116 protein-coding genes and 1 CRISPR repeat array (1 of these 117 cut by a window edge) are annotated in these 115,343 nt (G+C 27.1%); of the genes, 92 read left to right on the forward strand and 24 right to left on the reverse strand.

Going from position 1 to position 115,343, the window contains the following annotated elements; translation table 11 throughout:
• The 10 genes from QOZ84_RS06820 to QOZ84_RS06865 all read left to right on the forward strand — a co-directional run.
• A protein-coding gene (locus QOZ84_RS06820) for a ribonuclease J (protein WP_416390342.1) crosses the window boundary here: on the forward strand, window positions 1-641 show its end. It extends 1,036 nt beyond the left edge of the window; the window shows 641 of its 1,677 coding nt (coding positions 1,037-1,677); its start codon lies beyond the left edge, outside the window; its stop codon occupies window positions 639-641.
• Window positions 642-705: 64 nt separating this feature from the next.
• On the forward strand, window positions 706-1,041 hold the full coding sequence (locus QOZ84_RS06825; protein WP_284132206.1) for a YlbF family regulator: 336 nt from the start codon (window positions 706-708) through the stop codon (window positions 1,039-1,041).
• A gap of 151 nt (window positions 1,042-1,192) precedes the next feature.
• Window positions 1,193-1,393 (forward strand): CD1290 family small acid-soluble spore protein, encoded by a 201-nt coding sequence (locus tag QOZ84_RS06830; RefSeq protein WP_284132207.1) that lies wholly within the window; start codon window positions 1,193-1,195, stop codon window positions 1,391-1,393.
• A gap of 54 nt (window positions 1,394-1,447) precedes the next feature.
• The gene (locus QOZ84_RS06835; protein ID WP_284132208.1) at window positions 1,448-2,605 is read left to right on the forward strand and encodes a D-alanyl-D-alanine carboxypeptidase family protein; all 1,158 of its coding nucleotides are present in this window, start codon (window positions 1,448-1,450) and stop codon (window positions 2,603-2,605) included.
• A gap of 127 nt (window positions 2,606-2,732) precedes the next feature.
• Complete coding sequence (locus QOZ84_RS06840; protein WP_284132209.1) at window positions 2,733-3,320, forward strand: site-2 protease family protein; 588 nt, start codon at window positions 2,733-2,735, stop codon at window positions 3,318-3,320.
• Between the two features lie 26 nt (window positions 3,321-3,346).
• Window positions 3,347-4,069, forward strand: coding sequence for a segregation and condensation protein A (locus QOZ84_RS06845; RefSeq protein ID WP_284132210.1), 723 nt, complete (start codon window positions 3,347-3,349; stop codon window positions 4,067-4,069).
• Between the two features lies 1 nt (window position 4,070).
• A complete protein-coding gene (scpB, locus tag QOZ84_RS06850) occupies window positions 4,071-4,613 on the forward strand; it encodes an SMC-Scp complex subunit ScpB (protein ID WP_284132211.1) in 543 nt (180 codons plus the stop codon).
• A 120-nt stretch (window positions 4,614-4,733) separates the two neighbouring features.
• Window positions 4,734-5,378, forward strand: a complete 645-nt coding sequence (locus tag QOZ84_RS06855; protein ID WP_284132212.1) for a DUF2953 domain-containing protein — start codon at window positions 4,734-4,736, stop codon at window positions 5,376-5,378.
• Window positions 5,329-5,772 carry a spore germination protein GerW family protein gene (locus QOZ84_RS06860; RefSeq protein WP_284132213.1) on the forward strand — a complete coding sequence of 148 codons (444 nt, stop codon included), beginning with the start codon at window positions 5,329-5,331 and terminating at the stop codon, window positions 5,770-5,772. Before QOZ84_RS06855 ends, QOZ84_RS06860 begins: the two co-directional genes overlap by 50 nt.
• Window positions 5,773-6,010: 238 nt before the next feature.
• Window positions 6,011-6,451 carry a MarR family winged helix-turn-helix transcriptional regulator gene (locus QOZ84_RS06865; protein ID WP_284132214.1) on the forward strand — a complete coding sequence of 147 codons (441 nt, stop codon included), beginning with the start codon at window positions 6,011-6,013 and terminating at the stop codon, window positions 6,449-6,451.
• 167 nt (window positions 6,452-6,618) lie between these two features.
• Here the strand turns inward: QOZ84_RS06865 and QOZ84_RS06870 are convergent, their stop codons facing one another.
• Window positions 6,619-7,272: a TMEM164 family acyltransferase gene (locus QOZ84_RS06870; protein WP_284132215.1), complete on the reverse strand. Its 654-nt coding sequence runs from the start codon at window positions 7,270-7,272 to the stop codon at window positions 6,619-6,621.
• 220 nt (window positions 7,273-7,492) lie between these two features.
• Between QOZ84_RS06870 and QOZ84_RS06875 the strand changes: the two genes are divergently transcribed.
• Window positions 7,493-8,452 carry a 2Fe-2S iron-sulfur cluster-binding protein gene (locus QOZ84_RS06875; RefSeq protein ID WP_331496532.1) on the forward strand — a complete coding sequence of 320 codons (960 nt, stop codon included), beginning with the start codon at window positions 7,493-7,495 and terminating at the stop codon, window positions 8,450-8,452.
• A gap of 11 nt (window positions 8,453-8,463) precedes the next feature.
• The gene (locus QOZ84_RS06880; protein ID WP_331496533.1) at window positions 8,464-9,477 is read left to right on the forward strand and encodes an FAD-dependent oxidoreductase; all 1,014 of its coding nucleotides are present in this window, start codon (window positions 8,464-8,466) and stop codon (window positions 9,475-9,477) included.
• Here QOZ84_RS06880 and QOZ84_RS06885 read toward each other — a convergent pair.
• The 3 genes from QOZ84_RS06885 to QOZ84_RS06895 all read right to left on the reverse strand — a co-directional run bounded on the left by QOZ84_RS06885 (window position 9,436) and on the right by QOZ84_RS06895 (window position 12,116).
• Complete coding sequence (locus QOZ84_RS06885) at window positions 9,436-11,082, reverse strand: recombinase family protein (protein ID WP_284132217.1); 1,647 nt, start codon at window positions 11,080-11,082, stop codon at window positions 9,436-9,438. The two genes, QOZ84_RS06880 and QOZ84_RS06885, sit on opposite strands and share 42 nt — an antisense overlap.
• Before the next feature lie 106 nt (window positions 11,083-11,188).
• Window positions 11,189-11,671, reverse strand: a complete 483-nt coding sequence (locus QOZ84_RS06890) for an ImmA/IrrE family metallo-endopeptidase (RefSeq protein WP_284132218.1) — start codon at window positions 11,669-11,671, stop codon at window positions 11,189-11,191.
• 43 nt (window positions 11,672-11,714) lie between these two features.
• Complete coding sequence (locus QOZ84_RS06895; RefSeq protein WP_284132219.1) at window positions 11,715-12,116, reverse strand: helix-turn-helix domain-containing protein; 402 nt, start codon at window positions 12,114-12,116, stop codon at window positions 11,715-11,717.
• Between the two features lie 350 nt (window positions 12,117-12,466).
• On the opposite strand from QOZ84_RS06895, the gene QOZ84_RS06900 reads away from it, so the two are divergent.
• From QOZ84_RS06900 to QOZ84_RS06910, 3 genes are all read left to right on the forward strand, one after another.
• On the forward strand, window positions 12,467-12,730 hold the full coding sequence (locus QOZ84_RS06900) for a helix-turn-helix transcriptional regulator (protein ID WP_284132220.1): 264 nt from the start codon (window positions 12,467-12,469) through the stop codon (window positions 12,728-12,730).
• A gap of 29 nt (window positions 12,731-12,759) precedes the next feature.
• A complete protein-coding gene (locus QOZ84_RS06905) occupies window positions 12,760-13,578 on the forward strand; it encodes a phage antirepressor KilAC domain-containing protein (RefSeq protein ID WP_284132221.1) in 819 nt (272 codons plus the stop codon).
• 64 nt (window positions 13,579-13,642) lie between these two features.
• The gene (locus QOZ84_RS06910; protein ID WP_284132222.1) at window positions 13,643-13,810 is read left to right on the forward strand and encodes a hypothetical protein; all 168 of its coding nucleotides are present in this window, start codon (window positions 13,643-13,645) and stop codon (window positions 13,808-13,810) included.
• A gap of 142 nt (window positions 13,811-13,952) precedes the next feature.
• Here the strand turns inward: QOZ84_RS06910 and QOZ84_RS06915 are convergent, their stop codons facing one another.
• Window positions 13,953-14,210, reverse strand: coding sequence for a hypothetical protein (locus tag QOZ84_RS06915; RefSeq protein ID WP_284132223.1), 258 nt, complete (start codon window positions 14,208-14,210; stop codon window positions 13,953-13,955).
• Window positions 14,211-14,455: 245 nt separating this feature from the next.
• Between QOZ84_RS06915 and QOZ84_RS06920 the strand changes: the two genes are divergently transcribed.
• The 6 genes from QOZ84_RS06920 to csn2 all read left to right on the forward strand — a co-directional run bounded on the left by QOZ84_RS06920 (window position 14,456) and on the right by csn2 (window position 22,175).
• Window positions 14,456-15,424, forward strand: coding sequence for a DnaD domain protein (locus QOZ84_RS06920; RefSeq protein WP_284132224.1), 969 nt, complete (start codon window positions 14,456-14,458; stop codon window positions 15,422-15,424).
• Window positions 15,384-16,112, forward strand: coding sequence for an ATP-binding protein (locus QOZ84_RS06925; RefSeq protein ID WP_284132225.1), 729 nt, complete (start codon window positions 15,384-15,386; stop codon window positions 16,110-16,112). The genes QOZ84_RS06920 and QOZ84_RS06925 overlap by 41 nt, the downstream gene beginning before the upstream one ends.
• Window positions 16,113-16,339: 227 nt before the next feature.
• Window positions 16,340-20,293, forward strand: coding sequence for a type II CRISPR RNA-guided endonuclease Cas9 (gene cas9, locus QOZ84_RS06930; RefSeq protein ID WP_284132226.1), 3,954 nt, complete (start codon window positions 16,340-16,342; stop codon window positions 20,291-20,293).
• A 3-nt stretch (window positions 20,294-20,296) separates the two neighbouring features.
• The gene (gene cas1 / locus QOZ84_RS06935) at window positions 20,297-21,166 is read left to right on the forward strand and encodes a type II CRISPR-associated endonuclease Cas1 (protein WP_284132227.1); all 870 of its coding nucleotides are present in this window, start codon (window positions 20,297-20,299) and stop codon (window positions 21,164-21,166) included.
• Window positions 21,163-21,483, forward strand: coding sequence for a CRISPR-associated endonuclease Cas2 (gene cas2, locus QOZ84_RS06940; RefSeq protein ID WP_284132228.1), 321 nt, complete (start codon window positions 21,163-21,165; stop codon window positions 21,481-21,483). Before cas1 ends, cas2 begins: the two co-directional genes overlap by 4 nt.
• Entirely contained in the window at window positions 21,480-22,175 is a 696-nt protein-coding gene (gene csn2, locus QOZ84_RS06945) for a type II-A CRISPR-associated protein Csn2 (RefSeq protein ID WP_284132229.1), read from the forward strand. The genes cas2 and csn2 overlap by 4 nt, the downstream gene beginning before the upstream one ends.
• A gap of 96 nt (window positions 22,176-22,271) precedes the next feature.
• Window positions 22,272-23,495: a CRISPR direct-repeat array (repeat unit 36 nt; unit sequence GTTTTAGAGTTATGTTATTTTAGATGGTATTAAAAG).
• Window positions 23,496-23,775: 280 nt separating this feature from the next.
• Here the strand turns inward: csn2 and QOZ84_RS06950 are convergent.
• From QOZ84_RS06950 to QOZ84_RS06960, 3 genes are all read right to left on the reverse strand, one after another.
• A complete protein-coding gene (locus QOZ84_RS06950; RefSeq protein ID WP_284132230.1) occupies window positions 23,776-23,922 on the reverse strand; it encodes a YvrJ family protein in 147 nt (48 codons plus the stop codon).
• A gap of 79 nt (window positions 23,923-24,001) precedes the next feature.
• Window positions 24,002-24,232 (reverse strand): DUF2922 domain-containing protein, encoded by a 231-nt coding sequence (locus QOZ84_RS06955; RefSeq protein WP_284132231.1) that lies wholly within the window; start codon window positions 24,230-24,232, stop codon window positions 24,002-24,004.
• A gap of 39 nt (window positions 24,233-24,271) precedes the next feature.
• A complete protein-coding gene (locus tag QOZ84_RS06960; RefSeq protein WP_284132232.1) occupies window positions 24,272-24,490 on the reverse strand; it encodes a DUF1659 domain-containing protein in 219 nt (72 codons plus the stop codon).
• A 302-nt stretch (window positions 24,491-24,792) separates the two neighbouring features.
• On the opposite strand from QOZ84_RS06960, the gene QOZ84_RS06965 reads away from it, so the two are divergent.
• The 4 genes from QOZ84_RS06965 to QOZ84_RS06980 all read left to right on the forward strand — a co-directional run bounded on the left by QOZ84_RS06965 (window position 24,793) and on the right by QOZ84_RS06980 (window position 29,509).
• Window positions 24,793-26,505, forward strand: coding sequence for an ATP-binding protein (locus QOZ84_RS06965; RefSeq protein ID WP_284132233.1), 1,713 nt, complete (start codon window positions 24,793-24,795; stop codon window positions 26,503-26,505).
• Window positions 26,506-26,911: 406 nt separating this feature from the next.
• Complete coding sequence (locus QOZ84_RS06970) at window positions 26,912-27,169, forward strand: Mor transcription activator family protein (RefSeq protein ID WP_284132234.1); 258 nt, start codon at window positions 26,912-26,914, stop codon at window positions 27,167-27,169.
• 51 nt (window positions 27,170-27,220) lie between these two features.
• On the forward strand, window positions 27,221-27,874 hold the full coding sequence (locus QOZ84_RS06975; RefSeq protein ID WP_284132235.1) for a hypothetical protein: 654 nt from the start codon (window positions 27,221-27,223) through the stop codon (window positions 27,872-27,874).
• 1,311 nt (window positions 27,875-29,185) lie between these two features.
• Window positions 29,186-29,509, forward strand: a complete 324-nt coding sequence (locus QOZ84_RS06980) for a recombinase family protein (protein ID WP_284132236.1) — start codon at window positions 29,186-29,188, stop codon at window positions 29,507-29,509.
• 223 nt (window positions 29,510-29,732) lie between these two features.
• On the opposite strand, the gene QOZ84_RS06985 is transcribed toward QOZ84_RS06980, so the two are convergent.
• Complete coding sequence (locus tag QOZ84_RS06985; protein WP_284132237.1) at window positions 29,733-30,194, reverse strand: hypothetical protein; 462 nt, start codon at window positions 30,192-30,194, stop codon at window positions 29,733-29,735.
• 70 nt (window positions 30,195-30,264) lie between these two features.
• Here QOZ84_RS06985 and QOZ84_RS06990 point away from each other — a divergent pair, with 70 nt between their 5' ends.
• The 5 genes from QOZ84_RS06990 to QOZ84_RS07010 all read left to right on the forward strand — a co-directional run bounded on the left by QOZ84_RS06990 (window position 30,265) and on the right by QOZ84_RS07010 (window position 33,872).
• Window positions 30,265-30,507, forward strand: a complete 243-nt coding sequence (locus QOZ84_RS06990; protein ID WP_284132238.1) for a hypothetical protein — start codon at window positions 30,265-30,267, stop codon at window positions 30,505-30,507.
• A gap of 125 nt (window positions 30,508-30,632) precedes the next feature.
• Window positions 30,633-31,574 carry a hypothetical protein gene (locus QOZ84_RS06995; RefSeq protein ID WP_284132239.1) on the forward strand — a complete coding sequence of 314 codons (942 nt, stop codon included), beginning with the start codon at window positions 30,633-30,635 and terminating at the stop codon, window positions 31,572-31,574.
• Between the two features lie 167 nt (window positions 31,575-31,741).
• On the forward strand, window positions 31,742-32,206 hold the full coding sequence (locus tag QOZ84_RS07000) for a GNAT family N-acetyltransferase (RefSeq protein WP_284132240.1): 465 nt from the start codon (window positions 31,742-31,744) through the stop codon (window positions 32,204-32,206).
• A 163-nt stretch (window positions 32,207-32,369) separates the two neighbouring features.
• The gene (locus tag QOZ84_RS07005; RefSeq protein ID WP_284132241.1) at window positions 32,370-33,251 is read left to right on the forward strand and encodes a hypothetical protein; all 882 of its coding nucleotides are present in this window, start codon (window positions 32,370-32,372) and stop codon (window positions 33,249-33,251) included.
• A gap of 75 nt (window positions 33,252-33,326) precedes the next feature.
• Window positions 33,327-33,872 (forward strand): DUF5986 family protein, encoded by a 546-nt coding sequence (locus QOZ84_RS07010; protein WP_284132242.1) that lies wholly within the window; start codon window positions 33,327-33,329, stop codon window positions 33,870-33,872.
• Window positions 33,873-34,043: 171 nt separating this feature from the next.
• Here QOZ84_RS07010 and QOZ84_RS07015 read toward each other — a convergent pair whose 3' ends face one another.
• On the reverse strand, window positions 34,044-34,472 hold the full coding sequence (locus QOZ84_RS07015) for a helix-turn-helix transcriptional regulator (RefSeq protein ID WP_284132480.1): 429 nt from the start codon (window positions 34,470-34,472) through the stop codon (window positions 34,044-34,046).
• A gap of 84 nt (window positions 34,473-34,556) precedes the next feature.
• Between QOZ84_RS07015 and QOZ84_RS07020 the strand changes: the two genes are divergently transcribed.
• Both QOZ84_RS07020 and QOZ84_RS07025 read left to right on the forward strand, forming a co-directional pair.
• Entirely contained in the window at window positions 34,557-34,787 is a 231-nt protein-coding gene (locus tag QOZ84_RS07020) for a hypothetical protein (protein ID WP_284132243.1), read from the forward strand.
• 192 nt (window positions 34,788-34,979) lie between these two features.
• A complete protein-coding gene (locus QOZ84_RS07025) occupies window positions 34,980-35,168 on the forward strand; it encodes a hypothetical protein (RefSeq protein ID WP_284132244.1) in 189 nt (62 codons plus the stop codon).
• An 88-nt stretch (window positions 35,169-35,256) separates the two neighbouring features.
• On the opposite strand, the gene QOZ84_RS07030 is transcribed toward QOZ84_RS07025, so the two are convergent.
• The gene (locus QOZ84_RS07030) at window positions 35,257-36,138 is read right to left on the reverse strand and encodes a LysR family transcriptional regulator (protein ID WP_284132245.1); all 882 of its coding nucleotides are present in this window, start codon (window positions 36,136-36,138) and stop codon (window positions 35,257-35,259) included.
• 219 nt (window positions 36,139-36,357) lie between these two features.
• Between QOZ84_RS07030 and QOZ84_RS07035 the strand changes: the two genes are divergently transcribed.
• From QOZ84_RS07035 to QOZ84_RS07045, 3 genes are all read left to right on the forward strand, one after another.
• Window positions 36,358-37,179 carry a nitroreductase family protein gene (locus QOZ84_RS07035; protein ID WP_284132246.1) on the forward strand — a complete coding sequence of 274 codons (822 nt, stop codon included), beginning with the start codon at window positions 36,358-36,360 and terminating at the stop codon, window positions 37,177-37,179.
• 162 nt (window positions 37,180-37,341) lie between these two features.
• A complete protein-coding gene (locus tag QOZ84_RS07040) occupies window positions 37,342-37,818 on the forward strand; it encodes a hypothetical protein (RefSeq protein ID WP_284132247.1) in 477 nt (158 codons plus the stop codon).
• A gap of 106 nt (window positions 37,819-37,924) precedes the next feature.
• The gene (locus tag QOZ84_RS07045; RefSeq protein ID WP_284132248.1) at window positions 37,925-39,634 is read left to right on the forward strand and encodes an SH3 domain-containing protein; all 1,710 of its coding nucleotides are present in this window, start codon (window positions 37,925-37,927) and stop codon (window positions 39,632-39,634) included.
• A 112-nt stretch (window positions 39,635-39,746) separates the two neighbouring features.
• On the opposite strand, the gene QOZ84_RS07050 is transcribed toward QOZ84_RS07045, so the two are convergent.
• Window positions 39,747-40,418, reverse strand: coding sequence for a hypothetical protein (locus tag QOZ84_RS07050; protein WP_284132249.1), 672 nt, complete (start codon window positions 40,416-40,418; stop codon window positions 39,747-39,749).
• A gap of 161 nt (window positions 40,419-40,579) precedes the next feature.
• Here QOZ84_RS07050 and QOZ84_RS07055 point away from each other — a divergent pair, with 161 nt between their 5' ends.
• The 29 genes from QOZ84_RS07055 (at window position 40,580) to QOZ84_RS07195 (ending at window position 73,820) form a co-directional block, all read left to right on the forward strand.
• Window positions 40,580-44,878, forward strand: coding sequence for a PolC-type DNA polymerase III (locus tag QOZ84_RS07055; RefSeq protein ID WP_284132250.1), 4,299 nt, complete (start codon window positions 40,580-40,582; stop codon window positions 44,876-44,878).
• A 181-nt stretch (window positions 44,879-45,059) separates the two neighbouring features.
• A complete protein-coding gene (locus tag QOZ84_RS07060; protein WP_284132251.1) occupies window positions 45,060-45,263 on the forward strand; it encodes a 4Fe-4S dicluster domain-containing protein in 204 nt (67 codons plus the stop codon).
• Window positions 45,263-45,859, forward strand: a complete 597-nt coding sequence (locus tag QOZ84_RS07065) for a 4Fe-4S binding protein (RefSeq protein WP_331496534.1) — start codon at window positions 45,263-45,265, stop codon at window positions 45,857-45,859. Before QOZ84_RS07060 ends, QOZ84_RS07065 begins: the two co-directional genes overlap by 1 nt.
• Window positions 45,860-45,994: 135 nt before the next feature.
• Entirely contained in the window at window positions 45,995-46,456 is a 462-nt protein-coding gene (locus QOZ84_RS07070) for a ribosome maturation factor RimP (protein ID WP_284132252.1), read from the forward strand.
• A 27-nt stretch (window positions 46,457-46,483) separates the two neighbouring features.
• Window positions 46,484-47,566, forward strand: coding sequence for a transcription termination factor NusA (gene nusA / locus QOZ84_RS07075; RefSeq protein WP_284132253.1), 1,083 nt, complete (start codon window positions 46,484-46,486; stop codon window positions 47,564-47,566).
• A gap of 17 nt (window positions 47,567-47,583) precedes the next feature.
• Window positions 47,584-47,859: an RNase P modulator RnpM gene (gene rnpM / locus QOZ84_RS07080; protein ID WP_284132254.1), complete on the forward strand. Its 276-nt coding sequence runs from the start codon at window positions 47,584-47,586 to the stop codon at window positions 47,857-47,859.
• Complete coding sequence (locus QOZ84_RS07085) at window positions 47,849-48,169, forward strand: L7Ae/L30e/S12e/Gadd45 family ribosomal protein (protein WP_284132255.1); 321 nt, start codon at window positions 47,849-47,851, stop codon at window positions 48,167-48,169. Before rnpM ends, QOZ84_RS07085 begins: the two co-directional genes overlap by 11 nt.
• Before the next feature lie 14 nt (window positions 48,170-48,183).
• Complete coding sequence (gene infB, locus QOZ84_RS07090) at window positions 48,184-50,130, forward strand: translation initiation factor IF-2 (protein WP_284132256.1); 1,947 nt, start codon at window positions 48,184-48,186, stop codon at window positions 50,128-50,130.
• A gap of 21 nt (window positions 50,131-50,151) precedes the next feature.
• Window positions 50,152-50,538 (forward strand): 30S ribosome-binding factor RbfA, encoded by a 387-nt coding sequence (rbfA, locus tag QOZ84_RS07095; protein ID WP_284132257.1) that lies wholly within the window; start codon window positions 50,152-50,154, stop codon window positions 50,536-50,538.
• Entirely contained in the window at window positions 50,531-51,502 is a 972-nt protein-coding gene (locus QOZ84_RS07100) for a DHH family phosphoesterase (protein ID WP_284132258.1), read from the forward strand. The genes rbfA and QOZ84_RS07100 overlap by 8 nt, the downstream gene beginning before the upstream one ends.
• 11 nt (window positions 51,503-51,513) lie before the next feature.
• The gene (gene truB / locus QOZ84_RS07105) at window positions 51,514-52,422 is read left to right on the forward strand and encodes a tRNA pseudouridine(55) synthase TruB (RefSeq protein ID WP_284132259.1); all 909 of its coding nucleotides are present in this window, start codon (window positions 51,514-51,516) and stop codon (window positions 52,420-52,422) included.
• A 32-nt stretch (window positions 52,423-52,454) separates the two neighbouring features.
• A complete protein-coding gene (locus QOZ84_RS07110; protein WP_284132260.1) occupies window positions 52,455-53,399 on the forward strand; it encodes a bifunctional riboflavin kinase/FAD synthetase in 945 nt (314 codons plus the stop codon).
• A 90-nt stretch (window positions 53,400-53,489) separates the two neighbouring features.
• Entirely contained in the window at window positions 53,490-53,747 is a 258-nt protein-coding gene (gene rpsO / locus QOZ84_RS07115; protein ID WP_284132482.1) for a 30S ribosomal protein S15, read from the forward strand.
• A gap of 145 nt (window positions 53,748-53,892) precedes the next feature.
• On the forward strand, window positions 53,893-54,726 hold the full coding sequence (locus QOZ84_RS07120; RefSeq protein WP_284132261.1) for a DegV family protein: 834 nt from the start codon (window positions 53,893-53,895) through the stop codon (window positions 54,724-54,726).
• 186 nt (window positions 54,727-54,912) lie between these two features.
• Window positions 54,913-57,027: a polyribonucleotide nucleotidyltransferase gene (locus QOZ84_RS07125; protein WP_284132262.1), complete on the forward strand. Its 2,115-nt coding sequence runs from the start codon at window positions 54,913-54,915 to the stop codon at window positions 57,025-57,027.
• Between the two features lie 187 nt (window positions 57,028-57,214).
• On the forward strand, window positions 57,215-57,955 hold the full coding sequence (locus QOZ84_RS07130; protein ID WP_284132263.1) for a polysaccharide deacetylase family protein: 741 nt from the start codon (window positions 57,215-57,217) through the stop codon (window positions 57,953-57,955).
• A 169-nt stretch (window positions 57,956-58,124) separates the two neighbouring features.
• Window positions 58,125-59,366: a M16 family metallopeptidase gene (locus QOZ84_RS07135; RefSeq protein ID WP_284132264.1), complete on the forward strand. Its 1,242-nt coding sequence runs from the start codon at window positions 58,125-58,127 to the stop codon at window positions 59,364-59,366.
• A gap of 25 nt (window positions 59,367-59,391) precedes the next feature.
• Window positions 59,392-59,637 carry a YlmC/YmxH family sporulation protein gene (locus tag QOZ84_RS07140; RefSeq protein ID WP_026900559.1) on the forward strand — a complete coding sequence of 82 codons (246 nt, stop codon included), beginning with the start codon at window positions 59,392-59,394 and terminating at the stop codon, window positions 59,635-59,637.
• A 9-nt stretch (window positions 59,638-59,646) separates the two neighbouring features.
• Window positions 59,647-60,861, forward strand: coding sequence for an aspartate kinase (dapG, locus tag QOZ84_RS07145; protein ID WP_284132265.1), 1,215 nt, complete (start codon window positions 59,647-59,649; stop codon window positions 60,859-60,861).
• Window positions 60,862-61,004: 143 nt separating this feature from the next.
• On the forward strand, window positions 61,005-61,802 hold the full coding sequence (locus tag QOZ84_RS07150; RefSeq protein ID WP_284132266.1) for a ClpP family protease: 798 nt from the start codon (window positions 61,005-61,007) through the stop codon (window positions 61,800-61,802).
• 121 nt (window positions 61,803-61,923) lie between these two features.
• Window positions 61,924-64,317, forward strand: coding sequence for an FtsK/SpoIIIE family DNA translocase (locus QOZ84_RS07155; protein WP_284132267.1), 2,394 nt, complete (start codon window positions 61,924-61,926; stop codon window positions 64,315-64,317).
• A 2-nt stretch (window positions 64,318-64,319) separates the two neighbouring features.
• On the forward strand, window positions 64,320-65,366 hold the full coding sequence (gene mnmH, locus QOZ84_RS07160) for a tRNA 2-selenouridine(34) synthase MnmH (protein ID WP_284132268.1): 1,047 nt from the start codon (window positions 64,320-64,322) through the stop codon (window positions 65,364-65,366).
• Window positions 65,366-66,700, forward strand: coding sequence for a 30S ribosomal protein S12 methylthiotransferase RimO (gene rimO / locus QOZ84_RS07165; RefSeq protein WP_284132269.1), 1,335 nt, complete (start codon window positions 65,366-65,368; stop codon window positions 66,698-66,700). Before mnmH ends, rimO begins: the two co-directional genes overlap by 1 nt.
• Window positions 66,687-67,229, forward strand: a complete 543-nt coding sequence (gene pgsA / locus QOZ84_RS07170; RefSeq protein WP_284132270.1) for a CDP-diacylglycerol--glycerol-3-phosphate 3-phosphatidyltransferase — start codon at window positions 66,687-66,689, stop codon at window positions 67,227-67,229. The genes rimO and pgsA overlap by 14 nt, the downstream gene beginning before the upstream one ends.
• 353 nt (window positions 67,230-67,582) lie before the next feature.
• Complete coding sequence (gene recA, locus QOZ84_RS07175; RefSeq protein WP_284132271.1) at window positions 67,583-68,629, forward strand: recombinase RecA; 1,047 nt, start codon at window positions 67,583-67,585, stop codon at window positions 68,627-68,629.
• 255 nt (window positions 68,630-68,884) lie between these two features.
• Complete coding sequence (gene rny, locus QOZ84_RS07180; RefSeq protein ID WP_026900567.1) at window positions 68,885-70,423, forward strand: ribonuclease Y; 1,539 nt, start codon at window positions 68,885-68,887, stop codon at window positions 70,421-70,423.
• Between the two features lie 126 nt (window positions 70,424-70,549).
• Window positions 70,550-71,485 (forward strand): DUF523 and DUF1722 domain-containing protein, encoded by a 936-nt coding sequence (locus QOZ84_RS07185; protein ID WP_284132272.1) that lies wholly within the window; start codon window positions 70,550-70,552, stop codon window positions 71,483-71,485.
• Between the two features lie 72 nt (window positions 71,486-71,557).
• On the forward strand, window positions 71,558-71,845 hold the full coding sequence (locus tag QOZ84_RS07190; protein ID WP_284132273.1) for a hypothetical protein: 288 nt from the start codon (window positions 71,558-71,560) through the stop codon (window positions 71,843-71,845).
• 196 nt (window positions 71,846-72,041) lie between these two features.
• Window positions 72,042-73,820, forward strand: coding sequence for an AAA family ATPase (locus QOZ84_RS07195; RefSeq protein ID WP_284132274.1), 1,779 nt, complete (start codon window positions 72,042-72,044; stop codon window positions 73,818-73,820).
• Between the two features lie 31 nt (window positions 73,821-73,851).
• On the opposite strand, the gene QOZ84_RS07200 is transcribed toward QOZ84_RS07195, so the two are convergent.
• Window positions 73,852-74,676 carry an undecaprenyl-diphosphate phosphatase gene (locus tag QOZ84_RS07200; RefSeq protein ID WP_284132275.1) on the reverse strand — a complete coding sequence of 275 codons (825 nt, stop codon included), beginning with the start codon at window positions 74,674-74,676 and terminating at the stop codon, window positions 73,852-73,854.
• 116 nt (window positions 74,677-74,792) lie between these two features.
• Between QOZ84_RS07200 and QOZ84_RS07205 the strand changes: the two genes are divergently transcribed.
• The 3 genes from QOZ84_RS07205 (at window position 74,793) to QOZ84_RS07215 (ending at window position 77,970) form a co-directional block, all read left to right on the forward strand.
• Window positions 74,793-75,701: a tyrosine-type recombinase/integrase gene (locus QOZ84_RS07205; RefSeq protein ID WP_284132276.1), complete on the forward strand. Its 909-nt coding sequence runs from the start codon at window positions 74,793-74,795 to the stop codon at window positions 75,699-75,701.
• A gap of 88 nt (window positions 75,702-75,789) precedes the next feature.
• Complete coding sequence (gene purB / locus QOZ84_RS07210) at window positions 75,790-77,232, forward strand: adenylosuccinate lyase (RefSeq protein WP_284132277.1); 1,443 nt, start codon at window positions 75,790-75,792, stop codon at window positions 77,230-77,232.
• Between the two features lie 285 nt (window positions 77,233-77,517).
• Window positions 77,518-77,970 carry a MarR family winged helix-turn-helix transcriptional regulator gene (locus QOZ84_RS07215; RefSeq protein WP_284132278.1) on the forward strand — a complete coding sequence of 151 codons (453 nt, stop codon included), beginning with the start codon at window positions 77,518-77,520 and terminating at the stop codon, window positions 77,968-77,970.
• 56 nt (window positions 77,971-78,026) lie between these two features.
• Here the strand turns inward: QOZ84_RS07215 and QOZ84_RS07220 are convergent, their stop codons facing one another.
• Window positions 78,027-79,250, reverse strand: coding sequence for a pyridoxal phosphate-dependent aminotransferase (locus QOZ84_RS07220; protein WP_284132279.1), 1,224 nt, complete (start codon window positions 79,248-79,250; stop codon window positions 78,027-78,029).
• Between the two features lie 323 nt (window positions 79,251-79,573).
• On the opposite strand from QOZ84_RS07220, the gene QOZ84_RS07225 reads away from it, so the two are divergent.
• The 3 genes from QOZ84_RS07225 (at window position 79,574) to QOZ84_RS07235 (ending at window position 81,810) form a co-directional block, all read left to right on the forward strand.
• Window positions 79,574-80,518: a galactose-1-phosphate uridylyltransferase gene (locus QOZ84_RS07225; protein WP_284132280.1), complete on the forward strand. Its 945-nt coding sequence runs from the start codon at window positions 79,574-79,576 to the stop codon at window positions 80,516-80,518.
• 81 nt (window positions 80,519-80,599) lie between these two features.
• On the forward strand, window positions 80,600-81,352 hold the full coding sequence (locus QOZ84_RS07230) for an exodeoxyribonuclease III (RefSeq protein WP_284132281.1): 753 nt from the start codon (window positions 80,600-80,602) through the stop codon (window positions 81,350-81,352).
• 128 nt (window positions 81,353-81,480) lie between these two features.
• Window positions 81,481-81,810, forward strand: coding sequence for a hypothetical protein (locus QOZ84_RS07235; protein WP_284132282.1), 330 nt, complete (start codon window positions 81,481-81,483; stop codon window positions 81,808-81,810).
• Between the two features lie 31 nt (window positions 81,811-81,841).
• Here QOZ84_RS07235 and QOZ84_RS07240 read toward each other — a convergent pair whose 3' ends face one another.
• On the reverse strand, window positions 81,842-82,615 hold the full coding sequence (locus tag QOZ84_RS07240) for a 3'-5' exonuclease (RefSeq protein ID WP_284132283.1): 774 nt from the start codon (window positions 82,613-82,615) through the stop codon (window positions 81,842-81,844).
• Between the two features lie 297 nt (window positions 82,616-82,912).
• Here QOZ84_RS07240 and QOZ84_RS07245 point away from each other — a divergent pair, with 297 nt between their 5' ends.
• The 3 genes from QOZ84_RS07245 (at window position 82,913) to QOZ84_RS07255 (ending at window position 87,128) form a co-directional block, all read left to right on the forward strand.
• Window positions 82,913-84,811, forward strand: a complete 1,899-nt coding sequence (locus tag QOZ84_RS07245; protein ID WP_284132284.1) for a type I glutamate--ammonia ligase — start codon at window positions 82,913-82,915, stop codon at window positions 84,809-84,811.
• Between the two features lie 615 nt (window positions 84,812-85,426).
• Window positions 85,427-86,245, forward strand: a complete 819-nt coding sequence (locus QOZ84_RS07250; RefSeq protein WP_284132285.1) for a M23 family metallopeptidase — start codon at window positions 85,427-85,429, stop codon at window positions 86,243-86,245.
• 181 nt (window positions 86,246-86,426) lie between these two features.
• Window positions 86,427-87,128: a hypothetical protein gene (locus tag QOZ84_RS07255; protein ID WP_284132286.1), complete on the forward strand. Its 702-nt coding sequence runs from the start codon at window positions 86,427-86,429 to the stop codon at window positions 87,126-87,128.
• 6 nt (window positions 87,129-87,134) lie between these two features.
• On the opposite strand, the gene QOZ84_RS07260 is transcribed toward QOZ84_RS07255, so the two are convergent.
• Window positions 87,135-88,259 carry an MGDG synthase family glycosyltransferase gene (locus QOZ84_RS07260; RefSeq protein WP_284132287.1) on the reverse strand — a complete coding sequence of 375 codons (1,125 nt, stop codon included), beginning with the start codon at window positions 88,257-88,259 and terminating at the stop codon, window positions 87,135-87,137.
• A gap of 142 nt (window positions 88,260-88,401) precedes the next feature.
• Between QOZ84_RS07260 and QOZ84_RS07265 the strand changes: the two genes are divergently transcribed.
• The 6 genes from QOZ84_RS07265 to QOZ84_RS07290 all read left to right on the forward strand — a co-directional run bounded on the left by QOZ84_RS07265 (window position 88,402) and on the right by QOZ84_RS07290 (window position 93,795).
• On the forward strand, window positions 88,402-89,736 hold the full coding sequence (locus tag QOZ84_RS07265) for a hypothetical protein (protein WP_284132288.1): 1,335 nt from the start codon (window positions 88,402-88,404) through the stop codon (window positions 89,734-89,736).
• Window positions 89,737-89,790: 54 nt separating this feature from the next.
• On the forward strand, window positions 89,791-90,825 hold the full coding sequence (locus QOZ84_RS07270; RefSeq protein WP_284132289.1) for a M42 family metallopeptidase: 1,035 nt from the start codon (window positions 89,791-89,793) through the stop codon (window positions 90,823-90,825).
• Window positions 90,826-91,014: 189 nt separating this feature from the next.
• The gene (locus QOZ84_RS07275) at window positions 91,015-91,347 is read left to right on the forward strand and encodes a PadR family transcriptional regulator (RefSeq protein ID WP_284132290.1); all 333 of its coding nucleotides are present in this window, start codon (window positions 91,015-91,017) and stop codon (window positions 91,345-91,347) included.
• A complete protein-coding gene (locus QOZ84_RS07280) occupies window positions 91,340-92,116 on the forward strand; it encodes a DUF1700 domain-containing protein (RefSeq protein ID WP_284132291.1) in 777 nt (258 codons plus the stop codon). The genes QOZ84_RS07275 and QOZ84_RS07280 overlap by 8 nt, the downstream gene beginning before the upstream one ends.
• Window positions 92,109-93,137 carry a DUF4097 family beta strand repeat-containing protein gene (locus QOZ84_RS07285; protein ID WP_284132292.1) on the forward strand — a complete coding sequence of 343 codons (1,029 nt, stop codon included), beginning with the start codon at window positions 92,109-92,111 and terminating at the stop codon, window positions 93,135-93,137. The genes QOZ84_RS07280 and QOZ84_RS07285 overlap by 8 nt, the downstream gene beginning before the upstream one ends.
• Window positions 93,138-93,237: 100 nt before the next feature.
• Window positions 93,238-93,795 carry a hypothetical protein gene (locus QOZ84_RS07290; protein ID WP_284132293.1) on the forward strand — a complete coding sequence of 186 codons (558 nt, stop codon included), beginning with the start codon at window positions 93,238-93,240 and terminating at the stop codon, window positions 93,793-93,795.
• Between the two features lie 44 nt (window positions 93,796-93,839).
• Here the strand turns inward: QOZ84_RS07290 and QOZ84_RS07295 are convergent, their stop codons facing one another.
• Window positions 93,840-94,145 (reverse strand): hypothetical protein, encoded by a 306-nt coding sequence (locus QOZ84_RS07295; RefSeq protein WP_284132294.1) that lies wholly within the window; start codon window positions 94,143-94,145, stop codon window positions 93,840-93,842.
• Window positions 94,146-94,376: 231 nt separating this feature from the next.
• Between QOZ84_RS07295 and QOZ84_RS07300 the strand changes: the two genes are divergently transcribed.
• Window positions 94,377-95,561, forward strand: coding sequence for a hypothetical protein (locus QOZ84_RS07300; protein ID WP_284132295.1), 1,185 nt, complete (start codon window positions 94,377-94,379; stop codon window positions 95,559-95,561).
• A gap of 49 nt (window positions 95,562-95,610) precedes the next feature.
• Here the strand turns inward: QOZ84_RS07300 and QOZ84_RS07305 are convergent, their stop codons facing one another.
• The gene (locus tag QOZ84_RS07305; protein WP_284132296.1) at window positions 95,611-95,931 is read right to left on the reverse strand and encodes a YlbF/YmcA family competence regulator; all 321 of its coding nucleotides are present in this window, start codon (window positions 95,929-95,931) and stop codon (window positions 95,611-95,613) included.
• Window positions 95,932-96,173: 242 nt separating this feature from the next.
• A complete protein-coding gene (locus QOZ84_RS07310; RefSeq protein ID WP_331496536.1) occupies window positions 96,174-96,992 on the reverse strand; it encodes a pyridoxamine kinase in 819 nt (272 codons plus the stop codon).
• 225 nt (window positions 96,993-97,217) lie between these two features.
• On the opposite strand from QOZ84_RS07310, the gene QOZ84_RS07315 reads away from it, so the two are divergent.
• The 3 genes from QOZ84_RS07315 to QOZ84_RS07325 all read left to right on the forward strand — a co-directional run bounded on the left by QOZ84_RS07315 (window position 97,218) and on the right by QOZ84_RS07325 (window position 99,462).
• Window positions 97,218-98,366, forward strand: coding sequence for an amidase domain-containing protein (locus tag QOZ84_RS07315; RefSeq protein WP_284132297.1), 1,149 nt, complete (start codon window positions 97,218-97,220; stop codon window positions 98,364-98,366).
• A 158-nt stretch (window positions 98,367-98,524) separates the two neighbouring features.
• Window positions 98,525-98,725, forward strand: a complete 201-nt coding sequence (locus QOZ84_RS07320) for a cold-shock protein (protein ID WP_026900594.1) — start codon at window positions 98,525-98,527, stop codon at window positions 98,723-98,725.
• Between the two features lie 332 nt (window positions 98,726-99,057).
• Window positions 99,058-99,462, forward strand: a complete 405-nt coding sequence (locus tag QOZ84_RS07325; RefSeq protein ID WP_284132298.1) for a CBS domain-containing protein — start codon at window positions 99,058-99,060, stop codon at window positions 99,460-99,462.
• 92 nt (window positions 99,463-99,554) lie between these two features.
• On the opposite strand, the gene QOZ84_RS07330 is transcribed toward QOZ84_RS07325, so the two are convergent.
• Window positions 99,555-100,310, reverse strand: a complete 756-nt coding sequence (locus QOZ84_RS07330; protein ID WP_284132299.1) for a peptidylprolyl isomerase — start codon at window positions 100,308-100,310, stop codon at window positions 99,555-99,557.
• A 714-nt stretch (window positions 100,311-101,024) separates the two neighbouring features.
• Here QOZ84_RS07330 and QOZ84_RS07335 point away from each other — a divergent pair.
• A complete protein-coding gene (locus tag QOZ84_RS07335; RefSeq protein WP_284132300.1) occupies window positions 101,025-101,282 on the forward strand; it encodes a TIGR03905 family TSCPD domain-containing protein in 258 nt (85 codons plus the stop codon).
• A 36-nt stretch (window positions 101,283-101,318) separates the two neighbouring features.
• On the opposite strand, the gene QOZ84_RS07340 is transcribed toward QOZ84_RS07335, so the two are convergent.
• Together QOZ84_RS07340 and QOZ84_RS07345 are read right to left on the reverse strand one after the other, a co-directional pair.
• The gene (locus QOZ84_RS07340) at window positions 101,319-101,774 is read right to left on the reverse strand and encodes a hypothetical protein (protein WP_284132301.1); all 456 of its coding nucleotides are present in this window, start codon (window positions 101,772-101,774) and stop codon (window positions 101,319-101,321) included.
• Between the two features lie 223 nt (window positions 101,775-101,997).
• A complete protein-coding gene (locus tag QOZ84_RS07345; RefSeq protein ID WP_284132302.1) occupies window positions 101,998-102,342 on the reverse strand; it encodes a RidA family protein in 345 nt (114 codons plus the stop codon).
• Window positions 102,343-102,619: 277 nt separating this feature from the next.
• On the opposite strand from QOZ84_RS07345, the gene alr reads away from it, so the two are divergent.
• From alr to QOZ84_RS07365, 4 genes are all read left to right on the forward strand, one after another.
• Entirely contained in the window at window positions 102,620-103,759 is a 1,140-nt protein-coding gene (gene alr, locus QOZ84_RS07350; RefSeq protein ID WP_284132303.1) for an alanine racemase, read from the forward strand.
• Between the two features lie 36 nt (window positions 103,760-103,795).
• Window positions 103,796-104,698: a S66 peptidase family protein gene (locus QOZ84_RS07355; RefSeq protein ID WP_284132304.1), complete on the forward strand. Its 903-nt coding sequence runs from the start codon at window positions 103,796-103,798 to the stop codon at window positions 104,696-104,698.
• 58 nt (window positions 104,699-104,756) lie between these two features.
• Entirely contained in the window at window positions 104,757-105,347 is a 591-nt protein-coding gene (locus tag QOZ84_RS07360) for a DUF3867 domain-containing protein (RefSeq protein WP_284132305.1), read from the forward strand.
• 167 nt (window positions 105,348-105,514) lie between these two features.
• The gene (locus QOZ84_RS07365) at window positions 105,515-106,330 is read left to right on the forward strand and encodes an SEL1-like repeat protein (protein ID WP_284132306.1); all 816 of its coding nucleotides are present in this window, start codon (window positions 105,515-105,517) and stop codon (window positions 106,328-106,330) included.
• 98 nt (window positions 106,331-106,428) lie between these two features.
• On the opposite strand, the gene QOZ84_RS07370 is transcribed toward QOZ84_RS07365, so the two are convergent.
• A complete protein-coding gene (locus QOZ84_RS07370) occupies window positions 106,429-108,342 on the reverse strand; it encodes an ABC-F family ATP-binding cassette domain-containing protein (protein WP_284132307.1) in 1,914 nt (637 codons plus the stop codon).
• Between the two features lie 243 nt (window positions 108,343-108,585).
• On the opposite strand from QOZ84_RS07370, the gene QOZ84_RS07375 reads away from it, so the two are divergent.
• The 4 genes from QOZ84_RS07375 (at window position 108,586) to QOZ84_RS07390 (ending at window position 114,299) form a co-directional block, all read left to right on the forward strand.
• Window positions 108,586-109,359: a sugar phosphate isomerase/epimerase family protein gene (locus QOZ84_RS07375; protein ID WP_284132308.1), complete on the forward strand. Its 774-nt coding sequence runs from the start codon at window positions 108,586-108,588 to the stop codon at window positions 109,357-109,359.
• Between the two features lie 194 nt (window positions 109,360-109,553).
• On the forward strand, window positions 109,554-110,780 hold the full coding sequence (locus QOZ84_RS07380) for a competence/damage-inducible protein A (RefSeq protein ID WP_284132309.1): 1,227 nt from the start codon (window positions 109,554-109,556) through the stop codon (window positions 110,778-110,780).
• Window positions 110,781-110,916: 136 nt separating this feature from the next.
• Entirely contained in the window at window positions 110,917-111,480 is a 564-nt protein-coding gene (locus tag QOZ84_RS07385) for a DJ-1 family glyoxalase III (protein ID WP_284132310.1), read from the forward strand.
• Between the two features lie 182 nt (window positions 111,481-111,662).
• Entirely contained in the window at window positions 111,663-114,299 is a 2,637-nt protein-coding gene (locus QOZ84_RS07390; RefSeq protein ID WP_284132311.1) for a calcium-translocating P-type ATPase, PMCA-type, read from the forward strand.
• Between the two features lie 65 nt (window positions 114,300-114,364).
• On the opposite strand, the gene mnmL is transcribed toward QOZ84_RS07390, so the two are convergent.
• Window positions 114,365-115,303 (reverse strand): tRNA modification radical SAM protein MnmL/YtqA, encoded by a 939-nt coding sequence (gene mnmL, locus QOZ84_RS07395; RefSeq protein WP_284132312.1) that lies wholly within the window; start codon window positions 115,301-115,303, stop codon window positions 114,365-114,367.
• Window positions 115,304-115,343: the final 40 nt, after the last annotated feature.

Raw genomic sequence — 115,343 nt, forward strand, 5'->3', positions numbered from 1 at the left:
CAAAAGTAATAAACTGTTTATTTGAAAAAGGCGCAGAAGTAGTTTATGAAGACTCTGAGATACACGTATCAGGTCATGCAAAGCAAGAAGAATTAAAACTACTTCACAGATTAGTTAAACCAAAATTCTTTATGCCAGCTCATGGTGAGTATAGAATGTTAAAAAAACATGCTGAATTAGCCGAAGAACTAGGTATGCCAAGTCAAAATATATTCGTAAATAAAACTGGAGATATTTTAGAAATAGATAGACACTCAGCAAAAGTTGTTGGTACAATACCAACAGGAAATGTATTAGTTGATGGTCTAGGCGTTGGAGACGTAGGAAATATAGTATTAAGAGACAGAAAGCATTTATCAGAAGATGGACTTATGATAGTTGTTGTAACTATATCAAAAGAAGATGGAAAAGTTTTAGCAGGACCAGATATAATATCTAGAGGATTTGTATATGTTAGAGAATCTGAAGATTTAATGGATGGAGCTAAAAATGTAATTAAACAAGTATTAAAAGAATGCGAAGATAGAAATATAAAAGAGTGGGCTTATTTAAAAAATAATATAAAAGAAAACCTAAAAGAGTATTTATACCAAAAAACTAAAAGAAACCCTATGATACTTCCTATAATAATGGAGGTATAATTATAAAAGATTGAATATAATTTATTATATTCAATTTTTTTTATAAAAATGTAGGGGGGATTTTATGTCAGTTAACGATAGTGCTATAAAGTTAGCTAATGAAATAAAAAATAGTAAGGAATATAAAGACTTTAGAAAATATATGAAGGATGTAAAAAATGATAAAGAATGTGAAAAACTTTTAAAGGACTATAGAGAAATTCAAATTAAAATTCAAACTCATACTATTAAAAACGTAGCTATAGACAAAAAAACTATGAACAAAATAGAAAGTACTCAAAAGAGAGTATCAAACAATAAAAAATTATCTAATTATTTAACTAGTGAACAAAAATTTACTTTGATGATGAATAACATAAATAAAATACTCGCTCAAGCTGTAGAAAAGGACTATAAATAAGTAGAAAAGGGTAATATACGTAAGGGGATGTCTTTTAAGAGGCATCTTTTTTTGTGCAAATAAAGTATATAACAAAAAATAACAATTATAAATTCCTTATATTAGTAAAAAATAAAAATATATAAAATTATCAATAGGAGGTATTAATATTATGGATAAAAATATAAATCAAAATGCAAGAATTGCGCTAAAACAACTTAGAATGGAGGTCGCAGCAGACTATGGTATGCATTATGAAGATGCGTTTGATATAATAGAAAATGCACACAGCAATGGATCATTATCTAATTATTTTAAAAAACTTGAAAATAGAAAAAATGATTTTTCAAGTAAAACTAGTCAATCAGAATAAAAAATGTAAAACAGTGAGAAAATAAGTTTAAAATAATATTAAGAGGTGGCAGCTATGAAAAAATTGACTAGTATAATAGTAGCTATAATGCTTATCATAACGCCTATGAATATGGCCTATGCAAATGATAAGGAAAATAGTACATCTATGAATATTTCTTCAAAATCAGCTATATTAATGGATGTAGGGAGTGGGCAAATTTTATATGAAAAAAATGCTAATGATAAACTACCTCCAGCTAGTGTAACCAAAGTAATGACTATGCTATTGTGTGTAGAACAGCTTGATTCTGGTAAAATAAGATTAGATGACAAGGTTCAAATAAGTGACACTGCATCAAGTATGGGAGGAAGTCAAATCTTCTTAGAAGCAGGAGAAACACAAGATGTAAATACATTACTTAAAGGAATAGCAGTGGCTTCTGCAAATGATGCTTGTGTGGCTATGGCAGAGCATGTAGCTGGTAGTGTTGAAGGATTTGTAGATAATATGAATGCTAAAGCAAAAGAACTAGGAATGAAAGATACTCATTTTGTAAATACAAATGGTCTTCCTGTTGAAAATCACTATACTTCAGCTCATGATATTGCCTTAATGTCAAAGGAATTATTAAAACATGAATCTATAAGTAAATATCTTACAACATGGATGGATAAAGTAGTAGTAGGTAAAAAACAAGCAACAGTTGGACTTGCTAATACTAATAAAATGGTAAAACATTATCAAGGGACTACAGGAGTTAAAACAGGATTTACTCAACAAGCTAAATACTGTTTATCAGCTTCAGCTAAAAGAGGAGACACTCATTTAGTAGCTGTAACTCTTGGAGCTGAGACATCTCCAGAGAGATTTAAAGATGCTTCTAGTTTATTGAATTTTGGATTTGCAAACTATGAAAGTGTTAAGTTATGTGCAAAAGATGACAATATAGCAACACTTACATTAGATAAAGCTGAAAATAATAAAGTGAATTTAGTAGCAAAAGAGAATTTAACTGTTTTAATTAAAAAAGGTGAAAATAAGGATTTTACTAAAAAAATAGAAGTAAACAAAAACCCAATTATACCTATTAAAAAAGGAACATCTCTTGGTGTAGTTAAAATATATCAAGGAAAAAATATGGTTGGTCAAGTTGACTTAGTTAACACTAAAGATATAAACAAAGCAAGCTATCTACAAATGCTTCAGAGGGTAATAGACAGTATGCTTTAATATATTACAAAAAAAGAAGTTTTTTAACTTCTTTTTTTATCGCAATAAACACAAAATATAAATGTTTTGATTATAATTTTATTAATTGGTATAATAATATTAAAATTGTAATTTAGGAGATGTATAAATGAATATAAGCAATATATTAGTAAGTTTAGTAGCAATAGCAGTGGCTATATCTGTTCATGAGTTTGGACATGCATATGCAGCACATTTATTAGGGGATGACACTGCTAAGATGGAAGGTAGAATGACACTAGATCCTGCAAAACATATAGACCCATTAGGTCTTCTTATGATGGTAGTTGTTCATATAGGATGGGCTAAACCAGTTCCAGTAAATCCTAATAACTTTAAAAATTATAAAATAGGAAATATATTAGTATCATTATCGGGTGCAATAGGAAATATACTTGCAGCTATCTTATGTGTGGTAGTTATGAAATATGTTAGAATGGATGCTATTTCAACAATAGCATATACAACATTAATGTATAATGTGGGATTTGCAGCGTTTAATTTACTTCCTGTACCTCCGCTTGATGGATGGGGAATAGTATCATCGTTCATACCATATAAATATAATGAAATGATTTATAAATATGAAAGTATTAGTTATCCTATATTATTAATTTTAATATTTACAGGAGTATACGGAGTAATAGTATCGCCAATACGTGATGTAATAATGAATATAGTATGGATGTTTTATTAAAATAGTATAAATTAAAGGATGATTAAATGAAATATAACATACAATTACAAGTGTATGAAGGTCCTCTAGACTTATTATATGACTTGATTTCTAAACATAAAATAGATATAAAAGATATATCAATAATAGATATAACAAAGCAGTATATAAAGTATATAGAAATGTTAGAAAAAATGGATTTAGAAATAACTAGCGAGTTTATAACAATGGCCTCAAAGCTTTTAGAAGTGAAATCAAAGTATTTGTTATTTAAACAAAAATCTGATGAAGAAGTAGAAGATCCAAGATTAGAACTTATGGAACAACTAGAGGAATATAGAAAGTTTAAAATAGCAGCTGAAAATCTAAAAGATAATATTATTTATATAGATGAATTATATTATAGAAAAAAAGAAGAGATAATTATTGATGAAAAAGTAAATTTAGATGAGATATCGATAGAAGCTATAATGAAAATACTTCCTCATATATTAAAAGTAAAAAAGATAGAAGAAGAAGCAAGTGATGAAAAATTAAATAAAATAGTAAGAGGAAGAATTGTATCAGTAGAGGAAAAAACAAAATACATAAGAGATATAATAAAAGAAACAAATGAAATACAATTTACTAAAATAATAAATACATCTGATAAAGATGAAATAATCGCTACATTCTTATCTATATTAGAATTGATAAAATGTAGGGAAATAACAGTAGAACAGAATATTTTCTTTGATGATATAATAATAAAAAGAAATTCGGAGTGGTAAAATGAAACGTAGCGAAATAAAAAGTATTATAGAGGCAATTATGTTTGCATATTCAGACCCTATAAGCATTGAGGAATTAAATAATATAATTAACGAAGAATTATCAAGAAAAGAAATAGAGTTCATGCTAAACTCATTGATAGAGGAATATAGGGAAGATAATAGAGGGATACAAATAATAAAATTAGAAGATAAATATCAAATGACTACAAATAAAGATTATTCTGATTTTATAAAAAAAATATTAGAGCCGAATAAGAAAAAAAGTTTAAGCCAGGCTACTTTAGAGACATTAACTATAATAGCTTATAAGCAACCAATAACAAAAGTTCAAGTAGAAGATGTAAGAGGTGTAAAGTGTGATAGAGCTATACAAACTCTTTTAGAAAATGAATTAATAATAGAAGCAGGTAGACTTGATAAAATAGGTAAACCTATAATCTATAAAACTACAAATGAATTTTTAAAGTTATTAAGCATAGAAACATTACAAGATTTACCTAAGTTAGAAAATAATGAAGAAGAAAACAATCAAAATAGTTAATTAAGATAGATTACTTTTTAAAGGTAATCTATTTTTTTGTACTTATAAAAAATACTTTGTTATTTAAAATAAATTTCAATAATAAGTATACATACCTATTATTTGGAAAATAATAATACTATGAGATACAATGATATATTTGTAGTTAATATTTTATTGATACTATGTATAGGGGGTTTAATAGTTTTTATTAAATCATCTTTAAATTTAGTATTCACAGTAAATGTAGAGAACAGTGATATATTTGTTAAACTTAATGTTAAATACTTATTAAACTTAATAAATATAAAAATAAATATTTACCCAAAATTAAAGAAAAAAATTGAAACATATAAAAATAAAAAGGAGAATATAGAAAAAGAAGTAAATAGGAAAATAAATAAAAAGGATATAAAAAAAGAAGATATTAAAAAAATTTACAGCTTAATGAAAAGAATTAAGATATATGAAGTATATAGTGATATAGGTTTTGGAAATCAAAATGTTGTTTTTACAAGTTTTATACATTTATTTATAAATACTATATATGGAAATTTAATTAATTTAAGTAATGCTGAGAAAATATATTTAAGCGTTAATCCTAATTTTACAAAAAATTACGTAGATTCAAATATAAAAATACATATAAAACTAAAAATTAAAGACATAATAATAATATGTGTAGCATTATTTAAAATTTATAAAAAAATAAAGAAAAATAAGAAGGACGGTGGTAATGGTGAAATCAACAGGAGCAATTCAAAGTCTTATGGAAACAACATTTGATACAATTAAAGGCTCAATAGATGCCAACACTATAATAGGAGATCCTATCCAAGCTGACAATACTGTAGTTGTACCAATATCAAAAGTAACTATTGGATTTGGAATCGGAGGGGGAGAATACTCAAAGGGATATGATAAAAGTAAACTAAAGGAAAAAAGAGAAGAAACTGAAGATAATAATTTTGCAGGAGGAAGTGCAGGTGCAATTTCAATACAACCAGTAGCTTTTGTAGTAGTTGAAAATGGAGAAACAAGACTTATGAGCTTAGATAACAGTATTAATATGGTAGACAATATATTGGCAGTTACTCCAAAGGTTATAGAAAAAATTCAAAATTTATCTAAAAATAATGATAAAAATAAAAGCAATAATAAAAATAAAAAAAATATATAATAAAAAACTATTTATAGGCTATTAAGTATATAGCTTATAGATAGTTTTTTTGTTATATATTTAAATTAATGTAATATTTAAAAAATTTCATACTAGCTTAAGATAATAAAGTTTTAAATTAAAACTATTTAAATAGATAATAATATATATATATAGTATAATAAAAATTAATATAGATTAAATAAAGATAATTAAGAAGTATTTAAATTTAGAATACTAATATTTTGAGGTGAATATTATGGAAAATAGAGAAATTTCGGTTTTGATGATGGAAAATATGAATCATTTGAGTAATTTAATAAAAATTGTAAATGATGAAAGAAATAGCTCAGAAAAAATTCTTACAGAAAGACAATTCTTTGCATTAGTGAGCATCAGAAAACACAAAAAGATAGAACTTAAAAATTTAAGCAAAGATTTATATGTATCAACTTCAAGCTTATGTATATTATTAAACAAATTAGTGGAACAAGAGTATGTTTATAGGGAAGAAGATACGAAAGATAGAAGAAATACTTTTTATTGTATAAGTGAAAAGGGAGATAGAATAGTAAAAGCAGAAATAGATAAATTTTTAGGTATAATCGGAACTAAAGTAAATAAATTAGATATAAATCAAAAAGAAAAATTATTTAATTGTTTGAGTGAAGTTAACCCAATGATAAAAAAATTATTTTAAGTATGAAAGTTAAATTAATAGATTTATAAAATTAGATGTAAAAATAAAATTACTTAATTTAACAAATTGTGCTACAATTAAATAGCCTAAGATTTTTATTTTCTTCTTACGTAATAAAATTGAAAATAAAGATAATTTGCTCGCTAAAAATAGCGAGCTTTTTTTATTTATCTTTTGAATTTGAAAATTTCTTTATCAGAAATAAAAATAGGTATATATACAGCTGTAGTTATTAAAAAGAAAACTAAGATACCTGTTAAATTTAATTCTGAAAAACTATAAGAATAATTAGCAGAAGTAATAATATTCAATAATAGTATAAATGAAAAATAAAGTATACAAGCAATTAAATTATCTCTTATAGCATATTTATTAATCTTGAATTTTCTAACCTCAATCATGTAAACATTAGCATAAATCAACAAAACTTTAGAAAATATAAATAAGAAGTAAAGTATATTAGGGAACCTATAAGGAATCTCTTTAAATAAAATTATCTCTCCTATAGAACAAACTAAACTCCAAGAAAAAAATACATTAAACAAGTGGTATTGCTTAAAAAACAATATAGCAATACAAATATAAGCACAAAACCTACTAATCCCAATAGGAAGCGAACTTGATGTATTATAATTTCCCATTGAAATTATTGAAACTTGTTCAAATACTATCTCTAAAATAATTAACCAACAAATTATTTTTTCAATAATATAACTATAAGGTAATAAATTTTTAGTTAGCCTATTACAAAAATACATAAATATAGCAAAAATAAATAATATTATTAAATGTTCTCTAGAAAAAAGAAACGTATTAGTCATAAAATTCTCCCCTGTAAATAAATTTTTACATATTTTATTTCAAAAATTTTAAATTGATATAATCACTATATAATATAATATATTTTAAGTTTTTTTAAAATAGAATTAACAAAAATATACAAACTTAATAATGCTAGTGTAACAAAATAAATTTTAAATAATAAATTAATACTATATAGATAAAGACATTTGAAAATATCATTATGAGGAAGTGAATAAGTTGAAGAAAGCTAACATTCAATTATGTGCTGATGCAGGAAGCAAGTATTGTCCATGTCACCTTGCGTACTCAGGGGATTGCATAAAGTGCCCAATTATACGTGGAGAAAAAACTTGTGACTGTTTATGGCAAGGAGTTTGTGTTTATAGTGAACTTAAACATAGCCAAAATACACCAATGTGTGAAAGAAAAGAAAGTTTATGTAATATAAAGGAAGTAAAAGACTTAGACAGTGATATATTTTTAATGAAAATACAAGTACCTAAAGACATGATAAGGGATTTGTGTAGTCCAGGTGCATATGTATTGATAAAAAGTAAAGATAAAAATAGCGATATATTTAATACTCCAATATCTGTTATGGATGTAGATATGAAAAGTTGTATTTTAGAAGTTGTAGTTAAATCAAGAGGAATTAAAACTAAAAATATAATAAATTTTGATCAAGTCTGGGTTAAAGGTCCATATTTTAATGGTATATTTGGAATAAAGCAAATTAAAGGGGCTTATAAAATTAATACAGTTGTAGTATTAAATGGATTATCTCAAGTTAATTCTATAAATATTATAAAAAGATTATTAGAAAATAAGAACAATGTAGAAGTATTTATTAACAATAAAGCAACTGTATTACAAGTAGTAATAGATAAGTTGATAAACCTAGGTGTAAATATTTATGAGACGGATTTGAATAAAGATAAAGACTTTTTAATTGATTATATAAGAAGAAACGACGTGGCATTTGTATATAGTGGAGGCTCTGACTTATTTAACAAATATGTAATGAATATTGTAGACTCAGTTGATGAAAACATAAATCTGGCTGTTTCAAATAATAATTTAATATGCTGTGGAGAAGGTGTTTGTGGAGCTTGTACTATAGATGTAAATGGACAGAAGGTAAAGTCATGTAAGGCTCAAATTGATAGTCGGGATTTTTTGAATTCTAGGAATTTATAGGGGGAGTAAGTATGCCAAAAGTAGTTGTAATTGGAGGGGGATGGGCAGGATGCGCATCTGCCATATCTGCTAAAAAAGCAGGAGCTGAGGTTGTTATATTAGAAAAAACTGATTTATTATTAGGGCTTGGAAATGTTGGAGGAATAATGAGAAACAATGGTAGATATAGTGCTACAGAAGAAGCAATTGCCCTTGGAGCTAAAGAACTATTTGAAATCACTGATAAATATGCTACTCATGTGAATATAGATTTCCCAGGCCATAATCATGCAACGATTTATAACGTAACTAAGATAGAAAGACCTGTTAGACAAAAAATTATTGATATGGGAATAGAAGTTAAATTTTTTAGTAGGGTCGTAGATGTTGAAATGGAAGATAAAAAAATAGTTTCAGTTATACTTGAAGATGGAGAGAAAATAAAGGGTGATGCTTTTGTAGAAACAACAGGTTCTTCAGGACCTATGGGCAATTGTACTAAGTATGGTAATGGATGTGCTATGTGTGTTTTAAGATGTCCTTCTTTTGGGGGAAGAGTTAGTATAAGTAGTAGGTGTGGTGTAGAAGATATGATTGGAAGAAGAAATAATGGAGAGTACGGCGCATTTAGTGGATCAATGAAGTTATTAAAAGAATCTTTAAGTGAAGAAATACAAAAAGAATTAAATGAAAAAGGATGTGCAGTAGTTCCACTTCCAGAAGAATTGAAAAATGAAGAAAAATTAGATATAAAGGTATGTCAGCAATACGCATTACCTGCTTTTTCTAATAATATTGTTTTAATAGATACAGGTCATGCAAAACTTATGAGTCCATTTTTCAATTTAGAAAAATTAAGATTAGTACCTGGGTTTGAAGGAGCTTTAATTGTTGACCCATACTCAGGTGGAAAAGGAAATTCTATTAGATATTTGTCTGTAGCTCCAAGAGATAATTATATGAGAGCTAAAGGTGTTGACAACTTATTTGTTGCAGGAGAAAAATCAGGGTTTTATGTAGGGCATACAGAACCCATCCGTATCTAAACACAAACTATTACCCCCGAAGTGCGACCCATCAATTCCATGGTAAAATATTCTAATCTCACCCAAATCACCATCCCAAGTAATCCTATCAACAACAGAACTCAAAAGCAACTTCTTCTCTTCAACGCTCGCATCATCAACAAGCTTATTAAACTTATTCAAATTATCAACAATTAAATCAATATTAAGCATCTCAAGTTCAACACTATTACTAACCTCGCTAACCTCATCCATTTTACATTTCAAAGCATCAACCTCTAAACTTAGCTTCTCAATCTGAACAATAATATACTTAGAAGCGGAACTACCTGCATTTTCACTAAGATTAATCACAAGTTGCTCAATAGCTTTCTCCTTGCTTTCAATCTCCAGTTGAATATCTGTATTACTTTTAGGCTTAACGCTCTTAAAACTGCTTTTAACCTTTTCATATTCACTAATTAGAACATCCTTATCAGTAACCTTTATCTTATCAAGAACAAAGCTCTCAATCTCTTTACCATTAACATTACAATTAGAACAATTATACATAGTATACTTCTTGTTGCACTTATAATAATAAGATTTAACTTTATCATCACCTTTGCCATAAGAAGAATAAGTTAAAATCATAGCACTACCACACTTAGCACATTTTAAAATTCCCGATAAAATACCATTTTTACTAGAACCAGTTCTACAACCTTTTTTACTTTGCTTATCAACTATTCTTTGTATATCAAGCCAAATAATATCGTCAATAATTCCATTATGCTTTGAAACTGCATAAATCCAATTACTTTTATCAACTTTCTTACCGTTTCTATTTTTACCATAAGTTAAATAACCACATCCATTATAATCCCCTGTAACAAAAATTTCATTTAGCTTAAAGTAATCGTGAATAAATTTACTAGATTTAACATAAATAGGATTAGTTAAAATATCTTTAACCATAGAAGGAGTAATAGTACCGCCATTTTTACCACAGATACCACTTTTATATAAATACTCACTAACCTTAGTCAAAGAGCGAACTTCTAAAAACTTGTTATATATATCATTAACAAGTTCTATTTCTTCTTCATTAACTTTTAAAATATTGTATTTATGCTCCTTGCCATCTGAAATATAATTTACGACTTCATTATCATAACCAAGAGGAAGCTGTCCTCCAAGCCACTTACCATCTTTAGCAAGTTCTCTCATATTATCACGAACACGTTCTGAAATAGTTTCTCTTTCAAGTTGAGCGAAAACACTTGAAATAAACATCATAGCCCTGCCCATTGGAGTAGTAGTATCGAATTGTTCTTTGATTGAAATAAAGCCAATGCCAAGAGACGATAAATCATCAATTAAAGATGAGAAATCAGCAACGTTACGACTTATTCTATCAAGTCTATAACATATTATAGTATCAAACTTTTTAGCTTTAGCATCTTCAATCATTTTAGTAAACTGAGGTCTATTAGTATTTTTACCAGAAAAACCTTCATCTTCATAAACTAAAAAATCACTAACTCCGATATTTTTTCCATAGTCCATACACAATTGAATTTGGTTTTCTATAGACTCACCTTTACCTGTAAACTTAGATTTTCTTGAATATATTGCAACTTTCATATATTTCACCTCCTACAAATTAATAACTAGTATATATAAATATATGATGCAAAAACAAAATTAATCATTATTAAATAGAGTTTGTTTCTGCAGCATAAAGTTATGATTAAGCATAGTTTTTGAAGGTGAAATTAGATTTATAAAGACTGTTGTATTTATATCTAACAAGTTCAACGGAAACATACTCAGATTTAGCTATTTCATGAGCTGAATAACCTTGATAGTTGTGACAGATATTGTCATCTAAAAGTAATTCTGCTGCAAAAATATTAGCTTCATTTTCATATTTTTGAACAAGATTTTTATTATATTTCTCCAAAGTCAAAGTATCTACATCTGGATGAAGTATAGCGTGACCTAATTCATGAGCATAAGTTATATTTCTCTCATGCTCATTGAGAGTAGAATCTATAAGTATAAATGCAATTCCTTCTGATTTGAAATAGCATCCATCAGGTAATTCATCTGCAATATCCTGTGCAAAAAATGCAGGAACTATATTTAGTTCCTTTATTATTGTTAATGGATTACAACTCTCATATTGATTTTTAATTCTTTTAACTTTCTCCCTTATGTCTTTGTAACACACACCACTCGCCCCTTTATATAATCTTTAAGTGCTATGTATATAGCTATTTTTTGTTTTGTTCTTCAAGGGCTAACAGCATCCCCATTTTTATAGCTGTTAACACACTATCTATAGCTTCTTTAGAAGCTGGTTTTCCAGAGAAACTTATTCCTTCTCTTCTTATTTTCTTTTCAGTATTAGCTATTATGGTCTCAAGATCTTCTTCAGATTTATCACCTAAACCTTGTCTTTTGAAATTAATATCATCAGTAAGGCCAAGTAAATAATCAGTAGATACTCCAAGCGCATCTGCTAATAGTGCAACAACCGCAGCTTTAGGTTCTCTTATTTCATTTTCATATCTAGAAAGACTAGCTTCTGTTATATTAGCCTTTTTACATAATTCTTTTTGGTTAATATTTAGATAACGTCTAGCTCTTGAAATTCTTTTTCCTATACTTTCCAAGTTGAACACTCCTTTGGATTTACGTTTTATAAATCCTTAATTTTTTACAGTAAAGGATAAATTACATTAATTAAACATTTTATATAAACATAATTTTTTCATACTGCTTTTTAATAAAATCATATTTTTATATATTTAAAAACATTTTTTCTTAATTTAATAATAGCATGGAATTACCAAAAATAAAATAAAAATGTATAAACGGTAATGAAATAAAGAAAAAACGGTAATTAATTAAAAAAATTACCGTTAAGTAATTGACATGAATATTAACCAAGTATATTATTAAATTACCGAAGTGCAAGAAAAGTATAAGCACAAAAAACAAAATATATATGGGGAGTAAACAAATGGGACTTAGATTACTAAAAGCAAAAAGAGCACTACTTGGATTAACTCAAAATGAAGTAGCTAACATGATGGGGATAAATTGTAAAAGCTACAACTTTAAAGAAAATGGTAGAGTTGGATTTTCATTAGATGAAGTTATAAAAATAAGTAGTGCCCTAAACCTTAGTTTAGAGGATGTTAATGATATTTTTTTACACATAAACTTACCAAAAGGTAATAAAACTGATTTAAATTATGCTTCAAATAACTTTAAAAAAAGGTAAGTTATTGAAAATAAGGGGGAATAGTTAAAATGGAAAATTTAAGAGTATTTGCAAATAAAGAGTTTGGTCAAATTAACGTTATTTTGGTAAATAACAAAGAGTATTTTGAAGCAATAGAAATAGCACAGATTTTAGGATATTCAAATCCAAGAGATGCAGTAATTAGGTTATGTCAAAAAGAGGGGGTAGTGTTTTCAGACGTGGGGGTAGTCACAGGAAAAAGAACTGATAATACGGATATAGTTCAATACGTTAGTAAGAAATTCATAGATGAAGGTAATATGTATAGACTTATTATGAAATCAAAATTACCAAGCGCTATAAAATTTGAAAAATGGATAATGGATGAAGTTATACCAAGTATAAGAAAAAATGATGTATATATGAGTGATGATGTTATCAATAAAACTTTGCAAGACCCAGATTTTATAATACAAATGGCAACTAAGCTTAAAGAGGAAAAGCAGCAACGAGCCTTGGCACAACAAAGAGCACAAATTTTAGAAAATACTATAACACTAGATAAACCATATACAAACTTTGGGAGGAGTATAGCAGCTTCATGTGATGCAATAACTATAGGTCAGTTTGCTAAGGTCCTTAATAACAATAATATAATGATTGGAAGAAACAGACTTTTTAGCTTTTTAAGAGAACAGGGATATCTTATTAAAAGTGGTAAAGAGAAGAATATGCCAAAGCAAGCTTATGTTGAGCAAGGATTATTTAAAGTATCTGAAAGTGTAGTAAATACTATGGAAGGAGAAATTCTTTCAACTACAACACTTGTAACTGGAAAAGGGCAAATGTATTTTTTAGAAATTCTAGAAATCCTATTTATAAACTAAATTAAGTGTTTATGTATAGGACAAATTTAATACCTCATAAGTTTAAATATGAGGAGGGGAAGCTATGATAGAAAGAGTTACGCTCGTTGAAGGAAAAAAAGTAAAGAGAGTTGTTGAAGTATTTGAAGATGAAAGACATGTAGAAGCTTTAAAGTCTAGAGCAACTTTGATAATGCTTAAAAATAGATTAGAAGAAATTATGAAAGATAAGGATAAAGCTGAAAGTACATAAATACAGTTTATGAAACTAAAGATATGCCAAAAGTTGATTGGTTTAAGCTTATCCTGGGGATAGAAAGATTACTTTGAAAAATTAAAAAAAGAACACCATGAGATAGTAGAGAAATACTTGAAAGCTACTATATCAACAGTGTTTAGAAATTAGAAAATAAATTTACAGCTAGTACTATAATTGTGGAAGCCAGTATTATACCAGTTAGGATCAACGTAAAGTCTACCTTGCCAGTTTTTTTATAATTAGCCAGAGATTTATTTATATCAGGAATCCAAGCGATAAGAACTCCAAGTTGTAGAAATATGGGATTATAAAAAAATAAATATGAAATAAGAAACATAAGTCCTACTACCGTAAATATAGTGAACTTACCATCCATAGAAAAGAATTTTTTCAAAGTAAAACCTCCTATAAGTTAATAATTTAATTATAGGGTTAATTTACAATTTTTACAATAAAGAAGATAAAAGCAATGGCATAGCTTTAAATTAAAGTTATGCTTATATGTGCTCAATTTGGACAAGCTTACTTAAATATAAGGTGAATGAAGTGTTATATATTATTAGTTAAAAATATAGAAGATGATAAAGTAGTTTTAAATTAAGAGTTGTGTAATTCATAATAAAAGTAGGGGGATTTAATATGGCAGTTTACAGACATATACATATAGATTATTGGCAAGACGGTTTTGTTTTAGATTTAACACCAGAGGAGAAGTATTTCTACATTTATTTAATGACTAATAGTAAGACAAGTCAATGTGGAATTTATGAGCTTCCTAAAAGAATTATAGAAACTGAAACTGGATATAACAGAGAAACTGTAGAAAAGTTACTTAAGAGGTTTGAGGATTATAAAAAGATTGTTTACTGTGAAGGTAGCAAAGAGATATTTTTGGTCAATTGGATTAAGCATAATAAAATTGCAAGTCCTAAAGTTAAAAAATGTATTGAAAAGGAACTTTCAAATGTTAAAAGCAAAGAACTTATAAATCTATTTTTGATAGAGTGTGATAAGTATAGATACAGTATGGATGATTATATTAAAAATTTAAATACCACTATGGATAGGGTATCTATACCCATACGTGAAGTTGATTTCAATTTAGAGGACCACTATAGGGAAAAAGAAAAACAAAAAGAAGAAGAAAAATATAAAGAAAAAGAAAAACAAAAACTGTGTGATGATTTAGATTATAAAGATAACTATAAAAATGGTGAAGAAAATAGTATAGGTAAGTTTAAATTATTATATGAACAAAATGTAGGGTTGATAAATGGAATTGTAGCACAGTGGTTAATAGAATTGTGTGAGACTATAGATTATAAATTATTCAAACGAGCTATAGAAATTGCTACTGATAAAGGCAAGTGCAATAAAGGATATATTAATGGGATTTTAAGACAATGGAGTGATAATAACATAACTTGTATAGATGATTTGTGTGCCTTTGAGGTAGGTTTGAAAAATAGGGGTGATAGTGATGGAAAGTATAAATGTGAGCCTACAAAATCTAAATATGCCAGAGAGCTTGAAGATGAGGATGAAGGACTTTATAGAAAACCAACAGATGAAGAAATTGAAGCAGTCAAAAGAAAGTTTGAATTGTAAAGAATTAAGTTATAGTGAGTATAGGTGTGATAAGTGTAGAGATTTGACTTTTATTATAGATGATGGAGTAGCTTTTCCTTGTGAGTGTAGGGCGGTTAGGGAAGCTGACGATATTTTAAAAAAGAGTGGGGTGAGTTTTGAGTTTAGGAAAAAGAGGTTTGATAATTTTAATTATGATTATGATGTTCAGACTGTAAGTGCTTATGGGAAGGCAATTAATTATGTTAAGGATTTTAAAAGTATTGAGGGCAGTTGTAATAATTCTATTATTTTTATGGGGCAGGTGGGTAGTGGTAAGACTCACTTAAGTCTTGCTATTGCTAATGAACTTATGGATGATGGTGTGGGTGTTTTGTATATGAGTTATAGGGATGTTATAACTAGGGTTAAGCAAAATATTATGGATGAGGTTTATTATCATAGGGTGATGAATAGGTACAAGAATGCTAGGGTGCTTTTAATTGATGATTTGTTTAAGGGGAAGCTGAGTTCTAGTGATATTAATATTATGTTTGAGATTGTTAATTACAGATATTTTAATAATTTGCCTGTGGTAGTTAGTACGGAGAAGGGGTTTGAGGAGTTGATTGATATTGATGAAGCTGTGGGGAGTAGATTAGTTGAGATGTGTAGTGGGCGCTTGGTTGAGATTAAGGGGAAGAGGTTGAATTATAGGATATATGGATAAATAGTGTAGTATTATAGGTGGTTTTATACATCTGAAAGAATTTTTTGCTATAATTAAATTATAAAATAAAAAAAGTTGCTTTTCGAAGCAACTTTTTAATCCTCTAAAGGATGGTCTTAATAAAAAGACAATTAGTCTAAAGACTTATTTTAACTTTGTTATGTTATTTTAGATGGTATTAACATCTACTAATATTATATTACTTTTAAAAGGGGAGTGCAAGTAAATTGAATAAAAATTACAATATAGGGCTAGACATAGGTACACATTCTGTTGGATGGGCAGTGACAGATGATGATTATAATTTATTAAAGTTCAAAAAGAAGAATATGTGGGGAGTTCGTTTATTTGATGAAGGAGAAACGGCAGAAGCTAGAAGAATAAATAGATGTAGTAGAAGAAGACTTAATAGAAGAAGAGAAAGAATAGTTTTACTGCAACAGTTATTAGGTAAAGAAATAGAAAAAGTAGATAAATCATTTTTTATAAGGTTAAAAGAGTCTTTTTTAAATTTAGATGATAGACAAGATACAGTAAATAAATCAAATTTATTTGTAGGTGAAAATTACTCAGATAAAGAATATTATGAACAATATCCCTCTATATATCATTTAAGAGAATCACTTATAGAAAATCCTGAAAAAAGAGATATAAGATTAGTGTATCTTGCACTACATCATATAATTAAATACAGAGGAAATTTCCTTTATGAAGGGCAAAATTTTGAAAATATTACAGATAATATATCAGAAACTATGCAAGAGCTAATAGAGGAAGTACGTAGATTAGAAATAGCAGATATAAAATTAACTACAAAACAAATACAGGATATAGTAGCAGATAAAAATAGTAGTAGGCAAAAGAAAGTAGACTTATTAATTAATAATGATAAACTAGCTAAAAATGAGCTGAAAAATATATTTAATGGAGTAGTTGGCCTAAAAGTAGATTTGAGAAAAATATTTAAAGACATAGTGTTTGATGAAGAAATTAGCTTTAAGTTTTCTGATGATGATATAGAGGAAAAAATGGATAAAGCAAGTGTTATATTAGGGGCTGATTGTATTTTGCTTGAAATAATGCAAAAAATATATAGTTGGTCAGTGCTTGGAAGTATATTAAATAAACATAAGTATATATCTTGTGCAAAGGCTGATTCTTTTGAAAAATATAAAACAGAATTAAGTATGATAAAGAAATTAGTACTTCATTATGATTATAAATTATATAATGAAATATTTAAATCTAAAGAAGAAGGAGCTAACTACCAAACTTACATAAAAAATAAAGATAAAAGTATTAAAAATAAGACAGCAAAAGAACTATTTTATAATAAAGTTAAGCTATTTATTGAGAATAACCTAGAGGATAAGTACTTGATACAAGAAAAGAAAGATATTTTAAAAAAAATTGAGAATGATAATTTCTTAATTATACAAAATACGAAAGATAATTCATCTATACCATATCAATTAAATGAATTAGAACTTATAAAAATATTGGAAAATCAGAGTAAACACTACACTGATATAGAAAAAAATAAAGATAAAATATTAAAACTTCTAAATTTTAGAGTACCTTATTATGTAGGACCATTAAATGAAAAAAGTGAATTTGCTTGGGTTCAAAGGGTAAAAGGCATGGAAAATGAGAAAATCTATCCTTGGAATATGCATAAAATAGTAGACATAGATGCTTCAGCAGAAAAGTTTATAAAAAGAATGACTAATAAATGTAGTTATATATTAAAAGAAGATGTATTACCTAGAAATGCATTATTGTTTTGTGACTATATGTATTATAACGAAATAAATAAGATAAGAGTTAATGGTAAAAAATTAGATAAAGAGCATAAAGAAGATCTAAGAGAAAAAGAATTTTTAAGAAAAAAAACAGTATCAGAAAAGGATATAGCAAATTGGTACAAAAATAATCACCAAACTATATCTGGAGAATGCAAAGTAGAGGGACTACAAGGAGATAAAAAAGCTGCATCATCATTAGCGCCATACATAGATTTTATAAATATATTTGGTGAGGTAAATTCGTCTAATAGTAAAATGATAGAAAATATTATAGAGTGGATAACTGTATTTGAAGATAAAAAGATAGTGGAAAGTAAAATAAGTAAAGAGTATCCTCAAATCGCTGTAGATGAAGTCATAATGAAGAAAATAAAGAAATTAAAATACAAAGGATGGAGTAGACTTTCTAGGAAACTTTTAAATGAAATATATACTGTAGATTCATATCAAAGAAAAGAAACCATAATAGCTATTTTAAAAGAAAGTAATCTAAACTTTATGCAAATTATAAATGACAAAAAACTAGGATTTGATAAGAAAATAAAAGAAGAAAATAAATTAAAAGATACATCTAAAATAACTTATGATAATTTAATAAAAGATTTGCAAGGTTCACCTAAAATTAAAAGAGGCATATGGCAAAGTATAAAAATAATTGAGGAGATAGTAAAAATAAATGGTGGCTATCCTAAAAATATATTTATAGAATTTGCAAGAGAAGATGGAGAGTCTAGAAGAACTAATACTAAGAAAAATAAACTAGAAAAATTATATGCACAGCTAGCTAGTATAGAAAAAGGTTACATAAATGAAGATGCACAAAAACTATTGAAAAATAAAAATACAACTGTAGATAATAAGAGAAAGCAATTATACTTCATGCAGCTTGGTAAGTGTATGTATACAGGAGAACCATTAGAATTCAGCAATCTTAATTTATACGAAACAGACCATATTATATATCAGTCTCTAATAAAAGATGATAGTATAGATAACTTAGTTTTAGTTAAAAAGATTGAAAATCAAAATAGATCTAATCAAGTTATGCCAGCTAAATTTGTACATAAGAATATTCAAATTTGGTGGGAATACTTAAAAGATAAAGGACTTATAAGTAGTAAAAAGTATAATAACTTAACAAAGCGTGAATTAAATGGATATGAGGAACAAGGATTTATAAATAGACAATTAGTTGAAACTAGACAAATATCAAAACATGTAACTAATATATTAATAAATTGCTATGAAAAAGAAGGAACAAAGGTAGTCCCAGTAAAGGCTAATTTAGTAGATGACTTTAGAAAACAGTTTGATATATATAAAAATAGAGAAACAAACGATTACCATCATGCAAAAGATGCATTTGTTACAAGTGTAATAGGAAACTATATACTAAATAGATTTCCTAGTTTAGAAAAAGAATTTGTATATGATGAGTATAAGAAATATAAGTCATATGACAACAATAGAATGAATAGATATGGGTTTATTTTAGGTTCAATGAACAATACATACAAAAAAGATGAAAGAATAATGTGGAAAGAAAATGAATCTATAAATAAGATAAAGAAACAGTTAAATTACAAGGATTGTAATATTACAAAAAGAGTTTGTGAAAATAAAGGGGAATTATTTAATATAACAATAAGACCTAAAATAAAAGAAAACAAAAAAGTAAAAAATCCGATTCCTATAAAAAATAATTTAGACCCTAAAAAGTATGGATATTATGAAAGTGAAAAGATTGCATATTCATCAATAATACAACATAAGAAAAACAATAAAATAGTTAAATCTTTAGTTGAAGTTCCGATTAGATATAGTAATCAAATTGGCAATTCAAATGAAAAGCTTAAATATTATTTTGAAAATGTTAAAAAAATAGAAGATGTAAAGATAATTAAAAGTAAAGTATTTAAAAATCAATTATTTAAAACTGAACAAGGGCTATTTTATTTAGCTTCAACAACAGAATGGCACAATGCAAAGCAATTACTCCTTAGCAAAAACTATGAAGAGATAGTTTATAAGATGAATAATAATAAATATAGTAAAGAAATTAGTGATGAACAATTAATAAATTTATATGAAAATATAATAGAAAAAATAGATGAACATTACAAGATATATTCTAATGTAATAAAAAAAATAAAAGCTAAAAAAGATATATTTGTAGAATTATCAAAAGAAGATAAAGTAAAATTAATTATACAATTATTAAATCTAACAAAAGCAAATGCTCAAAAGGGTGATATGAGATTAATTGAAGAATCAAAAGAATTCGGGAAATTAAATGGAAAAAATATGAAAATAGAAGATACGACATTTATATATCCATCAATAACAGGACTTTTTGTAAGGGAGGAAAGATACTAAGTTATGAGTTGGAGAACTGTTGTAATATCTAATAAATGTAAGTTAAGCTATAAAAATAATTATTTACTAGTAAGAAATGAAAATATAAATATGATTCATTTATCAGAAATAAATACCTTAGTAATAGATACAACTCTTGTATCTATTACTGCCACTTTACTGTGTGAATTAATGTCTAAGAAAATAAAAGTAATATTTTGTGATGAAAGACATAATCCAAAGGGAGAGATAGTACAGTATTATGGATGTCATAACACTAGTAAAAAAATAATGTCACAAATAAAATGGAAAAATACTATAAAGGATAAAATATGGACAGAGGTTATAAAACAAAAAATAAATAACCAAAGCTTTATACTAAAAAAGAATGAAAAAGAAAACGGGGACAAACTATTAGAATACGCAAAAGAAATTCAATGTGGAGATAAAACAGATAGAGAAGGGCACAGTGCTAAAGTATATTTTAATAGCTTATTTGGTATGGATTTTACCAGAGATAATAGTAGTGAAATTAACTCAGCTCTAGATTATGGATATTCTATTTTATTATCTAGTTTTAATAAGGAAATAGTAGCTAATGGATATTTAACTCAACTTGGAATACATCATAAAAATGAATTTAATTATTTTAATTTGTCATCAGATTTAATGGAGCCATTTAGACCAGTAGTTGATGATATTGTTTATCTAAATAAGGAAAAATATTTTGATAAAGATTTTAAGCTGAAATTAATTGATATCTTAAACACTAAGTTAAAAATAAACAACGGAAATTATTATTTATCAAATGCTATATCACTATATATTAATAGTATTATAAAGGCATTGGAATCTAGTGATATAGATCAAATTTTAAAGGTGGAGGTGCTATGAGTTACAGATATATGAGAGTAATTATATTTTTTGATTTGCCAAGTACAACCTATGAAGAACGTAAAAGCTACACTAAATTTAGAAAGTTTTTACTTAACGAAGGTTTTATAATGATGCAAGAATCTGTTTATAGTAAAATTGCATTAAATTCTACAACATCTAAACTTATACAAGATAGGGTTAGAAAAAATAAAGCTCCAAAGGGTATTATACAAATGATGGTTATTACAGAAAAACAGTTTGCAGGAATAGAATATGTTATAGGAAATAATCAAAATAATGTATTAGATAATACCAAAAGGCTGGTGGTATTTTGATTACATTAAGATTTGTAGGTTTTGAAAATTTAGTTATATTTGATGAAAGATATGTAAACCTTATTGAAATTGCAGAAAAAGAATTATTTAAAAAGACTGTATATATAATAAATAAGTATAGTAAAAATATAGAGGATGGTAACGATATAGTTTTATTAAGTAATGATAATAGGTTAGAGATATCTAAAAATATATTGGTGGTAAATGATTTTTACAATATTGATATAAATTCTAATAAAATTTTAAAAGCATTATACAATGAGGTAGAAATACAGTATAATTATGAGTATGGAGAGGAAAATTTACTTAAAAATTTAGAAAATATATTTAGTAATTTACACCAAATTTTATGCTCTTATGATTTTGAAGTAGAATATAAGAGAGAATTAAAAGTTGCTGAGTTACTTAAATGTGTAGGGCTTAAGTTTAATGAGTATTATTATGATAATCCACTTGATAACTTGATTTGTTTATTTGATTTAATATCATTGTTTAAATTATATAAAATAATAGTTTTGGTTAATATGAAGTTGTTTTTTAATGATGAAGAAATAGTTGAGATATATAAGTCAGCATTACATAGAAATATAAATCTATTAATTTTAGAGCATGGTCAAGAAAGTAAGCTGCTTGAGTATGAAAGTAAGATCTATATAGATAATGATTTTGATGAATTTGTTTTAAAAAAATAAAGGTACTATTTATTATAGCAGGCATTTGTTATGTGTCTTTTCTATAAATCTAGTTTAGTTACGCTATAAAATATAATAATGTAGATTAAATTTGAGGTTTTAGAGTTATGTTATTTTAGATGGTATTAAAAGCTTTAAACTTAATATAACTTATGAAAGTTTGTTTTAGAGTTATGTTATTTTAGATGGTATTAAAAGTTAAAGATAATGTGTTTTGCCCGGAATTATGTTTTAGAGTTATGTTATTTTAGATGGTATTAAAAGCAATGTTGGACAGTAAATTAACATATCTTAGTTTTAGAGTTATGTTATTTTAGATGGTATTAAAAGCCTAAAACTATATTAGATCAATTTACATTTGTTTTAGAGTTATGTTATTTTAGATGGTATTAAAAGAGCTAGTTATAACTACAAGTCATCAAAAATGTTTTAGAGTTATGTTATTTTAGATGGTATTAAAAGAAAAGAGTATGCTCAAAATGAAGAAAAAATGTTTTAGAGTTATGTTATTTTAGATGGTATTAAAAGTTTCAAGTTTCTAATATCTGTAATCATATCGTTTTAGAGTTATGTTATTTTAGATGGTATTAAAAGAAGAGGTTGCTGATATAAAAAGACTAGCAAGTTTTAGAGTTATGTTATTTTAGATGGTATTAAAAGAACAACTTTTGGAAAAAGAACAATTGAAAAGTTTTAGAGTTATGTTATTTTAGATGGTATTAAAAGCTTATCTTTTTCGATAGTGATATCAAGCCCGTTTTAGAGTTATGTTATTTTAGATGGTATTAAAAGTGCAGCATAGTAGAATTGACTATGTTGATGGTTTTAGAGTTATGTTATTTTAGATGGTATTAAAAGCATATAGACCAAATAGATAGGATGACATATGTTTTAGAGTTATGTTATTTTAGATGGTATTAAAAGCAAATTGAAAATTGTAACCACCTCCCTGTAGTTTTAGAGTTATGTTATTTTAGATGGTATTAAAAGAGAGGATTTTGCTGAAGAATTAGGCTTACAGTTTTAGAGTTATGTTATTTTAGATGGTATTAAAAGAGCACTCATAAAGGAATGCTTTATGGCAACGTTTTAGAGTTATGTTATTTTAGACGGTATTAAAAGTTAATTCTTATAATTACTTTAAAAAGACTTGTTTTAGAGTTATGTTGTTTTAGATGGTATTAAAAGTAATAGTTGATAACAATGGCAACAAACAGGGTTTTAGAGTTATGTTATTTTGGATGGTATTAAAAATTAAGTCAAAATGCAGTAAAAATAGAAACAGTTTTAGAGTTATGTTATTTTAAATGGTATTGAGGGCAGTTGTAATAATTCTATTATTTTTAGGGGACACGTTGGGTCTAGTAAAACTCACCGAAGCTTAGCTACTGCTGATTTTAAAGAGGGGTATAGATATGGAATTTAAACCTTTAATAGGAATTTCTTATGAATTATTATTAGAAATAGCGTTAATAATTTTTATAGGTGTATCTGTATATAAGAAATTTAAGAATAAAAGTTAAATATTTTTTAGAATAAGAGGATAAATCTAAATTTATTTTATGTGAATTTTAGATTTATCCTCTTTATTTTTAGGTTTTTATTTCATACTTATTATATTCTTAGATAATTCATTAATACTATCAGATAGAATTTGTAGTTTTCCTTCTATTCTAACCAGCAAATACATACTAAGAGCAATAGGGAATCCTACAGAAGCTATCAGAGTTTGAATTTCTGAATTCATCGTATACACGTCCTTTCAATAAATTTAGATATTATAAAAGCTATGCAAGAGATAAAAAATCTCATGCATAGCTTTTTTACTACCCTATAACTAAGTCATAAGGAGTAGTGTCTGTAGCAACAACTTTAGCTTCAACAGCTGCTATTAAATCCATTCCATTTGGAGCAAATATATTTTTAGCAACTATTAAGTCCATAACAGATTTTATCTCAGCTTCAGTTATATCATCTTTAGGATCTTCTACTGATAAAGATACTTTCTTATCTTCATGATTCTTAAAAGTCATAATTAATCTTTTAGCAATTTCCATTAAAAAAGTCCTCCTTTCATTGAGTTTTAATATGAAAATCTAGGCACCCAGTATTGTGTTATCTATCTTCTGTATGTCTAGTAAGTTATGTTCTTGTAGCGTTGCGATAGCTTCGGCTACGTCAAATGCATCTTGTAAAGAAGCATCGTGTTTCAAGTATGAATAAGATTTAGATCTAGTTTTAGATTTACCATTTTCCATAGGTAACTCAAATCTTATTTTTAAGCTTGAAGGGTTCTTTATTTCAACAACTGCCATATGTAGGACCTCCTTTTTGATTTTTTAGAAGCTTACTTCTTGAGATAAGTATAGGTGGTTATAGTTTTAGGTGACATTAAAGAATTTTAGAAAAATATTTTAATTATAATGTGATTATATAGATTGAAATCTTGTGAATTAAAGTTAGATTAATATATACAAGGAAGAGTATTTTAAAGAAGTTTATAAAATACTTAATAAACGTATAATTAATGGTATAATATTTTTAATAATAGTAAAAGCAGGCATATTATAAAATGCATAAATATAAATTATAATATTGAGATAAAGGAGATATTTAATTGAAAAGTATAAAAGAAATATTATCTATACTAGAAAAGCTAGAACATGATATAGCAGATAAATTTGAAGATCAGGATTTAGATTTTAAAGAGTGGGTTTCTAGGCATGGAGATAAAAGAAAAAATGATAAAGAGTCAATTGATATAATAGTTGAAAATTGCGTATCTATGGCAAATGGTGGAGGCGGAAGTCTTGTAGTTGGAGTTAGGGATAAGCTAAAAGGTAGAGAAAAAGCTATACTTGGAGTTCCAGTAGATATAGATCAGTTTGAAATAATGAAAAAGGTGTTTGATAGAACAGATCCACATATAACACCACAAGCAGAGATTATAGATGTAGATTATGGAACAGGTAAAATACTAGTTGTAAATATACTTGCAGGAAATCCTCCATATACACAAACTGATGGTTCAGCAAAGATAAGGATAGGTAAATCGTCAGAACCACTAACAGGATCTATAAGAGGTAATATACTTACTGAAACTGGAGACAGTGATTTTACAGCAGAGTTAACAAATGAGAACTATAAAGATGTTATTTCTCCTAGTGCAATGGAAAAAATAAGAGAAATAATGGAAAAAGAAAGAGCAGCAGATGAATTGAAAGCCATGAGTGATGAAGATTTATTAAACTCAATAGGTGCATTAAGAGAAAATAAACTTACTAAGGGGGCACTACTTTTAGTTGGTAAGGAACAATCTATACAAAAGTATATACCTTATTATAGTTGGGGATATAGAAAAATGTTAAGTGACACGGATTATAGTATAAAAGATGGAGCAAATACTGCTATATCTATTGGGTTATATGATATAGAAAGATATGTGGATGCTGACAATCCAATAACTACAATTGAGGTAGGATTTGTTCATCCAGAAATATATATGTATCCTAAGATAGCGCTTAGAGAAGCAATATTGAATGCATTTTTACATAGAGATTTTAGAGTATCAGGTTCAACTTTAGTAAAACAGTATAAAAATAGAATAGAGATTACTAATCCAGGGAGCTTTATAGGTGGTATAACACCAGATAATATCCTTCATCATCCATCAAAAACTAGAAATCCTCATTTAGCAGATTTAATGGATAAGCTAAAACTGGTTAATAGAAGTAATTTAGGTGTTCCTAGAATTTATAAAGCATTATTAATTGAAGGTAAAGAACCACCACAATATAGAGAAATAGGTAAGTCAATAGAATTAATTATAAATGCATCAAATATATCAATAGAATTTATAAATCTTCTTAGTAAAATTATTAGAGATAGACATAATTTAGATGTAGACCATTTGATTATATTAAATTATTTAATTAAGCATAGAGAAATAGACTTATTTGAAGCTAGTAGAATAACTCAAAGAGGATCAGGCCAGGCTAGAGAAGTTCTTAGTTATATGGAAAACAATCTTAAAATAATAGAATCTAGTGGTGCTATAAGAAATAAAATATATATTATGTCTTCTAATGCATATGATATTTTAGGTGAAAGTACAGAGTATTATAGAGATAGGAGTTTAGATGATGCTAGTATGAGATTAACAATAGTATCAACTTTGAAAAATAAAGAGAAACTTACAAATGCGGAGATAAGACAAATAACAGGATTAGATAGGAAAAGTGTTATTAAGCTTATGAAAACATTAGAAGAGCAAGGTGTAAAACTAAAAAGTGCAGGAAGAGGTTCATATTATTACTTAGATAATAATTAATGAATGATTAAATTAAATAAAAATAATATATAGAAAATTAAATGTCCCAATAAATGTCTCAAAAGGACATTTATTGGGACATTTATTAAATACAATTCTTTAATTTTATGAACAATAATAGATAAATATCGTTGAAATACGTTGAAATACTAAGATTCTATAAGTTTATAAATATTAAGACATTATTGTGAAAATAGTTCATAAATGGGACATTTAATGAGACATTTATAATATATGAACAGATTATATGAGTTCTTATTGATAAGTTTAAAGAAGCTTATTTAATAGTAAAATTTAGGATATATGTTGAAAAAAGTAGAAAGTTTATCCCTCATAGAGGCTGATATAGATGATAGAATATATATAAGTATTTTATTAGATGTATTGATTTTATGGGGGTGTTTTAATGTTAGATTATTTAACTAAGGATGATTTACCAGAATCACTTAAGGATATTGTTGATGCTATAGGTATGGATTGTGTTAAGGAGTTGATTAGGTTAGCTGGTGGAAGTAGTTTATATATTCCTAGTGAAAATAGTGTTATTAAACCTGTTAGGAATAAGATTATTAAAGAAAATTTTAATGGTAATTACAAAGAGCTATCAAGAAAGTTTGGTATAAGTGAAGTTCAAGTTAGAAATATTGTTAATTTGAATAGTTAATAAGGGGATAGAGATTAATTATTAACAAAGTTTATTTAGAGGGGTATATATATGTATAAAAAATTAAAGTTACTATTATTGACACTTATATCAATAATGATGTTAGTGGGGTGTCAGCAGACTCAAACTGAAAACAAAATAGAAACAAAAACAGATATGCAGTCTAAAGATAGGATAAATATATCATATGAGAAACTATCAGAGAAGGAGAATAGTTTATTAAATGTAACTGGAAATAATGTAGTTAGATATAATATAAAAAATTTGCCAAAGGATAAAAAATATAAAATTGAGTTGTTTTATGAAGAATATAAAAAAGGAGAAAAAATAAGAGAAGACAGTATAACTGGTATATGCAATGACGACAAAAGTCCTAAAATCGAGAGTGAGTTTTTAACTCTTAATTATCAAGAAGATAAAATAAGATTTGTCTTTGGGGAAAATGAGGGATATGCTAGTGGGGTTTATGAAATAAAGGATAAGTTTGAATATAGTGCACAAACATATTTATGCAATGATATCGATTTGGAATTAGGAAAAGAAACATATATTTACCAAGCTTCTAAAGGTAAAATTCAAGGCAATCAAAATTATTTTGACCATATTAAACTAGGGGAGCCTATTGATAAAAAAAGCTTTGATAAAATAGTAAAAGATAGTGAAGGTGAAGTTTTAGTTAAACTTGTATACGAAGAAATAAAATAATATTTAACGATTGTGAAGTGATATCATATGCAAGCAAATAAAGTTCTTCTTCAAAAGATATATATAAATAATAATGGAGTTTGATATATCCATTGTAGAGGGTATGAATATTAATGTTAGGGTATGGGATTAAAGAACATAAGGAATATGTAAATTAGATATGGCAGGGCGGCGTATCCTGCATCTCTGGTTACTATCTATAAGATAGCGTATTGGGAGCCATTTCCAACTTCAAATCTAATTAATATAAATGGTAGGTTATAGTAGTACGAATTCCAACTTGCTAGATAAGCTATTTAAATAATACTGTAGAAGTTTGGGTATGTCAAATTTGGTTTTAAAAGAATAAGTATTTAAGGTAGATAGTTGAAGTATGAGCAAAAACCGCTCATATCTCAACTATCTTCATTTGTATTCTGGGGTCAAAAACTTTAGGGTCTAGTCTGACCTCACAGATTATGGCAAAGAGCGCCATAAACAGTGATGCCAGACTTAAAACCTAGTGCGTTGGTTACTTGTAAGTTTTATAAAAATAATATATGTAAAGCAGAAGCTATTACTCTATATATTTAAATCTTAAATAATATTATATTAGCTTATATGTCTGGGACTACTGTTAATTGTAATGTATATATATTCAATTTAGTTATGTCTAAATAATACTTTTGTAATTACACTTATATATCTATACTAAGTTTTGATACTTATGGAGTTTGGCTGTCGCCACCGTGCTTTTCGTTACAATCTTTTGAGTAAAAAGCACTCAAAAGGATTTTCACTACAATCACTAACTCAAAACCATCCTCTTTTAAAAATTATCTGTATTTTGTTAGCATTTAACTTTTAAATAGACTATCAGATATTCGAAAAGATTGGCCTACGGCCATGCCCCTTTGACTAATCCCAAAAGCACTCACACTACTCACTACTAACATACTTCGCAAACATCATATTTCATATCAAGTCTGCTACGTATCTTATCCGCTCGTTTGTGTTCGTAGCTTTTGGGATAGCCATTCACTGCCCTGTCGCCCAATGCCCCTAGTTTTTTTCGTAAAAAGAAAAAATAGTAAAAAGAGTTTATTGAGTTGTTCCGTCTATTATTAGTATCAAATACAAATAGATCTGACTAAGTTTATAATTTCAAATTTAGATTATTGGTCAAGGGGGACAAATTTATTTATTATTAAGATTTATAGATTTGTAGGCTTATATCGTGAATTGATGAGTTTGGTTTTTGGATTAATTTGACTGGAATGATTAAGATATTAAAAGAATTTAAAGTTGATTTAGTAAGCATAACAGAAATGTTTGCTATCTTCGACTGCACAAGGAATGTTATTTTTACAAATGCTAGGATCTTTCTCTGAATTTGAAAGGCAATTGATAGTGGAGAGAACAAAGTCAGGTCGACTTGCTAAAGGTGAAAAGAAATTATATCCTGGTGGCAAAATTGCTTTTGGTTATAATTTAGTTGATGAACACTTAGCGATCAATTGTGAAGAAGCAGAAATAGTTAAAGATATTTTTAAAATGAGATGCAAAGGAACAACTTATACTAAGATAGCTGAGAAGCACTCTATGAGTAAACAAAGAGTATCTTATATGAGGGTAAAGTTGAAAAAAATAAAATAAGCTTTGATATTCCAAGTATAGTTACATATTATACTTTTATCAAAGCTAATAAAATAGAAAGTTAGATTATTTTTAAACTTAGAGAACGTGAATCATTCTCTAAGTTTAACCTTGAAAATTGAAAGGGTCAATAAAATGTAAAGAATACATAGATAGTTTAAAAGTTTCAATACCAAATGATAAAAAACCTTAAAATTGTACTTTAAGTACTAGTTATGTATTTTCAACTTAGATTTTCTAAAGATTTAAAATATTTCTCTATAAAATCTATATTTATATCTTTTTTTAATTCTAGATAAAATATATCATCATTGTGTTTATTCTCATGCGTATTAACAATACTTATATATCTATTATAAATTGAAATTTGATATAAAAGTCCGGAGTCTCCACATATATTAGCACAATAATAAATATTACTTGATTTTTTATTAAAGTTTAATTCACTTATTTTTTTTACCTCAAGAGATTTTAAATAATTTTGTAGTTGCATGATTTTATATTTATCTTGTGTTTGTTTAAATGAAGATTTATTATCTGAAGAAACTAAAATTAATTTGGTTTTATCCATATTAAAATTTTTAAATACTACCTTTTCTAAAGAATAGTATTTAGGATAGTATAAAAATACACACATAAATATTGTAACTAACAGGGATAAAAAAAGTATCTTTTTATTTTTCATAGTACCTCCTATAGGATAATTCATATATATTATTTCTTATATGCTATTTATGTTAAAAGATGAAAATATAATGATACATTCAATTTATAATTTTAAAGAAGAAAAAATGTATTTTAAAAATTTAGACGAAGAAGATTATCAGTATTTAGAAAGTATTGATAAGATAAAAGAGTGCTATTTTAATATCTATGAGGAAGATGAAGAAATGCTTGAATTTTTAATTGATAAAATTAAAAATAACGATAGTTTAATTGATAAGATCAAATCGAATTCTAGTGATAAATTATTATTTGTCTATGAATATGTAAAATAAGAAGGGTTTTAAATTTAAAAATCATTAAAGAAGATAGGAAAGAGCTCAATACTTTTTTCTATTTTGTATGTATTTTATTTGAATAATAAAGGAAAACTAAAAAAAAAGTATTGAGAGGACAATTTATGATTAAAAAATATTTTACAAAAAGATATTTATTTTCGCTATTATGTACTTTAATTATTATTTCTTTTATTATACAAATAAATAGAATACCAATTTCAGAGGCTATTTCTAATAGAGATACTATTGAATTAACACCTATGCAAAGTACATTTTTAAAAATAGCAACTATGAAAGAAGAAAATATTCAATTGAAAAAGAGCGATATAGAGAGTATGATTAATAAATTTGAATTAAAAGGTGTAAATCAAAGAACTATTGATGTTATTAGCACGTATTCACACAATAATGAAAATATATCAATATATACTACATCATTAGATAATTCATCTAAAGTAGAAGGAATTATCTATAAAATGTATGACCCAAGCAAAAAAATTACTATGTTAAGATCACAGTATAGTGATTTTGAAAAAGATGGAAAGTATATAAGATTAGAAGTATCATCTAATTCTATTGATGAAATTGATAAGCTAGCAATAAAGCTAAATGCTAAATTTATAAATACTAATTTATACTCTGATTATTTAAGCATTTATAATAGAATATGTGATAATTCTAAGTTGAATATAGAAGATTTAACAAAAATAAATTCTAAATTTAAACCGGACACAGATCATGCATACAAAAATGATACTCATAACAATTTTAAATTAGATAAGGACAATTTTAATGCTATAACATTAGATACTAATAAATCTACTAATGAGTTTTTAGATATGAATTTAAACTCATTTTTAAATGTAAAAGGTGAAATTAATGACTTATCTAAAACTAAAAACGATAATTTATGTACAACTTTAATTAGTAAATTAGACAAAAAAGGACTAGAATATTACAATTTTTCTAATGAAGACAATCTTGGACATACTTTAATGTTATTCAAGGGAAATAGTAAAGAATTAAAAGAAGTATTTTTACAAACTATAAATTTTACTAAATAACAGTATGATAAAGATAGTGATAAAAGAGTATAGTTGATTAATTGACTATACTCTTTTAGTGTTCAAAAAAACATGTGTTATTGTGAACGCACTTAAAGTAAAAGTTCTGATATAATTTAGATATAAAATGATTCAAGATGAATGATAAAAATATTAGGGGGAGAATTATGTTTAAGATTATAGAAATACATGATATTGAGCTTAAATCTAATGTTACTGATTGCATATTAAGAAAACTTCCTGAGTGGTTTGATATTGAAGAGGCTATAGTTGAATATGTAGAAGGTGTAAAAGATACTAAATTTTATGTAGCTTATGACTTAGAGAAACCTATTGGGTTTATAAGTATAAAGCATAATAATGAGTACACATCAGAAATATATGTTATAGGAGTATTAAAAGAATATCAAGGTAAGCATGTAGGAAAATCATTAGTTGAGGTTGCTAATAATACATTAGCCAACATGGGTACTAAATTTCTTCAGGTTAAAACACTAGGACCATCAAATCCAAATAAGTACTATGCAGATACAAGGAAATTCTATCAAGGTGTCGGTTTTTACCCATTGGAAGAAATAAAAGAACTTTGGGATGAGATAAATATATGTTTAATAATGATAAAAAATATTTAATTAAAAAGCAGTCATAAATTTTAATAAACTGTTCAATAAAACATATCTTTTCGTGAACATATTTAATTAAGCTAATGATATATCTAAAAGCATTGATAATACAATTAAAACTGTATATGAAATTAAAATAACCTTTTTATATACAATATTAAAGAATAAGGAAGTGATTTTTATAAATATAATTAGTTCAATGAATAAAATATTTACAACTAGAGAACAAGCTATGATAATATGGTTTGCAATAACTTTTATATTTTGTATGAAGAATAAGAGCATAAGAAATAGTTTAAAAGATATAGTAGAGTTAATTATCAAACTACTATTAAAAATACCAGGAATGGTTATGATCACTTATATAATAATACTTGGATGTACATTAAATAAGATAGGATACTTGCAATCTACAATTATAAAAGATTATATATTTTGGAGTATATTTGGACTTATTCCTATAATAAATACTATAGTAAGTAAATATAAAACAATAACAGTATTAGAAATACTAAGAGAGGTGGTTAAGTTTAGTATCGTACCTCTTTTTATAATAAATACATATACAATGAGTTTATTATCAGAATTAATTATAATACCTATATCAGTTATGTGTACAATGGGTATAGTTATGTGCGATTCAAAAGAAGAATATAAAGCAGCTAAAAATGTATTTAACTTTGTAATAATAGCTATATTTATTGTGATGATATACGTTGCAATTAAAGGATTTATTATTAATGTTAATGACTTAAAAGATATAACATTTTGGGAAGGTATAGCAATTGATATAGTATGCATTATAGGTTATATACCTTTAATAGTGTATTTTAGATGGTATTTATTATATGAGCAAATAGGAATGTTAATAGGTTTTAGAAGTAAATTAAATAAGTGTGTTATATACTTAATTACATTAAAAAACTGTTTATTTATAAGAAAAAAATTGGTATGCATACTAGAGAATATCAATGAGTTTTATAGGATTGAAAATTGGAGAGATTTAGACAGTAGAATTAAACAAGTTTTGGATAAGGTTTATAATGTAGCTTAAAGTTAGAGGTACAAGTAACATATTTAGCTCAATCTTAATATAATAAATATACTAAGATTAGTAGGGGGCGAATATATGGATAAAACAAAACTTGACATACGACTTATAACTAAAAGTGTAAAAAAAGTATATGATAAAGACATGATAGAGTTTCACAAACATTATAATTTAACAACTAGAAATGGTGACCCAGGCATGAGGTGGGACTTTATAAATACTAATATAGAAGAAAGTTTTAAGGATGAAATTTATAAAACATTATTGGTTAAAAGGGGTTATTGGAATCAGATAGTTATATATAATATACATGATAAAAGATTGTATTTTGTTATGAGAGAATATAGATATAAAGATGTTAAAAAGGATAAAAAGAGAAAAAATCTACATTTAATACAAATATTAGGATCAGTAAATGAAAAAGATAAAAGTGAGGCTTCTATTGTTCTTAAACAAAAGTTACCAGAATATGTTTCTAAAGCTAAGGAGTATATACTAATAACTTATGAGTATAATGAGAATAATGGCAAGTGTGACTTTATAGGAAGAAAAATAACATCTAAATTTAAATATGACTATAAGCAAGAGTGGAATAGTGATTTAGATTTAGAAGAAGCTAATTAAAGTGATTTTAGTAAACTTGAATAATTAAATTCTTTGGGGAATTTGGAGTATTACTATAAATTGAATTTATAACCATGTGTCTTAGTATAAAAATATATGTATAGAAAATTGTTAGAATTAGTACAGTTTAATAGATACTACTAAAATGATTAGTAGTATCTATTTTATTATTTAAATTAAGCTATATTTTATTAAATTAGACTCAACTCTAGAATAAGTTACTATACTCATAAGTACACCATCTTCCCATAGGCTATAACCTTTTTCAGAAATACCTATTAATTTAGCTGCATCTCTTTTTGTTAAGTTGTTTTCTAATCGCCATTTAAATAAGCTATCTTTAAAAGTAGATGATTTAAATAAAAATTTTGAATAACCTTCACTACATAAAATATTAAGATTTAATTCAAAGCCTAATTTATTAATGGAATCTAAATTAGGATAAAATTCCTCACGTTCGTAAGATCCTATCATGCTATGTTTCATACCAACTTTATTACCAAGCTCATATTGAGATAACCCCATAGATAATCTAAGCTTCTTTAGTCTTTGTCCAAAGGTATCTTCTGGTAAATGACTATAATCATATAACTTATGAATAAACTTTGCATTTAGAAAGGTCTCGCAGAAGCTATATGTACAGGAAGTCTAGCAGGGCACAATGCAGCTAGAAGTTGTATAGGGATGTATCTAATACAACTACCTACAAACTTGCTTATAGGAGACTTCATAGCTTATTCTAATAATGAAATGAGCAAACTAGATGGAGATAAACTGAGATTTACATTTGCTGGTAGTATTTATTTTAATAGAATGAAAGAACTAGGTTTTTATAGTACAGATAAGAGTACTATTTGTGATAGGGTTAAAAAAGTTGGTTTAGAGGGACTTTATAATAAAAAAATAATAGAATGATAAATATATCCTATGAAGTAGACAGCAAAAACCTACTTTATAGGATGTTTTTGTTGTTTTAAATAGATAATTGTAAATATAAAAGAAGGGAATTAAGTAGTTAAAGGAGAATGAATATTATGATATATAAAATCATAATATTTAATAAAGAGCAACTAGATAAAGTCTTAAAAATATAAGGGGGATCACAAAATGAAAACTTTGAAACTGGATGGAGATCAGATTAACCTAATAAAAAGAGCAGTAGATCATTACAATGAAGATATTGAGAAAGAGTATTTAAGACTTGTAAACACAGCAATTACAGAGGAACAAAGAAAATTACATACAAATGAAAAGGCAACAATTGAGAGCCTAAATGCTAAATTAGGTAAAAAATAAAAAATGTGCATCTAAAAATGAAAAAATTATAAAATACATAAGGCACTTACTTTTATTTAGTAGGTGCTTTATATATTTTATAAAATTATTATTTATAAATTGATGATATAACATAATCTTTAAATGCTTTTGCAACAGGCGACATATAAGAATTTTTAAGCCATCCCATATAAATAGTCCTATCTTTGATATTTTCTTTAATTTTTATAATTGAAACAATATTTGTGTTAATAAGTGGTGTATTAGGAACTATAGAAATACCTACACCCGCTGCCACTAATCCCTCCAACATACTAGCATCACTAGGTTGTATAGAAATTTTAGGGATATACCCTAATGATTTAGAGTAAGAAATCATCTTATCCTTATTTACCTCACAAGAGGCAACAAAAGATTCATGTTTTAAATCTCTTAAAGAAATCTCAGGTTTATTTGAAAGACTATGATTTTTAGGAACGATTAAAACATATTCTTCTTTCTTTATAGAAATAGATTCAATTTCGTCATTAAACTCAATACTATCTATGGAATCATAAAATCCTAAATCTATTTTTCCGTTTTTTAAATCCTTTAATATACTTCTTACACATTGATGATTAAATTGGAATTTAGCATCAGGATTAATATTTAAAAAACCACTAATTATAAATGGCATAAAAAACGTACTCACAGTAGAAGTAGATGATATAGAAATAGTGCCTGTATTAGGGTTTGTTATGTCTTGTAATTCTCTTACTCCTTTTTCAATTTCAGCTAAAGCTATATTAGTATGAGCTAAAAATATTTTTCCAAAGCTAGTAAGTTTTATGTTACGGCCATTCTTTTCAAATAAAGGCACATTTAGTTCTTCTTCTAATTTTGATATTGATTTGCTCAAAGCTGGTTGAGTTACTGACAGTAGTTGAGCAGAAAGTGTGAAACTTTCAGTTTCGGCTATTGATTTGAGATATTGTAACTGTTGTAAATTCATTTGGGGCTCCTTAGTAGTTAGTAGATTTTTTATAAAAATAAACATTCTAATAATGAAACATATAACTAAAAGTAATAGTTATATGAATTACATTAAATAGACATAGTAGAATTTATAGTGGTATAATCACAAAAGATAGAATTTAAATTATGAATAATACATATCAATTATAAATATTATTTATAGTTGTGTCAAAAATATACTTAAGGAGAGATTTTTATGATGAATGTAGATAAAGATAAGTGTATAGGTTGTGGATTATGTGTGAAGGACTGTTTTGTAAGGGATATAGAGCTTATAGATGGAAAAGCTAAAATAAACAACGTGACTTGTTTTAAGTGTGGACATTGTATAGCTATATGTCCTAAAGGTGCAGTATCTACAGATGAATATAGTATGGAAGATGTAGAGGAATATAATAAAGAAAAATTTGAAATAGATGCAGACAACTTACTAAATTTTATTAAATTTAGAAGAACTATGAGACAATTTAAAAACAAAGATGTAGAAACAGAAAAAATTTCTAAAATTATAGAAGCGGGAAGATTTACTCAAACAGGAAGCAATAGTCAAAATGTCTCTTATATTGTAGTGAGAGAAGGGATAGACGAGTTAAAAGAAATGGCATTAGAGAGTTTAAATGGGTTAGGTGAAAATATACTTTCTAATTTAAATCCACAAACAATGCCATTTAAGAGATACGCACAAATGTGGATGAATATGTACGAAAATTATAAGTTAAATCCAACTGGAAAAGAGCAATTATTTTTTAATGCTCCAGCTATAGTATTAGTTGTATCTGATTCACCAGTAAATGCAGCCTTAGCTTCTTCTAATATGGAACTTATGACTAATGCATTAGGTATTGGAACTTTCTTTAGTGGATTTTTCGTAAGAGCAGCACAAGGGAATAAGAAAATTATGGATTATTTAGAATTAGCAGAAGGAAAAGAAATTGTTACATGTATGGTAATAGGATACCCTGATGTTAAATATTCAAGAACAACACCTAGAAAAAATGCAGATATAAGTTGGAAATAAAATAACATAATTCACAAAACAATAAAACTAAGTAGATTAATTTGTATGCATTATTAATTTACTTGGTTTTTTTATTGAAAATATATTTTCAATAAGAAGAGGTAAAACATCGGTGCATGTAAAATATACATATATAAATAAAAAATTAAAGGGTGTGTATATATGGACATTACAGAAGTAAGCTATAGAATGTTTGAAATATATGCTAGAGAATATAAAAAACTCATAAATGAAAATGAAGAAATAAAAATACCATATATAGAAAGTAAAATGAAAGAGGTTAGTGAAGAATTAACGTATTATGTAAAAGAAACTTGTAAGCTAGATGTAGAATTTAAACAAAATAGCGATGAAATTCCAGATCCGATTAAATATTTTATGGAAAATGGAAAACCTCTAAATCCATATGATTATATAAATAATACTTCATGGGAAGGTTTTTGGAAACAATGTAGCGGAAAAGACTTAGAATATTTTATATCCTATTTAGAATATCCAATAATATATCCAAAGCATGAAAACTATTTAGAAGGTGATAGATGTTTGTTAAAAGTATTTACAAAAGAGACTGGATTATCAAAAATACCATATGGAGTAAAATGCGCCCAAATTATAAATAAAAAATATTTTATTAAATAAAAAATATTTAAATAGTGTAAAAAAATTCCTGCCACTGCCGTATAAACATTAATAACTATAAATTATAGTTAATACAGTTGATTTTAACGTATAGAGGGGGAAGAAAATGAATAAAAAAATAGCCCTAGCGACATTGATAATACCTATGGCAATAAGTAATGTAGATGCATCAGGAATAACCGGTATAATTACAACTAGTTCTTTAAATATAAGAAGTGGAGCAGGATCTAATTATGCCGTTTTATTTAGTGTTAAAAAAAATGAGAAAGTTACTATAAATCAAACAACTAATGGATGGTATAAGATAAAGACAAGTTCAGGTAAAGAAGGATGGGGCTCATCTAATTATATATTAAAATCAAGTCCTAATGATAATTCCAATGGATCAAACACATCTGGCGTTAAAAAAAGAGTATCAATAAATTCATTAAACATGAGAAGTGGTGCTGGAACAAGTTATAGATCTATAGCCACTTTAAATAAGGGAACAGTGCTAGACGTAGTATCACAAGGTAGTGGATGGACAAAAGTTAAATATGAGGGAAGATTAGGTTATGTTTCTAGTGAATATTTACAAGATATAAAACCTGAAGCAACGACACAAGGTCTAAAAGAAGTAACGACATCTAGCTTAAATGTAAGAAGTGGTGCAAATACTAGTTACTCAGTAGTTGGCAAATTGAAAAATGGAGAAAAGATAAAAGTAATATCAGAAAGTAATGAATGGGCAAAAATTGAGTATAAGGGGAAAATAGCATACACATCTAGTAGATACTTAAAAAATGCTTCATCTTCTTCAAATCCAGTTCAAAATCCCCCATCAACAAATCCAAAACCAGAAGGCGTTAATGAAACCAAAATAGTAAATACAAATTCATTAAACGTAAGAAGTGGGCCTGGTACTAATTATAGTAAAGTAGGAACTCTTAAAAAAGGTGAAAAAGTAGGAGTAATGTCACAAAGTAGTGGATGGTCAAAACTAAACTATAATAATAAAACGGCTTATACATCAAGCCAGTATTTAATTAAGGATGATACTACATTAAATCCGCCATCAGTAGTAGGGGGAGAGAGCAGTGAAAATATAAATGGAGCTACTGTAAATTATAAAGGGTTAAGTTATACACTAGCAGACCATGTGAGAGTACAAAAAGAAAGATCAAATAACAATGATTTAACATATTATTTAAATCCAAGTAATTTTACAAAAACTTCAAAGGGTATGATGCAGTTTTTAAAACTAGATAGTTATAAAGGTGGAATATCAGCAAATGAGTTAAACTCATACTTAAATTCGCTACCGAAAGCTTCTTCAGGAACTAATGTATTTTATAATAAAGGACAAGCTTTTATAAATGCAGCACAAAACTATAATATAGATCTTGCATACCTTGTTTCACATGCTATGTGGGAAACTGCTTATGGAAAATCAAAATTAGCTCAAGGACAAACAATAACATCATTTAAGGGGAAACCTCTTAGTAGACCTGTTAAAGTTTATAATTTCTTTGGAATAGGTGCTATCGATAAAAGCGCTAATGTATCAGGAGCAGAGGCTGCATATTCAAATGGATGGACAGGTATAGAAAAAACTATAGATGGTTCAGCACAGTGGATAGCTAAAAATTATATAAAAAATTCTAGATACAACCAAAATACTGTATATAAAATGAAGTTTAGTTATGATTATTCTTCGCACCAATATGCTACAGATGTAAACTGGCCAAATGGTATTTCAGGAATAATGGTTAAGATTAGCAATATGTATAATAGCAGAAATAATTTAACATTTGAGGTTCCAAGCTATAAAAAATAGGACAATAAAAAAGATGAAAATATCGGATACTAAGCATAGTGTATATGAGTATATCCGATATTTTTTATACAGTATACTAACTATATTTATTTTTAGATTATTAATTAGATTATCATGCTAAGTACTTTCTGCGTTTAAAGTATATATCTAGATTATGCTCTTTTACAATATTTTTGAGACCTCCAAAATTATAAGTAGCGAGAGCATATTCTCTCATTTTATTAAATAAAAATTCTTCTTTACTATTTTCAAATACAAGAAAAGCTTTTGCTATATCCCAGGCTTTAGATTCCCTGTCTATTAAATTTTTCTTTAAATCTAAAATGCTATTATCTAGTTCTAATGGTAAATTACCTTTATGAAAATCCTCAGAGTTAACATCTATATCAAATTGTATAATTGTATCTATTATAGACGAGAGTATTATAGCATACTCTTGTTTTGCTTTATATATATCTGGGTCTAGGATATGACCAACTTCGTGAGATATAACAAATTTAGCAATACTTTTAATAGAAGAAGGTGAGATGGAAATTACTGTTTCATAATTGTTTACAAATGAAAAAAAATTATAACAAAATGATAAAAAGCTATTTCTAGAAGATAAGATAGTTTTTAGTCTAGGCAGTGCGCATATAGGAATATTGCTACCTTTGGAATAAAAAAGAAATACTTTTTTGTTTATATTAAGACTTGATAAAGATTTTTTCAGAAGTTTTTTTTCTCCCAACTCTATATAATAAAGTGCTATTTTTCTATAGTTATTTGCATCAAAAGAAGTCATACTAACACCGCCTTAGATTATAGTCTTTTTACTATAATATTAAAACAGATACAATTTGTAGCTAATCCAAAATAAAATAGTATATATGAATAAAAATAAAATTCTTTAAAGATAATAATTAACCTATGATATAATATTTAGTCTAAGGAAAGGAGAATTTTATGGAAACTATAAAAGAGTACTTAGATAAGTTAGAAATAAATAATAATATATTATCAAGCCAGTTAAAGGAAGTTTATATAAATAAAGTAGTTTATTTTAAAGAAGACAAGGTGGTTTATTTTTATTTGACATCTAAAACTATAATGTCTTATGAAGTTTTGGAAATGTTTAGAGAAGAATTAAAAGAAAAATTAAATTATTTTCAAGATATAAAAATAAAAATTAGATATACCGGATTAGATAGAAAGAAAAACAAAGATATAATAAAATTGTATTGGATGAATATCATATACATATTAAAACAACTTTGCCCATCTATCGCTGGATGGTATAGACAAGTAGAGTATTTGTGTATAGATGATTTATTGAAAATAAAGCTTCCAAAAGGTTTGTTTTATGAGAGGCTTATGAAACAGAATGTAGTATATGTTCTTAAAAGTATTTTAAGTGAAGAATTGGGTATTGATTTAAATATACAAATAGAAAAAGCCATAGATGAAGATATTAATATAGAAAAAATAATGAGAAAAACAGATAAAATAACAGAAGATAGAATTAAGGAACTAGAGATAAGTTCTAGAGAAGTACAACCACAAGATGAAGAAAGTGCTTATGTTATAAAATCAGAAGTTGATGAATCATTGATTTATGGAGAAAATGTAAATGCAATGCCAGAAAAAATAGTATCTTTAAATAATACTTCAGGAACTGTTTCAATAATTGGTGAGGTATTTGATGTTGAAACTAAAGAACTTAGAAACGGTAAAATATTGTTAATAGCAAGTGTTACAGATTACACTAGTTCAATAAGCTGTAAGTTATTTTTAAATGATACTAATAAAAATAGTGTATTAGAGCATGTTGAAAAAGGTTCATATTTAAAAATTAAAGGTGATATTATATATGATACTTATCAAAGAGAACTTACTATGACTATAAGTGGTATAAGAAAAGAAGTTAAGGTAGAAAGAATAGATACTAGCGAAGAAAAAAGAGTAGAGCTTCATGCACATACTCAAATGTCTTCTATGGATGCTATGACTCCTACTAAGAAGCTAGTAGAACGAGCAGCTAAATGGGGACACAAGGCAATAGCAATAACAGATCATGGTGTAGTACAAGCATTCCCAGAAGCTATGAATGCATCAAAGGGTAAAGATATAAAAATACTTTATGGAGTAGAAGGATACTTAGTTGAAGATGATGCTTGCATTATACAAGAACCAAATGATAAAGAATTATCACAGACTTTTGTTGTATTTGACTTAGAAACTACTGGATTTTCTAATACTAATGACAAAATAACTGAAATTGGTGCTATAAAAATAGAAAACTTTAAAGTAGTTGATAGATTCAGTGAACTTATAAATCCTCAAAAAGATATATCTTATAAAATACAAGAATTAACAGGGATTACTAATGATATGGTTAAAGATAAGCCGACGATACAAGAAATATTACCTAAATTTATAGAGTTTATAGGCGACAGTGTATTAGTAGCTCACAATGCAGAATTTGATATGGGATTTATAAATGAAAAATGTAGACAAGAAAATATAGAGTTTAATAATAAAAGTGTCGATACACTTACATTAGCTAGAGTATTATTACCAGACTTAAAAAGACATAGATTAAACGTTGTAGCTAAGGCATTGGGTATACCTTTATTAAATCATCATAGAGCTGTTGATGATGCACAAGCTACAGCTATGATATTTAATAAATTTTTAGACATGTTAGTAAAAAAAGGTGCAAATACTTTAAGCGATGTAAATAAAGTACTTGGTAATATTGAATATACAAAATTAGGTACTAACCACATAACTTTAATAGCTAAAAATTATACTGGTCTTAAAAATTTATACAAAATAGTATCTGACGCTCATGTAAATCATTTTTATAGAGCGCCTCGAATTCTTAGAAGTATATTAAATGAATACAAGGAAGGTCTTATAATAGGATCAGCTTGTGAAGCAGGTGCAGTATTTAAAGCAGTTAAGAAAAATGTAAGTGATGAAGAATTATCAAAGATAATAGATATGTATGACTATATTGAGGTCATGCCAATTGATAACAATAGATTTATGATTCATAAAGGTGAAGTAGAAGATGAAGATGAGTTAAGAGAATTAAACCGTAAGATGGTTGAAGTTGCTCATAAATTTGGAAAAATACCAGTAGCTACTGGAGATGTCCATTTTTTAGATAAACATGAAGCTGTTCTTAGAAAAATATTGAAATATTCCCAAGGTTTTAAAAATGAAGATGAAGAAACATATCTTCATTTTAGAACTACTAATGAAATGTTAGATGAATTTAAATACTTGGGTGAACAATTAGCTTATGAGGTTGTAATTGAAAATACCAATAAAATTGCAGATATGGTAGAGGATATAAAGCCTATACCAGATGATACATATCCTCCAGTAATAGAGGGTTCTGACGTAGAACTTAGAGAAATGTGTTATGAAAAAGCAAAAAGAATATACGGAGAACCATTGCCAGATGTAGTAAATGCGAGACTTGAGAGGGAATTAAACTCCATAATAGGTAATGGATACGCAGTTATGTACATTATATCTCAAAAACTAGTTACAAAGTCTTTAAGTGATGGGTATTTAGTTGGTTCAAGAGGTTCTGTTGGTTCCTCATTTGCAGCAACAATGAGTGATATAACAGAAGTTAATCCTCTTCCGGCTCATTATATTTGTGAAGATGAAAATTGTAAATACTCATACTTCTTTGAAATAGGGGAATATGGTTCGGGTATAGATTTGCCAGATAAAGATTGTCCTAAATGTGGGAAAAAGCTTAAAAAAGATGGACATGATATACCATTTGAAGTTTTCTTAGGATTTGAAGGTGACAAAGAACCTGATATAGATTTAAATTTCTCAGGAGATTATCAACCTATAATTCATAAATATACAGAGGATTTATTCGGCGAGGGATATGTTTATAGAGCGGGTACGATAGGTACCGTAGCAGAAAAAACAGCATTTGGATATGCTAGAAAGTATGTCGAGGAAAATAATATACATGTACCAAGTGCTGAAGTGCTTAGACTTTCTAATGGATGTACAGGAGTTAAAAGAACTTCGGGACAACATCCGGGTGGAGTTATGGTTATACCACATTATAAAGACGTATATGATTTCACACCAATACAATATCCTGCAAATGATACTTCTTGTGGAGTAATAACTACTCATTTTGATTATCACTCTATAAGTGGTAGAATATTAAAACTTGATATACTAGGACACGATGCTCCTACTATGATAAGAATGCTTGAAGATATAACTAGGATTGTTGCAACAGATATTCCGCTTGATGACCCAGAGACAATGTCCTTATTTACATCAACAGATGCACTAGGAGTAACACCTGAGCAAATAAATTGTCCAATAGGTTCACTTGCAATACCAGAGTTTGGAACGAAGTTCGTTAGACAAATGCTTCTTGATACCAAACCAACTACATTTGCTGCTTTAGTGCGTATATCAGGTCTTTCTCATGGTACCGATGTTTGGTTAAATAATGCACAAGACTTAGTAGTTGCAGAAGTTGTTGGAATAGACGATGTTATATCAACACGTGATGATATAATGAACTACTTAATATTTAAGGGATTAAAACCTAAAAATTCCTTCACAATAATGGAAAATGTAAGAAAAGGTAAAGGACTAAAACCAGAACATATAGAAGAAATGCACGAAAATGATGTTCCAGAGTGGTATATAGGTTCATGTAAAAAGATAAAGTACATGTTCCCAAAAGCACATGCAGTAGCTTATGTTATGATGTCATTTAGACTAGCTTATTGCAAAGTTCATTATCCAGAGGCTTTTTATGCAACTTATTTTACAACTAAAGCAGAAGACTTTGATGCAGAAATAGTTGTAAAAGGGCTTCCTTCTATAAAATCTAAGATACATGAAATAGAAGCTTTAGGAAACGATGCAACTACAAAAGAAAAGAATATGCTAACAGTACTTGAAGTTGCTCTTGAAATGTATGCTAGAGATATAAAAATACTTCCGGTTGATATATATAAATCAGATGCAAGTAAATTCCAAGTTGCAGGAGAGAAAACTTTATTGCCTCCTATGATAGCACTTCAGGGAGTTGGAGAAAATGCAGCGATTAATATTCAAAAAGATAGAGAACGAGGAGAGTTTATATCTAAAGAAGATTTAAGAAAAAGAACGAAGATTTCAAGGACTGTTATAGAAACATTAACAAATCATGGCTCACTTGAAAATATGAGTGATGAAAATCAATTATCATTGTTTTAGATAAACTTAAAAATTATAACATAATAAAAAATTAGAATTTAAAGCTCTAGATATGATTTATATTTAGAGTTTTTTTAGTTGTAAATTTACAAAGTTATGATTTGAAATGTGACATTATCACTGAAATTAATTTTCACAAAATATATAATTAAGCACAGAAGAACTAATAGGAGGAATTAAAATGTTAAGAAAAAAAGCAATAGTAAATATTAATGAATGTGTGGCTTGTGGGAGTTGTGTTAAAGTTTGTCCACTAAACATTATAACTATAGAACAAGGTGTATTTGCAAAAATAAAGACTGATAAATGTGTAGGCTGTGGAAAGTGCGCTAAAGCATGCCCAGCAAGTATAATAGAAGTTATAAAAGTGGAGGTAGATAAATAGTGAAAAAACAAAAAAAGACTTTTATAGATTATATGTGGATAATAAGTGCTGCATATTTATTTTTAGGAATGTTTAATATATTATTTGCATGGTTAGGAATGATTTGTTTTTTAGTTCCAATAATAATGTCAGTAGCTGGAAAAGGAAAAGGCTACTGTAATAATTATTGTGGAAGAGGTCAATTGCTAGATTTAATGGGTAATAAAATGAAATTATCTAGGTACAGGGATATACCTAAATTTTTAAAAAGTAAAACTTTTAGATATGGATTTTTAGTATTTTTCTTAATTATGTTTTCTAATATGGTATTTAACACGTATTTAGTATTTAAAGGTAGCAATGAATTAAAAGAAGTTATAACTATACTTTGGACATTTAAAATGCCTTGGAATTTTTCTGAAATTAGTATGGTTAATCCTTGGGTATCTCAATTTGCTTTTGGATTTTTTAGTTTGATGGTAACATCAACTATACTTGGCATAATAACTATGATTTTATTTAAGCCTCGTTCATGGTGTGTTTATTGTCCAATGGGTACTATGACACAAATGATTTCAAAGGCTAAATACAATGATAGTAAGGGCATAGATATTTAAAAAATTTGCAACGAAAACTAATATATGGTATTATAGTATATAAAATAGTATATTTTGCAGAAACTAAGAGTGAGACCGATGTGCTCACTCTTTTGTTTTAAAAACTAAACTGACAACTGAATAGGAGGGAAAAAAATGAAAAAGAGTATAGAAGCTACAATCGAAGAAATGGTAGCAAAAATAACAGATCCACTTAACTTTGAAATAGTAGACGTTGAATATGTTAAAGAAGCTGGAGAATACTACTTAAGAGTATATATTGATAAAGATGGTGGAATAGCTTTAAGTGACTGTGAATCTGTAAGTAGACAACTTAGTGAAGTATTAGATGTAAAAGACCCAATAAAAGACAACTATTTCTTAGAAGTATCATCACCAGGACTTGATAGACCACTTAAAAAAGATAAAGATTTCGTAAGATATCAAGGTAGAGATGTTGAAATTAAATTATATAAGCCAATGGACGGATGCAAGCAATTTGAAGGCGAATTAGTTGGGCTAACTGAAGAAAATAACATAAAACTAATAATAGATGGAAATGAAGTAGAGTTTGGCAAAAAAGAAGTAGCACTTGTTAGACTTGCAATAAAGTTTTAAACGTAGCATAACAGGGAGGAAAGAAAAATGAATCATGAATTTATGGAAGCATTAGAAGAACTAGAAAAAGACAGAGGTATAGATAAAGCTATACTTATAGATACTATAGAACAAGCACTTTTAACTGCATACAAAAAAAACTTTGGAGCAGCTCAAAATGTTAGAGTTGAGTTTGATAAAGAAGGCGGAGATATAAAAGTATTTTCTCAAAGAGTAGTAGTTGATGAATCTGATTTATATGACACTTTCTTAGAAATAGAACTTAAGGACGCTTTAGAAATAAGCCCTAACTATGAATTAGGAGATATAATAGAACATGAAGTAACTCCTATGGATTTCGGAAGAATAGCAGCTCAAACGGCAAAGCAAGTTGTTGTTCAAAGAATAAGAGAAGCTGAAAGAGACATAGTATATAGTGAGTTTATGGACAAAGAAAATGAAATAGTTACAGGAGAAGTAGCTAGAGTAAATAAAAACTTAGTTTATGTAAATCTTGGAAGAATAGAAGCAGTAATGACACAAACAGAGCAAATGGTTGGAGAACATTATAAAGCTGGTCAAAAAATAAAGGTTTATATACTAGAAGTGAAGAAAACTAATAAAGGTCCTCAAATAGTGGTATCAAGAAGTCACCCAGGTTTAGTTAAGAGATTATTTGAATTTGAAGTGCCTGAAATATTTGAAGGTATAGTTCAAATAAAATCTATAGCTAGAGAAGCAGGATCTAGAACTAAAATGGCTGTTAAGTCTATAGATGAGAAGATAGATCCAATTGGAGCTTGTGTTGGACCAAAAGGTTCAAGAGTAAAAAATATAGTTAATGAACTTGGTGATGAGAAAATCGATATAATAAAATATAGTGATGATCCAGCTGAGTTTATATGCGCTGCTTTAAGCCCATCAAAGGTTGTTAAAGTAGATGTAAATGAAAGTGAAAAAGCAGCTTCAGTTGTTGTACCTGATTACCAATTATCTCTTGCAATAGGTAAAGAAGGACAAAATGCAAGACTTGCAGCTAAACTTACTAACTGGAAAATAGATATAAAAAGTGAATCTCAAGCAGGGCAATCAGTTTCTGTAGATGAAGATTTAAAATTAGACGCTGAGTAATAAAGGAGGGGTATTCTTTGCAAAAACAAAAAAAGATTCCTCAAAGAAAATGTATAGCTTGTCAAGAAAGAGACTCTAAAAAAGGCTTAATAAGAATTGTCAAAAATAAGGACGGTAAAATATTCTTAGACGAATCAGGAAAAGCAAACGGTAGAGGTGCGTATATATGTAGGGATGTTGAATGTTTAAAAAAAGCTATAAAGACTAAAGCTTTAAATAAATCATTCAAGATAGAAGTACATAACGAGGTATATGAAAATCTACTTAAGGAGTTAGAAAGTTATGAGAACTAATGAAGATAAAATATATTCATTTTTAGGGCTTGCAACTCGTGCAGGTAAGTTAGTATCAGGAGATGATTCTACATTACTTGAACTTAGACGAGGAAATGTTAAATTAGTTATAGTAGCTGATGATGCATCTGAAAATACTAAAAAATTATTTAAAGATAAGTCATCTTATAGAAATGTGAAATATGTATATTTTTCAACTAAACTACAACTAGGGTTGTCAATAGGAAAAGCTCCTAGAGCAGCAATCGGAGTGAAAGATGCGAATTTTGCTAACAAGATAATGGAATTAATAGAAACACCAAAAATATAATAGGGGGTGATCTTGTGTCAAAAACAAGAGTATACCAAATAGCGGAAGATCTAGGAATGTCAAATGAAGACGTACTAGCCAAATTAATAGAATTAGAAATAAATGCTGATAATGAAAATAGTGAATTAGAAGCTGAAGAAGTAGAGTTAGTTGTAGAAATATTAAAAGATGAATTAGCTTTAACTAATGGATCAACTATAACTATAGATGGAAAATTAACAGTACAAGAATTAGCTAATAAATTAGATAAATCAGCATCTGAAATAATAATGAAGCTTATGAAAATGGGAACAATGGCTACAATAAACCAAGAAATAAGTTTTGAAATAGGATCATTAGTAGCTAGCGAATATGGATTTGAATTAGCTGTAAGTGAAACTAACAACGAAGAAGAATTAGAAGCAATAGATGCGTTAATGGAAATAGAAGAAGATAAAGAAGATGATTTACAGTCAAGACCACCAGTTGTTACAGTTATGGGGCACGTTGACCATGGTAAAACTTCATTACTTGATGCTATAAGATCAACTAGTGTAACTTCAAGTGAAGCAGGAGGAATAACTCAACATATAGGTGCTTCTGAAGTTGTAATAAACGGACAAAAGATAGTATTCTTAGATACTCCAGGACATGAGGCTTTCACATCTATGAGAGCTAGAGGAGCACAAGTTACAGATATGGCTATATTAGTTGTAGCAGCAGATGATGGTATAATGCCTCAAACTATAGAAGCTATAAACCATGCTAAAGCTGCTGGAGTACCTTTAATAGTAGCTATAAACAAAATAGATAAGCCTGGTGCAAACTTAGATAGAGTTAAGCAAGAATTAGCAGACCAAGGATTATTAGTTGAAGACTGGGGTGGAGAAGTTATATGTGTTCCAGTATCAGCTTTAAAAAGAGAAGGTATAGATACTTTACTTGAAATGGTACTTTTAGTAGCTGAAATGGAAGAGTTACAAGCTAACCCTAACAAAAGAGCTGTTGGTACTGTTATAGAAGCAGAATTAGACAAAGGTAGAGGACCAGTTGCTACAGTTTTAGTTCAAGGTGGAACACTTAAAGTTGGAGATCCAATAGTTGCGGGTGTTGCATGTGGTAAAGTAAGAGCAATGATAAACTCTAAAGGAAAAAGAGTTAAAACTGCAGGACCTTCTACAGCAGTAGAAATATTAGGTTTATCAGAAGTTCCACAAGGTGGAGATCAATTCGTATCAGTTCCAACTGATAAAATAGCTAGAAGTGTAGCAGAAAAAAGAACACAAATAGCTAGAGATGAAATGTTAAAATCTAACCAAAGAATGTCACTTGATGATTTCTTCTCTCAAATGAGTGAAGCAGATGTAAAAGAACTTAACATAGTTATAAAAGCAGATGTACAAGGTTCGGTTCAAGCTGTTAAGCAATCACTTGAAAAATTATCAAATGATGAAGTTGCTGTTAGAGTAATACATGGTGGAGTTGGAGCTATAACTGAATCTGACGTTATGCTTGCTACTGCATCTAATGCAATAATAATAGGATTCAACGTAAGACCAGTTCCTGGTGCAGAATTAATGGGACAAAAAGAAAATGTAGATATAAGAAGTTATACTATAATATATAAAGCTATAGAAGATGTTCAAGCTGCTATGACAGGAATGTTAGATCCTGAATATAGAGATGAAGATACAGGAAAAGCTGAAGTAAGAGAATTATTTAAATTATCTGGAGTAGGTACTATAGCTGGTTGTTATGTAACTACTGGTAAGATATTTAGAGGATCTAAAATAAGAATAGTTAGAGATGGAATAATAATCCATGAAGGGCAATTAAATGCACTTAGAAGATTCAAAGACGACGTTAAAGAAGTTAACACAGGATATGAGTGTGGTATGACTTTCGTAAACTACAGCGACTTAAAAGAAGGCGATATAGTTGAAGGTTATATAACTAAAGAAATAGAAAGAAAATTAAAATAGATATAAAAGAGGTCGATATTAATGGCATCATACAATAGAACTAAAAGAATAGCTGAAGAGATAAGAAAAGTTGTAAGCACAATGCTTATAAGTGGAATAAAAGACCCTAGAATAACATCTATGGTAAGTGTAACTGATGTTGAAGTTACTAATGACTTAAGTTATGCATATGTATATGTAAGTATATTAGGTGGAGATGAAGAATCTACATTAAAAGGACTAAGAAATGCAGTAAGTTATATAAGAAGAGAAGTAAGTAGAAATGTAAAGCTTAGACATACTCCTCAAATAATATTTAAAATTGATGACTCTATTAAAAATGGAATGTATATGTCTGATTTAATAAGAAAAGTTAATGAAAATATTAATACAGCATCATCTGAAAAAGAAGAAGGTTCTGATGAATAATATAGATAATATTATACAACATCTAAAGGGAAGTAACGATTATATCGTTACTTCTCATATTAGTCCAGATGGTGATAATATAGGATCAACACTTGGTATTTATTATGCTTTAAAAAAACTAGGGAAAAACGTTTTTTATGTAATTGATGATAATACACCACAAAATCTAAAATTCTTAGTTGAAGATGTTGAAATATTAACTTCTAAAGAGTTTGAGTTAGAGGGTTACTGTGTAATAGCACTTGATTGCGGAGACAAAAATAGAATTTGTTTAAGTGATACACTGATAAATAATGCAAAACACTTAACATGTATAGATCACCATGCAAGTAATGATTATTATGGAAATCTTAATTATATAGATGCAGATGCATCATCTACATGTGAGTTAGTATACAATTTATTAGTTAGACTAGAACAAATAGAACAAATAGATATAATAGATGAAGTTATAGCTACAGCACTTTATACTGGCCTGGTAACAGATACTGGTAATTTTGCATATTCAAGTACTCATCCAAGTAGTTTAGAGATGGGAAAAGAACTTTTATTAAAAGGTGCAAAAAGAGATACTATAATACAGAGAGTATTCCAAAGTAATCCATATAATTATTATAAAATATTAGGAGAAGCTTTAAACACTTTAGATATAGTACAAAATAAAATTGCTAGTATATGCATAACTAAAGAAATGTTAAAAAGAAATTCTATAAGCTTTAATGATGTGGATGGTATAACATCATACACAAGAGATATAGAAAATGTAGAAGTTGGAATTCTTTTAAAAGAAAAGAAAGAAAACGAAGTTAAGGTAAGCTTAAGATCAAAACAATATGTGGATGTAAGCCTTATAGCGCAAAGCTTTAATGGTGGAGGTCATGTAAGAGCGGCTGGTTGTACTATATATGATAGTATAGAAAATGCTAAACAACAGGTATTAGAAGCTGTATTAAAAACAATATAAGGTGATAACATATGAATAAAATTGTAAATATAATAAAACCTACAGGTATGACATCTCATGATGTTGTAAGTGCTGTAAGAAAAACCTTAAATATAAAAAAAGTTGGACATACAGGTACCCTTGACCCAGATGCGTCAGGGGTATTACCTATATGTATAGGAAAAGCAACTAAAGTAAGTGAACTTATACTTAATAAAGATAAAAGCTATATTTGTGAATTAACTTTAGGTATAACTACGGACACTTATGATTCTTCAGGTGAAATATTAAAAAAAGTAGAAAACTTTAATTTCACAAAAGAACAAATAGAAAAAGCATTTGACTCTCAAAGAGGGCATATAGAACAATTACCACCAATGTATTCAGCATTAAAAGTAAATGGAAAAAGAATGTGCGACTTAGTTAGAAGTGGAAGAGCAGACGAAATAAAACTAAAAACTAGACCTGTACATATAAAAAAACTTGATGTATTAAGTATAAATGAAGAAAAAATAATGTTTTATGTAAAGTGTACTAAAGGAACTTATGTAAGAAGTATTTGTTATGATATAGGTGGAATTTTAGGGTGTGGGGGGCATATGTCTTTCTTACTTAGAACTCAATCTGGTAAATTTAACTTAGAAAATGGTATAACACTAGAACAATTAAAAGAATTTAATGAAAATAATACATTAGATAAGCATTTATATGATATAGATTATGTATTGTCAAACTTTAAGTCTATAGTAATACATCCTAATGCTGAGAAGTACTATATAAATGGTGGAGTAATAGATGAAAGACGATTTTTAGAAAAAAACTTTGACGAAAATGATGAATATGTAAGAGTTTATAGCCAAACTCAATTTTTAGGAGTCGGTAAATTATCTAAAAAAGATAACATTGTAAATGTAAAAAGTGATAAACTATTTATAGTATAAAATAACTCTGTAATGTTGGTGGGGAAATTATTATGATTACTATAAAATCTATAAATGAAATAAATAATATAAAAAGAAGTGTTGTAACAATAGGAAATTTTGATGGAATTCATAAAGGACATGAAGTCCTTATAACAAAAGCAGTAGAATATGGTAAAAAAAATAATATTAAAAGTATTGTTTTTACATTTGAGAATCATCCTGCAAATTATTTTGTTACTGATTCAATAAAAAATATTATTAGTAATGAAGAAAGAATAAATAGATTAAATGAATTAGGTGTAGACTTAGTTGTAAGTATACCTTTTGATGAATGTATGACTAAAATATCTGCACAAGAATTTGTAGAAAAAATTTTAGTTGACAAATTGCATGTAGAAAAAATTATAGTCGGATATGATTTTACCTTTGCTAGAAATAAAGAGGGTAATACAAATGTGCTAAGAAAGTTATCCAAACAATATAACTATGAATTAGAAGTAATAAAACCTATAAAGATAAATGGTACAAGAGTCAGTAGTACTTATATTAGAAACTTACTTAATGAAGGTAATGTATATAATATTATTCCTTATTTAGGTCATAGATACGAGTTACAAGGAACTGTTGTACATGCTAAGAAACTTGGAAGAACAATAGGATTTCCAACGGCTAATATAGAAATAGATAAAGACATTATTATGCCTAAAAACGGAATATATGCTACGAAGATTCACATTGAAGGAAAAACTTATTTTGGAGCAACTAATATAGGATATAATCCTACTGTAAATGGATCTAAGTTATCTATCGAAACTAATATCTTAGAATTTAGTGAAGATATATATGGAAAATTAATAAAAATCGAATTCTTAGAAAGAATAAGAGATGAAGAAAAGTTTTCATCTTTAGATGAATTGAAAAATCAATTAAAACAAGACACCAATTATGTATTTGAAAAGTATATTTGCAAAAGCGAAGAATTTATGATAAAATAATTTAGTAAATAAACCATTACTCGGCATTAGATTACTCCAATCAATGCTTAGTAATAGGCGATTTTAAAACTATGGAGGTAAATCACTATGATGATGAACAAAGCAGAAATAATGAAAGAATACGGAAGAGCTGAAGGAGATACTGGTTCTCCAGAAGTACAAATAGCTTTATTAACAGCTAGAATAAATGAATTAAACGGTCACTTAAAGACTCACAAGAAAGATCACCATTCAAGAAGAGGATTATTAAAGATGGTAGGTAGAAGAAGAAACCTATTAGCTTACTTAAAAGATAGAGACTTAGAAGGATACAGAGCTTTAATAGCTAAGTTAGGATTAAGAAAATAATAATTAACTTTATTATAAAAGAGAAGGTATATACCTTCTCTTTTTTACGTTTATAAAATGAAAATATTCAAAATATAAAAGGTAAAACTGATATAAATATAGAAAATTACAAAATATAAACAATATATTAGAGGAGGAGATATATATGAAAATAAAATTAATTTGTGATAGTTTATGTGATGTGCCAAAAGAATTGGTAGAAAAGTATGATATAGAGGTTATACCATTAACGGTTATAATAGGTGATAAAGAGTATAAAGATGGACTAGATATAAGTAACGAAGAATTTTATGAAATGATGAAAATTAATAAAGAGGTGCCAAAAACATCTCAAGCCACGTATATACAATTTAAAGAGGCTTTTGATAAGTATGTAGAAGAATATGAAATAGTTTGTATAACAGGCTCTTCTAAATCGTCAGGAACGTATCAAAGTGCAGTAATGGCTAAAAATGATACAAATGGAGAGATACACATATTTGATACTTTAACTCTATCTCTTGGTAGTGCACAATATATAGTCAAAGCGTGTGAATTATTAAATACTAATATAAGTTCAAAAGAAATGATACAAAACTTAGAAGACATCAGAGAAAGTGTTAATTTATTTTTTGTTGTAAATACTTTAGAATATCTAAAAAGAAGTGGGAGAGTTTCGGTAACTACAGCTACAATTGGAAACATGTTGCATCTAAAACCTGTGTTTTCAGTTAAAGATGGGAATATACTTTTAATAGATAAAATAAGAGGTAAAAAACATGTAGTACATACAATGATAAATCTTATAAAAGAAAAATATGATAATTTAGAAGATAAAAATATAATAATTGGATGTGGAGTTAACGAAAATGATTTTTGTGCTTTAAAAAAAGAATTAGAAGAGACTTTAAAGGCTAAATCAGTTTATAGAGCACAAGGAGGCGTTTGTATTTGTTCTCATACAGGTCCTAATATTTTAGCTATTAGTTGTTCAAACTAGATATGACTAAATTTGAAGCAATAAGTAAATAATAAATGAAATAAAAGATATATTACTATTTATTTGTACTTAAAAATTATCAATACAGGTTAACAAGTGACTTTTATGTTGTTAATTTATACTATTTTTGATAATATAGTACATAGGATGATAAAAGCGGTTTTAATAAAGAGGAGGCAAGCATTAATGTTTGAACATAAAATATTTAAAATGGATTTAGCAGGAAGAGAATTTTCTGTTGAAATAGGAAAAATAGCAGAACTTGCTAGCGGAAGTGCAATACTTAGATACGGTGATACTATGGTTATGGTAAATGTATCAAAATCAGCAAAACCAAGAGACGGAATAGATTTCTTCCCACTAAGTGTTGACTATGAGGAAAAATTATATTCAGTAGGTAAGATACCAGGTGGATTTTTAAAGAGAGAAGGAAGACCTTCAGAAAAAGCTATACTTACTTCTAGACTTATAGATAGACCAATAAGACCATTATTCCCAAAAGGGTTTAGAAATGATGTACAAGTAGTTGCTACAGTGCTTTCTGTAGATCAAGATTGTACACCTGATGTAGTTGCTATGATAGGTTCATCAATTGCATTATCAATATCTGAAATACCATTTAACGGACCTACAGGATCTATAGTAGTAGGGCTTGTTGATGATGTGCTTGTAGTAAATCCAACAGCAGAACAAAGAGAAAAAAGTTCTATGCACCTTGTAGTATCAGGAACTAAAGATGCTATAATGATGGTTGAAGCAGGTGGAGATGAAATACCAGATGCATTAATGCTTGAAGCTATATTATTTGCTCACGAAGAAATTAAAAAAGTAGTAGCATTTATAGAAGAAATAGTAGCAGCAGTTGGAAAAGAAAAAATTGAAATAGCACTTCACACAATAGATGAAGATGTTGAAAAAGCAGTTCGTGAATTTGCAACATCAGATATGAAAGAAGCTGTTAAAACTATTGAAAAGCTTGAAAGAATGGAAAAAATGGATGCAGTAAAAGAAGCTACTTTTACTCATTTTGAAGAAATAGTATCAGATTTCGGTGGAGATATAGAAGAAACTCTACATGCAATAATAAAAGAAGAAGTTAGAAAGCTTATAGTTCATGAAAATATAAGACCGGATAACAGAAAACCAGATGAAATAAGACCAATATGGTGTGATAATGGATTTATACCTAGAACTCATGGTTCTGGACTATTTACAAGAGGCCAGACTCAAGTTATGTCAATAACTACTCTTGGAGCTCTTGGAGAAGCACAAATATTAGATGGACTTGATGAAGAAGAAAACAAAAGATACATGCATAACTACAACTTCCCTGCATACAGTGTTGGTGAAGCTAGACCATCAAGAGGACCAGGAAGAAGAGAAATAGGTCATGGAGCATTAGCTGAAAGAGCATTAGTTCCAGTACTACCTTCAAAAGAAGACTTCCCTTATGCAATAAGAGTTGTTTCAGAAGTATTAAGTTCAAATGGTTCAACATCTCAAGGTAGTGTATGTGGTTCAACATTATCACTTTTAGATGCTGGTGTACCTATAAAGGATATGGTAGCAGGTATTGCTATGGGTCTTATAAAGCATGATGACAAAGTTGCAGTATTATCAGACATACAAGGTATGGAAGATCACTTAGGAGATATGGACTTTAAAGTTGCAGGAACTGAAAAAGGTATAACTGCTATACAAATGGATATAAAAATAGCAGGTATTGATGAGCAAGTTTTAAGAGATGCTCTTACTCAAGCTAAAGTTGGTAGAATACACATATTAAACCAAATGAGAAAAACAATATCAGCTCCTAATCCAGAGTTATCTAGATATGCTCCTAAAATAATAACAATGAGAATAAACCCAGATAAGATAAGAGACGTTATAGGACCAGGTGGAAAGATTATAACTAAGATAATCGATGAAACTGGAGTTAAAATTGACATAGAACAAGATGGAGAAGTATTCATCGGTGGAATAGACCCAGAAATGATAGCACTTGCTCAAAAACGTATAACTGATATAGTTGCTGAAGCTGAAGTGGGACAAACATATAAGGGTAAAGTAAGTAGAATAATGAACTTTGGCGCTTTCGTTGAAGTACTTCCAGGAAAAGAAGGATTACTTCATATATCTCATATCTCTCATGAGAGAGTTGCTAAAGTTGAAGATGTATTAAATGTAGGTGATGAAGTAGAAGTTAAAGTAACTGAAATAGATGAAAAAGGAAGAGTAAATTTATCTAGAAAAGTTCTTTTACCTAAGCCTGAAAGAGTAGAGAAAAAAGAAGAAAAATAATACATTAAGAAGCCTAGTCTAGGCTTCTTTTTTGTTGCATCAATATTTTGACCTCAAAATTATATATAAGTCATAAATATATGAACAAGCTAATAATATATATAAAGAAATAATTTGTACATGTTAAAGAAATAGTATTAGATAGAGCACTTTAACATGTATAAAGATAGTCTAGGAGGAAAAATTAATGATAATGATGGTAGTTAGCAAAAACAAACTAAAAAAAATCATTATATCGGTAGTAGTGGTTATATTAGCAATAATGGGTATAGTATTTATGGTAAAGCAAAGTAAAAGTGAGGCTACATTTAACATATTTGATTCAGCAGATACACCCTATTACCAAGGAACAAAAGTAGAAAGTGGATATGTGGGACTAACATGTAACGTAGATCTTGGATGGGAAAGTGAGTATATAGAGGGGATACTTAAAGTTTTAGAAAAAGAAGATGTAAAGATAACATTTAATGTAACTGGAAGATGGGCAGAGAAAAATCCAGAATTACTCCTTAAAATTAAAGAACAAGGTCATGAAATAGGAAATCATGGGCATAGACATTTAGATTATGCTAAGTTATCTTATGAAGAAAATTTAGAACAAATACAAACATCTAAAAAGATAATAGAAGATATAATAAAAGAAAAAACTAAATTTTTCCAAGCGCCATCAGGATCTTTTGGTGAAGGTACAATGAAGGCTGCAAAAGAGTTAGGGTATACATGTATAAAATGGGATGTTGATACAATAGACTGGAAATATAGAGAAGAGCCAGAAGTGATAGTAGATAGAATCAAAAAGAAAGATATTAAGGATAATAGTATCGTTTTGATGCATCCAACAAATGCTACGACAAAATGCGTAGGAGATATAATTCAAATAATTAGAGACAAAGGATTAAAACCAGGTAAACTAAGTGATATATTCTAAAACAACAATATATTAAAATAATATGAAATTTACATATCATAAGAGCACTAAAGGTTGAATTAATAAGGGGGGTAACTTATAATTTAATACATGTATATATAAACAATAAATTATAAGTTAATATAGATACAATAAAATATAAAAAAGACAATATAAATGGAGGTTTGATATGTATAAAACACACGTATTAGATAATGGACTTACGATAATAGGAGAAGAAATACAACATGTAAAATCTATATCTTTAGGGGTATGGATAAATGCTGGATCAAGTATAGAAAATAAAAAAGTAAGTGGGGTATCTCATTTCATTGAACATATGTTATTTAAGGGTACTAAAAATAGAACATCTAAAGATATAGCAAATCAAATAGATAATTTAGGTGGGCAAATAAATGCATTCACTAGTAAAGAATGCACATGCTATTATGTTAAATTGTTAGATTCTCATATAGATATAGGATTAGATATTTTAAGTGATATGATTTTAAATCCACTATTTGATAAAAATGATATAGATAAAGAAAGATTAGTAATACTTGAAGAATTAAAAATGTATGAAGACTCACCAGAAGACTTAGCATATGACTTGTTAACAGAAAATGTATATGCTGGTGATGGGTTAGGAATGAACATTATAGGTACAACAAAGTCATTATATGATATAAATCAAGAAGAGATATTAAATTATTTTAAAGATTACTATCTTCCTAATAACTCTGTAATATCAATATCTGGAAACTTTAATTTTGAAGAAATGGTAAATAAAATAGAAGAAAAATTCAAATTATGGGAAAAAAAAGAAGTAGAAATTGAGATTAAAAAAGCAGAGTTTAAAAATTGTTTTGTAACTAAAAATAAAGATACAGAACAAGTAAACTTAGCTATGAGCCTAGAGACAATATCATCTGAAAATATTGAAGAAGTTTATGCACTAGCAATAGTAAATACTGTATTTGGAGGAAGTATAAGTTCTAGATTATTCCAAAAAATAAGAGAAGAAGAGAGTTTAGTATATTCAATATATTCATCTCAAAGTTTATATAAAAAATGTGGAGAACTGGGAATATTTGCAAGCATGAGTAACGAAAATCTAGAAGACGTATATAATTTAATTATAGAAGAAATTAAAGTATTAAGAGAAAATTATCTTACAGATAAAGAAATAAAAGAAACTAAAGAACAATTAAAAGGAAGTTATATATTAGGTTTAGAGAGCACTAGTAGCAGAATGATGTCTATAGGAAAGGCTATGCTTTTAAACAATAGAGTAAAAACAACAGATGATATACTTAAGAGTATAGATGAGGTAGACAAAAAAACAATAAACAGAGTTATAGATAAAACATTTAATTTAGAAAAACTAGGCATATGTATAGTAGGTAAAGATGTAGAAGAAATTAAATTTTAATAGAAAAACTATTGGGGGGATAAAAATGAATTTATCTGAAATAGCAGGTAAAGAAATAGTTAACTTAGTTACAGGAGAAAGATTAGGGGTAATTGGAGAATGTGACCTTATATTAGACGAAACGACAGGAGATATACTGGCATTATTAATACCTAGAGAAAGAGGTTTCTTTGGGATTAGAAAAGATAAGTCAGTACTTGAAGTACCATGGAGAAGTGTTAGAAAAATAGGCAATGATATGATAATAATAGAATATGATGGAGTGTACTAGGGGGGCAATATGGAGATTTTAGTTCAAAAATTTGGTGGTACATCAGTTGAATCATATGAAAAAATGAATGAAGTCTGCAAAATAGTAAAATCATATAAAGAGCAAAATGAGGAATTAGGATTAGTTGTAGTTGTTTCAGCTATGGGAAGAAAAGGGGCTCCATACGCTACGGATACACTGATAAATTTATGCAGTGAGATAAATGAAAATCCTCAGAAAAGAGAACTAGATATTATAATGAGTTGTGGAGAAATGATATCTGGAACAATACTTGTTAATATGTTAAAAGCAAGAAATATAGATGCTGTATTTTTGACAGGTTATCAAGCTGGGATAATAACTACAAGTGATTTTAATAATGCAAAAATAATAGATATAAAACCTAAAAAAATTAAACAAGAACTAGAGAATAAAAAAGTTGTAGTAATAGCAGGTTTTCAAGGAGCAACAGAAGATGGAGAAATAACTACTCTAGGTAGAGGTGGGAGTGATACATCTGCAGTAGCTATAGGTAAAGCATTAGGATGCAACACAGTAGAGATATACACTGATGTAGATGGTATAATGACTGCAGATCCAAGAGTAGAACCTGATGCTAAAGTATTAAGCTGCATAGACTATGAAGAGGTGTTTCAAATGGCTGATAAAGGAGCCAAGGTTATTCATCCAAGAGCGGTTCAATTAGCTAAAAGTGGAAATATAACATTAGCCATAAAAAATACTTTAAACCAAGATTCTAAAGGAACCAAAATTTGTTTAAAATGTAGGGGAGAAAGTATTGAGTATGAACAAGAAAATAGTCTTATGACTGCTGTTGCTAATAAAGATAATATAGCGCAAGTTAAAATCAAAACTAGTGAAGAGGTTTTTACTGAGATACTAAATGAAATAGAAAAGAAAAATATAAGCATAGATATGATTAATTTCTTTATACAAGAAAAAAGTTTTGTTGTAGAAGAAGAATCGGTGGAAGAACTAGAAAATATATTAAAAGATTTTAATACTCAATATCAAATAAATAAAAATTGTGCAAAAGTAACTTTAATAGGTGATAAGATAAGTGGAACTCCAGGAGTGATGGCTAAGATAGTAAGGATATTATCAAAATCAAACATATCACTTCTTCAAACATCTGATTCAAGCATGACCATATCATGTTTAGTAAACAAAGATGACATGTCAAAGGCAGTACATGCAATTCATAATGAATTTTATCTAAAATAAAAAAATAATGTAATACTTTTTCAAAATGAATTTAAAATCTATTTAAAAATAAAAATGTTATTAAGTAGAGTTTTCAAAATGAATTTTTTGAATCTATTTGGAAATAATAAGTTCAAAGTAGATTTATGAGAGGAGTATTACATATGAAATATTATGAAGATAATATTAATTTTAATAATCATATAGAGTTTTCCAAAAAAGAAGATAAAGATAAAAGAACTACCAAAAATCACTTACAAGAAGAATCTAGCCCTGAAAGTGAAGAAATACACAATATTAAACAGATGGGTGTTTCCAATATGCCTCAAAAAGATTCGAAAGAAATTCAATGCATTACTATAATAGGAGAAATTGAAGGGCATTTCGTAGGTAATCCACAAAAAAAAGCAACTAAATATGAACATATAATACCAATGCTTTATGCAGTAGAAGAAAGCCCTGAAATAAAAGGGATTTTAGTTATATTAAATACTATAGGAGGAGATGTAGAGGCGGGTCTCGCCATAGCAGAACTTTTAAACAGTGTATCCAAAAAAGTAGTTACTCTTGTTTTAGGAGGAAGCCATAGTATAGGAGTACCTCTTGCAACAGCTGGAGACTATTCTTTTATAGCACCTACTGCAACTATGATAGTCCATCCTATTAGAACTAATGGATTAGTTATAGGTGTAAATGAGACTTTTGAATATTTTAAAAAAATGCAAGAAAGAATTGTAGAATTTGTGGTTAGAACCTCAAATATAGAAAGAGAAAAGTTACAACAATTAATGCACTCAAAAGATGAACTTGTAAGTGATGTAGGTAGTGTATTGATAGGTAAAGAAGCAGTAGAATGTGGCCTTATAAATGAAGTGGGTGGACTTAAAGAAGCGTTAGTTAAGTTGAAATCACTAATAAAAGAGTCTGAAGAAAATAATATAGATAATAAAGATGATAAATAGATTTGTTTAAATAATACATTATATGATATAATTGAATAATATAACGAAAGTGTTAGTGTTAAGGCATTAACACTTTTTGCTATGATTGGACTAGCTAAATTACAAATGAGAGGTGAGATGGGTGGCTAAAAAGAAGAAAAGTAAAAAGAAAGATAGTCAATTAAGTTTTAGTAGAGAATATCATAATTTAGTAACCATATTTATAGGTATATTTTTATTATATAGTTTAAATTCGAGCTCTATGGGATTAATAGGAAGCATGATGCAAACAATCTTTAAAGGTTTATTTGGATCACTTTCAATAGTTATTCCATTTATAGTTATACTAACAGGTATACTTGGGTTCTTTGAAGGTAATGAATATATATATAGATTAAAAAACACTAAGGCTTATTATATTGGACTCATATTTATATTTGTTTTTTATGGATTATTAAATTCAAGAAACTTGCCAGTAGATAGCCCACTAAATTCTGAAATGTTGAAACCTGTAATGGAAATGGGTGTTAATGGTAAAGGACCAGGTCTAATAGCTACAACTATAATATACTATATAAGCAAGGTATTTGGTATAACAGGTGGATGGATGATAAGTATATTTGCTCTTGTAATAGTATTATTATTTACATTTAATATATCTGTAAAAGATTTAATACTAAATATAAAAGCAAAATCAACTAGTGCTAAAAATGGAAATCTTAATTTAAAAGATAAAGTTTCTAATATGAAAAAATCTGCACTTGAGATGATGACTGATGAAGTAGATGAAGCTACAATGATTAAAAAAGAAGGCTTGTTAAAAGGATTTATGTCCAAAAATAAGAAAGAAAAAAATGAAGAGCCAGTATTAAATATAGACAATGAAATAGATGAAGTTGATGACAAAACTATAAAAATAGTAGGATTTAATAAAGCTGAAGATGAGTATCTAGAAATATTAGAGGGAACTCAAAGTATGTCAGAACTAGATGTATTAAAAGAACTTCAAAGCTTTAATAAAGAACAGTGTAAAGATGTTAAAGAACAACCAGTTAAAACATCTAAAACATTTGATGATAAAAAAACACAAGGAATAGATATAAAACCAGAAGAAAATTATAAAAATTATAAAAAACCTACTTTTGAAATATTAAATAAAGTAGATAAAAAGACTGATGAAAATGGTAAAAAGAAAGTTTTAAAAAATGCATCTTTACTAGAAAAAACATTGGCAGACTTTGGAGTTGAAGCTAAAGTCAATCAAGTTACAGTAGGTCCTACTATAACAAGATATGAAATACAGCCAAGCCCAGGAGTTAAGGTAAGCAAAATAGTAAACTTAACAGATGATATAGCTTTAAGCTTAGCAGCTAAAAGTATAAGAATAGAAGCACCGATACCAGGAAAGAGTGCAATAGGTATAGAAGTTCCAAATGAAAATGCACAAATGGTAACAGTTCGTGAAGTACTAGAAAGTGATGAATTTAAGAAATTTGATTCACCTCTTGCAATGGCTTTAGGTAAAGACATAAGCGGAAAAACTGTAATAGGTGACATAGGAAAAATGCCACATTTACTTATTGCAGGATCAACAGGTTCAGGAAAAAGTGTATGTGTAAATACTTTAATAAGTAGTATACTGTACAAAGCAAAGCCTGATGAAGTTAAATTATTGCTTATAGATCCAAAAGTTGTAGAACTTGCAAGTTATAATGGGATACCACATTTATTAACACCAGTAGTTACAGACCCTAAAAAAGCTGCCAACGCACTTAATTGGGCTGTGGTTGAAATGAATAGAAGATATAAATTATTTGCAGAAAATCAAGTTAAAGATATTACAAGTTACAATGAAAAATGTGAAGATAAATTACCCAAAATTGTAATAATAATAGATGAGCTTGCAGATTTAATGATGGCAAGTGCAAATGATGTTGAAGATTATATATGTAGATTAGCACAAATGGCAAGGGCAGCTGGTATGCACTTAATAGTAGCAACTCAAAGACCATCTGTAGATGTTATTACAGGAGTTATAAAAGCAAATATTCCATCAAGAATAGCATTTGCTGTTTCGTCTCAAACTGATTCTAGAACGATACTTGATATGGGTGGAGCGGAAAAATTACTAGGTAAAGGTGATATGTTATTTTACCCACTAGGGGCAGCTAAACCAGTAAGACTTCAAGGTGCCTTTATATCTGAGGGTGAATCAGAAAAAGTAATAGATTTTGTAAAAAATCAAATTAAAGAAGATGTAAAATATGAACAAGGCATAATGGAAACTATATCTAAACCAGCAATGACTAAATCTAGTAGCGAAGATGAACTTTTAGACCAAGCTATAGAATTTGTAGTAGAGAGCGGACAAGGATCTTCATCTATGTTACAAAGAAAGTTTAAAATTGGGTTTAATAGAGCTGCAAGACTTATAGACTCTATGGAAGAAAGAGGTATAGTTGGACAAAGCGAAGGTAGTAAACCACGAAAGGTTTTAATGAGCAAACAAGACTTGCAAAATTTAGAAGGTGAATAAAATTGAAAACAATAAAAATTAAAGACGCACTAAACCTTAAAAAAGTAATATTTATAGATGTAAGAACCGAGGCTGAATATAATGAAGATAGCATATTAAATGCTGTCAATATACCTTTGTTCAAAAATGAAGAGCGTGAAGACGTTGGAACTTTATATAAAAACCATGGTAAAGATGAAGCCATAAAAAAAGGATTTGATTATGCATCATATAAATTAAAAGACATATATTTACAATCTAATGAACTATCTAACAAATATGACCATATAGTTGTATATTGTGCTAGAGGCGGGATGAGAAGTGGATCTGTGGTGAATTTATTAGCATCTTTAGGTGTAGAAGTATACCAACTTGAGGGTGGTTATAAAGCTTATAGAAATTTTGTATTAGATTACTTAAATAGTATAATGGATACTAAGAAATTTATAGTAGTTCATGGGCTTACAGGAGCTGGGAAAACAGATTTATTATACATGTTAGAAGACAAAGGGATAGATAATATTGATTTAGAGGGATTAGCTAAAAACAGTGGATCTACATTTGGATTTATAACTCATGATAAAAAACCACCTTCTCAGAAAAAATTTGAAACTAAGATTTTTGAAGATTTATATTTCTCAAAGAGTGATTATATATTTATAGAAAGTGAAAGTAAAAGAGTTGGGCATGTATCTGTGCCAAATGAAATTTATGAAGCTATAATAAGAGATGGATATCATGTACTTTTGGAATGTAGCTTAGAAAATAGAGTTAAAAGACTTTGTAGAGATTATATAGATGAAAAAGATAATTTAGATATTTTAAAAGATTGTATAAATAAATTTAGAAAAAGACTTGGAAATGAAAGAATAGATAGATATATTCTTTTATTAGAAGAAGGAAAATATGAGGACTTAGTAGAAAAGTATTTAGTAGAATACTATGATCCTTTATATATGCATTCTGTAGAAAAATATACATACAATACAGAAATCAATTTTGATGATATGAATATAGCTTTAGAAGAAGCTATGGTATTTCATAAGGCAGCAGTGGAAGGAGCAATATAATGTTAAAAATAGCACTAGAATCACTAGGATGTTCTAAAAATCTAGTAGACGCAGAAATAATGATGGGAATACTAAACAAAAAAGGATATAAGTTAGTTGGAGAATTCTCAGAAGCTGACATAATAATAGTTAATACATGTGGATTTATTGAGTCTGCTAAGCAAGAATCTATAGATACTATTTTAGAACTTTCAGAATATAAAACTAATGGAAATTTAAAAATACTTATAGTTACAGGATGTTTAGCACAGAGGTATGCACAGGAGTTAAAAACTGAAATACCAGAAATAGATGCAATAGTTGGTACAGGAAGTTACCAAAATATAGATGAGATAATAAATGGATTAAAGGAAGAAAAGCAAATAGTAAGTCTTAATGATATAGAATTTGCTTACAATGAAGAACTTCCAAGATACATATCAACTCCAAGTCATATGGCTTATTTAAAGATAGGTGAAGGATGTGACAATCATTGTACTTATTGTATAATTCCAAAGTTAAGAGGAAAATACAGAAGTAGGAAAATGGAAGATGTAATAAAAGAAGCCAAAGATTTAGCAACTAGAGGTGTAAAAGAACTTGTAGTTATAGCACAAGATACAACAAAATATGGATGTGATCTATATGGAAAAGAAATGTTACCAGAGCTTTTAGAAGAACTTGCAAACATAGACGGATTAAAGTGGATAAGAATTATGTATTCATACCCAGAATCAATAACTGAAGAATTAGTAAAAGTTATAAAGAAATATGATAACATATGCAATTACTTTGATATGCCTGTACAACATGCGAGTAATAAAATATTAAAACTAATGAACAGAAAAACTACTAAAGAAGATATATTATCAAAAATAGAAATGATAAGAACTCATATACCTGATGCGACAGTTAGAACTACAATAATAGTTGGATTCCCAGGTGAAACTGAAGAAGACTTCAAAGAAATAGTAGATTTCGCAAAAATAGTAAAGTTTGATAGATTAGGTGCATTTGCATATTCAAGAGAAGAGGACACAGCAGCAGACAAACTTCCTAACCATTTAGAAGAAGAAGTTAAAGCTGAGAGAAGAGATGCTTTAATGTTAGTACAACAAGGTATATCTCAAGAACTTAATGCTAAAAAAGTTGGAAATATATATGAAGTATTGATAGAGGAACAAATAGAAGACAATGTATATATAGGAAGAACTCAAGGGGATGCAGAAGAGATAGATAGTATAGTGTATGTAAAATCTAAAAATCAACTTAATGCAGGCGATTTTGTAATTGTTAAAATAAACAATGCATTAGAGTATGATTTAATGGGGGATGTAGTAGATGAACTTGCCTAATAAATTAACTTTATTTAGGATATTTTTAATACCAGTCTTAGTAGTGGTAATGTTACTTAACATACCAAATAAATTCTTAATATCTTGTATAATTTTTATTGTAGCATCTATAACAGATGCTATGGATGGACATATAGCGAGAAAACATAATTTAGTTACAGATTTTGGAAAATTTATGGACCCGCTAGCAGATAAACTTCTAGTTATATCAGTTCTTACATGTATGATAGAAGTTGGTCTTGTTGCAAGTTGGATGGTTATAATAATAGTAGCTAGAGAACTTACTGTAAGCATATTAAGAGCTATAGCAGCAGCGGATGGAAAAGTAATAGCAGCTAGTGGTGGAGGAAAGTTAAAAACGATAAGCCAAATGGCATCGATAATAATAATATTATTAGGTGCACATTTTGTAAATCCACTATTAACAAATATAGGAGATATAGTTATATTAATAGCTACGTTACTTACATTATATTCTGGATGGGAATATTTATATAAGAATAAAGAGTTATTTATGAATAGCAAATAATAAAAAAAGCAGTGAAGGTTATATAAAATCTTCGCTGCTTTTTTTATTGCTTAGGAAATTTAAATGATATTTAGCTAGGAGTTTTAGTAATAAGCTTAAAATAATAAGTGTACATATTAAACAATAATTAAAACTTAATAAACTGTATAAAAATAGCAATATTGGTACATAAATAAAGGTAATATAGGAAAATTTTACTTAAGAATATGATTAAAAAAATAACGCATAAATAATCTAAATAATTAAATACAAAATACTTTTTAGAATTGACGTAAATTAAAATATACGATATAATTAATATATAGTTATAGAACAAATGTTTGTAATTTATATAGATGAAGGGATGGAAAAATATGAGTATAGAACAAGATAAACTAAAAGCACTTAATCAAGCATTAGGTCAAATAGAAAAGGATTTTGGTAAGGGATCAGTAATGAAATTAGGAGAAGCTACATCTATGGTAATAGATGTTATACCAACTGGATCTATAGGATTAGATATAGCAATTGGTATAGGTGGTCTTCCAAAGGGTAGAATAGTAGAAATTTATGGACCTGAGTCTTCAGGTAAAACAACAGTAGCACTACATTCAGTAGCAGAAGCTCAAAAACAAGGTGGAATAGCAGCATTCATAGATGCAGAACATGCACTTGACCCAATATATGCAAAAGCATTAGGTGTAGATATAGATAACTTAATAATATCTCAACCAGATACAGGAGAACAAGCTTTAGAAATAGCTGAAGCACTTATAAGAAGTGGTGCTATAGATATAATAGTAGTCGATTCAGTTGCAGCACTTGTTCCAAGAGCAGAAATAGAAGGGGATATGGGAGATAGTCATATTGGTCTTCAAGCTAGACTTATGTCTCAAGCATTAAGAAAATTAACGGGGTCTATTAAAAAATCAAATTGTGTAGCTATATTTATAAACCAATTAAGAGAAAAAGTTGGTATAATGTTCGGTAACCCAGAAACAACAACTGGAGGACGTGCACTTAAATTCTATTCTTCTGTAAGATTAGATGTTAGAAGAATAGATTCAATAAAACAAGGTGATAAAGTAATAGGAAGTAGAACAAGAGTAAAAGTAGTGAAAAATAAAGTTGCTCCACCATTTAAACAAGCTGAATTTGATATAATGTATGGAGAAGGTATATCTAAAATTGGAGATTTATTAGATATAGCAGCTGATATAGATATAATTAAAAAATCAGGGTCTTGGTATGCTTATAATGAAATAAAACTTGGACAAGGTAGAGAGAATGCTAAAAAGTTTTTATTTGACAATCAAGATTTAATAAATGAAGTAGATGAAAAAGTTAGAAAACACTACAATTTAGATGAAAATGAAGATGATACATCAGAAAAAGATGACAAATTACAAAATTTAGAATAATAAAAGACATACACACCTCCTATTAACTTGACATGCGTTAGAAAAAATTATAAAATTAAATAAAGATAGAATATCTAAATTTGATTTTATAGCAAAATATTCTTATAAATAAAAAATAAAGGTGTTTTGTTGTTATTACAACACATACTATGAGTATTTAATGATATCTTATTTTATATCATAGTTGTACTTGTGATTATAAAAATGATTAAAAAAGGTTTAGAAAGTGACATTTTGGGATTATTAACAAAGGAGGTGGATGTCATAGATACTATAGTAATAATTTTAGGTGGAGCCGTGGGTATTTTAGTTGGATATTTTGTAAGAAAAAATATATCTGAAGCTAAAATTGGCCAATCTGAAAATTTAGCCAAAGAAATAATAGACAAAGCAAACAGAGATTCAGAAACAGTGCAAAAAGAAAAGCTATTAGAGGCTAAAGAAGAGATCCATAAATGGAGAACTGAAGCAGAGAGAGAAAACAAAGAAAGACGAATTGACTTACAAAAGTATGAAAAAAGAGTGATACAAAAAGAAGAAGTACTAGATAGAAAATTACAAAACTTAGAATCAAAAGAAACTAGTTTAGGTGATAGGTTAAAAAATGTAGCAAAAAAAGAAGAAGAAGTAGAAGGTATAAAGGTTAAGCAACTAGAAAAGCTAGAGAATATTTCCGGAATAACTTCTGATAAAGCAAAAGAAATTATTTTGACTAATGCTGAAAGAGAAGTAAGACGTGAGATGTCTATAATGATAAAAGAAATAGAGTCTCAAGCTAAAGAAGAAGCTGAAAAGAAATCAAGAGAAATAATAAGTTATGCTATCCAAAAATGTGCAGCAGATCATGTTGCAGAGACTACTGTAACAGTAGTAAATTTACCTAATGATGAAATGAAGGGTAGAATTATAGGTAGAGAGGGTAGAAATATAAGAACGTTAGAAACTCTAACAGGAATAGATCTTATTATAGATGATACTCCTGAAGCTGTAATTTTATCAGGATTTGATCCTATAAGAAGAGAAGTTGCAAGAATTGCACTTGAAAAACTAATAGGTGATGGTAGAATACATCCAGCTAGAATTGAAGAAATGGTTGAAAAGGCCAAAAAAGAAGTTGACAGTATAATAAAAGAATATGGGGAACAAGCTGCATTCGAAACAGCTGTACATGGACTACATCCAGAGTTAGTTAGATTATTAGGTAGACTTAATTATAGAACTAGTTATGGGCAAAATGTACTTAAGCATTCTATAGAAGTTGCACATATAGCAGGGATAATGGCAGCTGAGATAGGTGCTGATGTTAAGTTAGCAAAAAGAGCTGGTTTATTACACGATATAGGGAAATCTGTAGACCATGAAATGGAAGGTACGCATGTTGAGATAGGTATGGACTTATTAAAGAGATATAAAGAATCTAAAGATATAATACATGCTATGAGTACACATCATGGAGATTATGAGCCACAAACGATAGAAGCCGTTTTAGTAACTGCAGCAGATGCTATATCAGCAGCTAGACCAGGTGCTAGACGTGAAACGTTAGAAGCTTATATTAAAAGATTAGAGAAGTTAGAAGAAATAGCTAATTCATATGAAGGAGTAGAAAAATCGTTTGCTATACAAGCAGGTAGAGAAGTTAGAATAATGGTAAAACCTGAAAATGTTAGTGACGAAGATATACACTTATTAGCTAGGGATATGACTAAGAAAATCGAAGATGAGCTTGAGTATCCAGGTCAAATAAAAGTAAGTATAATAAGAGAAACTAGAGCAATAGAATATGCTAAATAAATAGAAAAGAGGTTTTATACCTCTTTTTTTTAATGCGAAATTAAAAATAAGGTAAAATTTGAATAATAAAACTTTGCTAATAAGAAAATAATAAATTTAAATAAAAATATATGGAGTGACATAAATATGAGAAAACCTAAATTGATTATTAGCAGATGTTTGAATTCAGAAAAATGTAGGTATGACGGCCAGGGATTTGAAGATAAGGTTATAGCTAATCTAAAAGAATATATAGATATAGAAACTGTTTGTCCTGAAGTGTCAATAGGATTATCTACACCTAGAGATCCTATTAGAATTGAAAAGCATGGAGAGGAGTATAAGTTAATACAAAGAAACTCTGAATTTGACTGTACGACTCATATGAATGAATTTGCAGAAGAGTTTTTAAGTGAAATAAAAGATATAGATGGATTTATATTAAAAAGTAAATCTCCCTCTTGTGGTATTAAAGATGTAAAGATATATCCTAAAGGAAATAAATATAGTATAAGTAAAAAAGGGAGAGGTTTGTTCTCAGAAAAAATAATTAATGGTTACTCAAATGTCCCAATAGAAGATGAAGGCAGACTAAAAAATTATAATATAAGAGATGAATTTTTAACAAAGATATTTGCTATTAATAACCTTAAATGTAGTGAAAATATATTTGAATATCACAATGAAAATTATATGTTATTAAAATCATATAATGAAAAAGCTACAAAAGACTTAGATTATATAATAAAAAGTAATAAGTTAAATAAAGAAACTATATCAGTTTACAAAAATAAGGTACAAGAAATTCTAAATGCTAAAAGACAAGAAAATAATAAAATAAAAGTTGTTAAAGAAATTTTTGATAAGTATAAGAATGATTTAACTATAAATGAAGTTGAAAATTACGAAAAATTATTACAATCGTATAAAGATAAAAAAATACCGTACAGTGCATTATTAGTAGCAACAAAAATATATTGCATTAGGTTTGATGATGAAGTTGCAATTAATCAAACATTTTTCAATCCATACCCAGAAAAATTAATAAATATAAGTGATTCGGGAAAAGGCAGAGATTTATAATAAAATAAGCAATATAAAAACGATAAAATGGTAATAATAAATATAAAAATACAATATAGAAGGAGTAATTTTATGTTAAATAAATTATCTGAAAACCAATATGTAAAAATGACAAAAAGTCATGATAATAAAAATTACAAAGAAATAGAATATGGTGTTGTACTTAATGGAGAAGAAGATAAGTATGAAATAATGAGTGTAGGATTTGAAAATAGAAATGGACATTTTTTAGAATATCCAACAAATGTAGAAAATTTAATTCAAACTTATGATATTAATGATTTAATGTTTGATGAAGTAAAAGAGAATGAAGTGAGAAGAAAGATAAATATTTGGTTAGAGAAAAACTATAAAAATTAATTTGTTTAGGGAGATTTAGTAGTAACAAGTAAAATATTTAACATTTGATAAAACATAAAAAATTAAATTAATTCATTAAATTGTTAAAGATTAAAATTATGTAAAAATAAAATAAATATATTAGATTAAATAAGCAAAGATAGTAAATTATATCATAAAATGATATAATTATTAGTAAATAAGGGGGGAATATCAGATGAATAAATATATAAATATTAATTCTGAGCTAGATGCCTTAAAGATAAAAGAGATTGAAAAAATCTTTTATGATAAGATACAAGAAGATGTTAATTTGATACCAAAAATCACTCCTTTTAAAGGAATAAATACAGACATGCTATATATAAAGGATAATAAAATTTTATTTATAAAATTTATGGATACAACAGAGGATTTATTCTTTATATTGGAAGAAGAATTATTAGAAGTTATGAATGAGGAAAATGAATTACTAAATTTAAGAATGAAGCAATTAGATAAGAAGATAGACTACAACTATATATTTATAATGCCATATGTAGAAATAGATAATGGTTATGAATTTAAAGAATTTGTGAATAATCATATTGTAGATAAAAATAAGCTTAAAAATATTATAGATAATAAAGAAAAAATAAACGATTATTTAGTAGAAACTAATAATGAAATAGATTTAAACTTATTTTTACTAGATATTTGTCCGGAATACTATTTATTAAATGAAAGAGAACATTTAAATAAAAAATTTAAAAAAATTTCATTTTATGACCAAGACTATAAATATAGTGCAACTATGCTAGATACTAATCAAATAATAGAGGCTTCGTCTATAAAATATGGAAACACTTTATTTAAAGGCGGATCTGGAACTGGTAAAACTACAATAATGTTGTCTAGAGGTATAAAGTTAGCGAGGTTATATCCACATCATAAGTTCTTAATATTAACAGATTCAAAACAAGCTTGTAATGAATTGAGAGAAAAGGTTAAACTAGTATATAAAGCTAATAATAATTTAGAAATCTACACGTATAGTTCATTTATATTTAAATTAGCTAAAAAATATAATCTTATAGTTGATTATAATAATCTTAAACAAGATTATGAAAAAACTTTTAATAATTTAGTTAAGCAAGCTAAAAATATAATAAAAAATAAAAATATGTTTAAAGGTATATTTATAGATGAAGTAGAAAACTTCAACAAAGATGAAATATCATTTATACAAGAATTTTTATATAAAACAAAGTTCATATTTAATGCTTTTTGCTGTCAATCGCTTAATATAAGTAGTGATTTAAATATATTTAAATATAATTTAGAGGGTATAGAATTTAAAGAAACTGTAATTTTAGAAAAAAATTATAAACAAAGTGAAGATCTTGTGAAGTTTACTAACAATTTTGCAAAAAATGCAAATGATTATATAAAAAACTTAAGAGATAATAAAATATACAACGAATTCTATCAAACAAAGCCTATAAGAGTTGGAAATAAAGCTGTAGATATAATAAAGGTAAGTGATTTAGATGACCAAATAAGTTCTCTTATATGGGAAATCGAATACTTAATAAGTAAAAAAGGACTACATTATTCTGAAATTTGTATAATATATCCTTATAATAAAAAGAAATTAAAAAATGGGAAAACAATTTATTTCCAATACATGCTTAAAAAAGCTTTAGAGGAAGCAAATATTCCGTATATATATGCTGAAGAAAATTTAACCAATATAAGTAAAAAACTTGGAGTAACAATTTCTAACATATATACTATAAACAATTTAGAATATAAAGCATTGATAGTGTGTGAACTAGAAATGTTGTATAATCATACTATTAACGATAAAGAACAAGATTATCAAATAAATGATTTTGTAGGAGATTTGAACAAGGTATATTTATCTATAACTAGAGCATGTGATTATTTAAGTATAATAACAACATTTAATGAAAACTCTAGTGATATAATAAAGCTTCTTATAGAGTCAAAATAAAAAGAAGCACAATTGTGCTTCTTTTATTGTTCTATTTAAGTAAATAGAAATAACTAAGAACTATTATTCCTAAAATTATTCTATAGTAACCAAATACCTTAAAGTCATGTTTCTTTATATAATCCATAAGGAACTTTATAACAAAAACTGAAACTGCAAAGGCAACAACTGAACCTAGGGCTAACATCATCCATTCAAAACCGCTAAATGCAAAACCAGCTTTTAAAAGTTTTAATCCACTAGCTCCAAGCATTGTAGGTATAGCTAAGAAGAATGAGAACTCTGCTGCGACATATCTAGATGCACCAAGTAATACAGCACCTATTATAGTAGATCCTGATCTAGATGTACCAGGTATAAGCGCTAAACATTGGAACAAACCAATACCTATTGCTAACTTATATGTAACCTGAGAAAAATTACTGAACTTAGGTTTTTTATTTCTATTTTCAAGAATTATCATTATTACCCCGTATACTATAAGTGCAGTAGCAACAGTAGTAGGATTAAAGAATGCTGCTTCTATAACATCATCATATAAAAAACCTAAAATTGCAGATGGAATAACAGCGACTATAACCTTAAGCCATAAATCAATCGTTTCGTTTTTTTGGATTTTCGATTTTGAAGCGTCAAAGGGATTCAATTTTTTAAAAAATATTGTAAATACAGCAAATATTGAACCTAACTGAATTACAACTAAAAATGTGCTAACAAAAGTATCTGAAAAGTTAAGTTTTACAAATTCATCAACTAATATCATATGTCCAGTACTACTTACAGGCAACCATTCTGTAATACCTTGGACTATACCTAAAAGAATAACTTTTAAAATCTCGATAAAATTTTCAAGCAAATTAATTACCTCCAATACAAATCATAATAAACGTAAATAAACGTCAACTTATAGTATATCAATAGTAGTAATTATATGTCAATATAAAGAAAATAACAGATAAGAAAGGAGAAATTATGAATAAAACTATACAATTAGATGACTATGAATATGAAATTTTCAAGAAGTTTTCAAAAAAGCTAAATCTGACAACAAAACATGATTATTTATCTAAAATAATATCGTTTAAGGAATTTATACAGGATAAAGAACTTATCTATGCTAATAAGGAAGATTGTACAAAATTTATAGCAAATGTTAAAGAAAATTATGCTAAATCTACATCTGAAAAAATATATAGTTACTTACATAGTTTTTATAATTTTTTATTAAAAGAAGAGTATATAGAGATAAATCCATTTAGGTATGTAGAAAAGCCGGAAGTCAGTAGAATAAAAAATAAAGACGATGTACTTAGCATTCAAGAGATTAACAAACTCATAGAGATACTTTATAAGCTAAACATAAGAGATAGAGTTATTATAGTATTTTTAATTACTACAGGGTGTTTATTAAATGAATTAGTAAATTTAAAATGGAAAGACCTTATGCTAGATGAGAAAAATAATTATTATACTAAACTAGGCAAAGGCAGAAAAGAAAGAATTGTAAAGCTTCATCCTTATTGCTTTAAATTAATAGAAGATTATAGAAACTACTCTGGATTAACAGAAGTTATAATGCCTACAGAAGAATTTATATTTACAACGCAAAAAAGCAACTCTATAACAGATAGGAATGTAAGGCTAATAGTAAGAAAAGCTTTAGATTTAGCTGGTCTTTCTCAGTATTCAGCGAAAGATTTTAGGCATTCATTTGCGGCTATATCTTTAAGGCTTGGAGCAGATGAAGAAGATATAAAAAATCAGTTAGGTTGGAGCGATAAATATTATGCAATAAGATATAAATATGTATTAAATTTTGTTGATAGTGAAAGTGTAGATTATATTATTAATAAAGATAATATAAGTATAAATAAAAAATAAAAATGAACATAAATAAAAAAAAACTTGTTATAGTTCGTAAAATTTTATATAATTATGATATGAATAAGACTCAAGGAAGGTGCAAATAATGATAGATAATAAATACAATACATATACAAATCCTTTAACGGACAGATACTGTAGTAAAGATATGAGCTATATATTCTCTCCACAATTTAAATTCTCAACTTGGAGAAAATTATGGGTAGCCTTAGCAGAAGGTGAAAAAACTTTAGGAATAAATATAACTGATGAACAAATAGAAGAATTAAAGGCTAATATAGACAATATAAACTTTGATGAAGCTAGAGAAATAGAAAAGGAAGTAAGACATGATGTAATGAGTCATGTAAAAGCGTATGGCTTACAATGTGATAAAGCTAAAGGAATAATACATTTAGGTGCAACATCTGCATATGTTGGTGACAACACAGATGTTATACAAATGGATGAAGCTTTAAAACTTATAAGAATAAAACTTGTTAACCTAATAAATAATTTAAAGGAATTTGCTCTTAAGTATAAAGATATGCCTACACTAGGGTTTACACATTTCCAAGCAGCTCAGCTTACAACAGTAGGCAAGAGAGCTACTTTATGGGCTCAGGACTTAATACTTGACTTAGAAGATATAAACTATAGAATAGACAATATGAAACTAAGAGGAGTTAAAGGAACTACAGGTACTCAAGCTAGTTTTTTAAGTTTATTTGAAGGTGACCATGAAAAAATAAAGGAACTTGATAGATTAGTATGTAGACAAATGGGATATAAATCTTCTTATGCAGTAAGTGGACAAACTTATACTAGAAAATTAGATTATCAAGTTATAAGTGTATTATCAGGAATAGCTCAAAGTATGCACAAGATGACTAATGATATAAGACTTTTACAAAGTTTAAAAGAAATAGAGGAGCCATTTGAAAAAAATCAAATAGGTTCATCAGCTATGGCATACAAAAGAAATCCAATGAGAAGTGAAAGAATATCATCATTATCAAAATATATAATATCTGAATCATTAAGTCCTGCATTAGTACAGGCTACTCAATGGCTAGAAAGAAGTTTAGATGATTCAGCAAATAAAAGATTATCTATACCACAATCATTTATGGCAGCTGATGCAATAATTGAAATAGGTATGAACGTAACTGATGGATTAGTTGTTTATGAAAGTATGATAAATAAACATATAAATGAAGAACTTCCATTTATGGCTACTGAAAATATACTTATGGAAGCTGTAAAAAGAGGTGGAGATAGACAAGAGTTACATGAGATAATAAGAGAGTATTCTATGAAAGCAGCTTATAGAGTTAAGCACGAAGGTAAAGATAATAATTTAATGGACCTTATAATGAATGATGAATCATTCAAAATGAGTAAAGAAGAAATGTTGTCTATAATGGATCCTAAAAACTTTGTAGGTAGAGCCCCAGAACAAGTTGTAGAGTTTGTAAATGAAACTTTAGAACCAGCGATAAAAGACTTTAAGGAGTCTATAGGATTAAAAGTAGACTTACATGTATAAAACATTAAAATATATAAATTAAATTGTAGTTGTTGCAAATTTATTATTAAAACGGCCTATTTATAGGTCGTTTTTTATTATAGTACAATAAATATAACTATGATTAACTAAGTAAAGCTTATATATGCTTCTTTATTTTAATGCATTTTAAAATACAGAATAAAATAATATGAAATTAATGTATTTTAAACATATTATTATTAAAAGTATTGTACTAATAAAAAAAATAATGTAAACTACAATTAAATGAGAAATCGAATAAATTAAACAGCTGGGGGCGATGATATGAAGTGTATAGTGCCAGATACAATAGAATTTTTATCTAAAACATTTCCAAAAATATATTCAAGTCTTTACTTAGAATATTTAAAACAGTATTCTGCGATATATAACGTTAATAAAACACAACTAAGAGCATTGATGTTTATAAAAAACTATGGATGTATAAGTATGACTGATTTATGTGCTAAGCTAAACATAGAAAAAGGTAGTCTAACTAGTATGGTTGATGATTTAACAAAAAAGGGGTATGTCATAAGGACTAAGGACTTATTAGATAGAAGAAAATATTTAATAAGTATAACTGAAAAGGGAACAACGCTTGCTTCTGACTTTATGACTAAGCTTAGTGAAAAATTGGAAGAAAAATTTTTAAAATTAAACGAAGAAGATAGAAATAGATACATAGAAGCTATAAACACTTTAGAATATATTTTAAATAAAGAAGAATTTAGCTAAAAAGCAACCTATTTAAGGTTGCTTTTATTTTGAAAGTTAAATTGTTACAAAACACACTAAGCTTCAACTGGAGATACTTTAGAGTTTGCAGGTAAAAGAAGATATTGTTCAAGACCTTCTTTTAAAAGCGTAGCAGCTTTATATAAGTCAGATTCATTAAGAATGTAAGCAAGTCTTATTTCATTACGACCTAGTCCAGGTGTTGAGTAGAATCCTTCAGCGGGACAAGCCATAACTGTTTCATTATCTTTGCTAAATTCTTTAAGCATCCAAATTACAAAATCTTCTGCATTTTCTACAGGTAATTTTGCTACTATATAGAATGCTCCAGTAGGTTTTTCACATACAACACCATCAACTTTCATTAATTCGTTGTATAAAACATCTCTTCTGTGTTTGTATTCTTCATTAACTTCTTTAAAGTAAGACACTGGAGTTTTATACAATTGTACAGAACCAATTTGTTCTAACGTTGCAACACAAAGTCTTCCTTGACATAACTTTAATATTTGAGCTATAAGAGTCTTGTTTTTGCAAGCAAGAGATCCGATTCTAGCACCACAAGCACTGTATCTTTTAGACACACTGTCTATGATAACAACTCTGTCTTCAACTTCTTTTAAGTTTCCAAAACTTGTATAATCTAGCCCGTCATATACAAATTCTCTATAAACTTCATCAGCTATTATCCATAAATTGTTTTCTATAGCTATTTGTGCTATCATGCTAACTTCTTCTTTTGTATAAACTGTGCCAGTAGGGTTACCTGGATTAGAAAGTAATATACCTTTGGTCTTAGGATTAATTAGAGAACAAATTTTTTCTTTGGGTGGTAAGTGGAATCCATCTTCAGCTTTTGTAGTGATTGGACTAACCTCTACATTTACGCATTGAGAAAATCCATTGTAATTAGTGTAAAATGGTTCTGGAACTAATAGATTGTCACCTGGATCACAGATAGCCATCATAGTAAATAATAAAGCTTCACTACCTCCATTAGTTATAAGAATATCATCGCTATCAAAATGCATATCATATGTAGTATAATAATCTTGAAGTGCTTTAATTAATTCTGGAATACCGTTAGAGACAGCATATTCCAAAACGTTACTGTCAAAGTTTTTAACTGCGTCAAAAAATCCTTTAGGAGTTTTAATATCTGGTTGACCTATATTTAAATGATAAACTTTAATTCCTCTAGCCTTAGCATCAAGAGCATAAGGAACTAATTTTCTTATTGGAGAAGACTGCATAGCAGTAACTCTGTTTGAATATTTCATTTAAAGTACCCCCTATTATTTAAATATAATTAGACTATGTTTATAAAATTTCTAACCAAGATTATAGTAGCATAAGTGATTACAAAAATCAGTAAAAACTAGTAATAGCATTATACAAAAATAGTGATAAAAATACATAAAAACTGTATTTTAGACTTTTTTTTACAAAGAACTAAAGTATATGCCTTGTTTCATATTTTAGTGTGTTAAAAAATATAGAAAATAAAAAAATAGTGAATTTATTTATTAATTAATGGTGTAGTTTTAGATAGTTTTTTTAGAATAAAGTTTAATATAAAAAGAATTCCTAAGAGGTGTTAACTATGAAAGAAATAAGAATAGATAATATTAAAAAAGACATAGTCATAGTTGCAAAGGATAGATCTAAAAGACCGATAGATAAAGTTGTCTCACCACAAGATGAGCCAACTTTAGAATATGAAGAAAAATGTCCATTTTGCAGAGGAAACGAAAATTATATTACAAAGGAAAAATTTAAAATCGAGGATAAGACAGGTTGGTTAGTAAAATCTGTAGAAAATAAATTTCCAATTGTAGATAATTTACCAGGTGAAATATATGGTTTACATGAAGTTATGATAGATACATATCGTCATAATGGAAGTTTTTATGATATGAGCGAATCTGAATTTGAGAATTTATTTATTATGTATAAAAATAGATATACACAACTTATATGTGATAAAAAAATAGAATATGTAAGTATTTTTAAAAATTTTTTAAGAAAATCAGGAGCATCATTAGCACACCCACATTCTCAAATAGTATCGCTTTCTATTGTTCCTCCGGAAATAGAAAATCAAATAGATATATGCAAAGATTATTATGATAAAAATAAAAAATATTTATATGATGATATTATAAAAAATGAAATAGAGTTTGGAGACAGGATAATTAACGATGGAGTTTATTTTTTAGTTATAGTTCCATACGCAACTAAATTTAGCGGTGAAGTAAGAATAATATTTAAAGAAAAAATCAAGTTTGAAAAAATGAATGAAAAACATATAAAAGAACTCTCAAAAACATTTAAAAAATTATTTGAAAATTTATATAAAGAAAGTGGTTATAATGCTTTCAATTTATGTGTATATACACATCCTCTAAAAATAGAATGTGAGAATCTATTTAATGTACATATGGATGTAATACCAAGAAAATATAGTTTTGGTGGGTTTGAATTAGGAACAGGGATGTACGTATCATCAATAGACCCAGGAGAATTAGCAAAAAAATTGAAGTTTTAGTTAGGTATATATTTTGATACAATATATAAAAAATAGGGTAAGATATAGTATATTAAAGATGAATTAAAGTAGGAGGAAAAGATGAAATTTATATCGTGGAATGTTAATGGGATAAGAGCATGTGTAACTAAAGGATTTGTAGAGTACTTCAAAGAGGTAGATGCAGATATATTTTGTTTGCAAGAAACTAAACTTCAAGAAGGTCAAATAGAATTAGATTTAGATGCATATTATCAGTACTGGAATTATGCACAAAAGAAAGGTTATTCAGGTACAGCTATATTTACAAAAATAAAACCTTTGGATGTGTTTTATGGAATAAATATAGAAGAACATGATAATGAGGGTAGAGCAATTACATTAGAATTTGAAGATTTTTATTTTGTAACGGTGTATACTCCAAATTCTCAAAGTGAATTGAAAAGGTTAGAATATAGAATGAAATGGGAAGATGATTTTAGAAACTATTTAATACAATTAAATAATAAAAAACCTGTAATTGTGTGTGGTGATTTAAATGTCGCTCATCAAGAAATCGATTTAAAAAATCCTAAAAATAATAAAAAAAATGCAGGATTTACTGAAGAGGAAAGAAATAAATTTACACAGTTATTAAATCATGATTTTATAGACACATATAGATATTTTAACCCTGACAAAGAAGGTTCATATTCTTGGTGGTCATATAGATTTAATGCAAGAAAAAACAATGCTGGTTGGAGAATTGATTACTTTGTAGCATCTAAAAAAATAGAATCTAGATTAGTTAGTGCTAATATACATACTGAAATATTAGGATCAGATCACTGCCCTGTAGAGCTAATAATAAAATAATATCTAAAAAGGTTAATAAAATTATAAACTTATTAATATAATGTACAGTGATATGTTTAATATTTATGTATATTTACATACACTAAAATCAGAAGAAAAATAATTTTATAACCAAGGGGGATATATTTATGAACTTATTAGGTCTTAAGCAAAAGTTAGAAAAAGGAAAATCACTAGGTGGAGATGTTATATACATAAAAGAAGAAAATATTTTATATGGATTAGAATGTATATATGAAGACCAAGAAAATAAAAGTATAACGTTATTAAAATCAAAAGAGGAATCTATTAAGGTAGAGGACTTTATAAAAGTTTTAGATAAGTTATATGCTAACATAGGAGATAAGGAAGTATTTATAGGTAAGGATGAAAATAATAGAAATGACAAAAAAGAAATAAAAAGTGTAGAATTTGCACAGTATGAATTATTAAAAATGTTATTTATAAATGTAGAATAAATAATAAGTGTAAAAAAAGATAGACGCATGTCTATCTTTTTTTACACTTATTAGAGTTAATTAAAAATTGATTAGTTTTCCCCATCTTATATGCTAAATCAATTATTTTTTTATCTTCTTTACTTAATTCTCTGTTTAATACCTTACTAAATTCCTCAAATAACCTATCGTAATTAATTTGTTTTTTAGTGGATTTTTCAACAGTTGATGATTTTACAGTAGTATATATATAAACATCAGGTACAATACTTGGGTTATATATTCTAATAAAAACTTGAGCTGTATAAAATGCGTCATTTAAAGCGTTGTGATATGATTTATCTTGATTTAATTCAAGTATTTGAATAGCATTTTGAAGTCCAATACTCCTACCAGCAGGATTATCAAAATAAATAGAAGCATAATGCTGAATATTTATATATGATTTAGGCAAAGTTTTTGATGGCAAATTATAATATGTTATGTTTCTATATAATTCTTTTAAATCACCGGTACCCCAAACACATAAAACAGGATCCTTAGAAGATATAAACCTTTTAAATTCTTTGTATGCTTGTGGAAAAGAAGGAGCATCTGCCACATCTTTTAAAGTTATTCCAGTCATTTTACCAATAAAAGGATGTATGCCTTTGTATATTTCTGGTTTTACATAACTATTGAATGTATCAATTATATTAAAGTTACTATCTAATTTAATAGCGCCTATTTGAATTATTTCAAAAGGGCATCTTTCATTAGATACTGTTTTATTAAGAGTTTTATCAAATCCTTGATTGAATTCTAAGTCAAAAACTATATATTCCATAATATTTCTCTCCTAAATTATCTTATCTTACCAATATATTCATAAATATGTTTATTATAAAATATTAATATTTAAAAAGAAGCAAATGAAGACTTCTTAGTTTATTATACCCTATATTTAGTAAAATGTTAAATTATTGTTATATGTATTTATAAAATAGACGATTTAGATAAATAAGCCTAGAAAAAAATAAAAATATTGCGAACTTTCAAATGATAATATATAATAAGTATAAATAAAACACGAACAAAAATAAAATAAAAATAAAAATAATATTGGAATTAAGGGGGATAATATATGGAAAAGTTATTATACACAATAGAACCAAATAATCACAATGAAAAAGATCTTAAATTTATTTTAAACAATAATAGAAATATAAAGTTTATTTCTTTAATGGGTGTAGATTTAGGAGGAAATGCAACTGATGAAAAAATACCAGTAAATTTATTTTTAGAGGATATAAGTGGATTTTTAAAATCAGCTATTCAAACTGATGGATCGAGCGTAGAACTTTATAACATAGCAACTCTAAATAATGCTAAGGTTGATTTAATGCCAGATGTAGATTGTAAGTGGTATGTAGATTATAACTTTGAACATATCGATGAAGAACTTAATTTGCCAGTTGGCACTCTTAGAATACCAGCTTTCTTAATTCATGAAAATAAGAAAGTATGTTCAAGAGGAATATTAAAAAAATCAGAAACTTATTTTAAAACATCTATTTTAAAATTATTTAAAGAATATCCAAATATCATAAAAAATATTGGAATAGAAGATATTTCGAATATAGAAGACATAATATTAACGTCAGCTACTGAATTAGAATTTTGGGTAAACACACCAGAAGATAAAGCAGACTTAGAAAAGTTATATGTATCACAAAGTTTAAAAGAACAATATTGGAAAAGAACACATGGTATTATAAGGACTTGTTTAGAAAAAACTTTAATAATTTTACAAGACATAGGTATAAATCCTGAAATGGCTCATAAGGAAGTTGGAGGTATTAACAGCTCTATAAGCATAGATGGAAAAACAAATCATGCTATGGAGCAGCTAGAGATTTCATGGAAATTCTCAAATCCTCTTCAAGTTGCAGATAATGAGTTAATAGTAAGAGAAATAATAGAAGATGTATTTACATCTAATGGATTAGAGGTAACGTTTAAAGCAAAACCTATATATGGGGTTGCAGGAAGTGGAGAACATGTTCATGTTGGCGTTAGTGCAAAGCTAAAAGATGGAAGTATAAAAAATTTATTTGCTCCAAAAGATATGACAAAAGACTATTTAAGTGAAATTGGGTATGGGGCACTTATGGGAATACTTAATAATTATGAAGTATTAAACCCTATAGTTACATCATCTAATGATGGATTTAATAGATTAGTACCAGGGTTTGAAGCACCAGTATGTATAGTAACATCACTAGGACATAATTATGAAGTAGCATCAAGAAATAGGTCTGTACTTGTAGGATTAGTAAGAGATATAAAAAATCCAAAAACAGTAAGACTTGAATTGAGATCACCAAATCCACTATCAAATACTTATTTAGTTATAGCAGGTTGTTACCAAACAATGTTAGATGGAATAAAAGCAGTAGCAAAGAGCGGGTTGTCAACTAAGGACCTTGAAAAAGAGCTATCTAAGGAAGTAGGCCAAGAAAGCTTTTATTTAGAAAAAGACAGAGCCTATAGAGATGAAAATGATGTATTTGAACATTATACATTGCAAGAGAGAAATTGTAGATTTTCAGTACCACCTGCAACAGTTTATGAAAATATGAGGAATTTAAAAAATTATGAATATAAGTTGAATTCTTTAAAACAAGGAAATGTATTTACTGATGTAATAATAGATTCGTTTAAGATGGGTGCTATAGACAAATGGGTGAAAGAATTAGAAAATAGAATTATTCATGACCATATGGAAACTGTAAGAAGCTGTGTAAAGTTACATAATAAGGAAAATATGGATGCTTTAGATGAAGTTGCATGGAATGCTATTTCAGAGATAAAGTTTAACATAATGAAAGATACATTAACTAGAAAATCATTGTTTACTAATATTAGAGAGTCTATAGCAAATAAAGATTATGAAGTGGTATCAAAATTACAATTACAATTAAAAAAAGAAATGAAAGAAATTCAAGAATTGTATGTACAATATAGTAAAAATATATATTAAAAAAGAAGAGGGAGACCTCTTCTTTTTTTATGTTTTTAAATTACAAGATGTACTAATAAACTTAATAATAGAAGGTATGCAAAGATATTAAAATTATAAGAAGAGATATTTTTCTTTGATGGGAAAAATGTTATTTTTAGTATCAATAATAAGATAAATAAAACTACATATCCTGAATTAATCAATACAGTAAAACTTGAAAAACTTAAAAAATGTATTATAGATAAAATAAATATTATAATTAGGAATTTAGAATTATGTTTAGTTAAAAAGGGCAGTAATTTATTTATATGTTTTCTGATAAATTTATTGCTTGTAGCAGAGTAACAATCTCTAAGTAAGTATAGTAGTGAGTATAATATTATGAATAATGAGGATACAAAGCCTGATAAAATTCCTATATCTTTAATCATTATAAATCCTCCCTTTATTTTAGGATAAAAAATTTTATTAGTATATAGTATTTTATTTATATGAAATATGTGAACAATTTAAGTAAGAAAATTAAATTTAAATAAAAAATTATTTAACAATAATTATAAAAATAAAAAAAAATAGTAATAAAATATTAAAAAAAGGCAATAGTAATATATAGTGATAAAAGGAGTGAAAAATATGGAAAAAAATATAAAAACATTTATATTAACAACTTTTTTATGCATAACTTGTTTTGCTATTAAAAATCAAAGTGTGTATGCTTTTAGTGAGGATGTAAATTTAAATTTATTAATAGAAAATAAAGAAAATCAAAGAGAACTTAAATCTAAGATAGAAAAATTACATCAAGATATAGAAGCTAAGACTGAAAATATTGACAATAAAAAACAAGATAATGTACAAGCTGAAGTTGTAAGTGTCAGTTTTGTAGAAAAAAATGAACTAAATTCAAGTGATTATTTAATCAACGAAGTGAAAACTATAGAAAAAGAAAAATTAGAATTAGAAAAACAACTAGAAGAAAATAAAGTAAAAGGTATGAAATTAGAAAAATCGATAGAAGAAGATGAAAAAAAATATTTGAAAGAGAATAATTTGAGATTTAAGGCAGGTATATGGCCAGTTACTTCATATAATCAAATTAGCTCTCCTTTCGGTTATAGAATACATCCTATAACAGGAGAAAGAAAATTTCATAGAGGTATAGATATACCAGCACCTCAAAATACAGAAATATTATCATCTGATGATGGTGTAGTTATATTTTCAGGAGTACAAAACGGATATGGAAATGTGGTTAAATTAAAGCATTTCGATGGTAAGAAAACTGTATATGCTCATAATACTTTTAATGTAGCTAGGGAAGGTGACATAGTGAAACAAGGACAAGTTATTGCAAAAGTAGGTACTACAGGTAATTCAACTGGTAATCATCTTCACTTTGAAACTATTATAGATGAAGAGAATATAAACCCTTTAGATGCAGTAAATAAATAGCAATAGGGCAAGAGTACATATATATTGTAGAAATATTAAAAATTAATATATATTAAAAAGAAGGGTATATGCCCTTCTTTTTAGCATAAAATTAAGTATAATAAAGGATTAATAAAAGCAAGGCGAAATTATAAAATTAAATGTTTGAAAATTTAGAAAATTTATAAAAAGGAGAGCTTTGATGAAAAAAAAATTCATACCGGATATATTAGTATACGTTTTTGCACCTATATTAGTATGTAATTTAGAGATAAATAAAAATATAAGCTACATAATACTGGCATTGATAACTTTAACATTTATTTATAGTATTACGACTGCGAAGAATGAACTTAGATTAAATGTATCAGGAATAATATTTGCTTCTTTATATATATGTGCACACATGTTTAAACAAAATGCAGAATCAGACTTTGTCAGGTATATATATGATACATATTGTTTCTTAATATTATCTATATTATTTATAGGATTAACATGTTTTGATAAAAATATAATTAGACAAATTTACTCAGATATACTTAGATCTAAAGGTCATACTAAATATTATGTAGGACACTATTTAAGTAGAAAATTTATAAAGCAAGAATTTGAAAAGATTTTATCAATTATAAACATACATTTGTTAGCTATTACATTCATTAGAGTTTATTCTATATCAACATATGGAGCTCGAGATTATTTAATTACATTAGATTTAGAAAAATTGGTTTGTCTGTTATTTATAATTGTGGAGTGTTATATGGTATATAAGATAATTAGAGAAAATAAGAAAGATAAAAATAATAAACTTAGAAAAGAAAATATAAGAAATAACACAATAAATAAAGATGTTGAAGAAAAAATTATATATTTAAATAAATATAAAAAAACTAATAAATAACAAGGATTAATTCTTGTTATTTATTAGTTCTAGTATATAATCTGCTATTTTATCATAATTAATTAGCTTTTTAAATTCTTTAATATTTGATTGCATAAAATTAAATATAGATTCAAATTTACCCGAAGATAATTCATAGAATATGTTTTTTAAATCATCTTCGTCATTGTAAATTATACCAATTCCTTTATCAATTATAAACTTAGCGTTCTCTATTTCCTGACCAACTTTAGGGACTTTGACTATTATTGGTGTTTCAGAATGAATACCCTCAAATAAAGTTGCTCCACCAGGCTTTGTTATCATAAGATCATAGTCTTTTATTAAATTGTGCATATCATTTACATACCCTAAAACCTTTATGTTTGATAATGGTTTTTTTTCTGTAAGATAATTATGTAGCTTAGAATTTTTTCCTGTAACTATTGTTAACTGTATAGTTTCAGCATGATCTTTAATAAATTCATCAATCCAATACATAAAATCATCATCTACATCAAATAACCCTCTTCCTCCGCCTAAAAGTAGTATTTTATATTTATTAGGAATATGAATTTTTTCACTCACAAGGAATTTACTATTTATAGGAACTCCAGTTACCTTAATAGATGTAGGAGAAATACCTTTTTGTACAAATCTATTTCTGATTTCACAAGATGGAACAAAATACATATTAGTAGTAGGATATACCCATTCAAGGCTGTCTACAACATCAGTAATAACTGTTAAAGTAGGTATATTCATTTGAGGATATTTTATTTTGAAGTTATATACACAAGCAGCAGCCAGTGGAAAAGTAGATATAATTAAATCTGGCTTTTTATCAAGAATATATTCTATAAGCTTAGGTGTATATAGTTTATGAGCTAAATCATGTTTTGAGTCAAAAGATTTTTTTAGATAATAGTAATAATTATATAAGCCTGGTGTATATTTAGTATTATTTTCATATAATTTAACCATTGGCTTATTCATTATGGGAAGACTAGCGCTTATAAAATTTTGTATTGTAACATCACAAGAGCTATCTTTTTCTAAAAGATTATTTTTAATAGCATTTGAAGCACTTATATGACCAGCTCCAAATTGAGCTGTAAGTATTAATATTGATTTGGGTTTCGCTGTGTGCATTAGTTATTCACCTCTAATAATTTAACTTTATAATTACAGTATTATACAGATATAAATTGATTTAATCAATAATAATAAAACTTATTATATTTAAGAAGGAAATATTTATATTAAGTTGAAACTTAATATAGAGGTGGGCTGTATGGAAGTAGTAAGTAAAAGACATGAAAAAGAAGAAAATGTAGACAGTGATTTTATAGACATATTAAAACTTATTATATATTCAAGTATAGGAATATTTGTATTTTTTATTCCTATAAAACTAAATGGACAATCAATAACTCTAATATACCATATAGCATATAAATTACAATCTGACTTAAGGCCATTTCTACAAATATGTATAATTGTATACGCTATAATAGGGTGTTTAAAGCCTATATTAGAAAATAAAAAAAAGAAAATAATCCAGAGTAATATTTTTTTATACATTAGGATGTTTAGCATCCTAATAATAGTAAATGTATTTTATGGTAAAAATACAATTATGTTCTTAGATGACGATATATTACTTTTAATAGATGAACTAGTTTTGAATGTAGCTACAGTATTGCCACTAAGTGCAATATTTATCACATTTTTATTAGATTATGGATTTTTAGATATAGTAGAATCATATTTTCACAATACAATGAAAAAAAATTTCAAGTTAAGTGGAAAAACCATAGTTAATATTCTTATATATATTTGTACTGATTGCTTTTGTGGAATGTTTGTAACAAATAAATTATATAAAACTGGAAAAATTAGATACAATGAGGCCTGTATAATTATATTGGATTTTTCTATAATGTCAATACCTATGGTTAGTTATATGTCAAAAGAACTAAATGTAGACAAGATAGATATAATTATAGTTAGCACAATTACATTAATAATTACTAATATGATTTTGTCTAGAATTTATCCTTTAAGTAAAAAAAAGAAGTCTTATTGCATGAAAACAAATTATAGAGAAACTATACACAAAAGTGATAAATTAAAAAATGGAATAAAAAAATACCTTAAAAATAAAAACAATAAAAACATAATAAAAACAATTATTGATAATTTAGAGGAAGCTATTTCTGTAATTATTAATTTAATACCTGAGCTAGTTATGATATTGTACTTAGGAAATATAATATTAAATAGTGACATTATATTAGAATTATCTAAATATATATTTTATCCTTTAACAGAAATATTTAAAATTGCAGATAAAGGTGAAATTAGTTTGTTTGGAATAAATTTATTTTATAATGGTATTATAGGTATAGAAAATGTTAGTAATTATACTCAATATAGTACTAAATTTTTGATTGGTACACTAGCGGTTACAAGTTGTACATCACTTAGTAGTAATATGGTATATATAAAAAATACAGATATTAGTATAACCAAAAAAGAATTTTTAGTATCTTACACACAAAGAATAATTACTATAGTATTTATTTATTCAATAATGTATTATTTTTATAGGGGATATATGATGTAAATATAGGTAGTTTATTATAATAAAAAATAAAAAAATGTATGAGGAGAGTTTAAAATGCATAATAAAAAAATAATAGAAAAGTATTTAGAAGAACTTTTAGTTATTCCAAGTCCAACAGGGTATACAAAAGAAATAATGGAGTATATAAAAAAAGAACTTGAACAAATGGACATAGATTACAAAGTATCAAATAAAGGAATACTAGTAGCTACTATAGCTGGAGCAAATCAAGAAAAGGAAATTACATTTTCAGCACATGTAGATACATTAGGTGCGATGGTTAAAGAAATAAAGGCTAACGGAAGATTAGTTATATCCCAAATAGGAGGATATATGATGAACTCTATAGAAGGCGAAAATTGTTTAATACATACTAGGTCAAAAAAAGTATATGAGGGAACATTACAAACAATAAAGCCTTCTATTCATATACATGGTAATGATGCAAGAGAATTGCCGAGAGATTGCAAAAACTATGAAATCGTAATAGATGAATGTGTTTTTACAAAAGAAGATGTACATAAGTTAGGAATAGAGGTTGGAGATATTATATCATTTGATACAAGAACTAAAATAACTAATTCGGGGTTTGTAAAATCTAGATACTTAGATGACAAAGCATCTGCAGCAGCTATATTATATGTCATGAAGTATATTAAATTAAATAACATAAAGCCTAACCGCTCTATAAACTTCTTCTTTAGCAACTATGAAGAAGTAGGTCATGGATCTTCAGCATTTATACCGAAAAATACATCTGAATTTATTGCAGTTGATATGGGATGCCCAGGAGAAGGTCAAAATTCTACAGAGTACGATGTGTGTATATGTACAAAGGATTCAAATGGACCATATGATTATGAACTTGTCAATAAACTTATTGGAACATGTGAACAAAACAATATAAACTATAAATTAGATATATATCCTAACTATGGATCAGATGCTACTGCTGCATTAAAATCTGGCATGGATTCTAAATTTGCCCTTATTGGCCCTGGTGTATTTTCATCACATGGATATGAAAGAACTCATATAACATCAATTGTAGAGACTGCAAAGCTAATAATAGCTTATATAGCTAATTAATATAACTTATAAACAAGAAGCCTTATTAAGATTAAATAATCTCAATAAAGCTTCTTGTTTATGTTTTATGAAAGTATAAAATAAATAGCTATTGTGTAAAGCAAAGTACTGTGTTATTATTATCTCATGAAAAGTAAAACATAGTACTGTGTGAAACATAATACTATGTTTATAGAAAGGAGGAGTAATATGAATACTCAGTTTAGAAAAGGAGTACTTGAAATTTGTGTATTAGCTCTTATTTCCCAAAAAGACATGTATGGGTATGAAATAGTTCAAAATATATCTAAGGTAATAGATGTAAATGAAGGAACTATATATCCTATACTTAGAAGGCTAACAAAAGAAGGATACTTTGAAACTTATATATTAGAATCAAGAGAAGGTCCCGCTAGAAAATATTATCAGTTAACGATATTAGGAAAAGAAAATTTAAGTAAGCTTATGCTAGAGTGGAAAGATTTTGTTAAGGCTGTAAATGTATTAATAAGTAATGATGAGGGAGGGAATGACTTTGAATAAAAAAGAATTTTTAGAAATATTAAAAGACTATCTTAAAAAGAATTTTTCTGAAGATGAAATAAATGATATATTAAGAGACTATGAAGAATATTTTTTAGAAGGTGTCATAGAAGGTAAAAGTGATATAGAAATAATAGCAGGATTAGGGTCTCCTAAATCAATAGCAAATGAGCTTATATCAGAAACGAAAAACAATTATTCTAGTGAATCAAGTAAAAGTGATAACATGAAAGATCAATTTAATGTCTTTAAATTAAGAGCAAAAGATAAGTATAATGATTTGAAAGTAGAGATTAGTGAAAAGCTTACTCCAAATATACAAAATAACAATCATAATAAAGATAGAAAATGGATACAAGTAATATTGGCTATATTATCTTTGATTTTAATTATACCTGCATTTACAATTATAATGACATTGGTTTGTATAGGTATAGGATTAGTAGGTTTATTAGTAGTATACTTAGTAACAGCACCATTTATAATTAGTTTTGTAATGGGTACACCTCAAATTGCAATACTTTATATATTTGTATCTATTACATTTATAGGAGGTCAAATTTTTGCTTGGCAATTGTATATATTCGTAGTGAAATTATGCAAAAAAATAATAAAGCAATATATAAATTGGTTAAAAACTAGAAATTTATATATAAATGCTAGTAAGAAAAAAGAAAAGTATGATAATAAAGAAAAAGAAAACGTGTTTGAAGAAGATTTAAATGATAATGAAGATGAAGGAGATGAAGGAGATGAAAAATATGAATAAAAAAATAACTATATGTTCTATTATTTTAGTTATAATAGGCACTATCGGAACTATATGTTCAGGTATAGCATCTATTCCATATTTTATAAAGACTTCTTCTGATATAGAAAGAGAGCTAAATAAGGAATGTATTATATATAATAAAGAGATAGACATAAATAAATTAAATATAAATACAAAAGATACAAATATAGTGATAAGAAAACATAATAAAAGCAATGTGCTAGTTAGCAAAAAAGGAAATAAAGATAACCTTAGATATAATATTGAAAATAAAGATAATACATTATCTATATCTGAAAATGAAAGTAAAGATAACTATAAAGATATAAGAAGTTCAAACGACTTTGCTAATTATGTATTTAATGAATTTTATTCACAAAATACTAATAACATAGTTATTTATATACCAAATGATGTTGATATAAATACGTATACACAAAGTGGTGTATTAGATATTCAAGATGATATATTTTTAAATGACGTAACATTTAAAACATTATCTGGAAATATATCATTACCTAAACAAGTTAAAAATTTAAAAAAATTAGATATAAAATCTAAAAATTATACACAATTATCGATATCAGAATTATTAGGGATAAAAGATATATATATAAGTAGCAACTCTGTTAATGTATACTCAGATGATAATGACATATTTATAGATAACAAAGAAAATTATATACCTAATAATGTAAATATAAATCAAGATTCTAATGATTATGGAAATGTTGATATATCTACAGAAATACCAATAGCGAACAATTTGAATATAAATGCATATAAGTCTAATGTTAGTGTTGATTTACCAATTGATAGATATAAAATAAACTTTAATATAAAATCATTACAAAGAATTAATATAGATGATTTAATTCAGGAAAATAAAATCAATGAAAATGATCATTTAAAACATCAAGATATAAGAGAACTAAATGGTAATTTAAATAAAAATTTGGATGAATTAAAAAAAGAATATAAAGTAAACATAAAATCAGAATATGTAAGTATAAAATAATGAAATAAAGTATTATAATTCAAAAAATAACGAAAATGTTAAAAAAAATAAGTATACTATGATATAATATTAAGAATAAAAATAAAAAAGAGGTATACTTATGAATAAAAGAGTAGTAAGTTTGATTTTGATTTCTACTACTTTATTAGTTAGTGCATGTACAAAAGAAAATTTAAATAGTGATAGTATAATAGATGTAAGTTCATCTCAAGCAATAAATAATAATGAATTTTATTTAGAAAATGAAGATACTACAGCAAAGGACTCTAATGATTCAAAAAAGAATTCGGGCACTATAAAGATACCAATAAATATAATGTCTAAATATTCAAAAGATATAACGTACTTAGAAGTTAAAGAAGATAGTTCACTGCAAGAAAAATTAGAAATTATAATTAAAACAATTTCTAGAGAATATTTCAATGGACTACCTATAAGTGTAACTGTTTACGGCAAGAATCTTGCTAAGATAGAGTTGAAAGAGCCTAAAGACTTGAGTAATAGTAGAGTTTCATGGAAAGTAGATTATTTAAATGAAGTTACAAAAGAGTATACAATAAATACTATAATAAAAAATATAATTCAAGAAGACTATAAAGGTGCATGGATAGAAAAAATACAATTATATTATGAAAATGAATTAATACAATTAGATTAAAAGCAGTATTAGAAACGAATTTGTTTCTAGTACTGCTTTTTAACTTACATAATATCGTCACCCATATCATTAGGATGGCTAGCTATATAAGTAGCAATAGATAATACACCTACTCCAGCGAGCAATTTTAATTGTTGCTTAGCAACAAACTTACAAGTTGGAATTGTTATTTTTCTAATACTTGGACTGATAATATTTGCAGTAATTAAAGCAGATCCTACTAGTATACCTGTTGCTAAAGTTGGATTACTTTTAGTGAAATTTTTCATATTATTTGATAAATCATCACAATTACTACAATTATTAAATAATGTATTTTCATTGGTATTGTTAAACTCATTTGAAATCATAAAATCACTCCAATCAATAATAAATTATTAAAATTAAATTTATAATTCTTACACATATGATGTGCAAATAACAAAAAAATATAATGAAAATTTATAATAAATAAATTACTTTAAAATAAATCAATATTAAAGAATTAGTAACCACATTCAAAGACAATCATATAATTATATTAGACAACATAAGTTTTTTCTTATGGGGGTTAATTTACAGCAAAGGGGTTTTGACATATTATGAGAAAGAAAAAGAAACAAGGGTGTTCAACTGCACCTATATATGAAGATTGCAATATATGTAGTGAACATGTAAGTGCATGTAAGCCATGTAAAACAAATAACGTATGCAAACCAAACAACTCGTGTAAAAAAATGGTTAATCATTGTGTAGAATGTCCTTGTGATGACTACGAAATAACTTACGCAGATAAATGTGTTAAGCTAGCTAAACAAGCAGAAGATTTATTTGAAAAAGCTTTAGAGTGTGAATGTAAGGCTGTAGAAGCATACGAACAAGCTAGAGAATGCGAAAAATCGTCGAAAGTACTATCATCAAAAGCTAAAAATTTAAGAAAAAATGCTAGTTGTGATGAGCAAGAATCTAAAGCTGCTTGTTGCAAAGCTAAAGAACTAATGGAAAAATCTCAAAAACTTTGCGAACAAGCTAAATGTCTGTTTAAAGAGGCTGAAAACGTAGAAAGAGAAGCAGAATGCCATTGTGAAAAGGCTAAGGTTTTATTTGAGAAAGCTCAAGAACATAATGATAAGGCAAAAGCTTTATATCATCAAGCATTAAAATGTGATGAAAAAGCATTAGAATGTTATAAGTCTGTAGGTGAAAAAATAAAAGAATATGAAGTGAAATCAAAAAAATGTGAAGATATGGTACAAAAATGTAGTAATAAATTACAACAGTGTGAAAACAAACCTAAATGTGATGAAATAAAAGAATGTAAAAAAGAAAAAGAAAATTGTGGATGTCATATTCCTAAGAAACAATATTGTAAACCAGAATATGAATTAAATTACTGTAATCCATGTCATGAAATAAAAGAATGCAAAAAAGAGAAAGAAAATTGTGAATGCCATATTCCTAAGAAAAAAAATTGTAAACCACAATGTAAAGTAAATTACTGTAATCCATGCCATGAAATGAAAGATTGTAAAAAAGAAATAATATATGTAGAAGATGAATATTTAAACATGAATCAATGCCCAACAACATATGTGAGTCCTATGTATGATATGGGTAATATGCAATATATGGGTGGATTTGAAGACCAATATCCAAGTTTAGATATGCCATATATGAATTCATATATAGACGAATATCAAGATATGAATGACATGTGGATGAATTATTATATGATGATGCAAAATATGATGCAAAACATGATAATTCAGCCAAGAGATTTTGATTAATGAAAAAAGAATGCTTTCAAGCATTCTTTTTTCATTTTATTTTTATTGTTTACTTTAATAATTCTTTTTCAATTGATTTATACAAATTTTCCATCATAGAATTAAACTGCTTTGTATGCTTCATATAATTTGAGACTGATGGCAAATTAAAAAAATCACTATATTCTTTATTTAGTTGCATGATTTTTTTAGATGCATCTTCCATTCTATAATTTGAATAAATTGTATTTTTTTTATTAATATATGTATCTAATTGCTTTTTTAAGTTTCTATTCTTTTCTAAATTAATTTTGCTTTTGTTCATATCTTTAAATTCATTTGTATTTTTTATAAAATTAGCAAATTCTTTAACTTTATTATTGATATCCATAAAATATCCCCCTTATATAAAAGCTATATAATATATTCTATATAATATATTTATAAAATATACTAAATATTAAAAGTATAAAGGAAAATATTGAACTTATATAAAAAGCATTTCAAAAAGTGTAGCAAATAGGAGCGATAGTTAATAGTATATAAGGTATGAAGCTTTGACTAATAAGAAATGACATCGTGGAGAAGGAGGCCTATAATATCATTTAGGCCTCCTTATTTACAATAAAAAGTTTAAAGGCAAGTTAAATCACTTAAAAACATCTCAAACATAACGCCTTCATTTCTATCGGTAACAAATTCAGATGTATAATTTATAGCTTTATAAATGAAGTTAGTAGCTTCTTTTACAGAAAAATCTAAATAATAGCCTTTATTTAAAAGACCACATAGTATAGATGTAAATATATCTCCTGTACCACTATAAGAACAGTTATTGTACTTTACAGAATAAGAAGAAAACTTATCTAAATCCCTATCATAACTTAAATTTAAAATATTTTTATCTTGTATTATTCCTGTAATAACCACCTTACTAGGCCCAAGTAGAGAAACTTCTCTAGCAATATCCATAAGTTCATTCTCATTAAATCCATTTTCATTGTAATCTCTATTAGTTAAAAAACAAGCTTCTGTTAAGTTTGGAGTAGCCAAGTTTGAAAGTTTAACTAATTCTTTTATTTTAAGACACATCTCTTTATCAAAAACAGGATAAATAGAGCCACAATCGCCCATAACAGGGTCTACAACTACGAATGAATTAGAATTTTTAGAAATAAAATCACAAACTATATTTACTTGATCTTTTGATCCTAAAAATCCACTATATATGCAATCAAAATTTAAACCTAAAGTTTTCCAAACACAAGAATAATCATTCATATGACTAGTGAGATCTAAAAATGTGTATTCAGGATACCCTGTCTGACTTGATAGAATAGCTGTAGGAAAGGGACAACATTGAACCTTTAGTGATGAAAGTATAGGAAGAGCAACAGCCAAAGAACATCTTCCTAGCCCCGATAAATCATTTATTGCTGCAATTTTTTTCAATATAACAACACCTCCAATATAATTATATTACTACTAAAAATAGAAATAAAATAGTTAAAAAAATAAAAATGACAGTGTATGATTACAATTTATTATTTAAAAAAAAATTGAAATTATTTATTTGTTATTTGGATATAATAATACAAAATAATAAACTATTATGTTTACATTAAAAGTAGTTGAAATTATATTGACAGTATTTGTCCTTTATAGGGAGGTGTGACTTTGAAAGAGTCTAAAATAAAAAATAAGTATATACAAGGTATAATTATATCATTAGGCTTAACTTTATCGATTGGAATATATACACATATTGAACAAGATAAGGTTCAAACAAAAGAAAGATTAGTACAAGTTAATGATATAGATACAAAAGAAGTTAACAATCAGTATAAAATACTTCTTGAAAGTTTATTTGATTATAGAAATAAGGCTTTGTTAGAAAAAAATGAAGGTATACTTAAACAATTATATGAAACAGATAAAAAATTTGGACTTTGGGCATATGAACATGAAGTTAAAAAAATGAAATATTTAGAAAATTGGTCAAATAAACAAGGCGTTAAATTTAATGATATAAAAACAAAAGTAAAAATAAAGAAAATAAAACAAAAAGAAGATGATTTGTATGGAATTATATGTACTGTATCAACTGAGTATAAATATTCATATGAAAATCAAAAAGATGTTGTTAATATGTTTAGGATAGGAACGTATCATTATTTAAATGTTAAGATTAGAGATAACCAATATATAATAACTAAAGAATGGTATACTGACCCATTTGCAGATTCTTTAAATTTAGAAAATATTAAATCTGAAGATATAAGAGATTATATATTAAAGAAAGAACCAATTAAATTAGAATTAACACTAGAACAAAATAAAGCAGTAAACTATGCTCATCAGTACTGTGGAGCAGCGGCTGACGAAGAATATGGATTAAAGTTTAATTCAAGTTATAAAGATTTTAATCCCGACGGTGGGGATTGTGCTAATTTTGCGTCTCAAATAATGTTTGAGAGCGGAAGATTTAAGAAAAATGATACATGGAATTATCAAGGCAATGATAGTACAAAAGCATGGGTAAATGCACAAGCGTTTAAAAATTATATAGTCTATAGTGGCAGAGGAAGTTTAGTAGCAAAAGGATCATATCAAGATGTATATAAAGAAGCGTATAACTTAAGACCTGGTGATTTTGTGGCTTATGAAAAAGGTGGAAGGATAACTCATGTGTCAACGGTTACTGGACTAGATTCTAAAGGATATCCATTAGTAACATGCCATAATAGTGATAGGCTTCTTGTTCCTTGGGATTTGGGATGGAGTGACAAAAAAATACGTTTTCATATCATAAAAGTACACTATTAATATAAGTTTTAAACCTTACAAAACACTATCTAAAAGCCTGGTGGTAATGCTTTATATTGTGGAAATTATTGACAAATACGGGTAAATATGATAAAGTGATAGTAGGGCTATCGTGTATTATAGCTAAATAAACTTGTGTTTTTTAGGAGGATTTATTAATGAAAACTGGAGTAGTTAAATGGTTTAACAATGAAAAAGGATTTGGATTTATATCTATAGAAGGCGGAGAAGATGTTTTTGTACATTTTTCAGCTATAACTGGTGATGGATACAAGTCTTTAGAAGAAGGACAAAGCGTAGAATTTGAAGTGGTTGAAGGTGCTAAAGGTCCTCAAGCTGCTAACGTAGTTAGATTATAATCTAAATTCATATATATTAGCAATTCTAGTAATATGTGAAATACAGCCGTTTTTAAGCGGCTTTTTTTATGTGATTATTTAAACTTATAAATAAATCACTTAAAACTTACATAGTTACTTTATTAAAACTTTATATTTAAATGCAAATTCAATAAGTGAATATAAAGTTTTTTAAAAATAGTTTGAAATAAAAAAATATTATATAAGTTTATATTTGAATTTAAAATAATAACTAAATATGTTAAAATGAATAATGGATAATAAATTTTGAATATACTGCTTCTATAAAAAGATGAAGTAATGTTTATACAAGTATTTGGAGGTGTAGTATAGTGAACATATTATTTTTTCTGACACCTAAAAGTGAAGTTGCATATATATATGAAGACTACACTATGAGGCAAGCTTTGGAAAAGATGGAATATCATAGATATTCTGCTATTCCTATAATTGACGATGAAGGAAAATATGTTGGAACTATGACTGAAGGGGATTTACTATGGACATTAAAAAATGACTTTTCCCTAGATTTAAAATCAGTAGAAGATGTTCCAATAATGCAGATAAAAAGAAGAATGGATAATACTCCGGTTTCTATTAATGCAAATATAGAAGATTTGATATCTAAGTCTATGAATCAAAACTTTGTTCCAGTAATTGACGATCAAAAAATTTTTATAGGAATAATTAAGAGAAGAGATATAATAGAATATTGCTATAACAAGTTAAAAGTATAAAAATTTAAAATATATAAAGCCTAGCAAATTTGCTAGGCTTTATATAATACTATAAGTTATATTTTTTAGAAATATTTAATGAAAAATTTTTATTAGTCGTTAAATTTTACAGTGTTTTGGTATTTAGACTTAAGATCATTTAATTTATTAGAATAAACTTCACTTTGCTTTTGGTACATTAAAGTTTTTTCTATTTCGTTTTTAACTTCTTCATATTCTGATTCTCCACCAGATTGTATTTCTTCTAACTTTATTAAGTGATATCCAAATTGAGTTTGAACAGGTCCAGATATTTCACCTTGTTTCATATTAAATACAGCTTCCTCAAATTCAGGAACCATTTGTCCTCTAGGGAAAGAACCTAAGCTTCCACCAGCATCTTTAGATGGGCAAGTAGAGTGTTCAGCTGCAGCATCTTCGAAAGATACAGCACCTTCATTTATTTTATTAAATAATTCAGAAGCTTTCTCTTCAGTATCTACTAATATGTGTTTAGCAGAAGCAGTCTCTGATTTGTTAAATTTACTTTTATTAGCTTCAAAGAAAGCTTTTTTCTCATCTTCAGTTAATGTAATGCTAGATAAAACTTTGTTTATAGCAAATTGCTTTAACATGTTTTCTTCAATTTTTTTCATTTCTGATTTAAAACTCTCATCATTATGTAATTGAGTTTCTTTAGCTTCAACATAGAATAATTCTTGATTTACTAAATCTTCTAGTAATTGTTTTTTACCTTCTTCAGTGTTAAAATGCATAGCTTGATAAGGATCTAAGCTTTTTAATGCACTTTCAATATCTAAATTAGTTATTTCTTTTTCACCAACTGTAACTAAAACTTTTCTTTCCATAATAGTTAACTCCTTTATATATATTGTATTTTATTGATAAGGTTATTCTTCAATTTAAATCATATCAGAAAAGTACTCATATGTCTAATATTTCCAAGCATTATATTAAATATGTATTAATATGAAAAAGTTATAGTAATTAGCAATAAAGCTGATAAAATACCTACTACGCCTTCATTCATTTTATATTTGAAATTTTTAACGCACGATATATAAAAATAAATAAGTATGAATATAAATTTTAAAGATAATAAAAGCATACTTTTAGAAAATAATAGATAACTACATAAGAATAATATAAAAGTAACTAAGGTACTTACTCTATATAAAGTGACTATTTTAGGGAATTTTCTTAAGTTATATAAAATTAAAAAAATGTAAATTACAGATAGTAATGTAAATGATATAAACATAATAATCTCAGTTTGAAACTTTGGGATAACTACGGAATTGTACCAAACTATTGGCCAAAATAGTAATATTAAAAATTTAAAAAAGTCATCTATAAACTTAGTATTATTCATAATACACATCCTTTCTAAGTATTGAAATTAATCTATAAATAAATTAAATCATATAAATAGTCTAAATACTATAATTATTATCCATATATTATAAAAATATATGATAGTTTGTAAAAATAATTAATATATATTAATAGATGTTAATTATTTTTTATTACAATTAGAACTTATTATAAATGGAGGCGAGTTTATGTATAGATATTATACAAAAGGAGTATGTACAAAATCCATAGTCATGGATATAGAAGAAAATATATTAAAAGAGGTATTATTTGAAGGTGGATGTAGTGGAAATGCATTAGGAATAAAGCATTTAGTCGAAGGAAAAGATATAGATGAAATAATAGAAAATCTTGAGGACATACCATGTAAGGATAGGGGAACTTCTTGTCCTGACCAATTAGCTAAAGCACTAAGAATATATAAGGAATATGCATATAATAAATAAAAAAAATGCTTCTACCTTTTAAGTAGAAGCATTTTTTTATTGTTTATTAACTAAAATTGCTATTTTAGCGTCTGGGTTGTAGCTTATTTGAACTAATTGATTTCTCTTAATATTTTCAAGGTCTTCGCCACCATAGTTAATTTGTAACTTTATAGGCATTTTTCCTTGTTTTATTATAGCAACGTATTCTTTTTTACCCTTTTTTTCTAAACTAATTAAATTACCAGCATAAGGTTTGAAATTTTGGTATTTATCTCCAGATTTCTTTATATAGAAATAAGTACCAGCAGCTATTAGTAAGTTAACTCCAAGTATAGCCCAAGAGTTTATACCAGCAAAAATCCCACCTATTAGCACAATAACCATTAAAACAATAGGAATGATAGCTTTTCTCATAAGTAATTTTCCCATTATTTCGTTAGCCTTTTTTTCAGGGCCGGTCATTGTTTTTGATCTAGCAAATGATTCTGCGAATTTGTCTTTAAAGCCCATATTAATCCTCCTAATTTAATAAATATTTAGTTATAATAACGATGTCATGGTTCAAACTAAAAATTTACTACATTTATATTATGTACAAGTTTGCCATTAAAATTTATATTCAAGCAAAGCAAAATATATTAATCATTTTATCATAAAATTATAAAAAAGAAAATAAATGTAGTAATAAAAACTTAATAAATATAATTTATAATTTTTTGTATATAAAAAACTATTATTTAACAGCCGCTACAACTGTCATTTCAACAAGTAAACATTCTCTTGCCATATTTGCCTCGACACAAGCTCTAGCTGGTTCAAAACCATTTTCAACCCATGCATCCCATATAGAATTCATATCTACAAAATCATTCATGTCTTTTACATATATTGTAACAGATAATAAATGTTTCTTATCAGAACCATATTTATTTAATAAATCGTCTATTTTAGCTAAAACTGCAGTAGTTTGCTCTTTTATATCTCCTTCTGCATGAGTTTGTCCACATAAATAAACAGTGTTATTATGAACAACAGCTCTGCTCATTCTTCCAGTTCCTTCGAATCTTTTTATTTCCATAATTAAAACCTCCAATAAATTTTGACAATATAAATTATAATATATATAAATTTAATAATCTATAGATATTATGATTTATATATATTTTAAATAGTAATAATATAACTAAGCATATGGCATTATCTATTTTGTATCCTAATTTTGTTATTAAAATTAATAAATTAGTGCCATTAGACATTAAAATGAAATAACATTATTATACTTTAAAGTAGAGAATAGTTGTTACTGTGTATAAATGTAGCAATTACTATTGAAATTCAAATATGAGGTGAAAAGAATGAATATTTCAAGACCTACATGGGTTGAGATTAATATAGATAATTTAATATATAATATTCGACAAATTAAATCTTTTATAGGTGATGAGGTAAAATTAGGTGTGGTTTTAAAAGCTAACGCATATGGACATGGATTGATAGAAATTTCAAATTTTATAAAACATGAACAAATAGATTATATATGCGTTGCATCATTACAAGAGGCGTTGCAGTTAAGACACAATAATATAAAAATTCCTATTTTAGTAATGGGATATGTATCTAAAGATTATATTGAGCAAGCTATTGATAGTAATATAACAATAACTCTATTTGATAATAAATATGCTTATGAAATAATAAATAAATGTAAGCAAATAAATAAGAGATGCAAAGTGCATATTAAAATAGATACAGGGTTTAATAGGTTAGGATTTAAGATATGTGGAGAATCTAAAAAATATAAGTCAACAATAAAAGAAATTAAAACTGTTTTAGAATGTGATGAGTTTATAGTAGAAGGTATTTTTTCTCATTTATCTCTCACAGACGAAACTACTGATAAAAATCAATATACTAAATTTAGTGAATTGATGAGAAGTTTAACTGACTTTAAGCAAATACCCATAAAACATATTTGTGATAGCATAGCAATGTGTAAATACACAGAGTTTCATATGGATATGGTAAGAGTAGGTTCTTGTATATATGGATATAATTCTAGGAATCAAAACTTAGTATTAAAAAATGTAATGACATTTAAATCAAAAATAATACAAATTAAAGAAATTCAAAAAGGAGAAGGTATAAGCTATGATAAAACATTTGTAGCTCAAAAACATATGAAAATAGGTATTGTACCATGTGGATATGCTGATGGGATTCCAAGGGAGTTATCCAATAAAGGATATGTAATTATAAATGGAAGAAAAGCTTTTATTATAGGGAGTATGTGTATGGACCAATGCATTATAGATGTATCAAGTCTTAGTGAAAATGATTATAAAGAGGACGTAATATTTTATGGAGATAATGGACCTGATTTATCTTGTATCTGTAAATTAGCAAATACAAATAAAAATGAAATTCTAGCAAGAGTCTCAAATAGAGTCTCAAAGATATATATCAGTGATAAAGATACGTTAAGAATTATAGAGTAGTATATTAATAAGGAATATATGTTAAGGGGGATAAAAATGAATGTAGCTAAAACTTTAAACATAGGAGATACCATAGGGATTATAGCGCCATCAGGGCCATTAAAAGAAGGTAGTGTTGAGCAAATAAAGAAAGGGATAGAAGAATATGGATATAGAGTTAAGATAGGAAAAAGTTGTTACTTACAGTATAAAGAGTACTTAGCAGGCGATGATAAAACTAGGGCAGATGATATAGAAAAAATGTTTAAGGATAATGAAGTAGATGCAATAATGTGTTTAAGGGGAGGGTATGGTGCTAGTAGATTATTAGACAATATAGATTATAGAGCAATATTTGAAAATCCAAAAATATTTATAGGTTTTTCAGATATTACAGCGCTTCATATTGTTTTTAATCAAATTTGCAATTTATCAACATATCATGGAATAATGGCATCTACAGTAGACAAGTGGGATAGTTTTACATACACATCTTTAATGGATTCTTTAAACTTTACAAATGAGTTATTTGTTAAAAATCCAATAAAAGAAAAAATGTATTCAATTTATCCAGGGACAGCAGAAGGGGTGCTAGTTGGTGGTAATTTATCTCTTATAGTATCTACTTTAGGAACTAATTATGAAATAAATACAAAGAATAAAATTTTATTTATTGAAGAAACAGGGGAAGATATATATAAATTAGATAGAATGCTTACGCATCTATATCACGCAGATAAACTTAAACATTGTAGGGGAATAATATATGGAGATTTTAATGATTGCAAAGGGTCAAATGAAGATGAAATAATTGAACTATTAAAAGAAACATCTGAGAGAGTTAAAAAGCCATCATTATATAACTTACAGTCTGGTCATTGTATACCTATGGTGACCCTGCCTTTAGGAGCATATTGTCAAATGGACACAAATGATCAAATAATTAAATTTATAAGGTAAGTTATTATAAGTATGTTATAATCAAATAAAAGAAAAACTTTAGCCAGGAGGAATGGATATGTCTGATGATAGAATAATCGATTTTAATGATTTAAAAAATAAAGTCAGAGATTCTGACGTAGATAAATTTGAACAATATATATATAACTTATATTTTTCTGTTATGGATGGAAGCTTAACTATGGTTGAATTTTCAAAAAAAATATTTGATTATATGCAAGAAAATAATATATCTCAAGAAAAGTTTATGAATATACAAAAAAAATTCATGGAGAGATATGGAATGGATTCAAAAGAAGTAGAAGATCAACTTAAAAACTTTGGAATAGACCCATTAAGTACAGGATTTGGTAACATAGATATTAATAACGTTACTAGTGAAAATATAGAATCAATTAAAAAAAGTGCAGGCTTTTATGAAAAATATGGGCAGAAAATAAAGCCTAAAAGTTGTATAACTACTTTTGTTAAAAATGATATTAACGACATTGAAATAGTAATAGATCAAGAAAAAGTTATGATTTATAGCAACAAAAAAATAAGTTTAATGGATGCAGAATTAAATGAATTTTTATTAGAATATAAAAATATGTTTAGTAAAAAAATAAAAGTAGTTTTATGTGAAAATTATAGTGAATATGAATATTAAGATTTTAAAAATATAAATAGTAAAATAGTACCTTTTAATCATTAGATTATTTTAAGGTACTATTTTTTTTGAATTTAATAAAACATAAATAAGGGAACATTAAATAATAAAACAAATAAAATGTAATATGCAGAGAAAATAAAAGAGCACTATAAGGGGGAATTTTAATGGCCATCAATGAGATTTTTAGGGAAATGTTCCACGATAAAAAAAAAGAAAATGAAATAGAATATCAAAAAGAAATAATAAAAAAAAGCTTAGAGAGTCAAGGGAACTTATTAAGTGATTTTGAAAAAGGGATGGACTTACTAGAAGAAGAAAATTATAAAGATGCTATGTTTTTTTTAGAAAAATGTGCACAAAATAATAATTCGCAAGCTCAATATGAAGTAGGAAAGATATTAAAAGAAGGACTAGAGGTAGAGCAAAATATAGAAAAATCTAAAAAATACTTATTAGAATCATATAAACATGGATTTAAAAAATCAGGAGCACTTTTAAGAGAAATGAGATATGAGGAACAAGGCAAATTAAATAAAAAAATAGACACAAAATTTAATAATAAAAATAGTGATTTGGGATTTAGTATAGACATGCCTATAGATTGGATAGAGTTAGGGTCTAAAAATAAAGCTTGCTTTGATGCTATAGCAATCGATAATTTTAATGGAGAGGTTATATTTAATATAAAAATGCAGGTGTTTTTAATAGAAATACCAGAAAATATGACAGGTTGTGTGTCACTTCAAAGAGTTGCAAATAATATGGGTTGTATAGAGTCTGTTGACTTTAACAATGGACACTGTGATGGAAAACTTATATGTGGAGAAGGCATTGATGGTACTTGTAATTATATTTTTATAGCTAAAGGTAAGAGAGGCGTTTATGATGTTAGGGTTATTGTAGATAAATATCTTGAACCTATATATGAGGATGTAATAGACCATATTATATATAGTTTTGACATAGTTGATAAAATATAATAAGTATTAATTTAGAGTTAATATAAAAAAATTTCATATTAGTCACGATAACGTGAATTTAAGATATGTATTAAATTCACGCTATCGTGATTTTTTTATTAGTTTTTAGAGTTAGATATTTCTTCTGCTAAATTATTTAAATATTCCCATCTTTCGTACTTATGTTCAAGCTCTTTTTCAGCTTCAGCTTTTTTATCAATAACTTCTTGTAGCTTAACAAAATCAGTAGCAAATTTAGAAGTACTATTTTCAAGGTCTTCTATTTTTTGTTCAAGTTTTTCAATATCACTGTCGATATTCTCGAATTCTCTTTGCTCATTAAAAGTAAATTTAAGTTTTCGCTCGCTTTTAGGTTTTTCTTTTTTAGAAGTAGATATATCTTCTTTTGCCTTTTTAGCTTCTTCAAATTCTATACCTTGGACTTCTTTATAAATTAAGTAATCACTATAATTACCTGTATAAACATGAATAGTTCCCATTCCTTCATATGCAAATATTTTATTACAAATTCTATCTAAGAAGTATCTATCATGTGATACAGTTATTACAACACCCCTAAATTCATCTAAATAATCTTCAAGTATATTTAATGTATCGATATCTAAGTCATTTGTAGGCTCATCTAATAAAAGTACATTTGGTGCAGCCATAAGCGTTCTTAATAAATGAAGTCTACGTCTTTCTCCACCAGATAATTTTCCGATTAAAGTGTATTGCATAGTTGAATTAAATAAAAATCTTTCACACATCTGAGAAGCTGATATTTTAGTCCCATCTGCAGTTTCTATATAATCACTAATTTCTTTTACATAATCTATAGCTCTCATTTGGGTATGCATATGAGAATCATCTTGATTAAAGCATGCAATTTTAACAGTTTCACCTATTTCTATATGTCCAGCATCAGGAGAAAGTTGTCCATTTAATATATTTATAAGGGTAGATTTACCCATACCATTTTTACCAATTATACCAATTCTATCTGTACGAGCTAGTGTATATTCTAAGTCTTTTATTAAAATTTTATCATCGAAGGCCTTAGATATATTGTGTATTTCAATTATCTTATTTCCTAGTCTAGTAGACCCAACTGATATATCCACTTTTCCATCATTAGAAAAATCATCTTGATTTGTTAAATAATCAAATCTTTGAAGTCTAGCTTTTTGTTTTGTACTACGAGCTTTAGCACCTCGTCTTACCCAAGCTAATTCAGTTCTTATTAAGTTTTGACGTTTTTCTTCCATACTAGATTCAAGTGCTAATCTTTCCATTTTTTTTTCTAAAAAGTTAGAGTAGTTACCATCATAGCTAAATAGTCTACCTTTGTCTAATTCGATGATTCTATTAGAAACTCTATCTAAGAAATATCTATCATGAGTTATCATAAGCAATGAACCACGTCTATTATTAAGATATTCCTCTAAGTAGTCAATTGTATCATTATCTAAGTGATTTGTAGGTTCATCTAGTATTAATAATTCACAAGGTGTAATAAGAGCTGAAGCTAGTGAAACTCTTTTTCTTTGACCACCAGATAGTTCTTTTATTTTTTTACTAAAATCAGATAAGCCAAGTTTTGTTAAGACCATTTTAGCTTCACTTTCTAAATCCCAAAGATTAAGAGCATCAATTTGTTCTTGCAAAGAAATTAGTTTAGTATTTAAAGAATCAGTAAAGTCTTTATTGATTTTATCAAGTGTTTCTTGATATTGTAATAATAACTTCATTTCATTAGAAGTACCTTTAAATACTTGTTCTAAAACAGTAAAATCTTCGTTATAATCTGGATTTTGAGGAAGATACTCGATTCTAACTCTATTTGCTTTAGTTACAGTACCACTATCAGCAACTTCAGCTTCAGCTATTATTTTAAGTAAAGTTGATTTACCGGTGCCGTTGACACCTATAATACCTATTTTTTCTCCTTCGTTAATACCTAGAGAAATATTTTCTAGCAATGTTTTTTCTGAGTAACTTTTACATATATTTTCTAAAGTCATTAAATTCATAATATCACCTATATTTCTAAATTATTTAGTTTGTTTTTCTCGAAGTGTTGATTATAAGCCTTTTTAATATGAATTATATAAATTTAAACAATAAGTATTGAAAAATGTATTATTCAAGGCTAAAATTTAAATTGTTGTAGTATATTCATACTTAAAATCTATATATATTATAACTCATAACAATAAACTACACTAATAATATTTAATAAATATTAAATAGGAGTATGTATCGGGGGTAGGAGTATGGAAATATACATTTCGCAGCTAGATGAAACTAAAAAAGTCCTTCCAATTATAAAAGAATACAACGTAGGGTTAGAAGTTGTTCAATTTGCAAGTCCTTTTATATTAGATAATAAGCAAATGTACTTATCAAGCTATAAAGAAGAGATTAAAGATGTATTAGATAAAATAAATATTTCTATACATGGACCATATGCAGACTTAATCCCAGGGGCTAGAGATAAGGAAATACGTAAAGTTACAAAAAAGAGATTAGAACAAGGATATGATGTAGCAAGAGACTTAAAATCTAAAAAAATAGTTTATCACAATAGCTATACACCAAATACATATACTCATACTGAATGGATTAAAAATTCTACAGAATTTTGGAGAGATTTTACACAAAATAAACTAGATGATATAGAAATACATATCGAAAATACAATGGAGAAAGATTGTTTTTTAATAAAAGAGTTAGTAGAGCAAATAAACAATCCTAATTTTTCTGTATGCTTAGATGTAGGTCACGTAAATACATTTTCAGATATTAGTATAAATAAGTGGATTGATGTCTTAGGTAGTGATATAAAACATATGCATATACATAATAATTATGGTGAAAAAGACACTCATAGTGGAATAGATAAAGGAAATATTGATATAATAGAACTTTTACAAAATGTAAATCAAAATATGAAAGATACAAGTGTGTCATTAGAGGTATTAGATATAAATCAACTATTAGAATCATTAGAGATATTAGAAAAATATAATTTAGTTAAAAAAAGATAAAAAAATTATTTTGATTTTTTTATCTTTTTTAGTATAAATGTTAACTTAATACAATTATCAACATTAAACTTAAATGTATGACTAAAGTTAGAATTTTAGAATAATAAAACTAACAAAAATAGATTAAACTTAGAAATTTATTACATTAAATTAATTAAAATAGTTTAAAATTATATAAAGAGGAGTGATTAGATATGAAAGCAGAAATAATAACAGTGGGAACAGAAATACTTTTAGGTGATATAGTAAATACTAATTCTCAGTATTTAGCTAAGGAATTAGCTATTCATGGGATTGAAGTTTATTATCAAAATACTGTTGGGGATAACGAAAAAAGACTTATGCAAGCTTTTGAAGAAAGTTTAAAAAGAAGTGATATAGTTATTACAACAGGTGGGCTTGGACCTACTAATGATGATATAACTAAGGAAGTTGCATGTAAATATTTTAATCAAGAACTTAAGTTACACCAACCATCTTTAAATAAAATAAAAAACTACTTTAAAAAGTTAAACATAGAGTTAAGTGAAAATAATAAAAAACAAGCATATTTTCCAGATGAAGCAATAATACTTGAAAATAATAATGGTACAGCTCCAGGGGCTATATTAAGAAAAGATAATAAAATAATAATAATATTACCTGGACCACCAAGAGAAATGAAGGCTATGTTTGAGGAGTCTGTAAAATTATATTTACAAAAGCTAACAGATAGTGTGTTAGTATCAAAAACACTTAGAACATTTGGTATTGGAGAATCGTTGTTAGAAGAAAAAGTAATAGATATTATAAATGCACAGAGTAATCCTACAATAGCTCCTTATGCAAAAGAATCAGAAGCTATTCTTAGAATAACTGCTAAAGCTAAAAATGAAAAAGAAGCAAATAATTTAATAAATCCAGTTATAGATGAAATTAAAAATAGAGTTGGCGAGTTTATTTATGGGGAGGGAAATACGTCATTAGAAGAAGAAGTTGCAAAGATAGTTGTAGATAAAAATATGACAATAGCAGTAGCGGAATCTTGTACAGGTGGTTTAGTAAGTTCATCTTTAATAAATTACCCAGGTATATCATCAGTATTTATGGAAGGGTGCGTAACTTATTCTAATGAAGCTAAAATAAGTAGATTAGGTGTTAAAAAAGAAACATTAGATAAATATGGTGCAGTAAGTAAAGAAACAGCTAAAGAGATGGCAGAGGGGATAGCTAAAAATTTTAATACCAATATAGGATTATCAACAACAGGAATAGCGGGTCCAGAAGGTGGAAGTGATGAAAAACCAGTAGGACTTGTTTATATAGGAATATATATAAATGGAAAGACAACTGTTAAAAAATTTGTATTTAGTGGAGACAGACAATGCATAAGGGTGAAAGCTACTAAAACTATAATTAATGAATTAAGGTTAAAATTATAAAATATATAAACGTTGTCTAAGAGCTAGATGTTTAAGTAATACATAAAATTATTTGATTTTATATTTAAGTTATTCTATTTACAAGATATGAATAATGTTAAAATAGTACTTAAGGACTATTTAAGGAGGAAAGAATATGAAAAAAGTGTTACTAATGATAGCAGAAGGATTTGAAGAGATAGAAGCTATATCAGTTGTAGATGTATTAAGAAGAGCTAATATAATCTGTGATATGTGTTCGATAAATAAGGAATATGTTAAAGGAACTCATGGCATATTGATAAAATCAGATTGTTGTATAGATGATATAGATGCAAAAGAGTATGATGCGATAGTTTTACCAGGAGGACTGCCAGGTGCTACAAATTTAAAAGACAATAGAGTAAAATCTTTTGTAGAGGAATTAAATAAATCTAAAAAAATAATTGCAGCTATATGTGCAGCACCAGAAACTCTAGAAGAATTTGGAGTACTTAAAAATAAAAAATGCACATCTTACCCAGGTTTTATAAAGGATAGAGAAAGTATTGAGTATATAGATGAGATAGTTGTAAAGGACGATAATATAATAACTAGTAGAGGCCCTGCAACATCTATAGCATTTAGTTTAGAGATTGTAAAAGCGTTAGGTTATGAAAAAGAGGCAGATGATATAAAAGAAGAAATGATGGTTAATTTTTATAATAAAACAGTAAAATAAATTAAAAGTGTAAAGTTAGCAATATCAAGCTACTTTATACTTTTTTTTATAAATTTATATTTCATACATACTACAAACTAATCATAAAATTTATTATATAAATTAATGTATTTTATTAATAAGTTAAACGATATAAGAAAATACTATCTATATAATGAAATAATTATAATAAGGAGGTAGAAATGTATTATAAACAACGATATATAGAATCTGTGAAAAGGTTAAATTCTAATATTAATGGATTAGAGAGTGATCAAATCCAAAAGCGATTAGATGAATTTGGATATAATGAATTAAAAGAAGGTAAAAAAGTACCTATGTGGAAGCTATTTTTAGAAAGTTTTAAAGACCCTTTAGTTATAATTCTTTTAATAGCTGCAATAGTACAGGTATTCTTAGGAGAAATGGTTGAGTCTATAATAATATTTATAGTAATTATACTTAATTCGATTCTTGGGGTAACTCAAACCAAAAAAGCAGAAGGTTCTTTGGAAAGTTTAAAGAAGCTATCATCTCCAAAAGCTAAGGTACTTAGAAATAATGAAAAGGTAAGCATATCAGCAAGGGAACTAGTACCTGGAGATGTAGTACTTTTAGAGGCTGGAGATTATATACCAGCGGATGGAAGAATTATAGAAGCTCAAAGTTTAAAAATCGTAGAGGGAATGTTAACTGGAGAGTCTGAACCAGTATTAAAGCACAATGAAAAGATAGATGAAGATGTTGGTATTGGTGACCAAAAAAATATGGTTTTTAGTGGATCTCTAGTTGTGTATGGTAGAGGTAGTTTTATAGTTACATCAACAGGTATGAACACTGAAATGGGAAAAGTTGCGGGTCTTTTAGAAAGTGCAGAAAATAAACAAACTCCACTTCAAGAAAAATTAGACCAATTTGGAAAAAAACTTGGGATAGCAATAGTTATAATAGCAATACTTATATTTATAATCCAAGTTGCAAGAGGATTTATAAGTGGTGGAAATATTGATAGAGGTAGCGTTATAATAGATTCGTTTATGTTTGCAATAGCAGTAGCAGTAGCAGCTATACCAGAGGCACTTTCTTCTATAGTTACTATCGTACTTTCTGTTGGAACAAATGATATGGCGAAAAAACAAGCTATAATAAGAAAGTTACCAGCCGTTGAAACTTTAGGATCAACTAGCGTTATTTGTACAGACAAAACTGGTACTTTAACACAAAACAAAATGACAGTAGTTGATTTTTATATGTATGAAACAAAAAAAGAAGACATGGAACCTAGTAACATAAATTATTCATATCATTCAAAAACGCTTACAGTTGCATCTGCAATATGTAATGATTCAAACATAAATCAAGAAGGAAAAGAATTAGGTGACCCAACTGAAGTTGCTTTAATAAAATTTGCTAATAATAAAAGTTTAGATTATCAAAAACTAAGAGAAAAATATGACAGACTAAGTGAAATACCATTTGATAGTGATAGAAAGCTTATGTCTACTGTAAATGATATATATGGAAATGCATATATGTTTACAAAAGGAGCACCAGATGTTGTACTTAGCAGATGTAAATATGCGCTAGTCGATGGAGTAGAAACCAAAATAAGTGATGAGATTATAAATGCATATAAAGAAATGAATGAAAACTTTTCAAAAAAAGCACTTAGAGTTTTAGCTTTTGCATTTAAAGATGTACCTGATGAGGATTTTGTGCCAGCTTTAGAAGATGAAGTAGACATGACATTAGTAGGACTTATGGCAATGATTGACCCTCCTAGAGATGAAGTTTTTGATGCAGTTAAAGACGCTAAAAGTGCAGGTATAAAAACTGTAATGATTACAGGGGATCATAAAACTACAGCTGCAGCTATAGCAAAAGAAATAGGAATTATGGATGAAGAAGATATAGCACTTACTGGACAGGAATTAGATGATTTAAGTGAAGATGAATTAAATGAAAAATTAGAACATATATCAGTATATGCAAGAGTATCTCCTGAAAACAAGATAAGGATAGTAAAAGCGTGGCAAGATAAAGGTAAAATAACAGCTATGACTGGTGATGGTGTAAATGATGCTCCAGCACTAAAGCAAGCTAATATAGGAATAGGTATGGGAAGTGGAACTGATGTTGCAAAAGATGCATCTGCTATGATATTAGTTGATGATAACTTTGCAACTATAGTAAGTGCAGTGGAAGTAGGTAGGACTGTTTATAACAATATAAAGAAATCTATAACATATTTATTTGCAGGAAACTTTGCAGGTATAGTTACAATATTGTTTGCAGTTTTTGCTAATTGGGCAAATCCATTTACTACATTACAATTATTATTTATAAACTTAATAACAGATTCACTACCAGCAATAGCTTTAGGATTTGAAAAACCAGAAAAAAATGTAATGTCTAAAAAACCAAGAGATCCAAATGAAAGTATATTAGCAGGAGGAACAATAAAATCTGTAGCATTTAGAGGAATGACTATAGCTATAGTAGTAATAATTGCACAATATATAGGAATGCAAACTTCTCCACAAGTAGGAACAGCGATGGCATTTTCTACTATTACATTAGCAAGGATATTACAAACTCTTCCTGCTAGGTCAAATGAATATAATTTAATCAAATTAGGATTCTTTTCTAATATGTATGTAATATATGCGATTATAAGTTGTATTCTAATCTATGGATTGACATTATTACCATTGGCAAGAGGAATATTCTCAATACCTCTAGATTTTGGATTTGAACAATTAGGAATATGCATAGGATTAGCTTTATTATCTACTGTAATAATGGAATTAGTTAAATTTAGACATAAAAACGAAATTTAAAAATATTAAAAAAGACCTGTAATATATAATATTACGGGTCTTTTTATAGTAAATAAGAATTTATATTATTTTTGAAATTTAATGCCTTGATAAGAATTACGTTTATTTAGTTCTGCATCGATAGAATTTAAAACTTCCCATTTCTTTAAACTCCATAGAGGACCAACTAGTTCATCTCTTTTGCCATCACCAGTTAATCTATGAACAATCATAGTTTCAGGAAGAATTTCAAGTTGATCACAAACTAGTTTTATATATTCATCTTGAGTCATTAAGGTCATCATATTTTTTTCTAACATTTTTTCCATAGGAGTATCTTTTATAACATGAAGTAAGTGGATTTTTATACCATCAACACCCATTTTAGCGACAACCTTTGCAGTTTCCATCATCATATCATAATCTTCTCCAGGTAGACCGTTTATTATATGGACTATTACCTTTATATTTTTAGCTTTTAATTTTTCAACACCTTTAACAAACTCTTCATAATCATGACCTCTATTTATCATTTTAGACGTATTATCATGAATGGTTTGAAGTCCTAGTTCTACCCATAAATTAGTTTTTTGATTAAGTTCTCCTAAATAATCTACTACATCATCAGGAAGACAATCTGGTCTAGTTGATATTGAAAGCCCAATAACATCATCAAGCTTTAATATAGTTTCATATTTTTCTTTCAACACCTCTAAAGGAGCATAAGTATTAGTAAATGCTTGGAAGTAACCTATATATTTTGCAGATGTCCATTTTTTATGCATCATCTTTGTTATATCATCAAATTGTTTAATAAGATTATCTTTAGGGTTACCAGCAAAATCACCAGAGCCATCTTTACTACAGTAAGTACATCCGCCAGAACTTATTTTTCCATCTATATTAGGACAAGTAAAACCAGCATTTATAGATACTTTAAATACTTTTTGTCCAAATGTATTTCTAAGATAGTAATTCCATGTGTGGTATCTTTTATTGTCAAAAGCATATTTGAATTTTGTCAATTGTATCACCTTTTTCTAATTAGTATTGTATACATTAATT

The sequence above is a fragment of the Romboutsia sedimentorum genome, from assembly GCF_030131845.1.
Lineage (GTDB): Bacteria > Bacillota > Clostridia > Peptostreptococcales > Peptostreptococcaceae > Romboutsia_D > Romboutsia_D sedimentorum.

Bases quoted from the DNA above. Each gene is read 5' to 3' on its own strand.
- QOZ84_RS06825 (WP_284132206.1), top strand. From the start codon at position 706: ATGTCAGTTAACGATAGTGCTATAAAGTTAGCTAATGAAATAAAAAAT.
- QOZ84_RS06830 (WP_284132207.1), top strand. From the start codon at position 1,193: ATGGATAAAAATATAAATCAAAATGCAAGAATTGCGCTAAAACAACTT.
- QOZ84_RS06835 (WP_284132208.1), top strand. From the start codon at position 1,448: ATGAAAAAATTGACTAGTATAATAGTAGCTATAATGCTTATCATAACG.
- QOZ84_RS06840 (WP_284132209.1), top strand. From the start codon at position 2,733: ATGAATATAAGCAATATATTAGTAAGTTTAGTAGCAATAGCAGTGGCT.
- QOZ84_RS06845 (WP_284132210.1), top strand. From the start codon at position 3,347: ATGAAATATAACATACAATTACAAGTGTATGAAGGTCCTCTAGACTTA.
- scpB (WP_284132211.1), top strand. From the start codon at position 4,071: ATGAAACGTAGCGAAATAAAAAGTATTATAGAGGCAATTATGTTTGCA.
- QOZ84_RS06855 (WP_284132212.1), top strand. From the start codon at position 4,734: ATGAGATACAATGATATATTTGTAGTTAATATTTTATTGATACTATGT.
- QOZ84_RS06860 (WP_284132213.1), top strand. From the start codon at position 5,329: ATGGTGAAATCAACAGGAGCAATTCAAAGTCTTATGGAAACAACATTT.
- QOZ84_RS06865 (WP_284132214.1), top strand. From the start codon at position 6,011: ATGGAAAATAGAGAAATTTCGGTTTTGATGATGGAAAATATGAATCAT.
- QOZ84_RS06870 (WP_284132215.1), bottom strand. From the start codon at position 7,272: ATGACTAATACGTTTCTTTTTTCTAGAGAACATTTAATAATATTATTT.
- QOZ84_RS06880 (WP_331496533.1), top strand. From the start codon at position 8,464: ATGCCAAAAGTAGTTGTAATTGGAGGGGGATGGGCAGGATGCGCATCT.
- QOZ84_RS06885 (WP_284132217.1), bottom strand. From the start codon at position 11,082: ATGAAAGTTGCAATATATTCAAGAAAATCTAAGTTTACAGGTAAAGGT.
- QOZ84_RS06900 (WP_284132220.1), top strand. From the start codon at position 12,467: ATGGGACTTAGATTACTAAAAGCAAAAAGAGCACTACTTGGATTAACT.
- QOZ84_RS06905 (WP_284132221.1), top strand. From the start codon at position 12,760: ATGGAAAATTTAAGAGTATTTGCAAATAAAGAGTTTGGTCAAATTAAC.
- QOZ84_RS06910 (WP_284132222.1), top strand. From the start codon at position 13,643: ATGATAGAAAGAGTTACGCTCGTTGAAGGAAAAAAAGTAAAGAGAGTT.
- QOZ84_RS06920 (WP_284132224.1), top strand. From the start codon at position 14,456: ATGGCAGTTTACAGACATATACATATAGATTATTGGCAAGACGGTTTT.
- QOZ84_RS06925 (WP_284132225.1), top strand. From the start codon at position 15,384: ATGAAGAAATTGAAGCAGTCAAAAGAAAGTTTGAATTGTAAAGAATTA.
- cas1 (WP_284132227.1), top strand. From the start codon at position 20,297: ATGAGTTGGAGAACTGTTGTAATATCTAATAAATGTAAGTTAAGCTAT.
- cas2 (WP_284132228.1), top strand. From the start codon at position 21,163: ATGAGTTACAGATATATGAGAGTAATTATATTTTTTGATTTGCCAAGT.
- QOZ84_RS06950 (WP_284132230.1), bottom strand. From the start codon at position 23,922: ATGAATTCAGAAATTCAAACTCTGATAGCTTCTGTAGGATTCCCTATT.
- QOZ84_RS06955 (WP_284132231.1), bottom strand. From the start codon at position 24,232: ATGGAAATTGCTAAAAGATTAATTATGACTTTTAAGAATCATGAAGAT.
- QOZ84_RS06960 (WP_284132232.1), bottom strand. From the start codon at position 24,490: ATGGCAGTTGTTGAAATAAAGAACCCTTCAAGCTTAAAAATAAGATTT.
- QOZ84_RS06970 (WP_284132234.1), top strand. From the start codon at position 26,912: ATGTTAGATTATTTAACTAAGGATGATTTACCAGAATCACTTAAGGAT.
- QOZ84_RS06975 (WP_284132235.1), top strand. From the start codon at position 27,221: ATGTATAAAAAATTAAAGTTACTATTATTGACACTTATATCAATAATG.
- QOZ84_RS06985 (WP_284132237.1), bottom strand. From the start codon at position 30,194: ATGAAAAATAAAAAGATACTTTTTTTATCCCTGTTAGTTACAATATTT.
- QOZ84_RS06990 (WP_284132238.1), top strand. From the start codon at position 30,265: ATGATACATTCAATTTATAATTTTAAAGAAGAAAAAATGTATTTTAAA.
- QOZ84_RS06995 (WP_284132239.1), top strand. From the start codon at position 30,633: ATGATTAAAAAATATTTTACAAAAAGATATTTATTTTCGCTATTATGT.
- QOZ84_RS07000 (WP_284132240.1), top strand. From the start codon at position 31,742: ATGTTTAAGATTATAGAAATACATGATATTGAGCTTAAATCTAATGTT.
- QOZ84_RS07010 (WP_284132242.1), top strand. From the start codon at position 33,327: ATGGATAAAACAAAACTTGACATACGACTTATAACTAAAAGTGTAAAA.
- QOZ84_RS07020 (WP_284132243.1), top strand. From the start codon at position 34,557: ATGTATCTAATACAACTACCTACAAACTTGCTTATAGGAGACTTCATA.
- QOZ84_RS07025 (WP_284132244.1), top strand. From the start codon at position 34,980: ATGAAAACTTTGAAACTGGATGGAGATCAGATTAACCTAATAAAAAGA.
- QOZ84_RS07030 (WP_284132245.1), bottom strand. From the start codon at position 36,138: ATGAATTTACAACAGTTACAATATCTCAAATCAATAGCCGAAACTGAA.
- QOZ84_RS07035 (WP_284132246.1), top strand. From the start codon at position 36,358: ATGATGAATGTAGATAAAGATAAGTGTATAGGTTGTGGATTATGTGTG.
- QOZ84_RS07040 (WP_284132247.1), top strand. From the start codon at position 37,342: ATGGACATTACAGAAGTAAGCTATAGAATGTTTGAAATATATGCTAGA.
- QOZ84_RS07045 (WP_284132248.1), top strand. From the start codon at position 37,925: ATGAATAAAAAAATAGCCCTAGCGACATTGATAATACCTATGGCAATA.
- QOZ84_RS07050 (WP_284132249.1), bottom strand. From the start codon at position 40,418: ATGACTTCTTTTGATGCAAATAACTATAGAAAAATAGCACTTTATTAT.
- QOZ84_RS07055 (WP_284132250.1), top strand. From the start codon at position 40,580: ATGGAAACTATAAAAGAGTACTTAGATAAGTTAGAAATAAATAATAAT.
- QOZ84_RS07060 (WP_284132251.1), top strand. From the start codon at position 45,060: ATGTTAAGAAAAAAAGCAATAGTAAATATTAATGAATGTGTGGCTTGT.
- QOZ84_RS07070 (WP_284132252.1), top strand. From the start codon at position 45,995: ATGAAAAAGAGTATAGAAGCTACAATCGAAGAAATGGTAGCAAAAATA.
- nusA (WP_284132253.1), top strand. From the start codon at position 46,484: ATGAATCATGAATTTATGGAAGCATTAGAAGAACTAGAAAAAGACAGA.
- QOZ84_RS07085 (WP_284132255.1), top strand. From the start codon at position 47,849: ATGAGAACTAATGAAGATAAAATATATTCATTTTTAGGGCTTGCAACT.
- rbfA (WP_284132257.1), top strand. From the start codon at position 50,152: ATGGCATCATACAATAGAACTAAAAGAATAGCTGAAGAGATAAGAAAA.
- QOZ84_RS07100 (WP_284132258.1), top strand. From the start codon at position 50,531: ATGAATAATATAGATAATATTATACAACATCTAAAGGGAAGTAACGAT.
- truB (WP_284132259.1), top strand. From the start codon at position 51,514: ATGAATAAAATTGTAAATATAATAAAACCTACAGGTATGACATCTCAT.
- QOZ84_RS07110 (WP_284132260.1), top strand. From the start codon at position 52,455: ATGATTACTATAAAATCTATAAATGAAATAAATAATATAAAAAGAAGT.
- rpsO (WP_284132482.1), top strand. From the start codon at position 53,490: ATGATGAACAAAGCAGAAATAATGAAAGAATACGGAAGAGCTGAAGGA.
- QOZ84_RS07120 (WP_284132261.1), top strand. From the start codon at position 53,893: ATGAAAATAAAATTAATTTGTGATAGTTTATGTGATGTGCCAAAAGAA.
- QOZ84_RS07125 (WP_284132262.1), top strand. From the start codon at position 54,913: ATGTTTGAACATAAAATATTTAAAATGGATTTAGCAGGAAGAGAATTT.
- QOZ84_RS07130 (WP_284132263.1), top strand. From the start codon at position 57,215: ATGATAATGATGGTAGTTAGCAAAAACAAACTAAAAAAAATCATTATA.
- QOZ84_RS07135 (WP_284132264.1), top strand. From the start codon at position 58,125: ATGTATAAAACACACGTATTAGATAATGGACTTACGATAATAGGAGAA.
- QOZ84_RS07140 (WP_026900559.1), top strand. From the start codon at position 59,392: ATGAATTTATCTGAAATAGCAGGTAAAGAAATAGTTAACTTAGTTACA.
- dapG (WP_284132265.1), top strand. From the start codon at position 59,647: ATGGAGATTTTAGTTCAAAAATTTGGTGGTACATCAGTTGAATCATAT.
- QOZ84_RS07150 (WP_284132266.1), top strand. From the start codon at position 61,005: ATGAAATATTATGAAGATAATATTAATTTTAATAATCATATAGAGTTT.
- rimO (WP_284132269.1), top strand. From the start codon at position 65,366: ATGTTAAAAATAGCACTAGAATCACTAGGATGTTCTAAAAATCTAGTA.
- pgsA (WP_284132270.1), top strand. From the start codon at position 66,687: ATGAACTTGCCTAATAAATTAACTTTATTTAGGATATTTTTAATACCA.
- recA (WP_284132271.1), top strand. From the start codon at position 67,583: ATGAGTATAGAACAAGATAAACTAAAAGCACTTAATCAAGCATTAGGT.
- QOZ84_RS07185 (WP_284132272.1), top strand. From the start codon at position 70,550: ATGAGAAAACCTAAATTGATTATTAGCAGATGTTTGAATTCAGAAAAA.
- QOZ84_RS07190 (WP_284132273.1), top strand. From the start codon at position 71,558: ATGTTAAATAAATTATCTGAAAACCAATATGTAAAAATGACAAAAAGT.
- QOZ84_RS07195 (WP_284132274.1), top strand. From the start codon at position 72,042: ATGAATAAATATATAAATATTAATTCTGAGCTAGATGCCTTAAAGATA.
- QOZ84_RS07205 (WP_284132276.1), top strand. From the start codon at position 74,793: ATGAATAAAACTATACAATTAGATGACTATGAATATGAAATTTTCAAG.
- purB (WP_284132277.1), top strand. From the start codon at position 75,790: ATGATAGATAATAAATACAATACATATACAAATCCTTTAACGGACAGA.
- QOZ84_RS07215 (WP_284132278.1), top strand. From the start codon at position 77,518: ATGAAGTGTATAGTGCCAGATACAATAGAATTTTTATCTAAAACATTT.
- QOZ84_RS07220 (WP_284132279.1), bottom strand. From the start codon at position 79,250: ATGAAATATTCAAACAGAGTTACTGCTATGCAGTCTTCTCCAATAAGA.
- QOZ84_RS07225 (WP_284132280.1), top strand. From the start codon at position 79,574: ATGAAAGAAATAAGAATAGATAATATTAAAAAAGACATAGTCATAGTT.
- QOZ84_RS07230 (WP_284132281.1), top strand. From the start codon at position 80,600: ATGAAATTTATATCGTGGAATGTTAATGGGATAAGAGCATGTGTAACT.
- QOZ84_RS07235 (WP_284132282.1), top strand. From the start codon at position 81,481: ATGAACTTATTAGGTCTTAAGCAAAAGTTAGAAAAAGGAAAATCACTA.
- QOZ84_RS07240 (WP_284132283.1), bottom strand. From the start codon at position 82,615: ATGGAATATATAGTTTTTGACTTAGAATTCAATCAAGGATTTGATAAA.
- QOZ84_RS07245 (WP_284132284.1), top strand. From the start codon at position 82,913: ATGGAAAAGTTATTATACACAATAGAACCAAATAATCACAATGAAAAA.
- QOZ84_RS07250 (WP_284132285.1), top strand. From the start codon at position 85,427: ATGGAAAAAAATATAAAAACATTTATATTAACAACTTTTTTATGCATA.
- QOZ84_RS07255 (WP_284132286.1), top strand. From the start codon at position 86,427: ATGAAAAAAAAATTCATACCGGATATATTAGTATACGTTTTTGCACCT.
- QOZ84_RS07260 (WP_284132287.1), bottom strand. From the start codon at position 88,259: ATGCACACAGCGAAACCCAAATCAATATTAATACTTACAGCTCAATTT.
- QOZ84_RS07265 (WP_284132288.1), top strand. From the start codon at position 88,402: ATGGAAGTAGTAAGTAAAAGACATGAAAAAGAAGAAAATGTAGACAGT.
- QOZ84_RS07270 (WP_284132289.1), top strand. From the start codon at position 89,791: ATGCATAATAAAAAAATAATAGAAAAGTATTTAGAAGAACTTTTAGTT.
- QOZ84_RS07275 (WP_284132290.1), top strand. From the start codon at position 91,015: ATGAATACTCAGTTTAGAAAAGGAGTACTTGAAATTTGTGTATTAGCT.
- QOZ84_RS07285 (WP_284132292.1), top strand. From the start codon at position 92,109: ATGAATAAAAAAATAACTATATGTTCTATTATTTTAGTTATAATAGGC.
- QOZ84_RS07290 (WP_284132293.1), top strand. From the start codon at position 93,238: ATGAATAAAAGAGTAGTAAGTTTGATTTTGATTTCTACTACTTTATTA.
- QOZ84_RS07295 (WP_284132294.1), bottom strand. From the start codon at position 94,145: ATGATTTCAAATGAGTTTAACAATACCAATGAAAATACATTATTTAAT.
- QOZ84_RS07300 (WP_284132295.1), top strand. From the start codon at position 94,377: ATGAGAAAGAAAAAGAAACAAGGGTGTTCAACTGCACCTATATATGAA.
- QOZ84_RS07305 (WP_284132296.1), bottom strand. From the start codon at position 95,931: ATGGATATCAATAATAAAGTTAAAGAATTTGCTAATTTTATAAAAAAT.
- QOZ84_RS07320 (WP_026900594.1), top strand. From the start codon at position 98,525: ATGAAAACTGGAGTAGTTAAATGGTTTAACAATGAAAAAGGATTTGGA.
- QOZ84_RS07330 (WP_284132299.1), bottom strand. From the start codon at position 100,310: ATGGAAAGAAAAGTTTTAGTTACAGTTGGTGAAAAAGAAATAACTAAT.
- QOZ84_RS07335 (WP_284132300.1), top strand. From the start codon at position 101,025: ATGTATAGATATTATACAAAAGGAGTATGTACAAAATCCATAGTCATG.
- QOZ84_RS07340 (WP_284132301.1), bottom strand. From the start codon at position 101,774: ATGGGCTTTAAAGACAAATTCGCAGAATCATTTGCTAGATCAAAAACA.
- QOZ84_RS07345 (WP_284132302.1), bottom strand. From the start codon at position 102,342: ATGGAAATAAAAAGATTCGAAGGAACTGGAAGAATGAGCAGAGCTGTT.
- alr (WP_284132303.1), top strand. From the start codon at position 102,620: ATGAATATTTCAAGACCTACATGGGTTGAGATTAATATAGATAATTTA.
- QOZ84_RS07355 (WP_284132304.1), top strand. From the start codon at position 103,796: ATGAATGTAGCTAAAACTTTAAACATAGGAGATACCATAGGGATTATA.
- QOZ84_RS07360 (WP_284132305.1), top strand. From the start codon at position 104,757: ATGTCTGATGATAGAATAATCGATTTTAATGATTTAAAAAATAAAGTC.
- QOZ84_RS07365 (WP_284132306.1), top strand. From the start codon at position 105,515: ATGGCCATCAATGAGATTTTTAGGGAAATGTTCCACGATAAAAAAAAA.
- QOZ84_RS07370 (WP_284132307.1), bottom strand. From the start codon at position 108,342: ATGAATTTAATGACTTTAGAAAATATATGTAAAAGTTACTCAGAAAAA.
- QOZ84_RS07375 (WP_284132308.1), top strand. From the start codon at position 108,586: ATGGAAATATACATTTCGCAGCTAGATGAAACTAAAAAAGTCCTTCCA.
- QOZ84_RS07380 (WP_284132309.1), top strand. From the start codon at position 109,554: ATGAAAGCAGAAATAATAACAGTGGGAACAGAAATACTTTTAGGTGAT.
- QOZ84_RS07385 (WP_284132310.1), top strand. From the start codon at position 110,917: ATGAAAAAAGTGTTACTAATGATAGCAGAAGGATTTGAAGAGATAGAA.
- QOZ84_RS07390 (WP_284132311.1), top strand. From the start codon at position 111,663: ATGTATTATAAACAACGATATATAGAATCTGTGAAAAGGTTAAATTCT.